Source organism: Alkalibacterium putridalgicola, from assembly GCF_040959045.1.
Lineage (GTDB): Bacteria > Bacillota > Bacilli > Lactobacillales > Carnobacteriaceae_A > Alkalibacterium > Alkalibacterium putridalgicola.
The window spans coordinates 1,902,749-2,018,091 of record NZ_CP162615.1 but is presented as its reverse complement, the minus strand read 5'-3'; the positions used below and the strand labels follow the sequence as shown (position 1 = coordinate 2,018,091).

Below are 115,343 nucleotides of genomic sequence, written 5' to 3'. Positions count from 1 at the left end.
CCGTGGAAGTTCGAGTCTTCTCGTGCGCATAATGATAAAAAGACGGCATCCAGATTCACTTTGGATGTCGTCTTTTTTCTGCATTTAAAGAGCTTTTGTCAACTGGATAAGACGTTCTGTCTCAGTTTTTGGAACCATAGAAATTTTTTATTGGATAGGTTATACTAACCAATCCATCGAACGGCGTATAGTAAACTTTTAAAATAAGAGGTATACTAATTACATATAATGTTAGCGATTACTACATGAAAAAATAGGGATAAAGACACTAGGGGAGAGTAATAACAAGATAAGAGTCGGTATTTAATATTGAAATTGAGGTGAGGGTATGGACAAGATCAAACAGATTTTATTATACACCCTATTAATACTAGTGATTTTAATTGCTGGTTGCAGTAATAATAATACTGCAATTATAGAGGCAACATATAGTCAATTATCGTCAAGCGAAAAAGCTGAGGTGGTAGATCAAAATGAAGCGACTATTATAAAGGTAACAGCGAGTGAGCTGAATAATGATGGAGTAATGGAGTATTACTTGCCTGATATTGCATCGGACTCTGAAGAAGAACTGTATTTAGTAATATTTGAGTCTGAAAATAAAGATATAGTTGGAAACGTTGAGAAGTTAGTGAATGTAGAAGATTATAGTATTGTTGGGTTTAATTTAAGAGATTAATCTAAAAAATGGGAGGAGAAGTTATCAAACTAAAGTGATTTTGATTAGTGGGTTGCTAAAAGATAGCCTTATTTGTCACAACTCTACTGAATTAAATTCAATGAGTTAATAGAAGAAGGGCAATTTTGTGCTAACTCTTTTACAAAAGACTCTGGAGTTTACAAAAGAAGGACCATCTTCTATTAACTCAAAGCTAATTAATAGGTCACTTATAAGAAAATCGCTCATCTTCTTGCAGCCCAAACCAGTTTGTGCTGATGACTTAATAGAACATCCGCAAACTTCTATAAACTCAAATGAAATGTAGATGAGACTTTATAGAAGATCTGGCCACTTCTACAAAGTTTAGATCCAAACTTCCCTGAGTTGATAAAAGGCGTAATAGAAAAGAGGCTGACTGATAAGTATCAAATCAGTCAGCCTCTTTCTTATATGATTATTTTCTCCAGAATGTCGTGCAGTCTTTTTTATCTTCGATATTAAAGCGGATCATATCGTCGAGCAGGTCATAGTTGACAGGCTGGGCCCGCTTGATCTTGAAGGTTTCTTTGAGTAGGTCATAGTCTGATCCTTCAATCTCTTCATTGAATTGGCGCAGGGCTGCTTTTTCAGGGGCAACCGAAATGTGGTTCCTGGCTGCGCTGAATGCAATGATAAAGGTATCATGATCCGTATACATCGGCTGGTTCCACGCAATACGTTTCCCTAGATCTGGAAACACCTTTTCCACGTGCTGATAGATATCGGAAAGTATTTGTTTCATTTCTTCGTCGTCAATTGCTTTCAAGTATTCGTCAAAGGTTTCCATGTCCAGTCACTTCCAATCTTAAGTATAAATCGATTATAACAAAACAGCTGAGGCAAGACTGATCATAAGAGGGATAGTCACGATGGCAAGGAAGCTGGCGAGGATAATGATCCGGGCGCCATACTCATAATCCCCGCCATAGAGCTGGGAAAACAGTGCGGTATTGATCGCTGTGGGGGTGGCATTGGCAATCGACAGGACCAGCAGGACAGACGGATGTGTGATCGGCAGAAGCCACAGCAGGAAAACACCGATCGTTGGTGCTATAATTAAACGTAGGGTAACTGTCCAGTAATTCGATTTCACCAGGAAAATGTCTTTGATTCTGCTTCGTGCCAGATAACCGCCCAGTAAAATCATACCCAGAGGAGAACTCAGTCCGCCGATCGTATCTAAACTATTATATAAAATGTCAGGCAGGGGTAAGCGGAGAATGTACAATCCAAAACCGATAAACGACCCTAAACTGGCTGGGTTTGTTAAAATAGAACGCAGCGTGATGGCTTCTTTTCCTTCTGACAGCATCCATTTCCCGTATGTGTACTGGAAAATCGCTGAAGTGACGATATACATGGAAAGGTAGAAGATACCTTCATAACCTAATATAGGCAAAACGATCGGGATGCCCATATAGGCGGTATTGGAAAAAACGATGGCGTACCGATCGATTTTCGATCTGTTCCTGAGCAGCGTATGTGCTAAAGCGATACGTGAAAGAATGATCGATAGAGAACCGATAAAGGATGTGAAGAGTATGTATAGCTGACCTGAATCGTAGTCCTGCTGGAACGACATCAAAATGACGATAGGTATGACAAATTTCGTTACAATATTAGCCAGCTGCTGGGTGCCATCCATATTCAGAAACTTAAATTTCACTAAAATGAAGCCAAACATCATCACAAAAAACATTTGAAGCAGCTGATTAAAAATGACTGAAGATATTTCCATAATAAACGCCTTCTATCTATACGAGTTGTAGTCAGAGATTAAATTCTCTTAACGACTACTATACCGTTTCATCCACCTATTTGCAAAAGGAGAGACAAATTATGTTCAATACCATCCACCATGTCGCGATCATTGCGAGCGACTATGACACGTCCAGACACTTCTATACAGAATTGCTTGAGTTTCCTGTAATCAATGAAGTTTACAGAGAAGAAAGACGGTCCTATAAGTGCGATTTGAAAGTTGGAGAAAGCCAGATCGAACTGTTTTCATTCCCTGATCCCCCTAAACGGCCGAACGGACCTGAAGCAGCGGGACTTCGTCACTTGTGCTTTGGAGTGGAGGATATCAGTGAAACAGTAATGAAATTAGAAAATAGAGGAATTGACTGCGAGGAAATAAGAGTGGATCCTTATACTGGGAAAAGATTCACTTTTTTTAAAGATCCGGATGGGTTGCCTCTGGAAGTGTATGAAGTGTGAACCCTTTACACTGAAGCCACGGGTTGTTCTCGACCTTACTAAAAGCAGTAAAAAAGGACAAAAAAAAGCACCCTTGTTTCCGCAAGGGCACCTGCATAGAAAGGAGATGATTTATGAAAAAGAAAACTAGTAGTACTGCTACTAACTTTGTTTCTATACAAATGATAACGCATACAACAAACTATGTCAACACTAAAATATAGATTATATTCAAAAAAATTCAATCGCTTACTTTGTTGATGTCAGAACACAATGAACGATCAGGAAAGCTTGACGCTCAGATGAAAGTAAGGCAAAATAAAGAATAAATATGAACGGAGGAATAGATCATGAGTAAAAAAATGATCCACACATGCATACGCGTGAAAAATCTGGAAAAATCAGTTGCTTTTTACAAAGATGTTTTAGGGATGGAAGAGGTCAGACGGCTGGACTATCCCGAGTATAAATTCACACTGGTTTATCTGGCGCTTCCTGGAGACGGTTATGAACTGGAGCTCACATATAACTACGATCAGGCAGAACCGTATGATTTAGGTAATGGCTACGGACACATCGCGATCGGTGTAAACGACTTGGAAGATATACATGAAGAATACAGTCAATCCGGTTATATGGTGACTGATCTGAAAGGATTATCGGATGGGGCAGCTTCCTATTTCTTCATTAAAGATCCGGATGGCTATAAAATCGAAATCGTTCAGCTTTAATAAAGCAAGCCGGGGATTTACCCGGTGTTACATATGAAGGGGATAAATATACACATGGGAGATTTGGACTTCAATACAGGAACATTTCATTATGGTTCAAGGAGAGAACTTGTCTATGGAAAAAATGGGATGGTTGCAGCGTCTCATCCGCTTGCCGCACAGGTTGGAAGGGACATTTTAAAAGCCGGGGGAAATGCGGTCGATGCTGCTGTTGCGACGGCTGCAGCTTTGACAGTGGTCGAACCGGGATCGAACGGTATCGGGGGAGACAGTTTCAGCATCATCTGGAAAGATGAACAGCTGTATGGTTTGAATGCAAGCGGTCCTTCGCCGAAAGGAATGGTGCCCGCTTCTTATCTGGATAAATCGAAACCGTTTCCTACTTACGGTCTTAAGGCTGTCACCGTACCTGGTATCCCAGCTGGCTGGGCGGAACTTATCGAAAAACATGGCAAACTGTCACTTGAAGCTGTCCTGGAACCGGCAGCAAGACTGGCCGAAGAAGGTGTCGTGATTTCTGACACCGTTCACAATGCGTATCAGCGGTCGTTTAACCGCTTCACTAAAGAAAAAGAACAGTATCCGGAAATGATATCCTGGTTTGATGTGTATGCATCCGGAGGCCGTGTACCTGATGTGACGGAAGTATGGTCATCAAAAGGACATGCCAGGACGCTCCGTCTCATCGGACAGACAAAGGGGCGAGCTTTTTATACGGGGGAAATCGCTGATGCGATCGATGCATTCTCGCAGGCATACGGGGGATATCTGCGGAAAGACGATCTGGCGGGTTATCAGCCGGAATGGGTCACACCGGTGAAAGTGGACTACAAGGGATACCAAGTATGGGAAATGCCGCCGAACGGCCAAGGAGTCGTGGCGCTGATGGCTTTGAATATATTGAAGCATGTCGATATGAAAGGTAGAGATGATCCAGATACGCTGCACAAGCAAATAGAGGCTATCAAACTGGCATTTTCAGACGGTCAACTGACTATAGCGGATACTGACCACATGAAACTGAATGTATCCGAACTATTGTCAGAGGATTATGCAAAAGAAAGAGCCCGTTTGATAGGAGATCAGGCGATAGATGCTCAGCCGGGATTCAGTGATAATTCAGGAACGGTGTACCTGGCGACTGCTGATAATGAAGGCAATATGGTTTCCTATATTCAAAGCAACTACATGGGATTTGGTTCAGGCGCTGTCGTTCCGGGGTATGGTGTGAGTCTTAATAATCGTGCTGTGGGCTTTGCCCTGGAAGAGGGGCATGTCAATGCACTGGCTCCCGGGAAGCGCCCCTTCAATACGATCATCCCAGGTTTTTTAACAAAAGAAAATCAGGCAATTGGACCGTTTGGTGTCATGGGTGGGCAGATGCAGCCTCAAGCACACCTACAAGTCCTGCAATCCATGATCGATTTCAAAATGAACCCGCAGGATGCTTTGGATGCACCGAGATGGCAGTGGGTCAAGAATAAAAAAGTGATGGTCGAACCGACGATGCCGCTGGCCTTGATCAATGAGCTTAAACATAGAGGCCATGCAGTAGAGGTAGAACTGGAAAAGGGTCATTTCGGCAGAGGACAGATCATTATAAAAACAGAAAATGACACGTATATAGGCGCGACAGAACCGCGTACAGATGGACACGTTGCCGTCTGGTAGCGATGGAGACTCATCACCCAACATAAAATTCAGGAGGCAGGTACATGGCGATTTTAGCATTTGATATTGGAGGATCTTCAGTCAAATATGGGGTCTGGAGTGAAGAACAGTTAGTTGCAAAAGATAAATTCAAGACACCAGGGACTTGGGAAGAAATGAAAGGAAAGCTGGCAGCTGTAAAAGGAAATGCGGAACAGCGCTATTCATTAGAAGGCGTTGCTTTCTCTGCCCCGGGTGCAGTAAATCAGGAGGCCAAACAGATCGAAGGAATCAGTGCTGTAAAGTATCTTCACTTTTTCCCTATTTATGATGAACTGGAAGGATTATTTGATTTGCCTGTCACTTTTGAAAACGATGCGAACAGTGCTGCTTTGGCTGAAGTCTGGAAAGGATCTGCCCGAGAAAATGATACAGTTTTGTTTGTCGTTATAGGAACAGGTATCGGCGGGGCAGTTATTGTAAATAAACAGGTACACCACGGCCCCCATTTATTTGGGGGCGAGTTTGGCTACATGCTGCTTGATGGCGATAAGACCTTCAGCGATCTGGGGACTGCCGTCAGGATGGCTAGACGCTACGCTGACCGTAAAGGCATTGCCCAAGACGAAATCGACGGGAAGCAGGTATTCGAGCTGGCAACAAACGGCGATCCGTTAGCTAAAGAAGAAGTAGATAAATTTTATTTTTATCTGACAAAAGGCCTTTACAATCTGGCCTATGCTTTCGATCCAGAAAAGATCATTATCGGTGGAGGAGTCTCCAGTATGGATGGGCTCATTGAGCGGCTGAATAAAGAATTCGATGATCTTCTGAAACGGATAAACTATAAAACGTTCCGTCCAGAACTGGAAGTATGTACCTTCAGGAATGATGCCAATCTAATCGGAGCTGTTTATAATTTCATGCAGAAGAATACTGACTCGCTGACGACTGACTAAGGAGAATTCAAAATGAAAATAATGAATGATGATACCCTGTTATTTATCGGAGACAGCATAACAGACGCCGGACGTGACAGGACTGATCCAGACGACTTAGGACAGGGATTTCCTTTGCTTGTTTCTGCTTACCTTCAGACGAATATGCCCGAACAGAGACTGACATTTTTAAACCGTGGGATCGGTGGAGATAAGTTGAGTGATGTCAAGAACAGGTGGGAAGAAGATTGTCTGGATCTTGATCCGGATATCGTGACACTTCTGATAGGAATCAACGATACGTGGAGAAATCAGGACAACAACCACATAGTAACAGAGGAGGAACTGGCTGTTTTCGAGTCCGATTATCGATTCCTGCTGAAATCTCTGCACCAGCGTACCGATGCCCGTGTGATCCTGATGGAGCCGTTCGTGCTGCCTTATCCCAAAGACCGCATGAACTGGCGCAGAGACCTCGATCCGCGTATTCAGATCGTCAGAAAAATGGCGAAAGAATATCAGACTGAACTGATCCCGCTTGATGGGCTCATGAACGCCCAGGGAATAAAAAACGGCTTCAGCTACTATACAGGGGAAGACGGCGTTCATCCGACCGTTGCCGGACACGGCTATATAGCCAAAGCGTGGCTGGATGCAGTGATCGATAAAAAAGTGTTGTAAAGCTGAACGAAGTGTGCTAATATTAATTTTATGCGATGAGTCGAATGTTTCCACTGTTTGTGGAAACTTCATGCACGATACAGATGTTTGATCATCACGACAGGAAGTCGGTATTGGAGAATTCACGCTGTGAACGTGAACCTCGCCTATTTTATAGGTTGCGATTATGCGGACAGGCCAAACTGTCCGTATTTTTTTTGCTCAAAAACAGGTTAGTTTAAAAAATAAATTAATCATTGAATTATATTGAAACTCGTGTAAGATATGAAGAGAATTGTAAGCGATATCAAAAGGAGAGGTCACATGCTTGATAAAATAAAAAAAGCTGCAGGGATGTGCTCGGCGCTTCTTATAATGGGAGCGGCATTCATCTCAGTAGGTGTTTCAGCTGATGAGTATGAAGAGGTCACAGTAGGATTCGAGGAAGAAACCCATCTGCTGATCCCCCGAGGTGAAACGGAAAGTCTGACCCGCACGGACCTTGATGCCTACACAGGCGAGTTTTCTTTGCTGACAGAAAATAGAAGCGAAGCCTGGAATGGTCCTTCGATACGGATCGAAAACAAAGTGGATCTGTCAAAAGAATACCTCTTTTCAGTTTGGGTAAAATTTGCGGATAAAGGACTGGATGATCTGCAGCTGTCGACTCAGATAGGTGAAGGGGATAATGCAAGCTACCAGATCATAGACACTCAGTCAGCTTCTGCAGACGAATGGATCAATCTGGAAGGGACGTATAGATATGACGGAAATGGTGATGGATTCATAAGTGTGTATGTCGAAAGCGTAAATAATCAGACCGTTCCTTTCTATATCGACGATTTTACGATGACGTCCAGCGAACTGGAAAGTGACGTTTCAATAGAGACTGAACTTCAGCCGATCAAGGATGTGTATGCTGACCATTTTCTCATAGGTAATGCGGTGTCCATGGCGGAACTGGAAGGTCGGAGACTGGATCTGCTGACACATCATCATAACTTGGTCACGGCAGAAAATGCCATGAAGCCGGAATATGCCTATGGTGCTGACCGGGCATTTGATTTCAAGGACCAGCAGCGTTTAGTCGACCGCATCCAGGAAGAAGGCCTGAAGCTTCATGGTCACGTGCTGGTCTGGCATCAGCAGTCACCTGAATGGCTTCATACACAAGAGGGAGAGTTGCTTTCGAGAAAAGAAGCCCTTCAAAATATGGAACGACATATAGAAGAAACGATCCTGCAGTACGGAGATGATGTGATTGCCTGGGAAGTCGTCAACGAAGCTATGAATGACGATCCCAGGGATCCTGAAATGTGGCGGACGATGCTGCGGCGTTCTGAATGGTATGAAGCGATCGGTGACGATTATCTGGAACTGGCATATATGAAGGCACGCGAAGTTCTGGACACAAACGGTTGGGAAGACGTGAAACTCTACTACAACGACTATAATGATGATAATCAGAATAAAGCAATAGCCATTTACACTATGGTCAAGGAAATAAATGACAGTTATGCAGAAGATAACCCGGGAGAGCTGCTCATCGACGGTATCGGTATGCAGGGACACTACAACATCGGGACAAGTGTGGACAATGTTCGCCAGTCTATTGAACGATTCAGGAAACTGGGCGTTGAAATCGGTATTACCGAACTGGATATAACAGCGGGCGGAACAGGAGAACTGAGTGAAGAACAGGAAATCGATCAAGCACTGATTTACGCTGGCTTGTTCAAGCTGTACAAAGAACATTCCGATATTATTTCCAGAGTCACATTCTGGGGACTGAACGATGCAACAAGCTGGCGGTCTGAACGCAGCCCGCTTCTGTTTGACAGGGATCTCAAAGCCAAAAAAGCTTATGAAGCAGTGATCGATCCGGAAGGTTTTCTGGCACGATATGGAGAAACCGGAGAAGTTGATAAACAAACTGCCCGAGCTGGCTACGGCACACCTGACTTATCCGTAACAGACGATGCGGTTTGGACCGATGCAGCAGAACTAACCGTCGACAGATACCAGATAGCCTGGAAGGGCGCTTCGGGTATTGGGCGTGTTTTATGGGATGAAAATAATTTGTATGTTCGTGTAGAAGTTACAGACGATGGCATCGATGTTTCCGGTAAAGAATCATGGGAGCAGGACTCTGTTGAAGTATTCGTCAACACGTCATTAGATGATTCAGCTTCCTATCAGGACGGTGACGGACAATACCGTGTGAATGCTCAGGGGGAAGAGTCGTTTGGTGAAATGACGGATCCGTCAGGTATAGAGTCCAGAGTGCATGAAACTGACAAAGGTTATACTGTGCAGGTAGCGATACCCTGGCAGATCATTGAACCAGAACCGGGACAGGAAATCGGGTTTGATCTGCAGATCAATGATGCAAACTCGGGAGCAAGGGAAAGTATTGCAGTATGGAATGACTTGACTGGTCAGGCATATCAGAATACCTCAGTGTTCGGAGTGCTTGAGCTTGCACAGAACGGTCAGTCAACTACAAGCTCTACCAATGAGAGTGATTCGTGGTCCCCGTGGATGATCGGAGGGACAGCAGGGAGTCTTATAGTGGTTGGAATCGGAACCCTTTTCGTCATTAAACAGAAAAATCAGTAAAAAGAGAGAAACTGTGTTTTCTCTTTTTTTGTCGTCTATTTTCAAGTATATATTATTAAATTAGCGTTTTTCTGTAACTTTAGTAATTTTTTAGCCCAAAACTGTCATGTGTTGAAATGAATGTTGAAAAAACTATTGCATTTCAGCAAACAAGAAGGTATTATATACATGTAACCGCTATTAGTTTGTCAGACGAACAAACTAATATAATTTTTAATCAGGTATGTAAACGCTTCACAATAAATCTTCTTCTATAATGAAATCGATTACTTATTGGTTTAACTTACATTGAACAAGTAGAAGAAGGAGTTAAAAGGAGGAGTACTATCGAAAAAAAACAGGGGACGTTTTCTGATTGGACACTCACATTATAATTTGGAGGGATATTCATGTTAAATAAAAAATGGTTTTTAGGATTAGCAACAATGTCAGCGCTAACATTGGCAGCGTGCGGAAACGGCGACACAGCTGATGAAGGTACAGCTGATGAAGGGGCAACTGATGAAGAAGTCGTTGAAACAGAAGACGGCGAGGCGTTTGAAGCGCCTACGACCGGCGGCGAAGGTGTCCTGGATGTCTGGACGTTTACTGATGAAGCTGCAACGATGATCAATGATTACTATCTTGAAGAATTTCCTGATTTAGATTATGAAATCAATATTTCTGAAGTTCCTACCGAAGAGTTTGAAACTCAGTTAGACCCTGTTTTTGGTACAGATAGTGCTCCGGATGTCATTTTTGCTGAGCAGGCCTTTGTTAAAAAATATGTCGAGTCAGGCATGCTTGTAGACTTGAGCCAGTTCGAAGGAATTGCTTCAGGTGCTGAAAATACATTTGATTATGTAAAAGAGATCGGTACACAGGAAGACGGTACATTCGTTGCAAACTCCTGGCAGACAACGCCAGGCGCATTCTTCTACCGTCAAGATCTGGCAAGTGAATATCTGGGTATTGAATCACCAGAAGATATGCAGGCAGCTATCAGTGACTGGGACGGATTCCTGAATACAGCACGTGACTTAAAAGAGGCCACAGACGGATCCGTATATATGGTGTCCAGTCGTGGTGACTTGAACCACCCTTACTATATGTCCCGTGAACAAGGCTGGGTAGTAGATGACACATTAGTCATCGATGACCAGTTGTACGAACTTCTAGACACAGCCAAAACCATGGTAGACGAAGGTCTGATGATGGATGCAGATCCACAGGGAGAAGAATACTTCGCAGCGATGAATGGTGATGAAGTCATGGGTTACAGCCTGCCGACATGGGGCATGCACTTCTGGCTGAAACCAAATGCTGATGAAACAGCAGGGAACTGGAGAATGGTAACAGGACCAACTTCATACTTCCGTGGTGGTACATGGATGGGGATCACTCAAACGTCCGATATGCAGGAAGAAGCCGCTCAGTTAGTTGAATGGCTGACAACGAGTGAAGACTTTATGAGAACATGGGCAGAAGAAACCGGAGACGTTGTTTCGCATGAAGGTGTTGTAGAAGAAGTCCGTGGAGATTATGAAGAAGAATTCCTGGGTGGACAAAATCACTACGATGCATTTGCTGATGCTATTCCAGCAATTGACGGTTCGATCATTACGGAATACGACCAAACCATTTCTGGAGCTTTCGACGACTTGGCACTGACACCTTACTCTAAAGGCGAAGTGACTCAAGAAGAAGCAATCGAAGCTTTCAAACTGGAAGTTCAAAACCTCTATCCTAACCTGCAGGTGGATTAAAAATAGTATAAAAGTGTAGCACAAGGAAAGTGCAGCTGGACGCTTATCGCAAGCGTTCACTGCACTTTATCCACTACATGGAAAGGAGATATTATGGCAACATCATCTGATACGACAACAGAAAGCAAAGCAATTACAAAAAGACCTAAAAATTTGGCAAAAAGAAAAGATGCGAACAAATGGGGATATTTCTTTGTGGCGCCTTTCTTCATATTTTTCCTGATCTTTAACTTTTATCCGATGTTCTATACGATTTATTTATCCTTTACCGATCTGGCAGGCTGGGCTACCGAGGCAAACTTTGTCGGGTTCCAGAACTTCGAGAGACTGTATAACAATGAATTGTTCAGAAGATCAGTATTCAACACGACTATTCTGTGGTTAGTCAACTTTTTCCCGCAGATCATTTTAGCCTTCATCTTGGCCTACTGGTTTACAAACAGGAGGATGAATCTAAAGGCGACAGGATTCTTTAAAAGTATGTTCTATCTCCCGAATATCATCACTGCTGCATCAGTAGCCTTGATTTTCAGCTCTTTATTCAGTTATCCACGTGGACCGCTGAACCTGATCATGATGGATTGGGGACTGATCAGTTCACCGATCGACTTTTTCAGAAGTGTCATCGGGACACGTTTGATCGTTTCCTTCATTCAATTCTGGATGTGGTATGGTCAGACAACCATCGTTCTGCAGGCAGGTATCTTAGGTATTGATGAGAATCTGTTCGACGCTGCGCGAGTTGATGGTGCAACGGACTGGCAGTCATTCACAAAAATCACCATGCCATTGATGAAGCCGATCACGCTTTATGTACTGGTCACCTCTCTAATCGGTGGTCTGCAGATATTCGATATCCCTTACCTGCTGACAGGTGGAGGACCGGCACAATCAGTTGAAACCATGATGATCTTTATTTACAAACAAGCATTCCAGGGCGGAAGAAACTTAAACGTTGCTTCAACTGCATCTGTTTTCCTCCTTATTATGACCTCTATTTTAAGCTTGTTTATCTTTAACAGTTTCCGAGACAAAAAAGCTAAAAAATCCGTGAAAGGAGTGAAATAGGCTATGTACGAAACAGGCAATCCAAAAACTGTGAAGGCGCAGCGCACACTGATCTATGTATTCTTTGCCTTGTTAACACTGTTAAGTATCATACCTTTCTGGGTCGTGATCGTCAATGCAACCCGATCCGCTCCTGAAATCCAGCAGGGACTTTCACTTATTCCAAGCGATTCGGCCTGGTCTAACTGGACACACTTGCGAGATCAAGGTTTCAATATCTTTCAAGGGTACGGAAACTCATTCTTTATCGCTGCAAGTGCAACAATTTTGAGTTTGTATTTTTCATCCCTGACGGCTTATGCGTTCATCGTTTATGAGTTCAAAGGTAAAAAACTCATCTGGGGAATCATCCTCTTGCTGATCATGATCCCGACACAGGTAAGTATCATCGGTTTCTATAAATTCATGGCAAACATGGATTTACTGAATAACTATATTCCACTGATATTACCTTCTGTGGCGAGTGCACCGACCGTCTTCTTCATGAAACAATATCTGGAGACGATCTACCATCCGGCCTTAGTCGACTCGGCTCGTGTAGATGGGGCGAGTGAAATTTTCATCTTCCACCGCATCATTTTACCGTTGATGCGCCCCGCTCTGGCTACGATGGCTATTTTCTCATTCATCGCATCATGGAATAACTTCTTGCTTCCATTGATCCTGATCAATGACCGTTCGATGTACACCTTGCCAATGCTGGTGCAGTTACTGACCACGGATGGATATAAGACAGAGTATGGAGCCATGTATATGGGTATCACATTATCCGTCGTACCATTGCTCTTCCTCTATGCCTTTCTGTCTCGTTACATTATCGGCGGAGTTACAGCCGGAAGTATCAAACAGTAACCTATTAAAAAATAATATGACCAGACATGAAAGAGGTTGGGACAAAGTCTCAGCCTTTTTTGTCTGTTAACCGTTGTTTAATCAGTGACTTTTCATAGATTATCCATAAAACGATCCCAAGACCTGCTGTTTAATGGCTCGCTAATAATGTAGTATCAATCATTGTCGGCGTTATGGCAAAGCAATTTTGCTCTCTTCTGACATGAAAATAAGTTCAGAAAAAGGAAACAATCATTCTAATGATAATCGATTATAGATTCCTCACAAAGAGTACAATGGAAATAAGCCTTTTATTATTAGAGATTTTCGATATACTTGTTGTGAGATAAAAATAAGGAGAAGATAACTGTGGTTGATATAACTAAAATAGTTCAAGGAAAAGCACTTTCAGAGTTGGATGAACAATTACTTCAATACATATTGGAGAACATGGACTGTGTTCTTCAAAAAGGTGTACGACAAATCGCAAAAGAGAATTTTACATCACCTGCAAGTGTGATTCGATTATCAAAAAAATTAGGTTATACTGGCTTTATTGATTTGTATTATCATCTGTTACCATTGGTTAATACCGAAGAGGAAACTGAGGAAAATGATGAAAAGGGTTTTTTCGAACTCGAGGGTTCATTAGTTTTTCAACATAATTCATCTGAGAAGATAGATAGATTTGTAGAGAAAGTACTTTGCTTAGAGGGAAAAGTTATTTTCATCTATGCCGCAGGATTTTCTGCTATAACAGCTGAGTATTTATATAAAAAATTACTATTACTTGGAAAACAGGTTATTATAGCTACTTCTTTGGATTCAGTGGGGGTGTTAGAGAACAATTTAAAGAACATAGGAGTTTTTGTAGCTGTTTCTAAATCCGGCGAAACCCAAGGTGTTCTTGATAAAATGCATACCGCTAAAAAAGCTGGTATTTATACCGTTTCCTTTACAAAAGAAACACCCAATCGGATAGCTAAATGCAGTGAGTTGAATTTTAAGATTACCGATCAGCATAAGTTAGACGACAGGAACCTGCTTCCTAATACTTTTTTTCCATTTACTTTATTACTCATTGAGTACTTACTCAGTGTTTACTTAAAAGAATTAAATGAAGTAACAGAAGAAAATTAAAAATCAAAAAATAAAGCAGTACTTATTTTAAATATCAATTCGTTCGTTTGAGTTTCTATGAAGTGTTGATAAATTTATGGTAAATGCTAGGTCATAGGTTTATCCTGAAACGTGTTTCGTTATAGCGAAACACGTTTTTTCATGTCGTGAAAGCCTTTTAATTGAAGCGGTTTCTCGATACACTAAGTTCAACTTAAATATATTGGAGGGAAAAAGTATGAAAGAAAGAGTTATGGATACAATGCAGAAATTTTCAAAAGCGATGTTTATACCCGTGTTAATATTACCGATCGCTGGTATTTTGATTGCCATCGGTAATTTATTTACGAATGCACGATTACTTGAAGTCGTTCCTTTTTTGGATAATCCAATCACTAAAGGATTCGGGACGATTTTATCAGGATCGCTTGTTTCGATACTAGTCAATCTAGGTTTGGTCTTTGCGGTAGGGCTGGCAGTTGGTTTGGCTAACAAGAAGAAGTCGGAAGCTGGATTCATTGCTTTACTTGGCTATTTAGTTTTTATCAATGCGATGAATGGCTATATGGGCATCCAGGGAATGTTAATCGAAGGTAGTCTGCAAGGTACTGGACAAACAATGGTATTAGGTGTGCAGATACTAGATATGGGTGTGTTTCTGGGTATTTTCTTAGGAATTGCAACGGCGATCGTTCATAATCGGTTTGCAGATACCGAATTTAACAATGCCTTTCAAATCTATGGAGGAACACGTTTTGTATTTATCGTGTTGATCCCAGTCGTTGTTCTATTAGCTATTATATTTACAACTATCTGGCCTTATTTCCAAGCTGGTATCAGAAGTTTAGGATTGGTAATAAATCAAAGCGGGAACTTCGGGCTCTTCTTGTATGGTGCTCTTGAACGCCTGCTCATTCCAACTGGGTTGCATCACTTAGTTTATACCCCATTCTTGTACAGTGAATTAGGTGGTATTGCTGAAGTCGGAGGAGAAATATTTGAAGGCGCACGTAATATTTATTTTGCCGAAATAGCCAACCCAGACGGTGGTCTGCTTGCACCAAGTGTAATTTGGGATGCACGTGGTATTTCAAAAATGTTTGGTTTGATTGGTGCGTGTTTAGCTATGTACCATAGAGCTAAGCCTGAGAATAAAGCAAAAGCAAAAGCTATTCTGATTCCGGCGGCTGTAACATCTTTTCTTGCCGGTGTAACTGAACCAATCGAATTTGCTTTTATGTTTGTGGCACCGTTGTTATTCGTGGTACATGCCGGTTTAAGCGGACTGAGTATGGTTGTATTGAATTTACTAAATGTCAGGGCTATCGGACCGAACGGGTTTATGGATTTTCTACTATATAATGTCCCTCTTGGGATAGACCGTACTGGATGGCCAATGTATGTTGCTGTAGGATTATTGTTCTTTGCTATCTATTATTTCCTCTTCAGTTTTCTGATCAAGGTTTTCAATTATAAAACAATCGGTCGAGAAGATGCAGAAGGTGAAACACGGTTATATTCTAAAAAAGATTATAAAGAGAAAAAAGCAAAAGGGAATGAATCTGTAGACGACTTAGGACTGGCCCACACTATCGTAAGTGCATTAGGCGGAGATAAAAACATTGAAACTGTTACTAACTGTTATTCGCGTTTACGCTTGACACTTCTTAATCCAGACATTATCGATGAGAGTATATTGAAAAACGAAACAGGCGCAAGTGGGATTATGAAAAAAGGAAACAATGTACAAGTGGTGTATGGTCTGCAAGTAACTAAAATTCGAAAAGCAGTCGATACCGTACTGAATCGCAAACCTGTAGAAGAATAAATGAAATACAAAAGTGAGGATGGATTATTGATGAAAAAGTTTTCAGTAGTTATTGCAGGTGGTGGAAGCACATTTACACCTGGGATCGTTATGATGATGCTCGATAACATGGACCGGTTTCCTATGCGAGAGTTGGTTCTGTATGACAACGACAAAGAACGTCAAGCACAATTAGGAAAAGCATTGGAAATTTTACTTAAAGAGCAGGCTCCAGATTTGAAATTTTCTTATACGACCGATCCAAAAGTTGCCTTTACTGAAAAAGATTTTTGTATGGCACATATACGTGTAGGGAAATATGAGATGCGTGAAAAAGATGAGAAAGTTCCATTACGTCACGGTGTTATCGGCCAAGAAACTTGTGGACCCGGAGGAATCGCGTATGGAATGCGTAGTATTACAGGAATGTTGGAAATAATTGATTATATGGAGAAGTACTCACCAGATTGCTGGATGCTGAACTATTCGAATCCGGCTGCAATCGTGGCGGAAGCATGCCGTGCTCTAAGACCTGATTCAAAGGTACTTAATATTTGTGATATGCCAGTAGGCACTTTACGTAGAATGTCACAAATCATTGAAAAAGATCCTGCAGATTTAGAAGTCCGTTATTTTGGCTTAAACCATTTCGGCTGGTGGACCAGTATCAAAGATAAAGAAGGCCATGAATATATCGATCAGATCCGTGATTATGTAGCTGAGAATGGATACTTGACTAAAGTAGAAGTGGATACTCAGCATATGGATGAGAGCTGGCAGGAAACCCATAAAAAAGCAAAAGATCTATTAGCTGTCAATCCGAGTTACTTACCAAATACCTATTTAAAATATTATTTGTATCCTGATTATGAAGTGGCACATTCGAATGCAGATTATACACGGGCTAATGAAGTAATGAATGGCCGAGAAAAAGAAGTATTTACTGCAGCGCAAAATATTATAGAAAAAGGAACAGCCGTAGACGGTGGCTTCCACATAGATAGTCACGCCTCATTTATAGTCGATTTAGCTCGTGCGATTGCCTTCAATACGCATGAAAGAATGTTGATGATCGTAGAAAATAATGGCGCTATTGCTAATTTTCCAGATGATGCAATGGTAGAAGTGCCGTGTATCGTCGGCAATGATGGACCAGAACCATTAGCTCAGGGGAAAATACCTCCGTTTGAGCAGGCAATGATGTTCCAGCAAGTAACAGTAGAAAAACTTGTTGTTGAAGCTTATATTGAGGGCAGTTACCAAAAACTATGGCAGGCGCTCACCTTATCTAAAACTGTACCGAGTGCCAAAGTTGCAAAAGATGTTTTGGATGACTTGATAGCAGCCAATGGCGAATATTGGCCTGAATTACGTTGATGCTTATCTGATGGGAAATGACTGCTTAGTATGATAAATAGCGAAGGGCCGGATAAAATCCGGCCCTTTACTCATGAAAATTAGGAGGAGAAGAAGATGGAAGTAGGAGTAATCGGTTTAGGGAAGATGGGTTTGAATTTAGCAGAAAATATGGTGGAACAGGGATATCGTGTATTGGGAATGGATGCTGATTTGACTTTGAGTGAGGAAGCGAAAGCGAGAGGGATTCAATTTTCACAATCGATCCCTGACTTGCTGTCACAGTTTACTGATCGAAAAATAATTTGGATGATGTTACCGGCTGGGGAGATAACAGAATCAGTATTTCAAAAAGTTAAAGCACATCTGCACGCCGGGGACTACATTATAGATGGCGGGAACGCTCACTTTGAAGACTCGAAACGTCGCGGTATGGAATGTGAAGAAAACAATGTTCAGTTTTTTGATGTTGGAACATCCGGTGGTGTTTCCGGGGCTAGAAATGGTGCGTGTATGATGATTGGTGGAAACGAAAAAGCATTTACAGAAATTGAGGAAATCTTTACTTCTATAAATGTTGAAGATGGCTATTTATATGCGGGTCCGAGTGGTAGTGGCCATTATTTGAAGATGGTCCATAATGGTGTGGAATATGGCATGATGCAAGCGATCGGTGAAGGTTTTAATGTTTTGAAACATGCAGAGTATGATTTTGAGATGGAAAAAGTAGCAAAAGTATGGAATAACGGATCAGTTATCAGAAGCTGGTTAATGGAATTGGCTTTTGACTTTTTAAGTGCTAATGGTCGTCTTGACGATATCGAAGGTGTCGTTCAATCATCTGGAGAAGGTCAATGGACAGTTCAAGAAGCATTAAAAATGCAGGTACCGGTCCCTGTCATTGCTCAATCGTTAATGGTTAGATACTCTTCAACGGATGACGATAAATATGGGGAAAAAGTGGTTGCTTCACTCCGGAATGGTTTTGGAGGGCATGCAATATTTAAGAAGGAGGACTAAGAAGTTGTTATGGAGTATAGAATCGGAATAGATATAGGGACAACGAGTACTAAAGGAGTTTTATACAACGGGCAGTTAGCTGTTGTAAAAACAGCAATAGGTTCTTATCCCACTTTGCGTGCTGTCGAAGGGATGGCTGAACAGGACCCAGAACATATTGTTGGCGCTGTGACATCTGTTATTCAACAGTTGCTTCAGAATAACGAGGATATCAGAAAACAAGTCAAATCGGTATCTTTTTCAAGTGCCATGCACAGTACTTTACTTCTTTCCTCAAAAGGTAAACCTTTGGGGCCCGTTTATACATGGGCAGATAATCGTTCGAATGATGTGCTGGAAACAACGAGGCATGAGGGTGATCTTCATTGGGTTTATGAACGAACGGGGACTCCTATTCATTCGATGTCTCCTTTTAGTAAACTGCTATGGTTGAAAAAGAATTACCCAGAACTTCTGGTTGAAGCTGAGCACATTGTGGGTATCAAAGAATATGTTATGTATCTTTATACAGGCGAATGGAAAATCGATTATTCTATAGCTTCAGCAACCGGGCTATTTAATTTACAGACCTTAGACTGGGATCGAAAGATTCTTGGATTTATCGGTCTAGATCGACAGGCATTTTCTGATCCTGTTGACACCGACTATGTCTATACTCAAAGCATTGAAGAAATGTATAACAAAGCTGGCCTTTCTCTTGACACGGTCCTAGTCATAGGGGCGAGCGACGGATGTCTGGCTAATTTAGGCTTAAATGCTGTAGGGATCAATGAAGTGGCGATGACTATCGGAACGAGCGGAGCACTAAGAATGGTAACTGATAAAATCATTCTAGATCCTAAAGGACGTACATTTTGTTACTATTTATCTAAAAACAGATGGGTAGTCGGTGGGGCTGTCAATAATGGAGGCAATGCCTTTCAGTGGCTGGCAGATATTCTTTCATTGAATTATGAACAGTTGAATAAACTGGCTGAGGGAGTTGACCCTGGATCAGATGGTCTAATGTTTTATCCATACTTGAATGGAGAACGTGCTCCTCTTTGGGATGGGTCAGTAAAGGCGCAGTTTATTGGGATAGATGCAACCCATTCAAAAGGACATTTTGTGAGAGCTTTGATGGAAGGAGTCCTGTATAACTTAGCTCTGGTTTTAGAAATCTTGGAAAAATCAGGAGGTAAGTGTAAAAACGTTAAAGTCACAGGTGGTTATTTACATTCTTCATTGTGGAAACAAATGACAGCTGATATTTTTAATAAACCGATCATACTCTCTAATCAGTTCGAAAGTTCATGTTTAGGAGCAGTACTAGTGAGTGAGCTAGATATTAAAGGTCAAATGGAAAGAATGGGGACGGAAGAAATTACAATTGAACCAAATGCTAAAGTCGTTCAATTATACCGCAAGCAATACGAACTCTATCAGAAATTATCTGAACCACTTAAAGAGATGCACCGTATAAAACAAGAATATTCGAAAAACTACTGATAAAAAATGGCTGAGGCACTGAACTGTTAAAGTTCAGTGCCTCAGCCATTTTAAATAAAGTGAAAAAGCGGTTCATCATGATGCTTTAATCATTTGCGTATATCTGTATAGATATATATTTATTTAAATTTCTAATATGATACATATACATAAAAAAATATAATGTCTTTTTTCAAAAAATTAATACCGTATTTTATAACGGTCAGCCCAGTGATTAACCAGTTATTGGCACAGCGGTGTTGTGAATGCATCGGTAAACTTAGAGCCGTTTGATTTTAAGTACGCTGATAAACGCGATATTGGTAAACTCAGAGCCAAATGAGTTTGAGTAGGCTGATAAAGACGCATTATCGGTAAGCTCAGAGCCATAGGAGTTTGAGTAAGCTTATAAAGACACAACATCGGCAAGCTCAGAGCCAAATGATTTTGAGTACGCTGATAAAGACGCAATATCGGCAAGCTTAGAGCCGTTTGATTTTGAGTACGCTGATATAGAAGCGATATCGGTAAACTCAGAGCCAAATTGGTCTGAGTGCACTGATAAAGACGCAACATCGGTAAGCTCAGAGCCAAATGAGTTCGAGTGCGCTGATAAAGACGCAACATCGGCAAGCTCAGAGCCAAATGATTTTGAGTACGCTGATAAAGACGCAATATCGGTAAACTTAGAGCCAAATTGGTCTGAGTGCACTGATAAAGACGCTTCATCCCTAAGTCCGGTTCGCCTTCTGATAGAACGGGTTGATGCGTTAGGTTATGTCGGTGTTTTCTTCAGGTGAGGACAAGCTTCACATTTGAATGTCCGAAATCCGTTAGACAACTCATTATAGTAAAGCAATTATCTACTTGCTTTTTTACAAAAAAATCTTTCCTTGGTGATCGTACAGCAACTTCTTACCAATATTTTCATGCTAAAAATTGACCTATAACTTATTTATTTCATTGTGGCTATCTTTAGAAAAACACCATAGATTTATTCTGCCTTTTTTTCATCGATTTTTGAAGAAATGTGCAACAGGAATCTCAAAGCCAATACAATGACAGTTGAATCTATAATTTTGTAGATTATTAAACTGAAAAAATCCATGCGGGAACGCAGGACTCTTTTACGCATGAAGTATAGTTGTTAAAAAAACGTTTGCATTTTTTAATCGGTGTGTCCAGTTTTTACCAGCAGGTCGTTAAAGGTATCGTCATCATCATCGCTGTATTATTAGATCGCAAAAATGATTAAAAATCATAAAAACTATTAGGAGGAAATAAAGATGAAAAAATTAGTCGCATTGTTCAGTGCATCAGCATTACTATTGGGAGCTTGTGGAACGACAGGATTAGAAGGAAGCAACACGGAAGATAATGGTGAAGAAGGCATTGAAAGTGTAGAACCTGAAGAAATGGTTGTCGGTCTATCTGTCTCAACCCTGAATAACCCGTTCTTTGTCTCTTTGGAAGAAGGAGTCGTGAATACAGCTGAAGCAGAAGGAACAGAAGTCCGAACGGTAGATGCCCAGGACGATACAGCTAAACAGCTGAACGATATCAATGACCTTATCCAGCAGGAAGTCAATGTATTGCTTATTAATCCAGTCGATTCAGCAGCCATCGAACCGGCCATTGAATCTGCTAACAGTGCCGGCATCCCTGTAATCACGATCGACCGTTCCACAGAAGGCGGAGATGTGGTGACGCTGGTCGCTTCAGATAACGTTGAAGGTGGAGAAATGGCTGCGCAGCATATTATTGATCTGATAGGAGAAGGCGCAGTAACTGTTCAGCTGGAAGGCGTACCGGGAGCTTCTGCTACGCGTGAACGTGGAGAAGGCTTCATGAACGTCGCTGAAGACGGACTGGACGTTGTAGACAGCCAGACAGCCAACTTCAACCGTTCAGAAGGTTTGACCGTCATGGAGAATATGCTCCAGAGTAATTCAGATGTCGAAGCTGTCTTTGCACAGAATGATGAAATGGCCCTCGGTGCTTTAGAAGCTATCGAAGCAGCTGGACTGGCTGAAGATATCATTGTTGTCGGCTTTGACGGAAACGATGATGCTTTAGAAGCCATTGAAGCCGGACGTATGGATGCAACGATTGCACAGCAGCCAGTAGAGATGGGCCGTATCGCAATGGAAACAGCGTTCGAATACTTTGATGGAGAAGAGATCGAAGAATACATTGCAGCACCTTTAGAGCTCATTACAAACGAATAATAAAATAATTTACAAAAAAAGGGACTCTTGCAGTTCCTTTTTTGCTTGTGATGATCGATAGAGATTTATAAGTGTCGAGGTACTCGAGTTCATCTTGATTTCAAGTCATATTTCATGACCCGCTTCTAATCTTTTGCTATTCTATAAGTAATCAGTATAGTGAGAGGTGTCAAAAGCATGAAACCTAAGAAACCAATCAGACCGGAAAAACCTGAAATAGAGAAAAAAGAACATAAAGTCGATCCAGGAAAAGATGAAGATGTCGTTGTAAAAGTTGGCGGATTCCGTATCTATTTCCAGAACTACTATACGATCGTATCCCTGACCAATGACTTGCTCACAGGCGGGTTATATTTATCGGGAAGTCTGATGCAGACCTTTACAGATATGGAACGTGTGGGCATGTATTTGTACATTTTTGCCAGTTTTTTCCTGCTGATGCGACCTGTCCTCAGAATAATAAAATACGTTTATTTTTATGATAAAGATGAATATGAAAAGCAAGTGCTGGGTGACGCTGAGGAGAACTTTAAACCTGGAGAAGAATTAAAAAACAAGTATGAAGAAGCTAGGAGCGATGAATCACAGAAAAGAGATGAAGAGTATTCTGAAGACCATTCTGACCACAAAGAAAAAAATGAGTAGATGACTATCATCTACTCATTTTTTCTTTGCTTAGGCTGAATCTTCAACTGCTAACTGACGATGGATCTCTGCAAGTTCGATTTCTCTTACTTTTCGAGGAAGGAAGCATCTGATCTCTTCTTCATTGTAGCCGATTTGTAAACGACGGTCATCCATTATGATCGGACGACGGATCAGACTTGGCTGTTCGGTGAACAAATCCAGGAGTTCATTCATTGATAAGTCTTCGATGTCAAGCATTAAGGTCTGGTATGCCTGTGAACGATAAGAAATCAGTTCGCTGGTACCTTCCTCAGTCAGGCTAAGTATCTGTTTTATTTCGTGTTTCGTCAACGGTTCATGGAAAATGTTTTTTTCGGTAAAGGGTAACTCCTGTTCTTCTAACCATGCTTTAGCTTTTCGACAAGATGTGCAGCTCGGAGAAACGTATAATGTGATCATGGGTTATGACTCCTTTCAAAAGTCCAAGTGTGAGTATGTATACTCGATTTAAGATTTCAGAAAAGTGTGAACATTTTGTTACAATTACTATTTTAGAGGTTTTAAAAGAAAATGCAATACTATTTGACACTTTTTCGTCACATATGAGCTAATTTAATATAAGTAACTTCTTTGACACAATTTTGTCACATATGTTCAGAAGTGTTTATACCTTTTTTTTGGTGTTAGTTTAGCAATTACATCATAAAGATAGTACAATGAAACTATCATATATATGGAGGGTTCAATGTGAAAAAAATTAAATTGGGTCGATCTGATTTAAGTGTTTCTGAAATCGCTTTAGGTTGTATGCGTATGGATAAACTGGATGTTAAAGAGGCAGCAGAAGTGATTGAAACCGCTTATGACGAGGGTGTCAATTTTTATGATCATGCAGATATTTACGGCAAAGGAGAATCTGAACAGCGTTTTTCAGAAGCTTTAAAGAAAACATCGATCAAAAGAGACGATATACTCCTGCAGTCTAAAGCAGGGATCCGTTCAGGCTTTTTCGATTTCTCTAAAGAACACATTATATCCACAGTGGAAGGGTCATTGAAACGTCTGGACACGGATTACTTAGATGTCCTGCTTCTTCACCGTCCGGATGCTCTAGTTGAACCGGAGGAAGTGGCTGAAGCTTTTAATCAATTGCATTCAGCTGGAAAAGTGAAGCATTTTGGGGTAAGCAATCATAGCCCGCTGCAGATCGAACTCCTGAAAAAATACATCGATCAGGAATTGATAGCTAATCAGCTGCAATTCAGCGTGATGCATACTGGCATGGTAGATGCAGGGATCCACGTAAATACTAAAAATGAAAACTCGATCGATCATGACCGGGCAATACTTGATTACAGCCGCATCAATGATATGACGATCCAGCCATGGTCTCCAGTCCATGCTGAAAAAGGGGTCTTTTTAAACAATCCTGAATATCAGGAAGTGAATGATAAGCTGACAGAAATCGGAAAAAAATATGATGTAGATAATGAAGCAATGGCGATCGCCTGGATCCTTAGACATCCAGCGGAGATGCAGGTCATTTTGGGTACGATGACACCTGAACGGATAAGAAATTATTCCAAAGCATCAGGTGTGACGATGACACGAGAAGAATGGTACAGTATTTATCGTGCGGCAGGCAATATCGTCCCTTAAAAAGTGGAAGATTTGCTTATATCTGACATCAGAACAAATGAATGATATAATGAGAGTGTCTATTAACGAAAGGGGTTATCATATGTTAGAAGATATCAAAAAAGCATTGTTGATCGGCGTTGGCTCCACAGCGATCGCAGTCGAAAAAGCGGTTGAACAGGTAGATAAATTAGTCAGTCGCGGGAAATTGACAGTTTCTGAGGGGAAAAAGTTAACAGAAGAATTGATACAGAAGAAAAACAACACCCTAACTTCGGAAGATAAAGAAACACTTGAAGCTGTTTTACTGGAAATGAACGTGGCCCAGCGCCAGGACATTGATGATTTAGAAGAAAAAGTAAAAGAACTTGAAAGAAAACTCGATAATAAATCTACTGATGCATAAGGTTGGTGGTGTTGATCATATCCTTGGTCAGCACCTCTTTTCAACTTAAAGAGAGGAGGCAGACATTTGAAAAGTAACCGTGAGCGTTTAAGAGAGATCGCAAGTGTGCTGGCATCGTACGGATTCGGGCATATTTACCGCACGCGCCTGCGAACCAAACATAAAGAACAGGATGCTAGAAATCTTCGTTTAGCGTTTGAAGAATTGGGTCCGAGTTTTATTAAAATCGGTCAGATCATTTCGACACGTCAAGATTTATTGCCTCCCAACTACATAAATGAAATGTCTAAGTTAAGAGATGATGCGCCACCTTTTCCCTTTTCTGAGATCAGTCGGATATTTCATGAGGAATTCAAGGAATCTCTTGATGATGTATTTGAGTGGGTCGATGAAAAACCGATAGCGAGTGCCTCTGTGGCTCAAGTGCACAAGGCTAAATTATTAACGGGTGAAGATGTTGTCATTAAAGTCCAGCGTCCTGAAATCGAAGAAAATCTTCTTAGAGATATCAAGCTTTTCTCACGCATCGTTTCCATGGCTCCTGAGACGGTAAAAGAGATGCTTGTCGATGTGGAAGCGGCTTTTAAAGAAATCGAAGAGACGACAAAGAGAGAACTCGATTTTAGAAATGAAGGTCAGGCACTTATAAAATTTAAACAGCTTAATAAGGAAAACGATGCGGTCAGTGTACCGACGCCGTATCTGCCGTATACATCCAAGCGCGTACTGGTCGAAGATTACGTTGGAGGGATCAGAAGTCTGAACCTTCAGCAGATCAGAGAAGAAGGATATATCAAAAAAGACATTGCAGAAAAACTGGTGTTTTCCATTCTTTCTCAAGTGTTTAAAGATGGTTATTTCCACGGTGATCCTCATCCTGGGAATATTATTCTAAGCGATAATAAAATCGTATTTATTGACTTCGGTATAATTGGTGAATTGTCTGAAGCAGTGAAGAAAGATCTGATCAAAATGATGCGTGCTATCGTCTTTGAAGATATCGATCAGCTGATGAACCTGTTACTGCAGATGGCTATTATGAAAGAAAAAGTCGACCGGTTTCAATTCTCGGAAGATCTGGATGATTTTTATCAGTCTTATGTTTCAAAAAGCTTTGGACAAATCGATTTAAGTTCATTCTTTTCGGATGTCCTGCACGTCACGCGTAAGTATAAAATGGTCATGCCCAATGATTTCATTCTTCTGGCTAAATCTTTGACCATCCTGGAAGGTGTCGTCACCGATCTGCATCCCGATATAAATATTTTGGAGATCGCATCGGATTATATTAAGTCAAGTGATGATATTGAGATCTTTGAATCCTTCTCTTCTGCGAAAGTGAAAATGAGCGCCTATCAGCTGGCAATGGATTCGATCAAGTTTCCTTCCTCACTCAAACGTGCTTTAGATACTGTCAATAATGGAAGACTGATGGTTCACATCGATCTGGTCCACTTTGATGAAAAATGGCGTGAAGTAAACAAGATGGTCAATCGATTAGTTTTTGCTGTCATTATTGCCGCTCTGATCCTTGCATCTGCCATCATATTTGTCATGGCAGAAGCCGCCGGTGTTTCGATTTTTGCTATCATCATCTTTATTGGAGCAGGCGTGATGGGGCTTTGGCTACTGATATCTATTATCAAGTCAGGCACCTTATGACTCAGTTTCAATGACTCCGGCTTTTAAAGAGTATCTGAATTGAATGTTACAACAAGAGAGGACAGATAGTATGACCATTAAGTTAAAAACGATAAAAATTGTCCTCGCCACCTTTATTTCTATACTGATCGCTCAAGCACTCGGTCTTGAGTACCCAATGGCAGCAGGCATTATAGCCATATTGAGTGTACTGGACACGAAAAAAGAGTCGATAGCTACAGCATTACAGCGGTTAGCTTCAACGGTAGTGGCATTTTTTATCGCCTCCGTTATATTTTATCTTTTCGGATTTTCCGTTTTGACTTTTAGTCTGTATCTGTTATTTTATGTACCTGTGGCTTACAGGTATAATCTTCAGTCGGGTATCGCACCCTGTTCTGTATTAGTTACGCACTTTGTTATTGCTGAGAGTATCGCGTTGTACTGGCAGATCAACGGACTGCTTTTAATGACCATAGGGGCAGTGATCGCTATTATTTTCAATTTATGGATGCCTTCTTATGAAAAAGATTTAAATCAGAAGATCCGCTCGATCGAAGAGGAACTGCGTCAGTTTTTAAGTTTGTTTCATACTTATCTGATGGGAGATACCGCGCATCAAGCGCTTAATGCTAAGGCACGCAAGCTTGCCGACCTACTGGAGGAGACTGAACAAATAGCCCTGCTGGATCATGAAAACCAGTTGGTTAATTATAGTGATTACTACATCAAGTACACACTAATGAGAGAACGACAACTGGACATATTAAAGGTCATGATTCAGAATATAACGGCTGTGCGACTTGAAACAGAACAGAACTTGGAGCTTGCACTACTGTTCGATGATATAGCCAATCAGCTCCATGAAACGAACCCAGGCTTGTCGCTGCTGGATCATATCTCAGTCCTGTATCGTCATTTCAGGCAATCGAAATTACCAAGAACAAGAGCAGAATTTGAAAGTCGAGCTATTTTATTTCAGATCCTGAGAGATATTGAACGTTTTATTGAAATTAAGAGAGACTTTTTTATGACTCATTCAGAGTAGATAAAAAGCTTCAAACAGAGAAGAGCAGCCGGAAAAGGGCCTGTCACTTCTTGTTTGAAGCTTTTATTTATAGTCAGCTAATCATCTCGCATAGAGACTGGTTTTTCCAATATCTCTTTATAGACGATGGCTTCTTTCAGCCTCTTTTTACTGAAAGAAGTCGATACTTTCTTTTCCTTAGCTCGGTAAGGATCATCAATGGTTACAACATCTTTGATCATCGGTCTATGCGTTTCGCGTACTTTATCTCTTGCTCTCGGTGTACGTGTGTACCTCTCTTCACGCACAGGGCGGTTGCTTATTCTCTCAGTTTTTTTCTCGTTTCGTCTGACGGTTTCCGTCGACTGTACGGGCGCTTCCACTTCACTGCGGTCATTTGTGTGCCTCTGGTTGGAAGCATTTTTAGTGAACTTAGTGAAGAAGGTTGCGATGGACGAAACGATCGCGAAAAATATGAATAACTGAATGATCCAAACAAATACGAAAGGCATATTTATCACTCTTCTTCTTCAGATGATTGGCCGGATATCGCTGTTCTCATTTCTGTGTCAGCATTTACATTCTTCATTTTGTAATAATCCATGACACCCATGTTGCCGCTTCTTAAAGCTTCTGACATAGCAAGTGGGACTTCAGCTTCGGCTTCAACCACTTTCGCACGCATTTTCTGAGTTTCTGCACGCATTTCCTGTTCCTGGGCGATCGCCATGGAGCGGCGTTCTTCAGCTTTAGCCTGAGCGATGTTTTTGTCCGCTTCAGCTTGTTCTGTCTGAAGTTTAGCTCCGATGTTACGGCCAACGTCTACGTCCGCAATATCGATGGATAGTATTTCGAAAGCTGTACCAGAATCTAATCCTTTACCTAAAACGGTTTTAGAAATCATATCTGGGTTTTCAAGAACATCGGAATGCTTATCAGCAGAACCGACGGTCGTAACGACACCTTCACCAACACGGGCGATGATCGTATCTTCACCTGCACCACCAACTAAACGTTCAATGTTTGCCCGTACGGTTACTTTTGCTTTAGCAATGATTTCGATACCGTCTTTTGCTACTGCGGCAATGTCCGGTGTCACGATAACCTTAGGATTAACTGAGACCTGAACAGCTTCAAACACATTTCGTCCAGCTAAGTCGATTGCTGCAGCTTTTACAAATTCAAGGTCGATTTCAGCACGATGTGAAGCAATCAGTGCATCAATGACGAGGTTGACATTCCCTCCAGCCAGATAATGAGCTTCCAGTTCATCTGTTGATAAGTGAAGTCCGGCTTTCGTCGCTTTGATCAAAGGACGAATGATCGAATGGGGACTGACTTGACGTAGTCGCATACCTACTAACGTACCGATGCCGACTTTTACTCCTGAAAAGTACGCTGTGACCCATAATCCCACTGGGACAAAACGTAGAAAGACACTGATCAGTATTAATATGATCACTGCGGTAATAATGATGCCAACATATCCGTTACCTAATAAATCCATAGTCATTTCTCCTATCTATTTTTTTCTAACCGTTATCTTTGTTCCTTTGACTTTATCTACGATTACTGTTGTCCCTTTTGAGATGTGTCCTTCTGTACTTAGTACATCATATAAAGCAGGGTCATCACCAAAAGTAACTTTACCAGATGGGCGAAGCGGAGTGACGGCAACACCTTCATCATCCACATGAATGATTTCTTTTTCGACTTTACTGTTATTATTTGAACTTTGCATATTGGTCTGCAGAATAAGTTTATTTACATTCGACAATGAATATCCGTTCTTGATGAGATAGATAATGACACCAGCCGTTATGACCACGGACAAGCTCAAATCTCTTATGGTCTGCCCGAAATCACCAATAGTCAAGTATAATCCGGAAATCAGAAGTACTATACCAATGATACCTGCAGCGCCAAACTCGGGGATGAAAATCTCAAAAACGATCAGTAACAGTCCTGCTGTAAACAGCACGATCGGTAGCCAGGTCTCTGTTCCGATAAAGTGAAAATAAGCTGCAGTACTGATCAATGCGAGGCCGGCACCACTTTTTAAATAGGGTGTAAGAATGGCAATGGCTACCCCTATGAACCCTAATCCTAGTAGCAATCCTTCCATTAGTCTGAATCCTCCTTCCTGCTTATTCGTTAACGATCTTACAATGTCATCATACCATTTTAAGAAAGGGTTGTCATCGGTCTGAAGGCCGATTAGAGAATCGTTAAAATGTTTCGATTGTTAACTATTCACAAGATGAAAAGTTTGGTATAGTATATGTATTACGTTACAATGATACTACAATAGCATTCGAAGGAGTCTTAACTTTACAAGACTTAGCAAGATACGTTTCACAAAGGGGGATATTAATGAATGAGGGAAAAGAGAAGTTAGAATACGATAATAATGATTTAGCATCTTATTATCTTTTTAACGAGGGGACACAGTACGACAGCTATACCACTATGGGGTGTAAAAAAGTGGAAGATGGCTATGTTTTCACCGTCTGGGCTCCAAATGCACAGGCTGTATATCTCGTGGGGGACTTCAATAGCTGGTCTGAATTGGATGAGATGCAGAAAGTTGAAGAAACAGGTATGTTCAGATTAAAAGATTCAAGGCCTGAAAAAGGTCAATGTTATAAATATAAGGTCATTCAGGCAGATGGAACCGTTGCATATAAGATAGATCCTTATGCATACGAGTTTGAGGTCAGACCTAATGATGCATCTGTCGTTCGAGATCTGCCAGCCAAACAGTGGAAAGATGGCTTATGGATGGCTAATCGCAGGAGACTGGAAATCTACAATCGTCCTCTGAATATATACGAAGTTCATTTGAGCTCGTGGAAACATCATGAAGATGGTTCATGGTATACGATCGAAGAATTGAAACAAGAATTGATCCCTTATGTAAAAAAACTGGGATATACTCATATAGAATTTATGCCATTGATGGAACATCCGCTTGATGCAAGCTGGGGCTATCAGGCCACAGGGTTTTTCGGACTGTCGTCCAAGTACGGTACGGTCGAAGAGCTGCAGGATTTCGTGGAGACGGCTCATCAGGAAAATATCGGTGTCATTATGGACTGGGTACCGAGTCATTATAATAGAAATGCTTATGGACTGGCTTATTTTGATGGCACACCTCAGTTTGAGTATAGCGACCCGAATCAGGCGAATAACAATCGATGGGGAACATTAAACTTTGATTTAGGTAAAAGTCAGGTACGCAGTTATCTGATATCGAATGCCTTATTCTGGCTGGAACAGTTCCATCTGGATGGGTTGCGCGTCGATGCAGTCAGCAATATGCTGTATCTGGATTATGATCTGGGGGACTGGACACCGAATGACGAAGGAACGAATGTCAATAAAGCAGGTGTTGAGTTCGTTCAGATCATGAATAAGAAAATTTTCGAAAGACACCCTGATGTCCTGATGATGGCTGAAGAAAGTACGGCATGGCCAAAAGTGACGCACCCTGTACACGAAGGCGGACTCGGCTTCAATTACAAATGGAATATGGGATGGATGAATGATACGCTTCGCTTCTTTGAAATGGATCCTTTATATAGAAAAAATCATTTTAATCTGATCACCTTTTCATTCATGTATACATTCAATGAAAATTATGTCCTGCCTTTTTCTCACGATGAAGTCGTTCACGGAAAAAAATCAATGATGCATAAAATGTTCGGAGACCGATACAATCAGTTCGCGGGACTGAGAACGATCGAAACGTACCGCATGATGCACCCCGGCAAAAAACTTCAGTTTATGGGGGCAGAATTTGGTCAGTTCCTTGAATGGCGCTTCCAGGAAGGTCTTGTATGGGACAGTCTTGATGATTCAATGAATGCGAAACATTTAGCATTCACTCAACAGTTGAATACTTTTTACAAGGAACAAAGAGCACTCTGGGAAGTAGATCACCAACCCGAAGGAACCGAGTTACTGCAGGCAGATAATGCGGATGAATCTCTGCTTTTCTTTATCCGTAAAGGCAACAAGCCACGAGATTTCGTTATTGTCTTATGTAATTTTGTTCCTGTTGAAAGACAGAATGTCAAAGTTGGGGTCCCTTTCAAAGGACAGTATGAAGAAGTCTGGAATACTGAGTGGGACTCACTAGGTGGAACTTGGACGAAATCTCAAGGCGTATTGAAAACAACAGAAGAATCAGCTCACGGTAAAGATCATGCGCTTGAAGTCATCTTGCCTGCGCTGAGTGTTGTGGTTTTAAAGCCTAAGCGCGTTTACGGCGTTCCCAAAAAATAAAAAGAGAAAATAATTCAGTTATAAGGAGGGAAGGAAGGTCTATAGACACTTCCGAAATAGAATGAAAACTGAAACAGTCGCAATGATATTAGCCGGAGGACAAGGGTCACGACTAGGAAAGTTAACAAAACAAATCGCCAAACCAGCCGTTCCTTTTGGAGGGAATTATCGCATCATCGACTTCGCACTGTCTAACTGTGCAAATTCTGGTATCACCGATGTCGGTGTCGTTACTCAGTACCAGCCGCTGATTTTAAATAATCATGTTGGGAACGGAGCCAGCTGGGGACTGAATCGTCATAACGGTGAAGCTACGATCTTACAGCCTTATTCCAGTATGGAAGGTGAGAAGTTCTTTAAGGGAACGTCTCATGCCGTGTATCAGAATATCGACTTTATCGATAAGAAGAATCCCGAGTATGTAGTCATTCTTTCTGGAGACCATATCTATAAAATGGATTATCAGAAAATGATCGATTACCATAAAGAACAGGAGGCCACGTTAACTGTAGGGGTCATGCCGGTACCGTGGGAAGATGCTTCACGCTTTGGTGTCATGAATACTGATAAAACGGATCGTATCATCGAATTCCAGGAAAAACCGGAAAATCCCAAATCCAATCTGGCTTCAATGGGGATCTATATCTTCAACTGGGACAGACTTAAAAAGTACTTGGTGGATAACCAGGCGAAAGACAGACAGCTGACGGATTTCGGTCATCATGTCATTCCCGCCTACTTAAGAAACAATGAAGCGATATATGCCTATTCATTTGAGGGATATTGGAAGGATGTCGGCACGATCGAAAGCTTATGGAGCGCCAACATGGAATTCCTGGATCCCGAACATGAACTGGATATCAGAGATAAAAATTGGCGTGTCTATTCAAACAATCCAAACACGACTCCGCAGTTTATGACCGACACAGCTAAAGTCACGGATTCCATGATTACAGATGGCTGCTATATTGCCGGAGAAGTGGAACATTCCATTCTGTCTCATAGCGTGAAGCTTGGAGAGAATTCTTATATCAAAGATTCTTTTGTAATGCCTGACGCAGTCATCGGGAAAAATGTGAAAATCGAGAAAGCGATCATCGGTGAAGGTGCCCATATCCATGATGGCACAGAGATAATTGGTACGGATGATAACATTGAAGTTGTCGGTTATGATGAAGAAGTGGGAGGCTACTCAGATGAGAACTAAAATTGCACCTATATTAAATTTAGTAGAAGACAGTGAAAAACTTTTACCGCTGACAAACAGGAGACCGGTAGCTTCTTTACCTTTCGGTTCCCGTTACCGTTTGATCGACTTCCCGTTCTCCAGTCTGTCAAGTATTGAAGCCCCCTCGGCAGCTTTATTCATATCAGGTTCCGGTCATTCCCTGTACGATCACATCAGATCAGGGGCGACTTGGGGACTGGAATCATCGGTCGGTGGAGGGGTCTTTACTCACTCACATATAAATCTTAAGGCCGAGCTTGAAGATGCAGATCGCTATCAAGGAAACTATTATGATGATCATCATCATTATGTGTCACGCTCCAATGCAGATTATGTCCTGATCATGGGGTCCAATATGCTGTCAAACATACGCCTCGATTCCCTGATGCGTTTTCATGAAAAGAAAGACAGCGATGCAACGGTCATCTATAAAAAGATAGATAGAAGTGAAGTACGTGAGGACTCTATTCATACTGCTCTAATGATGAGTGAGAATGATAACGATCAGATCGATGATATTCGTCCCATTTCAGAGATTTCCGATGAGAATGAATCGATGCTATTGAATATGGAAATGATCCTCTTAAGTAAAGATAAATTCATGAATTATCTCTTTGAAGCCAAACAGAATGGCTGGGATGTGACTGTTAAGAACATCATCAGTTCCTGCAAAGATGCCGATCACAAGATTTATGGCTTCGAGTATACAGGCTACCTTAAAGTGATCGAAGATATATTGAGTTATTATCAGGCAAATATGGATATGCTTGATGAAGATAACTTCAACGCGTTATTCTATCGTGCCAACCCGGTACTTACAAAGCCGAAAAATTCTGCTCCGACTTACTATGGAAAAAATGCGGTCATTCATAATGCTCAGTTTGCAAATGACTGCGAGGTATACGGAAAAGTTGAGAATTCGATCATTTTCCGAAAAGTGACCATTGCTGAAGGTGCGCATATCGAAAATTCGATCATTATGCAGGACTCATGTGTAGAAGAGGACACGCATTTGAAGTACGTTATTCTGGATAAGCATGTGTATGTCAAGAAAGGTGCTCGTTTAGAAGGTACGCCCGACCAACCGATCGTTGTTGCAAAAGACAGTATCATATATGAGGACGGGACTATTGAGGAAGGTGAATGAAAATGAAACTATTATTTGCCGCCTCGGAATGCGCGCCATTTTTTAAAACCGGCGGCCTCGGTGATGTCATGGGTGCCTTACCGAAAGAGTTATCTGAAAGTGGACATGATGTCCGTGTCGTCTTGCCGTATTTTGTCCAGAAAATGGATGAGGAGACCAAAGCACAGCTGGTAGATGTCACTGATTTCACTGTAGAAGTTGGCTGGCGCAAGCAATACTGCGGGATAAAAAAACTGGAAAAAGACTCTGTTACCTATTATTTCATCGACAATCTCTTTTATTTCGACCGTTCGGAATTGTATGATTATGGCGATGACGGTGAACGCTTTGCTTTCTTCCAGCAAGCCGCCATCGAGATGCTGGAAAAAATAGATTTTATTCCAGATGTCCTTCATGTGAATGACTGGCAGACCGCCATGATCCCTGTGTTACTCAAAGATAAATATGCCTGGATCAATGACTTGAGAGACATCAAAACTGTCATTACGATTCATAACATCCTCTTTCAAGGTGTCTATGATCAGTATATTTTATCTGATTATTTCAATATCGGCTATGCAGCTTTCCATGAAGATGGATTGAAGTATGGAGATAAAGTCTGCTGGCTGAAAGGCGCACTTTACTATTCTGATTTAGTGACGACCGTTAGTCCGACCTATGCAGAAGAAATCAAAACACCTGAATTCGGATATGGTCTGGATAATGATTTGAGAAAAGTCAGTCACAAACTGATAGGGATCCTTAATGGGATCGATTATGAAACCTACGATCCCGAAAAAGATGAAACGATCCCTCATAACTTCTCTACAGAAGATTTAAGCGGCAAAGCGAAAAATAAACGAGCTTTGCAGACAAGAGTGGGACTGCCTGAAGAAGATGACATTGCCCTGATCGGTGTCGTCACACGCCTGGATGAACAGAAAGGTGTGCAGCTGATCGTTGATGCCATGGAAGAACTGCTTACTTACCGCAATGTGCAGTTTGTATTACTGGGAACAGGTAAGCCTTACTTTGAGGATGCTCTCAGATACTTTACCGACAAATACCCTGATAAGTGTCAGGCGATCATCCACTTTGACAGTGAACTTGCTCAATGGATCTATGCAGGTGTTGATTTCTTCCTGATGCCTTCACAGTTTGAACCATGCGGATTGTCACAGTTGAATTCTCTGCGATATGGTACTTTACCAATCGTCCATGAAGTCGGTGGTCTGGTGGATACGATCGACGCATACAATCCAGTTTCGGAAGAAGGGAATGGATTCAGTTTCTATGATTTCAATACTCAGACTATGCTGAACACCATTGATCGGGCTTTAACAGTTTACTATGATAAACCGGAAAGTTTGAAAAAGTTAAAAATCAGAGCAATGAAGACAGATAATAGCTGGGAAAAATCGGCGCAGGAGTATATTGAGAATTACAAATGTCTGATTTACTGATAGAGACTCGAGCGACCAGTCACCTACTGGTCGTTCGAGCTTTTTTTTAAAAATAAATAGATGTGTCAAATATTACACGATGAACATATATTTTCATGGTGATGGATAATTCGCGTTATTATACACTTGCTAGCCTTAGAGTGAAGAGCCTCAGCCTGACGTGTATCTTTTTTTATTTTTACCTTTAGGGTATACTTGTTACCAACACATGGAGGAATGCTTATGACGTTAACAGTTAAAGAATTTATAAAAGATTTTAAAGCACAATTTCAAAGTATGTATGCTTATTCATATGAAGAAGGATCAACTGAGCAATTATATAACGCTTTGGGGATTTATGTGAAAAATCAGCTCTCAGGTAATTGGAAAGAGACACGAGAGAATTATGTAAAAAACAGCGTGAAGCAAGTTTTTTATTTTTCAATGGAGTTTCTTCCTGGCCGGCAGTTGGAGAGTAATGCCTATAATCTAGGGTTACTCGACACCGTTAGAGAAGGTCTGAAGGAAATGGGCCTTTCGTTTGACGAATTAGAAGAAGCGGAAGCAGATCCCGCATTAGGCAATGGTGGCTTGGGCCGCCTGGCGTCCTGCTTTATGGATTCGCTGGCCTCACTGGGTATTCCAGGAAACGGGAACGGAATCCGATATCAGTATGGCCTTTTCAGACAGAAATTTGTAGACGGCTATCAAGTCGAACTTCCTGAAAACTGGTTGCGTTACAGAAATGTATGGGAAACACGTAACGACAAATCTACCTGTATGGTCAGATTTGGTGGTAATGTATGGCTCGAGGAAAATCATCTGGGGTTCATGGAAACGAAATACGAGAATACTTTGAATGTCCTGGCTGTTCCTTATGATACCCCTATGGTCGGATATAGAAATGACGTCGTCAATAACTTGAGACTCTGGTCGGCAGAGATCCCCGTTGACGAAGAGGAAAATTATCATACTCTTGAAGCCACTGAACCGATCAAAGAGATCACGCAGGTCCTGTATCCGGATGATTCCAATTATGAAGGTCGTCTGTTGAGACTGAAACAGGAATACTTTATGGTGTCAGCGGGTGTTCAATCGATCCTGCGTCATTTCAGAAAGTACAATCTGCCGAGAAAAAATATCCCGGATAAAGTGGCTATCCATATCAATGATACCCATCCGGCTTTGGTTATTCCGGAGATGATGCGTATTTTACTGGATGAAGAACATTTATCCTGGGAACAGGCGTGGGAGATCACGTTCAAGACCTGCAGTTATACCAACCATACGATATTAAGAGAAGCGCTGGAGAAATGGCCGATAGAAATGATGAAGGAATTGCTTCCTCGTATTTATATGATCATTGAGGAGATCAATCGCCGGTTCGTAGAAACAACGATGCCTATTTATGGTGAACGGATCACCTGGCAGACAGCTATCCTGCAAAACGGTGTCGTCAATATGGCACATTTAGCTGTTATCGGCAGCCATAGCGTCAACGGTGTGGCCAAGCTGCATACTGAGATTTTGATGAATGATGTACTGAAAGACTTCTTTGAGCTTTATCCTGAACGATTCAACAATAAAACGAATGGAATCACACAACGACGCTGGGTCCATTTATCCAATCCGGGCTTGACTCAGCTTATTGACAAAAAAATTGGTGAAGACTGGAAGAAAAATCCTTCAGAACTGAAAATCTTTAAAGGGTATGAGAAGGATAAGAAAACACTTCAGAAACTGGCGGATATCAAACTTGATAATAAACAGCGCTTAGCTGACTATATTGAAGAAGTCCAAGGGGTCAAAGTAAACCCGAAAGCCATCTTCGATGTACAGATCAAACGGCTGCATGCGTATAAACGTCAGCACTTGAATATGCTCCACATTCTTCATCGTTATCTGGAGATCAAAGAAAATCCTACGGTGGATTTCGTCCCACGCGTCTTTATTTTCGGAGCTAAAGCGGCACCGAGCTATGTCTACGCTAAACAGATCATCAAAGTCATTAATTCACTGGCCAATTTGGTGAATAATGATCCGGATGTCGGGGACAAACTAAAAATCGTTTTCTTTGAGAACTATGGGGTCTCACTGGCAGAAAAAATCATTCCGGCTGCAGATATCAGTGAACAGATATCCCTTGCCAGCATGGAAGCCTCTGGAACAAGCAACATGAAACTGATGGCCAACGGAGCATTGACCCTGGCTACTCTCGATGGGGCTAATATCGAAATCAGAGATTTTGTTGGTGAAGAGAATATGTTCATTTTCGGACTATCCAGTAAGGAGGTCTACGACTTAAAGGCAGCGGGCAACTACAATGCCAGAGGAATATATGAGTCGAACGACAAACTGCGACGTACGCTGGACGCTCTGACTAATGGTACGATTCCGGGGCTTCAGGATGAAGGCTATGCGATTTTCGATTCTTTAGTCAATTATAATGATGAATACTTTGTATTAAAAGATTTTGATTCATATGTAAAAGCACAGGGGAAAGTGGATGAACTATATAAAAATGAAAAAGAATGGACCCGCAAGTCTCTTCTGAATATTGCTTCTTCCGCACCCTTCTCAGCTGACTATACGATAAAACGCTATGCAGATGATATCTGGAAAGCGAAACAGTTCAGCAAAAAGGGCGGAAGTGTTCAACCTCTAGATGAACCGATAGCTTAATAGATCATAAAAAACTTGTCTCCTTTTGAGGGGGCAAGTTTTTCCTTTTCATTTGAACAGAATCTTGTTAAACTGGTTAGTGCTGTCAAATAAAATGGAAAGAGGCTAGACTAAATGTTTAAACGCTTTAATTTAATTGAAAATAAAACAACAGTCAGACAGGAAATATTAGCTGGACTCGTTACGTTCTTCTCTATTTCTTATGTTCTATTCGTAAATCCCATGATCCTTGGACAAGCGGGGGTGCCCAGCGAATACAGTGTTTTTTCGACTATTTTTATTTCTGCCATCGGCAGTTTTTTTATGGGCTGGTTTGCAAACGTTCCCTTAGCTATGGCGCCGGGAATGGGCGAGAATGCGTTCTTTACTTTTACGCTTGTTGCTGCCATAGGACTGACTTGGCAATCGAGTCTTGGGGTCGTGGTCGTCTCTGGGGCGGTTTTTACTTTACTCGCCCTGATTGGAGTAATGGGTAAAGTGAGCCAGTCTATTCCCACGATGCTGAAACAAGCCATTACAGTAGGGATCGGATTATTTCTAATGCTGATCGGATTCGAAAATATGGGCGTTCTCGTCGAAGGGGCCGTTCAGTGGAATACAGTTGGGATCGTAGGCTGTTTTTTTGTCGTGCTGATCAAACGCTTTAATGTGAAAGGCGGTTTTCTATATTCGATTCTATTTACTACTTTACTCTATTGGGTGATATATTTTGATTCCTTTGAACCGGTGTCCTTCAATCTAGAACCGCTCTTTAATTTTGGAGAACTTGTTTCTGCGATTGATTTTAGCCAGGTATTATCCGTTGAATTTCTACTGGGCGTATTTTCGCTGACGATGCTACTGATGTTTGAAACCATCGGTATGATCGAAGCTTTCTTATCAGACAAGAAAAGAAGTCTTAAAGCGTATAAAGTAGGAGCGATAGCCAGTCTTCTGTCTGGACTGCTTGGTACAAGTCCGGCTATTCCTGTTGCAGAAAATGGAGCCGGCATTGCAGAAGGGGGCAGAACGGGCTTAACAGCCATTACTACCGGAATGATGTTTCTTCTGGCTCTGATATTTACACCTTTCTTGTCATATATTCCGTCAGAAGCGGTCGGGCCTGTGATCGTTGCGACAGGAGTATCGATGGCTCTCACAGTGCGATCTATTAAAGTGGATAAAGGACTGGAGTGGCTGCCTCTTGTGCTGATCATCATACTCATTCCGTTAACTGGGAGTATTGTCGATGGTATGGCCTATGGATTTATTGCTTATCCGTTTGTTCAGATCATGATTGGCAAAAAAGAACAGCTGACGCCTGTGCAATGGATCGTCAGCGGGTTGTTTATGCTCACACTTCTTGCCACATATTTCTTAATTTAATTAATGTAAAGGCCGGGACAGCTGTCCCGGCCTTCATTTTGAGATGCTGGGAAAATCTATCTCTGAATCTGAGGAGCAAAAGGGCTCCAAATGATATAGGAGCATGTTTTTGAGTTTAGAGGGTGAAGAAGATGTTCAAAAAGCGATATAGGAACACCTTTTTGAGTCTCATGGTCACAGAAGGTGTTCTAAAACCGATATAGGAACACCTTTTTGGGTCTCATGGTCACAGAACTTGTTCCAAAAGCGATATAGGAGCATGTTTATGAGTCCAGTGGTTGAAAAAGGTGTTCTAAAAACGATATAGGAACACCTTTTTGAGCCAGTTGGGTGCAAAAGATGTTCTAAAAATGATATAGCAACATCTTTTGGGTATCACAGGTGGAGAAGGTGTCGCAATCGGTGTCATTTGATCTTATGGAGGTGTTCTTCATTATAAAAAGCAGAAATGAAAGAAGAGACTGGGATTTATCCCATCCTCTTCTTCATTATCTAGATTAACCTAGCACTGCAAAATACCCGATGACGACCAGTCCGATAACGATCCGGTACCAGCCGAATGAACTGAAATCGTTCTTTCTGATGTAATTCATCAAGAACTTGATGGCAAAGATCGAGACCACGAAAGAAAAAAGACAGCCGACGAGAAGTATCACAAGTTCTGCCGGTGTGAAACTGAAACCGAAACCGATTAGTTTGAGTAGGCTGGCGCCTAACATGACCGGGATCGACAGGAAGAACGAATATTCTGCCGCGATTGGTCTGGCGGTTCCGATCAGGATGGCTCCGACGATCGTCGCCCCGGACCGTGATGTCCCGGGTATTAGAGCCAGGACCTGGAAGAAACCGATCATCAAGGCGACTTTGTAGGTCAGTTGTTCCCAAGTTGCTATTTTCGGTGCTTTCCCTTCGTTCATCTTCTCAATGACGATGAACGCAATACCGTAGACGATAAGCGCCACAGAAACGGTCTGCCAGTTATAGAAGACATCATTGATCATATCCTCGAACAGCAAGCCGAATACGCCGGCAGGAATCACCCCGATGACGACTTTCAGCCAGATATGCCACGTTTCCTTTTTCTGAGTCTCCGTCTTATCCCCGTCGAAAGGATTGAGCTTCTTGAAAAAGATGATGATGACAGCCAGTATCGATGCGAGCTGGATGACGACAAAAAACATTTCTTTAAACGCCTCGCTCGTATTCAAGACAAGAAACTCATCGAACAGGATCATATGTCCTGTACTTGAGATGGGGAGCCATTCAGTGATCCCCTGAACGATGCCGAGAATGATTGATTTAATTATTTCAATAAACACGTAATTATCTCCTTCAAAAAATTTATTCGCTTAATCATAATATCGAACTTAAGCATAAAATGCCAGATGAATCGCCTTTTTTAATGTAAAAATCATTTTGGTTCAAGATTCCTTTAGAGTGTGCTATTATTAATACTAAGGTAGTAGTGAATAAAACTATAATACGTAACTAAAGAAAGTAGGGAGAAATATGGGCGTTTTTGATTTTCTGAAAGGTAAAGGTAATGAATCAAAAAATCCAAAAGTAACTTTGACCAGTCCGGTTAACGGTAAGGTGATTCCAATAGAAGAAGTGGAAGATCCAGTCTTTTCTCAAAAAATGATGGGTGATGGCTTTGGCATTGTACCTAGTGACGGTGATGTGTTTGCACCGGGGCCCGGGAAAGTTGTCAGCGTTTTTCCTACCCAGCATGCTGTAGGTCTTGAACTGGATAACGGTGTCGAAGTGCTTGTTCACATAGGTATCGATACAGTTGAACTTGAAGGCGGCCCGTTTGATACATTAGTTAAAGAGGGCGATACCGTCACTTCTGAAACGAAAATATCTACTGTTGATCTTAGCGGACTGAAAGAAGCCGGCAAAAAAGAAACAGTGATCGTCGTCTTTACGAATATGGATCAGGTCGATGATTATTCTTTAAATACTACAGGAGAAACGACCAAAGGCACCGAAATCGGTACAGTGACTTCTAAATAATTTTAAACTAAAAAGCGTATCTGGGTAACTTGTCCAGATACGCTTTTTGAATTTTTTAACTTGTCGGACGAATGATAGAGATGATATCGCCTAAAGCAGAATAATCCATTCCCGATAAACGGGCCATAGGTTCCAGCTTGTCAGCTAGGATGTAATCTCTGTCTGCATCAAAGACCTCTTCATTGAAGTGGAAATCTGTCACTTTCAGTAGAAAGTGATCCGTAACGATTTCGTCTGACTCATTTTTTATAGGAATGTATTGATACAGCACGGTTTCAAATCGGATCAGGGCTTCCTCGACGCCTGGTACGCTGACCGTACTGCTTTCCGTTAAATGAAGGTCTGTGCGGTCAAGTTCGCTTTCGTCAGAAGCGAGGGGTGCAGAGGTTTCGTTCATATCTTCAGTCAACGGTCTGCTGACGATGTGAATCACAGCTTCTTTCTGATTTAAAATATTTTTCGCGGTGTCTTTTGATTTTTCATTGGTCCTTAAAATCGAAACAGAAAGCAGCGGGATCTGATTGGAAGCCACACTGAAAAAACTGAAGGGGGCTAAATTAACGATGCCTGCTGATTGATTAAGTGACGTGATCCAGGCGATAGGTCGCGGGATCACACTTCCTGTCAGAAATTTATACTGCTGCTTTAATGATAAATCATCTGTTTTAAAATGATGCATAGGCTCTCCTTTGATACGTAGTGATGATAATAGTGGAAAGTTAATGATTTAAGACTGGAACTTCACGCAGATTACTTCAGGTGCAAAGATGTCTTTCTGCAGAAGAGAAAGTGTCCCGTCATGTTCATTTCTTTCAAATAAAGTCAGATTATCTGAATCCTGGTGGCCGACGACCACAAAGCGTTCAGTAGGGTCAAGATTGAAGTCACGAGGCGTTTCCCCTTCAGTCGGCGTATAATTGATCAAAGATAAGGTCCCATCTTCAGCCACTGCATAAATAACGATGGAATCATGTCCGCGATTGGATGCATAGACAAACTTGCCATCTGAAGAAACCCGAATAGCAGCTCCGCCGTTAAATGATTCATGTTCTTTTGGTATGGATGAGATAGTCTGGATCGGACTCAATGTGCCATTTTGATTATTGTAGCTAAAGACGATGACGTCACTGCTCAACTCTCCGAAAACATAGGCAAAGCGGTTGTTTGGATGAAAAACCACATGTCGAGGTCCGGTTCCAGGTGAGACAGAAATCACATCACTGACAGTCAGTTTGTTCTCTTCGTCTAACGTGTACATAACGACTTCATCGGTCCCCAGATCACAGGCAACCAGGAACTGACCGTCTGGCGTCAAATCAAAATAATGGGCATGAGGCGACTGCTGATTTTCATGAACGGATTTTCCAGAGTGAGTATGTTTGTCTGCTAATGACAAGTCACCTTCATCAGAAGTTGTGTAAACACAAACCTCCCCTTTATGATAGTTGGCTGTATAGACAAGGTTCCGAGACTGATCGTAAGCAATATAGCAGGGCGGTGCGCCTTCTTCAAAGACACTGTCTGCTTCTATATATGAGTCTGTCTCATTACTGCGTTTATATGATGTGATGCCGCCTTTGCCATCAGATGACTTAGCTATGGAAAAAAGCAGGCTGTAGTCATCGTTACCTGCAAGATAAGTAGGGCTTTCGACGTTCACTTCTTCTTTCAACCCTGTCAGCTGTTTGTTCTGTTCATCTAATTCTATACTGTAGATCCCGTTGCTTTTCCTTTTCGTATATGTGCCCAGCATAATTTTCTGAGTCATAATGCATTCCTCCTGAAATCGATTGTATTCACTTAAATAGTATAACAGATTTCAGAAGACGGGTACAAAAAGAGAAAGACTTTGCATGTGTAAATGTATATGTGTACCTGTTGATCAAAGGTGTATGCTAAAATATAAGTAACGAGTAGGGAGTGGGTGGAAATTTTGAACAAGGAAGAAAAGAACGACCATTCAAAAAAATGGAATGATACCTGGTTCTGGAAGCAGATCATAGACAATAAACTTGTGACGGTACTTCTGATAATATTTCTTCTGGCATTGAATATTTTTATGGTCGCCCGTATTTCCTATATATTTGAACCGATCGAAATAGCTTTCAGCATCATCGGTCCGCCGATTGTTTTTGCGGTTATTTTTTACTACCTACTGACCCCACTGGTCGACTGGCTGGAGGAGAGAAGATTCTCGAGGAACACGGCGATCGCCTTCGTGTTCAGTGTCGTCATTTTGCTCATCGTAGGAGGAATGAATTATATCGTTCCCATAATACAGAGACAGGTGGCATCACTCATTGATATATGGCCGGAGTATTGGAGTAACTTTATCGGTCAAGTCGAGAGTCTTTTGAATATAGAAGTTCTGTCTAATTTTATGAATCAGACAGAAGATACCTCTTTTGTTGAAACCTTGACAGAACAGACGACCTCGGTTTTAAATGCAACAGTTGGCGGGATCGGCAATGTTATCGGGACGATCACCCGGATATTCATTACTTTGTTTACTATGCCGTTTGTACTCTTTTACTTACTCAAGGATGGAAAAAAGATTCCTTACAGACTCTCCCGGTTTATTCCTACAAAAGCACGACCGACGGTAAATAAGCTGCTGACGGATATTAACAGACAGATCAGTTATTATGTCAGAGGACAACTGATCGTTGCTATCTTTGTTGGTTTCATGTTTTATATCGGCTTCTCGATCATAGGACTGGATTTTGCTTTGACCTTAGGTATATTTGCAGGGTTTTTAAATCTCATTCCGTATTTGGGTTCATTCATTGCAACCATTCCCGCACTCATCATTGCAGTCGTTGATTCACCGTTCATGCTATTTAAAGTACTCATTGTTTTCGGTGTCGAACAGCTGCTGGAGGGGCGTGTGGTTTCGCCACAGGTGTTAGGGAATTCTTTGAAGATACATCCGGTGAATATAATTTTCATTCTGCTGATTGCCGGACGCTTATTTGGTCTCATGGGAGTCGTTTTTGGGATCCCGGGATACGCCATAATAAAGATAGTTGTATCGATGCTTTTCCAATGGTATAAGAAGTATTCAAATCTTTATGAAGAGGAAACAGCACCGGAAATATCCGATGAAGTCGTTGAAACAACTGAATGAACACTGCATCTTAGTTCTGTTTTATGCGAACTAAGATGTATTTTTTTGAAATTTCCCTCTTGCATTATGACAAGCTGTCACATATAATAACATAATATGACATCTTGTCATTTTTTTATTTTGTCTTAGGAGGTTATAAATTGCCGACACAAACATTTTTTAATTTACCAGAAGAAAAGAAGAAACGCCTGGTCGCAGGAGCAATGAAAGAATTTTCAGCAAAACCACTGAATGAAGCATCGATTTCTAATATTGTGAAAAATTCAAAAATATCCAGAGGAAGTTTCTATCAGTATTTTGAAGATAAAAAGGACTTATATTTCTTCCTGATCGGAAAGTTCCGATACAACTATCGTAACTTGATGCTTAAAAGTTTTCAGGAAAAAGACGGAGATTTTCATGAAGGGTATAAACTTTTCAGCGAGAAATACATTAAATACATCATGGAATCTGAAAAGTTTGGCTTTTTTGAGAATATGTATCTGCACATGAATTATCAGATCAATCAGGAAGCACGTGTCGATTTTAAAGAAACAAAATCTCACAAACTGCCCAACGGCAAACGTATTGTTGATGTTGTCAGTAGAGATAATTTGAAGATGACGTCTGATACTGAGCTGATCGATGTCCTGAGATACATTTTGAGTATGCTGAATGATACGATCATGGAAGGATTCTGGAAAGAACTTTCCGTCAAAGAAACCCAGGATTTATTTTTAAAACGATTGGAATGGATCACTTATGGTATAGCCATTCCTGCAGAGAAAGAGGAGAAAGAATGATTAGATTAGGAAAATGGATGAACCCATGGCGCATATTTTTAAGCCTGCTGTTCCTGGCTGTCCAGGTCGTAGGTATGCTGGCCATGCCGACTTTCACGGCCAATATCATCGACTACGGAGTTGCGGAGGGTGATATCGGCTATATTATACAGACTGGGCTTATCATGCTGGCCTTTACGCTGGTTACGATCGGCTCTGCACTTGTAAATGTTTACTATGCCGCACAGGAATCACAAGGTCTTGGTGACAAGATCCGCAGAAAAATCTACACGATGGTTGCTTATTTTACCAATGAGGAAATCGATAAGTTCGGGACGTCTACACTTATCACACGAACGACCAATGATGTCATGCAGATCCAATTTGTTATGATGATGGTCCTGCGTACGATGATACTCGCACCATTTCTAATGATTGGTGCAGGCATCATGGCTTTCACAAGAGAACCTCAGCTGGCTTTTGTCTTCTTGATATCTATGCCGATACTGGGCTTGCTGCTGTTTGCGATATTAAAATCAACAAGTCCGATATTCAAATCGATGCAGCTGAAAACAGACCGATTGAACAAAGTTTTTCGTGAAGGATTGACAGGTATCCGCGTCATTCGTGCCTTCAACAAAGATGATTATGAAAAAGAACGCTTCGATGATGCGAACTGGGATTTTGCATCCACTTCGATAAAAGCTTACACACGTATGGCTTTTATGATGCCGTCAATGACCTTTGCTATAAGTGTGACCAACATCATGATCATCTGGTTCGGTGCACAGCTGATCAGTGTCGGCGACATGCAGGTAGGGAACCTGGTCGCCTTCATGACTTACGCGATGCAGATACTTATCGGCGTCATGATGGTCTCCATGGTCCTGTTTTTCCTGCCCAGAGGTCAGGTTGCCGCTTCACGTATCATAGAAGTACTGGATACTCCGAACATCATTAAAGATCCAGAAGAACCTAAAAAACTGACTGCAGGAAATAAGGCCTCATTAAGCTTCAAAAATGTTGATTACCGCTACTCGGGTGCGGAGAAACCTGCCTTGAAGGATATTTCTTTCGATCTCAAGAAAGGCGAACGACTGGCTGTCATCGGTGGAACGGGTTCTGGGAAAACGACGCTAGCCAATCTCATTCCACGTCTTTACGATGTAGAAAAAGGATCAGTTCAAGTGAATGGTATCGATATTAGAGAAGTCAGACAGGGTGAGCTGAGGCAGCTGATCGGCTTTGCTCCTCAAAAGGCCATCCTCTTTTCCGGGACCATAAGAGATAATCTGAAATACGGTAAACCAGAAGCTACAGATGAAGATATCTGGCACGCTTTAGATATTGCTCAGGGAAAAGATTTTGTTTCCAGTCTTCCTGAAGGCTTAGATGCCCATGTCGAACAAGGCGGCGGAAACTTCTCCGGTGGACAGAGACAGCGACTGAGTATTGCGAGAGCCTTGGTCACCGATGCAGATATCCTAGTCTTTGACGATTCATTTTCAGCTCTGGACTTCAAGACAGATGCCAAGCTGCGTGAAGCACTTGCGCCGGCAGCTAAGGATGCTGCTGTTGTGATCATCGCTCAGCGTATCAGTACGGTCGTTGACGCAGATGAAATCATCGTCCTTGATAAAGGCGAAATAGCCGGTAAAGGAACACATGAAGAGCTTAAAGAAACAAATAAAGTTTATCAGGAAATTATGGAATCTCAGTTGAAAGGAGAGGACATTTAATGCCCAAAGGTACAAGTAATGCTGCTCATTTAAAAGCAAAAAAGGCAGAAGATTTCTGGGGGACGACAAAGAGACTGATCCGCTATATGTCCACTCGTTTCTGGGGACTGGTCGTTACATTAGTCCTGGTCATTGCTGCGACTATCATGGCAACTTTGGCACCGTATATTCTCGGTCGAGCGACGACTGAAATCTACCGTGGGATCCAGGAAGGTCAGGCGTTGAGAGAAGCGGGAGAGGCGATAGAAACCTATCCGATCGACTTTGAACTCATTCGCAATATCCTCCTGATCGTCGCAGTCGTTTACATCACTCAGGCAGTGTTCCGTTATTTCCAACAGTATATCACGGCACGCATTGCCCAAAAGACTGTTTACGATATGCGTAAAGATCTAAAAGAAAAGATGGCCACATTACCGATCCGTTACTACGATACTCACTCGAACGGCGATATCATGTCGCGTGCTGTCAATGACATGGACCAGATAGCCAACACGCTCCAACAGTCGCTGACCCAGTTCATCATGAGTGTGGTCCAGTTCGTTACTGTACTTGTCATCATGTTCGCCATCGATATAAGACTGACGCTCGTGACCATCGTTACGGTGCCGATAAGCTTTCTTCTTATCGCATTTGTAGCCCCTAAGTCACAGAAACAGTTCGCCCTTCAGCAGAAAGAGTTGGGGATTTTGAATGATCAGGTCGAGGAAACATTTTCCGGCCATACGATAGTTAAAACATATAATAGAGAAGAAGAAGAAATCGAGAAGTTCATGAAACAGAGTGCAAGATTGAATGATGCTTCATGGAAAGCCCAGTTCCTGACTGGTATCATGATGCCTTTGGTCAGTTTTTCAAGAGACCTAGGGTATTTTGGTGTCGCCATTGTGGGTGGTATCGGTGTTGCCAACGGCGCTGTATCTTTAGGTAACGTTCAGGCTTTCATTCAATATGTCAATCAGTTCTCTCAGCCGGTCAGACAGATCGCCAACCTTGCGAATACGATCCAGGTAACGATCGCTTCATGTGAACGTGTCTTTGAAGTGCTTGATGAAGAGCCGATGGAAGAGACCGAATCAGGACTGGAACCGAAGAAACAGTCGCCTTATAAAGTTGAATTTGAAAATGTCGAATTTGGTTATAATGATGATGCGCTGCTTATGACAGACTTCAATCTTACAGTTAAAGAGGGTGAAATGGTTGCAGTCGTTGGACCGACTGGAGCCGGAAAATCGACGCTGATCAATCTGCTGGAACGTTTCTATGATGTGAAAGGCGGAAGTATTCGTTATGAAGGAGTCGATACGAGAGATATAGACCGTGCTGAACTGCGCAGTAAGTTTTCCATGGTTCTACAGGACACATGGCTATTCAATGGGACGATTTGGGAAAACCTGAAGTATGGAAGCCACGATGATGAACCGAGTGAAGAAACGATACTGGAAGCTGCTAAAGCTGCTCACGTAGATGAATTTGTCAGACGCTTGCCAGACGGCTATAATACGATGCTTAACGAAGAAGGAACGAACATTTCACAGGGTCAAAGACAACTGATCACTATTGCCCGTGCCTTTCTAGCTGATCCGGAGATCCTGATACTGGATGAAGCGACCTCTTCAGTAGATACCCGTACGGAAATACTGATCCAGCGTGCAATGGGTAAACTGCTTGAGAGCCGAACAAGTTTTGTTGTCGCTCACCGATTGTCAACGATCAGAGATGCCGACAAGATCATTGTAATGAACCACGGTGATGTTATTGAAACTGGGAATCATGATGATTTGATGTACCAGGATGGCTTTTATGCTGATTTGTACAACTCACAGTTTCAGACACCTGACGACCAGCTTCAAGCTGTATAAAGAAAGAGCTGCCTCCCCTCGGGCAGCTCTTTTTACTGTCTAAACCTTGATTAGGTATGATTTCGTTCATTGCAGCACCAGTGGCATCACTGGAGCTAGAAGTGGGGCCGAGTACGTTCAATGAAGGCCACATTGGGGTTGCCCAAATTTAAATGTCCGTGAGTACGTTCAATGAAGGCGACAATGAGTTTACCCAAACCAGAATGTCCGTGAGTACGTTCAATGTGAGCATCATTAGCATCACCCAAACTAGAATTGGGGCCGAGTACGTCCAATGAAGGCCACAATGGGCTTACCCAAACCAGATTATCCGCGAGTACGTCCAATGAAGGCGACAATGGGGTTGCCCAGACCAGAACAGCCTCGAGTACGTCCAATGCAGTGATTGTTGGCATTACCCAAACAAGGATCACTAAGAATAAGGAGCATTCACTCCCAGTAATGAAGCGCAATAGTAATTGGTTTTTTCACTAAAATACAGAACACCCGAATGCTCGGTACCACCTAACCGAGTATTCGGGTGTTTTTTTCTTTACTGCCCCGGATGTGAAGCGATCATGTGAAGGGAACCATCGAAGCTCCATGATTCAACCGCAGATGGGAGGATGAAATGATCCCCTTTTGAACAAGAGTAGGTTGTTCCATCAACGATCAGTTCGCCTTGTCCATTCAGTACACTGACCAGTGTATAAGGCGCTTCCTTTTCAAAAGAAGCTTTGCCGTCCGTTCGCCATTCTTTGACCGTAAAGAATGAGTTGGAAACCAGTGTCGTTTCTGTATAGCCGTCTTTTTCAGCCGTCGTCATCTCAAGGTTCGGATCGATGTGTGGAACCGTGGTCACTGCAACAGAGTCTTCGATATGCAGGTCGCGTTTCTCGCCATCATCCTGGATGCGGTCATAATCATACACACGATAAGTGGTATCACTCGACTGCTGTGTTTCAAGAATGACTATACCTCCGCCGATAGCATGGATCGTTCCGCTTGGGACATAGAAGAAGTCGCCTGCCTTCACTTCTTTTTTTCTGAGAAGTTCATCCCATTGACCCTTCTCGATCATGTTTTCCAGTTCTTCCTTAGTCTCTGCATGGTGACCATAAATGATTTCTGACCCTTCTTCAGCATCGACGATGTACCAGCATTCTGTCTTGCCCAGTTCACCTTCGTGTTCTTTCCCGTAAGCATCGTCAGGATGGACCTGAACGGATAGTTCTGTTTGTGCATCAATGATTTTAGTCAGCAGCGGGAAAACGTCTCCTTCTGCATAGTCGAATAATTCTTTATGATCAGACCATAGCTCGTCGAGTTTTTTTCCTTGAAATGGACCGTTCAACACAGTACTTGGTCCATTTTTATGGGCACTGATCGCCCATAGTTCGCCTGTGTGGTCATTTGGTATAGCGTAGTCAAAAAGCTGCTTCAGTTTTTCGCCACCCCATATTTTTTCTTTAAAGACACCACTTAAAAATAAAGGTTCAGTCATACAAAAATCTCCTATCACTTTTTTCTATAGTTTAGCATATAACCGGAGGCAATGCAGAAAAAAGCGGCAGACCTTATTGTAGACTTGTACTTTTCCGCTTCATCACTTATAATTTATAAGGATTGGAGTCTATCAGAAATAGACGAAGGACGCGTAGATAGAGTATACTAAGGAAAGTAGGTAATCAGTCATGGCACAACTGTTTTTTCGATATGGAGCAATGAACAGTGGAAAATCGATCGAAATTTTAAAAGTCGCACATAATTACGAGGAGCAGGAGAAACCGGTGGTCTTGTTTACAAGTGCTCTGGATGACCGCGATGGCGTCGGTTATATATCCAGCAGGATCGGTTTGAAGCGAAAAGCGATCCCCGTCACGAACGATATGGATATTTTTTCAGTCGTTCAAGGTATGGATAAGTCGATTGCCTGTGTGCTGATCGATGAAGCACAATTTTTAAACAAAACACATGTCAGACAGCTGGCTAAGATAGTCGATGACCTGAAAATACCGGTCATGGCTTTTGGGCTGAAAAATGACTTTAGAAACGAACTGTTTGAAGGCTCAAAGGAACTGCTGCTTTTGGCTGATAAGATCGAAGAAATGAAAACCATCTGCTGGTTCTGTCACAAAAAAGCCATTATGAACTTGCGTGTCCACGAGGGCAAACCTGTATATACGGGCGAACAGATCGCCATAGGTGGCAATGAATCATACTATCCTGTATGCAGAAAACACTACCATAACCCCTTGATAAACAGTGACCAAGAGAGAGGAAATAAAAAATGAGTATGTTTGATCGCTTAGAAGATGTAGAAAATCGTTATGATGAATTGAATGAGCTGCTCAGCGATCCTCAGGTGATCAGCGACACTGAGCGTTTAATGAATTTGAGTAAAGAAGAAGCGAGTTTGAGAGAAACGGTTGCGACATTCAGAAAATACAAAGAAGTCGTATCTGAACTGGAAGACACGGAAGAAATGCTGAATGATTCCCTTGATAAAGAGATGGAAGAGCTGGCTAAAGAAGAACGTAATGAGCTTTCAGAGCAAAAAGAACAAATGGAAGAAGAACTGAAAATCATGCTGCTGCCTAAAGATGAGAATGATGAACGTAACGTTATCATGGAGATCCGCGGTGCAGCAGGCGGAGATGAAGCTCAGCTCTTTGCCAGTGATCTGTTTGAAATGTATCAGAAATATTCAGACAATCAGGGCTGGAAAACAGAAGTACTGGATGCCAGCGCGGGTAATGCCGGCGGTTTCAAAGAACTCACTCTCATGATCAATGGAACGAATGTTTATTCGAAACTGAAATACGAAAACGGTGCCCACCGTGTGCAGCGTGTGCCTCAGACAGAATCTCAGGGACGTATCCATACGTCTACGGCAACAGTAGTAGTCATGCCGGAAGCAGAAGATGTCGAAATAGATATCGATGAGAATGACATCCGAGTCGATATTTATCATGCAAGTGGAGCCGGCGGACAGCACGTAAACAAGACTGCCTCTGCTGTCAGACTGACCCATGAACCGACCGGTATCGTGGTCGCCATGCAGGACGAACGTTCTCAGTTGAAGAACAGAGAAAAAGCGATGAAAATCCTTCGTTCACGCATCTATGATAAAATCACGCAGGAAGCACAAGCTGAAGTGGATGCAGAAAGAAAATCGGCTGTAGGTACGGGAGACCGTTCTGAACGTATCCGCACCTACAACTTTCCTCAAAGCCGCGTGACGGATCACCGCATCAACCTGACTATCCAGAGACTGGACCAGATTTTATCAGGCAAGCTGGACGAGATCATCGAACCGCTGCTGATGTGGGAACAGTCCCGCAAGATGGAACAGTTGAAGAATGACTACTAAATCACTGAGCGAAGCCTCAACATATGCAGAAGTCCTTTCCTGGGCTTCTTCTTTTTTAGAACAGAAACATCGAGATACCCAAATCGCTAAATGGCTGATGAAAGAGCGGTTCGCGTTATCTCTGACGGATTTTATCCGTCTTCAGAAAAAAGTGATGGACCAACGGGATAAGGATATTTACGTTAAAGATATCACTGAGGCAGGCAAAGGCAGACCGCCTCAGCAGATCGTGGGTCATGAGTGGTTCTATGACCGTCAGTTTAAGGTGACGGAAGCTACACTTATTCCCCGGCCGGAAACAGAAGAATGGTTCCACGAATATATCAGACAGCTTCCTGACAGACCGTTGCGTGTCATCGATATAGGGACCGGGTCGGGCGTCCTCGCTGTCAGCCATAAACTCGAACGGCCACAGGACGAGGTCGTTGCTGTCGATATCAGTCAGGCAGCGCTGGATGTCGCCAGACTGAATGCTGAAAATCTGGGTGCTGAGGTCACTTTTTATCTAAGTGATATGATGACGGATGTTGAAGGAAAGTTTGATTTGATCCTCTCCAATCCACCTTATATCAGTCAGTCCGAACGTAGTGTCATGGATGAATCGGTCATTGAATATGAACCGCATATCGCCTTATTTGCAGAAGAAGAGGGGCTTTACTTTTACAAGAAGATAGCCGCTGATGCAGTCGATCGGTTGAATCCCGGTGGTTATATGATCTTTGAATTTGGTTACAGACAAGGAGACCAGATCAGACGATTATTTCAAAGCTATTTTCCAGAGGCAAAAATAACCCTAGAAAAAGATTTTAACAATCATGACCGGACGATCCATATTAGAAACGAGATACAGAAAGAGAAAGAAGGAGAGTAATATGCAGACAGCCTTTCTTGATTCCAGTAATATAGATAAAGCTGCAGAGTATCTAAAGAGCGGAGAAGTTGTGGCTTTCCCGACTGAAACGGTGTATGGCTTAGGGGCAGATGCAACCAATGAAGAGGCAGTCAGAAAGATATTTGAAGCAAAAGGCCGTCCCAGCGATAATCCGCTGATCATCCATGTGGCTTCCGTAAAACAGATGGAGCGCTATGTTGAATCCGTTCCCGACGTGGCCAGGAAAGTCATCAGTCATTTCTGGCCAGGTCCCTGTACGCTGGTACTGAATAAAAAGGGGCCCATAGCCTCGTCAGTGACGGGCGGTATGGAAACGATAGGGGTAAGAATGCCCAGTCACCCTGTCGCCCTTGCACTCATCGACAAAGTCGGTGTTCCGCTGGCTGCACCCAGTGCCAACTCTTCCGGCAAGCCAAGTCCAACGACGGCTTTGCATGTCAAAAGAGATTTAGAGGGAAAAATCAAGGCGATCGTTGATGGCGGAGCAACAGGAGTAGGCCTGGAATCCACTGTTCTTGATTTAACGGATCCCCAAAAACCGACGATCCTACGTCCGGGAGGGGTCACTCGTGAAGAGCTGGAAGCTGTGCTGGGCCATGTGTGGCTGGATGCTCATTTAAGCGATGACTCGGCTGCCCCTAAATCCCCTGGAATGAAATACAAGCACTATTCTCCTGAAAAGCCAGTCTGGGTCTTGCCGGAATCTTTAGCCGAAGCAAAAGAAATCCTGGATCAGCTTGAGGTAGAGGGAGAAAACGTCGGTTTGCTGGCAAGTGAGGACTGGCTTAAACATTTAAAGACTGACCGGAGAAAGAATTGTTCTTTAGGTGATAAAAACAGACCACAGCAGGCTGCCGCTCGACTGTTCTCTGCCTTGAGAGAGCTTGATGATGAAGACATATCAGTCATACTGGTCGAACCATATCAGAAAACAGGTATCGGCACCGCTTATATGAACCGGCTGGAAAAAGCAGCGAGTCGGATTCTATAAACATCAAGATAAATCCTGATTTTTCTGGAAACTTCTTCAGACTTTCTGTACAATAATAAAAGAAATAGAATAGCATAAAAAAGGAGCCGGATCATGGGAAACGTTCAAGTTATAGATCATCCGCTAATTCAGCATAAGTTGACAATCATCAGAGACAAAAATACAGGGACAAAGTATTTCAGAGAAGTTGTTAATGAAATCGCACGATTATTAGCGTATGAAGTGTCAAGAGAAATGCCACTTCAGGATGTCGAAATCGAAACACCGCTCGTAAAAACTGTTCAGAAACAGCTGGCAGGTAAAAAAGTAGTGATCGTTCCTATTTTAAGAGCAGGTTTAGGTATGGTCGATGGTATGCTGGATCTCATTCCGGCAGCTAAAGTTGGTCATGTGGGGATGTATCGTGACCACGATACGATGGAACCCGTTGAATACTTCATTAAAATGCCTTCCGACTTATCAGAGCGTCAGCTGCTTGTTGTTGATCCGATGCTGGCGACCGGTGGTTCAGCAGTAGCTGCCATCGATGCATTGAAAAAACGTGGCGCATCGAACATTAAATTCGTGTGTTTGGTTGCAGCTCCTGAAGGTGTCAAAGTTCTCCAGGATGCCCACCCGGATGTGGACATCTATACTGCCTCATTAGATGAGAAACTGAATGAAAAAGGATATATCCTGCCTGGATTAGGTGACGCAGGAGACCGATTATTCGGAACATTATAATCGTTATAAAAAAATGAAAGAATCCCGATAAGAGTTTCCGCTCTTATCGGGATTTTTCCGATATGACAGGCTTGAAAACGTGTAATGTTGGTGTAACATGCATAACAAATGAAATATATGAAGGTTTATGCTAGTATTATAACGAAAGGATGAATCATATGCCACTTGTCATGCTGCAGTCACTAGTCAATCTAGTCTCACATGTGTTCTTCGTACTTGTTGTATTCTGGGCAATGCAGGCGCTAAAGACTGATGTACTCATCAAAAAGCATCACATTCCTCAAGCACGGACATTATATATAGTGATCTCGATCGCAGTCGGTTACACGGTAAGCAATTTTTTTATCGACTTTATTCTTTCGATTCAGAACTTATTTTTTCTATTTTAACCCATTACAAGGGATTGACAAACTAGTTCTTATTGTCACAAAGATGTCACGAAGGAAGGGATTACATACTGTTCCCCTTCAATAGGCTTTCTGATATACTATATCAAGTATGTTTTAAAATACAACTACTGTTATTTTTATAAATCGATAACGTATCAATAAATCAGACACGAGATGAAGAATCACTGGAACAGAAAAAATGGAGGACATAGAATGGAGAAAATTATAGTAGGCGGAGGGAAACAGCTGAGAGGTTCTGTCGATATCGGCGGAGCGAAAAACGCTGCACTTCCTATATTAGCTGCCACAGTATTAGCGAGTAAAGGTACAAATGTTATAGACAACATACCCCTTCTTTCAGATATTTATATTATGAATGAAGTATTGAACCATTTAAACATAAATGTTGAGTTCGATGAAGAAAATCAGGTGATTCGAACCAATGCTGAAACAGAAGTGAATAATGAAACACCATTTGATTTTATGAGCAAGATGCGTGCATCGATCGTTGTCATGGGTCCTTTGCTTGCCCGTACCGGCTATGCTAAAGTTGCGCTGCCAGGCGGTTGTGCTATTGGCTCCCGACCTATCGATCTTCATTTAAAAGGCTTTGAGGCTATGGGCGTCGATGTGAATGTGGGGAATGGACATATCGAAGCTTCCGTAGACAAACTGAAAGCTGCTCATATTTATCTGGATTTTCCAAGTGTTGGAGCGACTCAGAATATTATGATGGCGGCCACTTTAGCCGAAGGGACCAGTGTCATAGAAAACGTGGCAAGAGAACCTGAAATCGTTGATCTGGCCAACTTCCTGAATAAGATGGGAGCTAAGATCATTGGTGCCGGGACAGATTCTCTTCGCATAACTGGAGTCAAATCGCTCGAAGCCACAACTCATTCCGTGATCCCAGACCGCATAGAAAGTGGGACCTTTATGATTGCCGCTGCGATCACTCAGGGAGAAGTGCTGATCAAAGATGCTGTCAGTGAACATAATAAACCATTGATTTCAAAATTAGGAGAAATGGGAACGACATTCATCGAAACAAGTGAGGGACTAAAAGTCATTGGCCCTGAAAAGCTTCTGCCGACAGATGTCAAGACTCAGCCCTATCCCGGCTATCCTACTGATCTCCAGGCGCCGATGACGATCGCTCAGCTCGTTGCCGAAGGGACAAGTATCATGAGGGAAACAGTCTTTGAGAATCGTTATATGCATATGGAAGAACTGCGAAAAATGAATGCCTCGTTTAAAATCGACGGTCAAAGTCTTATTATCCAAGGTGGAAATATACTGCAGGGTGCAGAAGTCGCTTCCACAGACTTGCGTGCATCAGCTTCTCTGATCCTCGCTGGATTAGTATCAAAAGGCCACACACAAGTGTCACAGCTCCATCATCTGGATAGAGGTTATTCTAAGTTCCACCTTAAAATGAAACAATTAGGTGCAGATATTGAACGCATCAATGAAGAGGTCAAAGAGACAAGTGATTCTGAGATCGTCTCTGCATAAACAGTTTTAAAAAGAGAGAGAAAGGAAGGAAGCACGGCTTCTTTCCTTATCCCTCTCTTTTTCTGTTTATCGACCAAATAGTAGTTAATAAATACTTAAGATTGCCAAATAGGTGTTGCTCTTTTTTATCATCTTAAGTATCATAGATAGAGTGAAACCATTTTTAGAATCATGCATCCCGATACAGTTATTTTTTAATGAAATGAATAGGTGAGAGGAGAAACACGATGGCTAGAGATATTGGCATCGACTTGGGTACAGCAAATGTACTTGTACATGTAAAAGGCAAAGGTATTGTGCTGAACGAGCCTTCTGTCGTAGCTTTGGATACAAAAACGAATGAGGTTCTAGCAGTTGGTGAAGATGCCTACATGATGGTGGGCCGTACACCGGGAAACATTAAAGCGATCCGTCCCCTGCAGGGAGGCGTTATTGCTGACTTTGACATCACTGAAGCAATGTTGACTTACTTTATCGATAAGTTGAATGTAAAAGGATTTTTATCCAAACCAAATATTCTTATCTGCTGTCCGACTAATATTACGGCGATCGAGCAGAAGGCAATTATAGAAGTAGCAGAAAAAAGCGGAGGAAAGAATGTCTATCTTGAAGAAGAACCGAAAGTAGCAGCGATCGGTGCCGGTATGGACATTTTTCAGCCAAGCGGTAACATGGTCATAGATATTGGGGGAGGAACCAGTGATATTGCCGTACTGTCTATGGGAGGGATCGTCACAAGCCGTTCCATCAAGATAGCTGGAGATACACTGGATAATGATATCACTCAATATGTCAAGAAAAAGCATAAGCTGCTCATCGGGGAGCGAACTGCTGAAACGATCAAAAAAGAAATAGGCGTCATGTACGATCATGGAAGAAATGATGAAATGGATGTCAGAGGCCGCGACATGGTCACAGGTCTTCCGCGTACGATCACCATCTCTTCATTGGAAGTGCTGGAAGCAACACGTGAGTCTATGGTTATCGTTGTCGAACAGGCCAAAGCTGTTTTAGAACAGACACCGCCGGAATTGTCTGCAGATATCATCGATCGTGGAGTCATTCTGACAGGTGGAGGAGCTATGCTTGACGGCATCGAGCTCTTATTCGCTGAAGAGTTGAAAGTTCCGGTATTTAAAGCAGAAAACCCATTGGATTCTGTTGCATTGGGAACCGGGATTCTTCTTGAAAATTTAAAAAACAGAAAAAAATAAAGACAAAAAAGTTAAGAAAAAATGATTGAGGTGTAAGCTGATGACATGGAAAACAGTAGTTAAAGACATACTTATATATATATTAAAAGTCTTGATTGTTATTCTTCTGATTGCTGCGGCTTTTATAGTAGGAACTATGATCGGATACAGTGTCATTGGTGGAGCCGGCGAGCCAATGGATGTATTTAACCCTGAAATCTGGCAGAACATCCTAAATTATATATTTTAAGTAAACTGTACAAAGCCGTACAAAAAAGGGCTCCCTTTTTTGTACGGCTTTATTTTTTTTGAATTTTTTTCATGAGATATTTTTTCTTTTCACAATATTATTATATAGAGGAAAGAGAATCTTCTTTCCTACTACTATACGAAAAGAGGAAGAACATGAATACAGTGTCACTGATAGGACGAATGGTCAAAGAGGTCGATTTAAGGAGTGTGGGGGACAGCCGCATGGTCACTAACAATGTATTAGCGGTAAGGAAATCGTTTAAAAAGGACGGAAGTACGGACGCAGACTTCATTCCCTTTGTGGCTTGGGGAAAGAAAGCAGAGATCCTTGAAAAACACTGTGGTAAAGGAGATCTCATTGCACTTAATGGGAAGATGCAGTCCCGCTCTTACCAGACGAATGAGGATGAAACGAAATATGTCGTTGAGATGCTCGTGGATGATATAGAGTTTATTCAGAAAAAAGCGAAAGGTTAAAGATAAACCTTAATAGCGTAGGAAAACTTTGCACGGTATGCGGCTATACGTTCTGTTTAGAATGTGGGCTGCATCCCGTGCTTTTCAATTTACTGTCACAAATACTGTGTATTCTAGGTTTCATGCATTGATTTACACAAAAAATTCAACTATGGTATGTATAATAAGGTAGAATGAAAAAAGAAAGAAGGTAAATCATGCATATTTTAATGATTGAAGACAATGAATCTGTATGTGAAATGATTGAAATGTTTTTCTTGAAAGAAGAATGGGAAGCCACCTTTGTTCATAACGGTAAAGAAGGCCTGAACGTATATCGTGCGGCTCCTGACCAGTTTGACTTGATCATATTGGATATCATGCTGCCTGAAATGGACGGCATAGCTATCTGTAAAGAAATCAGAAAAGAATCCCAGTCCGTGCCCGTCATCATGTTAACGGCTAAAGACTCGGAAAGCGATGAAGTGATCGGTCTGGAAATCGGTGCTGATGACTATGTTACTAAACCGTTCAGTCCACTGACGCTTGTCGCACGGATAAAATCACTGCTGAGACGAGTAAATAATAAGGAATCCGATCATTCAGAAGAAATAACCTATGATATCGAAACAGAACATTTGAAAATGGATCGTACGACACGAGAAGTCAGTCTTTATAATCAGCCGCTGGACAATCTGACTCCGAAAGAGTTTGACTTGCTCTTTACTCTGGCTAACAGTCCAAGACGTGTATTCTCAAGAGAACAACTGCTTCAGCTGGTCTGGGACTATGAGTATTTCGGAGATGAGCGAACGGTCGATGCACACATAAAAAAACTGCGCCAGAAGGTTTCTGCTAATGGACCGCAGGTGATCAAAACAGTTTGGGGAGTAGGGTACAAGTTCGATGATACCGAAAAAATTGACTAAAATGAAACTTCCTTATTTTTTTCAGCAGTTTCTAGGTTTTTTAGCCGTGATTATTTTGCTGATGGCGGTAACAGTCTTTTCACTGGTCCTTTTTGGCAGAAGAACAGCCTTGAATGCTACCGAGAACAGATTATTCAGTTATGCGGAATCCATTGTCGATGAAGATTTGGATCCGACACAGCTTAATACCATCCGCCGTGTGCTGACTGCTCAGGAAGTGTCATTTTTTGTCTTCAGTGATGAAGGCAACATCGTGTATCCTGATCTTCCCCGAAATTTCCGGGCGAATATAAGTGATGACCAGCTGGACCAGCTGGAATCAGGAGAGCGGATCGCCTTAACGACACATCACGAGGATCTGCTGGGTAATCCCAGGGAAACAACCCTGGTATATCTCCCATATTTCAACGAAAACTCTGAGGAATTTGCAGGTTTTATCACTGTCAGCGCACCGATCAGCCACATCAACCGCCAAATGGAAGAGTTGAAAGGGAATCTCTTTAGTGCCTTTCTGATCTCTGCGATCGTTGCGATCCTAATGAGTTTAGTCTTTGCTCATTACCAGGTCAAACGTGTCAATCGTCTTCGGAAGGCTGCTCATAAAGTGGCCGAAGGGGAGTATACGATCCAGCTTGAGCATAATGAACGGGACGAGATCGATTATCTGACACGAGATTTCAACCGAATGGTGATCGCATTGAAAGAATCACAGGATGAAGTGATCAATCAGGAAGAGCGGAGAAAGAGTTTCATGCAGGACGCTGCTCATGAGATGCGGACGCCGTTAACGACTATTAATGGACTACTTGAAGGTCTGGAGCATAATGTCATCCCTGAAAACCAGCGACTCAGAAGTATACAATTGATGAGAAAAGAAACGAGACGGCTTATTCGCCTGGTCAATGAAAATATGGACTATGAAAATATCCGTTCCAATCGGATCATGTTGACTAAGCACACGATTCCACTTTCCGAAATCGTTGAAGAAATCAGTGAACAGATGAAAGATATCGTTAAAGAATCTTCGAATAAATTGATCATTGGCGAAATGGATGATATTCATGTTTACGCAGATTATGACCGGCTGAAACAAATTCTGGTCAATTTGATAAAAAATGCCCTTCAGTTCACAAATAATGGCACAATTAAAATAGCCAGTCAGTACACATCTGAAGGAACCGAGATAACGGTCAGCGATACAGGTATCGGAATGACAGATGTTCAGATGGAAAATATTTTTGAACGCTATTATAAAGCAGACTTATCCCGTACCAAAACAAAATTTGGGGAATCTGGACTAGGTCTAGCGATCGTTCAGCAGCTCGTAAATTTACATGGTGCAAAAATTTCTGTTGAAAGTGAAATCGATGAAGGTACAACGTTCAGGATACTTTTCCCAGAAAAAAAGTAAATGAATGAATAAACCCGATAAATGAGCATACACTCATTTATCGGGTTTATTATGAGAGGTTTTTAATTGATTAAACCATCTCGTTTGCCTTATAATTAGGTTTCGTTTAAAATGTTCGAGAGGATACAAATGATATAAAAACGAATAATCATTTAAAAATAAAATAAAAAGGAGGGCTATTTATGTTTAAAATCAAACAGCTTATAAATAAACGGAATGCATTGTTCGGTTTAGTGAGCGTGTTATTTTGGATAAAGACATACTTGGCCTATTGGATCGAATTTGATTTAGGTGTGACTGGAATCATCCAGCATTTCCTGTTATTTATCAATCCATTAGCTATAACACTCGTATTATTTTCACTATCACTCTATTTCAAGAAACCAAAGACGTCCTGTTTTGTTTTATTTGGACTTCTACTGGCGGCGACACTTTTACTCTACACGAATATCCTGTATTACAGAGAGTTCTCAGATTTTCTGACAACGAATATTCTGGTAGGGTCCAATAATGTATCGACAGGATTGGTTGCTTCGACTTTTGCCATGATGCGACCTTGGGATTTGATCTACTGGTTTGATATTGCGCTATTGATCTTCATTTATTTACGCAGACGAGATCTGTTTGCCAACTATTATAGAAAACCGGCTAAAAAGCGGGACATTTTTGCTGTGACTGCTTTAGGTCTATCACTTTTTGTAGGGAATTTGACATTAGCTGAAATCGACCGGCCACAATTACTGACGCGGACATTTGACAGAAATTATATCGTCAAATACCTGGGGTTGAATTTCTTTGCCGGATATGATCTCTTCCAGACCGCTCAGAACAGTCAGATCCGTGCCAGTGCCGACGAAACACAGTTGAATGATATTATTGATTTCTCCAGAGAGAACTATAGAGAACCTGATGAAGAATATTTCGGTGCTGCAGAAGGCCGCAATGTCATCGTTATTGCTCTGGAAAGCGTTCAGCAGTTTCTGATCGACTCGGAACTGGAAGATGAAAATGGTGTGAAACATGAAGTCATGCCTTTTGTGAACAGCTTATACCATAGTAACGATTCATACAGCTTTAATAATTTCTTCCATCAGACTGGTCAGGGAAAATCGAGCGATGCAGAAGTCCTTGGTGAAACGTCGCTTTATGGTTTACCGGAAGGGAGTGCATTCCAGACTCTCGGTTCGACAAATACTTTTCACGCAGCACCAGCTATTTTGGGAGAAAAGGCGGGGTATACTTCTGCTGCTTTTCATGGAAATGTCGGGTCATTCTGGAACAGAACAGATACCTATCGTAACTTCGGCTATGACTACTTCTTTGACTCCGCCTTCTATAATGTGTCGGGTGACCGTTCATTAGAATATGGCTTAAAAGACAAATTGTTTTTCAAGGACTCAGTGAAATACATTGAACAGTTGCCGCAGCCATTCTATACTAAGTTTGTTACCGTAACGAACCATTTCCCATATCCGCTGGATGAAAAAAATCAGGGATTCCCGGAAGCACAGACGTCTGATGAGACGATCAATCAGTACTTTGCGACTGCAAACTATCTGGATCAGGCTGTAGAAGAATTTTTCAATTACCTGAAAGCAAGTGGTCTTTATGAAGATTCGATCATTATGCTTTATGGCGATCATTATGGGATCTCCAACATGCGTAATCCGCGTCTTGCCGAGTTAGTCGGTAAGGAGAGAGAAGAATGGAACGATTTCGATGATGCTCAGATGCAGCGCGTGCCATTGATCATGCACGTACCTGGTGTGGACAACGGTGAAGTGTTTGAAACGTACAGTGGACAAGTCGACATGCTGCCGACACTCATGCACCTACTGGGAATTGAAACAGATGAGTTCCTGTTTATGGGTCAAGACCTCTTATCCGGAGAACATGACAATACAGTACCACTTAGAAACGGCCGCGTTATGACAGAAGACTATGCATTCCTTGGCCAATCGATTTATGACCAGGAAGGCAATGACATAACTGAAGAGTTTACTGAAGCTGAGCTGAAAGACCTTTATAAGACACGAGATGACGCAAGGGAAGAATTGACGCATAGTGATAACGTTATGGCGATGGATCTGCTGCGTTTTTACTCACCATCATCTATTCAGGGCTTTGAACCTAATGATTATATTTATACCGATCAGCTGGATTACCTTGAAAGTCGTTCAGAAAATAGTTCGAGTCTGTTGAGTGAAAGAGAAGGTCACTCGAGTGAATTGCTTTATGAATCCGATGCACCTGAATTGATCGATGAAATGAATTTTAGTGATTTCATTCAGACACTCGATCCTGACATAAAACCGAATATCGAGAAGTTGAATTAAACGTTAAAGCGGGTGTTGATCTATATAGCACCTGCTTTTTCATTTGATTGATCCTGTGGATACTAGCTATCTATGGTATACTGTTTGTGAAAAGTAAAAAAGATGATCACAAAAAAGGAGCACGTTATGAACGTATTAAAAATCAAAGAATTAGCAACGAATCGCATAAAAAACGGTTTTCCTGTTTTAGAAGAACTGGATTTTGTCAACAAGGACTATCTGGTGGAAGGTGACTTCGTCAAACTGGTCGATAAGCACAATAAGTTCGTTGCTTACGGCTATATCGGAAACGAAAGAAAAACAGCGGGGTATGTCTTGTCACTGGACGAATCAGATGACTTGGATTACGCTTTCTTCGACAGACGCTTCAGAATTGCACGAGATAAACGAACAGCATTTTACGCTGATGATAAAACGACCGCTTTCCGTTTCTTCAATGGGGATGGCGACGGTATCGGTGGACTGACGATCGATTATTATGAAGGGTATTATGTTTTCTCATGGTACAGTGCCGGAATATACATGCACCGTGATATGATCATAAAAGCATTCAAAGTAGCCGTTCCCGACTTTAAAGGGATCTATGAGAAGTGCCGTTATCCTGACTCTCCGCACAAAAGCCGTTTCGTTGAAGGAAAGATGGCAGAAGAACCTCTGGTCATCTCTGAAAATGGGATCCACTATAATGTCTATCTCAATGAAGGCTGGATGACAGGGCTGTTCCTTGATCAGCGTAACGTCAGAAATAAGATCATGGAAGAGTGGGGACTGGGCAGAACAGTCTTGAATGCGTTCAGTTATACAGGCGCATTTTCTGTAGCAGCCGCTATGGGTGGTGCAGTCAAAACAGTGAATGTGGACGTCGCTAACAGAAGTAAGGAACGTACAATAGAGCAGTTTGAAGTGAATGGACTGGACAGTGACCAGCACGAGATCCGTGTGATGGATGTCTTTTCATATCTGGACTATGCTAAGAAACACAAACTTCAATTTGATCTGATCGTTCTGGATCCTCCGACATTTGCCCGCACGAAGAAAAGAACATTCAGTGTCGATAAAGACTACACAGAACTAGTGAAGGATGCCGTTCAGGTTCTGGCACCCGGTGGCTTGATCATTACATCGACCAATGCATGGAACGTCTCAAGAGATGATTTCTTTGACAGCGTCAACTTGGCCTTTGAAGAAATGGATGTCGATGCGTATCTTGTGGATGAATTCCGTTTACCTGAAGATTTCGCTGTGAATAAGCAGCATCCAGAATCGGATTATCTTAAAGTCTTTGTACTTGAAAGAGCGAAAAGCTAATAAGAATGAAGAAGCAGGATAGCCTGCTTCTTTTTTTATGCTGTTGATAAAACTTTGGAGAGAGCTCATAGACGATTCATGAAGTTAAGATAAATAGTTATGTGCCCTTCGTGAGTGGGAAGCCTCCACAAAGGTAACAAAAAGAGTGGATATGTGCCCTTCACGAGCGGGAAGCTTCCTCAAAGGTCACAAAAACGGTGGATAAGTGCCCTTCACGAGCGGGAAGCTTCCCCAGAGGGCACAAAAACGGTGGATAAGTGCCCTTCGTGAGTTGAAAGCTTCCCCAAAGGGCACAAAAACGGTGGATATATGCCCTTCACGAGTGGAAAACTTCCACAAAGGTCACAAAAAGAGTGGATATGTGCCCTTCGTGAGTGGAAAACTTCCACAAAGGTCACAAAAGGAGTGGATATGTGCCCTTCGCGAGCGGGAAACTTCCACAAAGGTCACAAAAAGAGTGGATATGTGCCCTTCGTGAGTTGAAAGCTTCACCAAAGGTCACAAAAACAATGGATAAGTACCTTTCATGATCGGAAAGCCTCACAAAGGGCAAAATACAGATGTTAAACGTCTTGCGATTTAGTGATTAAGAGGTAGTTTGCTTTTATCAGTTATCCTAGAAAATATTATAAAGATGAAAACCGCCAGGCGACCGTCTTCTTAAGTAAAATGTGATTTATTAGTGAAGATTTTCTGAATCAGGCAAAAAACCGCAGAGGGCCCTGTTTAATATGATAAAATATAGAGATAGGTACACGAGTAGAAAGGACGAAACAAAATGCCAGCATATATAACTGTAAAGAATGAAGTGAAACGATATCAGTCAGGCGAAACTGTGGTTGTGGCCAATGACGGGATAACGTTTGATATTGAAAAAAATGAATTTGCCGTGATCGTCGGACCAAGTGGAGCAGGAAAAACAACGGTCTTAAACATCCTGGGCGGAATGGATTCTGCTGATGAAGGTGACGTGATCATTGACGGGACCAATATCGTCGGCTTTAAAGAAAAACAGCTGACAGAATACCGTCGCAATGATGTCGGCTTTATTTTTCAGAATTACAATCTGATACCCAATCTGACTGCTAAAGAGAATGTGGAACTGGCTGCCGAGATTTCACCAAACGCCCTGGATGCTGAAGAAATACTTATCAGTGTCGGCTTGCAAGATCGGATGGATAATTTTCCGGCTCAGTTGTCAGGTGGCGAACAGCAGCGTGTGGCTATTGCCCGGGCACTGGCCAAGCAGCCTAAACTTCTGTTGTGCGATGAGCCTACAGGAGCACTGGATTTTGAAACAGGTAAAAAAGTGCTGGATCTGTTAAGTCGGTCCAAAGATGAATTTGGTGCGACCGTCGTAGTTATCACACACAATCGCGCAATCGCTCCAATGGCTGATCGAGTCATTGATATCAATAATGCAAAAGTCAGAAAGATAACGTTGAATGATCATCCACAGCCGGTCGAGTCGATCGAGTGGTAAAAGGGATGCGAAATGAGGGTTTAAAGTGAAAAAAGGTGCATTATGGAAGGATACATTCAGGGAAATCGGACGAAGCAAGACCCGCTTCCTGTCTATTTTTGCGATCATTCTGATCGGTGTCGCATTCTTTGCGGGCTTGAGTGCCACAGGACCAGTCATGATCGATACGGCGGATTCATACTTTGATGAACAAAATCTAAGTGATCTGCATGTTTTCTCGACAATGGGGCTGGAAGATGAAGATCGGGAACTGCTCGATTCGATTGAAAAGGCAGAAGTGAATTATCTTTACAGTCAGGATGTCATCTTCGATGATTCCGGACTGACATCAAAAGTTTTTGGCTGGGATGAAGAGCAGCATACCATTAATGAATTTGAGATCATTGAAGGTCGATTACCGGAAGATGCAAATGAGATAGCGCTAGATCAGACGAACAGTTACGCTGATGAGTATGCCATTGGTGATACGATCCAGATCAGCGAAGAGCGGTCAGACAATCAGGATGACGTATTTACAGAACACACTTTTGAAGTCGTAGGGTTCCTGAAGAGTCCCCTATATATCGAACGGGCAAATAGGGGAAACACGACGATCGGCAGTGGTAATCTAGACGGCTTTTCTGTGGTGTCTCCGGAAGTGTTCGATCTGGATGTCTATACGGATGCCTTTGTATTGTTTGATCGCTCAAATCAGTATGTGTCATATTCAGACGATTATCAAACATTCATCGACGAACAGACGACAGACATTGAAGAACTCGTCGCTCATCGGCCTGAGGAAAGATATGAAGAACTGTATGCTGAAATTGAAAGTGACATCGAAGAAGGCTATGCAGAAATAGAAGATGCGAGACAAGAGCTGGAGGAGGGAAGACAGGATCTCGAAGACGCTCGAAGTGAAATAGACGAAGGCTATGCTGACTATGAAGCCGGCTTGGAAGAACTTGAAACGGAAGAGGCGAATGCCCGTGCTGAGATCGAAGATGAACGGGCACAGCTGAATCAGGCACTGAATGAAATCGAAGCGAACAAAGATCAGCTGGAAGTGGCTCAAATGCAGAACACTCCTGCTTATGAAGAAGTGCTTGCTCAGGAAGAACAGGTATTAGCAGGTCTGCAGGAGCTTGAGAATGCCGAAAGTGAACTGAACGCTGAACTTGCCGCTTCAAGGGAAGAGCTCGAACAAGCACGTAGAGAGCTGGAAGAAGCTGAAGCAGATTATGAAGAAGGGCTAGCCGAATTCGAAGCAGAGGAGGCCGATGCAGAAGAGGAAATCGATGAAGCCTTAGCTGATCTTGGAGAGGCTGAGGAAGAATTAGCGGATCTGGAAGAACCGGAATACTTTGTCTATGACCGTTCCTCTTACCCGGGTTATGAAGAGTTTGATGAAAATGCTGAAAGGATCAGTGCGATCGCAAGGATTTTCCCGGTCTTCTTCTTCATGCTGGCTGCACTTATCTCTTTGACCACCATGACTCGAATGGTGGATGAAGGAAGAAATCAGATCGGTACATTGAAAGCTCTTGGTTACGGCAACATGGCCATTGCGGCAAAATACTTTGTCTATGCCTTTATTGCGACGTCGTTTGGTAGTATACTGGGCTTATTCTTAGGGTATTGGCTCTTTCCTAATGTGATTCTGGATGCTTACAGTTCGCTGTATAATTTGCCGTCAGCACAGACACAGTTTTATTGGGACTATGCCATCATCTCCATTGTTGCCTCATTACTGGCAACAGGTTTATCCACGCTGGTTTCTGTACGCTTATCTTTACGCAGCAATGCCGCGACATTACTGCGTCCGAAAGCACCGAAGAAAGGCAAGCGGATCTTCCTGGAGTATATCCCATTCATATGGAAACGATTTTCGTTTACTCAGAAAGTGGCTTCGCGTAATTTATTCAGATATAAACGCCGCATGCTGATGACATTATTTGGTGTCGCCGGCGGGACGGCACTTCTCCTGACCGGTTATGGTCTTTCAGATTCGATAGCAGATATTGCAGACATACAATTTGGGGAAATCAATCTTTACCAGGCAATTGTAACAGAAGACCCTGAGGCAACAGAAAGTGAACAGGATTCACTCGTATCAGTACTTGAAGAAGTGGATGGTTTTGAAGCACAGCTTCAGTCGCTGCAGGAGAGCGTCACTGCGACGGATTCAGGTGAGACCCGTGATGCGACTCTCCTTGTCCCGGAAGACAAAGAGCTGTTTGAAGAGTTTGTGGTATTAAGAGATAGAGAGGATCAGGCCATACATTATGAGCTTCCTGAAGAGGGTGTGATCATAACCGATAAACTGGCTGATCTGCTGGATGTCACAGTTGGAGACAGTATGAAAGTGGAATGGGATGAAGGTGAAACGGTAGATGTCGATATTGCCGGGATCTCCGAACAGTACGTTCAGCACTATATTTATATGTCTGGAGATTACTATCAGCAAGTCGTTGATCAAGAGATCGATTATAATACACGACTACTCAAGTATGATGATTCCGTCGTCAGTAACGATGAACTGGGTGAAAATCTGACGGAAGAGGATGCTGTACTGGGTGTGACGTTTGTCACTTCCATCAAAGAAGGGTTTCAGGATTCAATGGACAGCTTGGATGTCGTTACTATCGTTTTAATCCTTTCGGCTGCCTCGCTGGCTTTCGTTGTCCTTTATAATCTGACGAACATCAATGTATCGGAACGGATCAGGGAATTATCGACGATAAAAGTACTGGGATTTTTTGACAAGGAAGTCACGATGTATGTATATCGAGAGAACCTCGTCTTAACCATTATGGGGATCCTAGTCGGCTTCGTGCTGGGAATCGTTATGCACCGATTCGTACTGCAGACAGCCGAACTTGATATCATGCGTTTCCTGCACCAGATATCGTGGTCGAGCTATCTTTATTCCTTCCTGCTGATGTTTTTCTTCAGTAGTCTGGTCATGGTGGTCATGCACTTCAAACTGAAGCATGTCGATATGGTCGAAGCACTGAAGACGCAGGACTGAGTATGAATCTGGAGATTAAAGGATATAACTTAGTGTAAGGAGGTAATGAATATGGATGGATTTAAAGAAGCACAGTCACTTGAAGAACTGCAGGATCATGTCAAAGAGAATGAGTTAGCCTTATTATACCTGTATGGCGAGAACTGTTCTGTCTGTCATGCGGTTCTGCCGCAGATCAAACCGATAGTGGAGAGTTATCCGGAAATCAGTTCCCTGCAGGCTGATGTCCAGAATCTTCCTGAAATAGCGGGAGAATATACGGTGTTTACCATTCCTGTGGTCCTGCTTTTTGTAGATGGACGAGAAGTCATGCGATTTGCCCGGTTCATTGAAAAAAATAAACTGAACGAACAACTGGAAAAAATAACCAGCGCGTTAAAAGGCTGATAAAAAAAGCTCCCTCTAAAGCGAACCTCTTTAAAGAAGATCCTGTCCGATCTTTTTAAGGGTTTCGTTTGAAAGGGAGTTTTATCTGTTATTTGTTGGTGGGATTTAGTCGAGAAATAGGCCACTCTTTGGCCGCCCAGTCGATCAGTTTATTGACATCCGGGGTGAGAGAGTGAGGTGAAATCATTCTCAAACAAGAGCGTATGCGTGAGGGTGTTTATTTCATAAACAAGTGTTTTTGAACGGTCATAGTCCTGCCCTGTTTCGATTTCTTGCTTCAGTTCGTTATAAAGAGGCATGTGGTGGATCGTCAAGGCATCTACTGCAAGCAGATGCTTTTTTCGGGCTAGGGTCAGCACCTCATTGAGCTGCTGACTATTCAAAGCAATCGAATTTTCGTAAAAGGCATGTTTGCCGGCATTCAATGTCATAAGAATGTTTTTATAAAGAGTGTGATTCGGCGTCGCCATGTAGAGTATGTCTATCTCTGGGTCAAAAGCCAGTTCTTCATAAGTGCCATAAGCTTTTTTTATATTAAAGCGAGTCGAGAATTCAAAAGCTTTTTGAAGCGTCTGTGAAGCGATACCGGTAAGCTCTGCCTGATCATCTTTAAACTGAGAAGCAAACTGGTCAGCGATCTTACCTGACCCTATGATTCCCCAATTGATTTTTCTCATAAAAGGCCTTCTTTCCTATAGTTAGAATCGTGGTAACGAATGAGATTATATCAAAAACATATATTTTTATTATAGTCTATTTACATCCACCTGAGTATGATAAAATAAAAATACGTTAGACTGTAAACATGAGATAGTCAACACAAATAGAAAAAGCAGTGTAACTCAAGTATAAACGATTAAGTAACATAATAGGAGGATGAATTCTGAGTTATAAAAAAAGAAAGACATCTTTCCCCATCTTTAAGCTGTTCGCTATCCTGGTGCTTACCTTTACAGGTGCTTTGGCAGTGATCAGTCAGGCAGTGGAAAATGAGCCGGCAAACCAGAAAGACTGGACAAAAGACGCGTTTATAAATGAAGTCGCCAGTCATGCCGTTCCCTTACAAGCCTCCCATGGAATCAGACCAAGTGTCACGATTGCGCAGGCGATTCTGGAATCAAACTGGGGAAAGAGCAGTTTGTCCCAACAGGAAAATAATTATTTTGGTATAAAAGGCGGTTCTGATGGCCGTAAATATGCCACGTTAGAATATGAAGAGAAATGGAAAGAGATCCATGCGTCCTTTAGAAGTTATCCGTCACTAGAGGCTTCGGTCACTGACTATGCCGATCTGATCAATGGCGGAACAGAATGGAATCCTGAATTGTACAGAGGCGTACAGGAGGCATCCAGCTATCAGGAAGCCGCTCAGGCACTTTATTCAGCTGGTTATGCCACAGATCCGACATACCCTGAAAAAATAATCGAGATCATAGAGCTCTATGAGTTAGATCGTTTTGATAAATAAATTTTTAAGATAAAGAGGCTAAGATATGGAAAAAAGAAAATACCCGTCAGTAAAATCTGATCTATATAATGGATACGTTGAAGTCCCTGCAGTCATCAGAAAAGCCAGCGGCATACTGATCAACGGAAAACGTTTCAAAGCATTTATGTTTACCACAGATATCGCGCTGATCATGAACAATGATGCCGATGCGATCATGGCTGTCTACCCCTTTACTCCCCATCCGGCGATTCTTGAAGCCATTACATCGGTCTCAACGATTCCTGTCCTGGCCGGCATTGCTGGCGGCAAGACCCAAGGTGTCCGGTCGGCTAACATGGCTCTGTTTGCAGAAGCACATGGATGTAAGGCGGTGGTCGTCAATGCCCCTACTCCGATCGCAACCATTGAAAAAATCAATGAAGTGATCGATATCCCCATCATCTTAACGGTGGTATCGGAATATACATCGATAGATAAACGCCTGAAAGCTGGTGTGGACATCATCAATGTATCTGGGGCGGGAAGGACGAGCACGATCGTGAGAGAGTTGAGAGAGAAATACCCGGACCTGCCCATCATCGCGACAGGCGGACCGACTGAGGAAAGCATCCTGGAAACGATCGAAGCGGGAGCCAATGCGATCACTTATACACCACCGTCAAATGGCGAACTCTTCAGCAGAAAAATGATGGACTATAGAGAAAAAGAAAAGGACCGGTATGAAGACGACTAACTAATGATAAGGAGTCGATGATGTGAAAAACAACAAACAGCAGCGGAAGGCATCAAACAAGAAAGTATTCGGAATAGCAGCGGGTATCGCTGTGCTCATTCTTATAAGTGTCTCAGGTTATTTTTACTATCGAAACTGGAAGGAAGAGCAGCTGGCTATCGAGCGGCGTGAAGAGGTCGAAGCTCTGGTGGATGAATACCTTGATGCCAAGTCCTCCACGCGTTTTGAAGAGTATGTGGACACCCTTGAAGAAGGATCGATCTCAGCAGAAGGCTATACCAGTCAGGAGCTAGCTGAAAGATACGAAACGGTTTTTCAGGCCATTGGTGTTGATGCACTCGATATAGCAAATCGTGAGATCCTGTACGATGAAGAAGCAGATACTTACGCATTCCGATATACCGCTTTAATGACGACTGTCCTGGGTGAGACAGAAACAATGGCTTACCAGGCAGAAATCAGTGAAACGGAGGAAGCTAAAGCCGTTCAATGGGACCCTTCACTTTTCTTTCCTGATATGGAGGAAGGCGATACTGTGAGTCTTTCCTACACTGAGCCGAAGCGCGGGTCGATCTATGACCGAGACGGGAATATGCTGGCTGGTGAGGGAGATGCCTATGAAGCGGGCTTATATCCTGCTGTCTTAGGTGAAGGGGACCAGCGGGAGGAACGTTTGGCTGAAATAAGTGAAACATTTGACGTTTCTGTTGAAACCCTTGAACGTCTACTTAGTCAGAATTGGGTGACGGAAGAGAGCCTTGTTCCGTTTAAAGTCGTCGATACGGGCGAGACACCTGAAGTTCCAGGGGTATTGTATCAACAGACGACCGACCGGCTTTATCCTTTAGGGGAGGCAGCTGCTCATTTGATCGGCTATGTGGGTGATGTTTCAGCTGAAGACATCGAAAACGATCCAAAGCTGCAGTCGGGGCAGGTCATCGGCAAAGGCGGTCTGGAATACCGTTACGATCAGGAACTGCGTGGTGAAATGGGTGGACAGATAGCCCTTGTTGACAGTGAAGGAGAAGTGAAAGAAGTCATCGTCGAGAGAGAAAAACAAGACGGCGAGTCACTGACTCTGACGATCAGCAGTGCGATCCAGTCAGAGCTCTTTGCCGCCTTTGACTCAGAGCCTGGAGCCGCATCCCTGATGGATCCGGCAAGCGGAGAACTCCTGGCACTGGCGAGTTCACCTTCTTATGATCCGCAACTCTTTGCACGGGGGATCTCTGTTGAAGAATATAATGCTTACGTTGAAGATGAAGATCAGCCATTCTTGAATCGTTTCACGGCCCGTTATGCGCCGGGATCTACGTTCAAAATCTTGTCATCGCTTGTGCTCCTGGAATCAGGGACGACAACGCCTGATGAAGTGAATGCGATCGAAGGCCTTAACTGGTCTCCTGAAATAGAAGCCTTCGGAAACAGAGAAATCACTAGGGTCAATGACTCGGTCACAGAAGTGGATCTAACTGATGCTCTGGTGTATTCGGACAATATCTACTTCGCTATGGAAGCCCTTGAAATGGGCACTGAAGATTTTGTCGAAAGGCTGTCACAGTTTCCGTTTGGTGAATCCTTCGATCTGCCGTTGACCATGGAACCGGCTCAACTGGCTAACGATAATGAGATAAATGATGTCACCCTGCTGGCTGATACTGCTTATGGTCAGGGTGAGATACTCATGAGTACCCTTCATCAGCAGACCTTCTATTCACCAGTTCTCAACGAAGGGACGCTGATCTATCCCAAACTGCTTCAGGAAGAGGCAGAGGTGGAAACTGAACAGATAGTTTCTTCTGAAAATGCTGAGCTGGTGAGAGACCTGCTTGTCCAAACAGTGACTGATCCGAACGGGACGTCGCATGCGCTGGACCAGCTGGACTATACTGTCGGAGCCAAGACGGGAACAGCTGAAATCGCCGGTGAAGAAGAAAATGAAACCAATGGCTTTTTATATGTATTCGATGAAGAAAACACTTCTTACTCATTTGTCGGGTATCTGGAAGGACAGAAAAGCGGGGATGTCATCGACCGTTTTGTTCCGTTCTTTTCATCCGTACCAACACTGATGGAGTAAGGTTATCGAACTGACTGAAAAAAGCATTGTAAGGACTAGATTTATATGATATAGTGACTGTGTTTTTATATGATCGGAATTTTAAAAGGAGATAAGTTATGAACAGCGACCCTTGGAGTATACAGCCCTTTATTGGGCCACTAGTAGTTATTATCGGTTTAATTATATTACACGGATTTTTTTCAGCCGCAGAAATGGCTATGATATCTATTAATCCAAACAGAATGATGGAAGAATCCCTTGATGGGAGCAAGAAAGCTAAACGGATCCTGCGTATTTTAGACAATGCAGACGAGTTTTTAACCACGATTCAAGTAGGGATGTCACTTTCCGCTTTATTTACAAGTGGTATGACTGCCATAGTGATTTTACGTCTAGTCGAATCACTTGAAAATCCGATTCTTTCTTCACAAGTATTCAGTTTAAGCGTCAGTGCGATCGGACTGACTTACTTACTTTTGTCATTGGGTGAAAAGCTTCCTAAAGCGATAGCAAAACAGACCCCGGATGTGATCGCGATGAATCTGTCGGGAATGGTATTAGGACTCAGATATATATCGGTCCCCATTGTATGGTTAGTGAACATCACTGTCAGAGGAATGAAGCACATACTGCCTATTGATTTTACGGCGAATGATGAAACGATCACACGAGATGAGTTTCGGTCATTCATTGAACACAGTCACCAGCACGAAGTCATCGATATCGATGAATTCTCTATGCTGAAGGGAGTCCTGTCCCTGGACAATAAAATCGCCCGTGAAGTCATGGTGCCGCGCACGGATGCATTCATGCTGGACTATGATGACCCGAATGAAGAAAATATTGAGGAAATGCTCGAAACACCTCATTCACGTGTCCCTTTATATTTTGAAGACAAAGATAACATCCTTGGGATTGTTCATGTTAAAAACTTGCTGCAGGCTTCAAAACACAAACCATTGTATTCGATCGATCTAAAAGAAATCAGCAACCGGCCTTTATTTGTTCCTGAAACGATTTTCATCGATGATCTTATTTTTCAGATGAAAAAGACCCAGAACCAGATGGCTATTTTGAACGATGAATACGGGGGAGTCGTGGGGATCGTTACCCTTGAAGACCTGCTTGAAGAAATCGTTGGAGAAATCGACGATGAATATGATGAATCAAACAACTTGATTGAACAAATCGATGAATTTCTATATAGTGTAGATGGAGCCACACCGCTTGATAAATTTAATGATTATTTCGACATGTCGATCGATTCGGAAGATGTGGATACGATCGCCGGTTACTTTATCACTGAATTTGGCAGCATACCTGGTGAATCAGAGAATGCCTATATACGTGTCGGTGGCTTGTGTCTGACTGTCGATAAGATGGAAGGGTCGAGGATCTCTACACTTATCGTCAAGAGGCACCAGGAAGAAGATTCGAAAGAGACAATTGAAAACGAGCAAGAGTAAACAGCGGATCGACCTGTACTCTTATTGACGAAGGCTGAGACAGGTTTTAATTGTCTCAGCCCTCGTTTCATATTTATATAGATTCAATTTTTAAATTTAGGAGAGATAAAGTGGAGTTTAACTGGGGAATAATCGTAACGATATTTTTGATCAATGTTGTTTATGTCACGCTTAATACACTTAGAATGATGCTGACGATGAAAGGGTATCAGTTAGTGGCCCCCTTCATCGCTATGATCGAAGTGGCCATCTATGTTGTTGGCCTGGGTCTGGTGCTGGATAATCTGGATAACGTAATGAATATTATTGCTTATGCCGTCGGTTTTGGTACGGGTATTTATGCGGGAATGAAAATCGAGGATAAACTTGCTCTGGGACATATCCTTGTCACGACGATCGTTCCTGAGAATGGCTGGGAAGTGGCAGAAGAACTTCGAGGCGAAGGTTTTGGTGTGACGATCACTCAAGCCCACGGAAGAGAAGGCAGTCGTTATGTGCTGGAGATCCTGACCCCACGTTCAAACGAACGATCCTTGTACAAGCTGATCCATGAAATAGAACCCAAAGCATTCATGATTTCATATGAACCGAGATATATCAATGGTGGTTTCTGGACAAAACGAATGAAGAAGAATAAAAAGCAAGTCAAAAACAATCCGCAGGAGAATCCGTTTACCGAACTATAAGATGGAGTGACGAATGATGACAAATTGGATAAAACCCGGCAGTACAATAGGGATAATCGGTGGGGGGAGTGTGGCGCGACTGCTTGCCCTTTCCGCGAAACAACTGGGCTACCACGTAGGCGTGCTCGATCCGAACGAACACTGTTTGTCTGCATGTGTTGCTGACTGGCAAATAGTGGCGGAACTGTCAGATGAACCAGCCTGTCTGGACCTGGCAATGAAAAGTGATGTGGTTGTCTATGAATCTGATGCTTTTCCTTCACGACTCATTGAGGGAATCAAACGCACAGTGCCTGTACCGCAGGGAGAGGAACTGCTTGCGGTTTCCCAGGATCGGATGCTGCAAAAAGCATTCCTGGAATCCGTACGCGTGAATATCGCACCGTTTGCCACGATCGTCTCACTGGATGATATCAAAGAAGCGGTAAACAGTATCGGGTACCCTTGTGTCCTGAAATCTAACAGTACCGATGAACGATTTAAGGAACACCATGTCCTGTTCAGTGAAGAGGATATTGGCGCTTCTGAACCTTTTCTCTCCCAGGGTACGTGTGTACTGGAAGCCTGGATCCCTTCCGAAAAGGAAGTTTGTCTAGCCCTGGTCAAAAATAGTGAGGGTGAAATCTCGTCATTAGCTATATCGGAAATGAAATATAAAGACGATGTGTTTCATCAGTCGATCGCCCCTGCACAGCTGGAAGCTGAAGTGGAACAGGAAATCAAGCGTATCGGACATGTGATTGCAGAAAAGCTCGATTTTGTCGGCGTTATGGCTATCGAAATCTTCTCAACGGGAAGTGGCGCACTATATGTCAATGAAATCGTCGCGCACCCACACCGGGCTTTTCACTACACATTCAATTATCCTCATTTTTCACAGTTTGAAGCTTTGATAAAGGCCGTGACCGGCTGGCCAGTCCGTGTGACAGACAGGCTGCACGATACAATGGTCATGAAACTGATCCGAAAGGACGAAAAAGATCTGACCTATACTCAGGCACAAATCAAGCCTGACTGGCTGTTTACTTTTTACGACAACGTGACGGGTCAAGAGTCAAGTGAATTCGGTCATATCGTTGTCCCGACAAAGCAGCTGAAAAAGACATTAGAACAGCTGTCAGATATCTTTGACTAAGTAAAGGGTGTCCCAATGAAAAAGATGAACAAGATGGAAGCGAAAGCTTACACCTTTATGACCGATCAGATAAAAGGAGCACACTGGGCTAAAGGCAAGCAGCTGAAAGAACTGGATATTTCCAGGCAGCTGGATATCAGCCGGACACCTGTCAGGCATGCGATGGAACGTCTGATCGAAGAAGACTATGTCTATCGGGTACCGAATAAAGGAGTTTTTGTCGGAGATGTTTCTCTCGATCTGCATCAGCGTAAGGAACGGATCTATTTTCTGGAAGCCCTGCTTCAGCACATTTTTTATACGCTTCAGCTTGATGAAATAATTGTTGATACTGTACCTCTGGCAGATATGATGGATGACTTGGAAAAGGCAGTGCCTCTGGAATCAGATGAATTCGAGACTTTGGAAATCAAATTCTGGCGACTGCTGCTCAGTTATCACTCGAATACATATATGAACGAACGAGTAATCGAGACGATGGTGAATCTGTACCAGGATGCCAGTCAGACCCCGCTTATTTTCAGAAAAAGCCGCGCGATGAAGATCACACATTATCGAAAGCTGATTGAATGGCTCAACGCTAATAATTATACCTATGCCAGACGGGAGATCCGGATCCTGCTCAACCAGATCCTTATCAATCTCATTCAAGGCGTAGATGACTAAGTCGACCTTGCGTCGACTTTTTTTACTGTAAAGATCCTCAGGAAGGTTCTCAAAAAATGATGGCTGCTCTTTGCTGAGCATGCTAGAGCAGCTTCATTTCGAGCCCTTACGAACAGAAAATAAATGGGGTTGAGATCATCTCCTGGATGATCTCTTCCTTTTTTCTCTGTACTGGTTTAGTTTATATTATCTTTTCAAAAAGGTAATAAGGATTAGTAAGTGGTTTCCATTATGAAATGTCGTTCTCAAGTTGCCCCAAGAGTTTGAGTGAGCACTTTTTATGGCAGCTTGTCGTTCTCGGGAGTCTCCGAATGTTCGAGTGAACACTTATGAAGGTGAAATGTCTTGCTCAGACACCATGGAGGATATGAGCGAACAGTATGAGCAAAGAAATGTCGTACTCGAGAGGCACTGAATGTCTGAGTGAACACTTATGAAGGTGAAATGTCTTGCTCAGACAGCATGGAGGATATGAGTGAACAGTATGAGCAAAGAAATGTCGTACTCGAGAGGCACTGAATGTCTGAGTGAACACTTATGAAGGTGAAATGTCTCGCTCAGACAGGATGGAGGATATGAGCGGACAGTTCAGCAAGGGAAATGTCGTGCTCGGGAGACACCGAATGCCTGAGTGAACACTTTTGATGTTGAGATGTCGTTCTCGAGAGGCACTGAGTATCTGAGTGAACATTTTTGAGGGTGAGATGTCGTGCTCGGGAGTCTGCGAATGTTCGAGGGAACATTTTTACATCAAGTATGCTTTTGGACCGACATGAAACCCTGCACTTTTGAAAATAATCAAGGAAATCATAGAAGCATATGACTCAATCAAGCGGTGCATAATCTCTGGCAAGATGTATGGAAAGAAGGCGTCAGTTTCTGTTATAATAAAACAATGTATGAACACCTGAAAGGATGAAAAAAGTGGTACTGCGAGAAGATATTTTACAGGGGATGAACCCCAGGCAGAGAGAGGCTGTTGCTCACACCGAAGGGCCGTTACTGATCATGGCCGGAGCAGGCTCAGGAAAAACGCGTGTGCTGACACATAGGATCTCTTATCTGATACAAGAAAAAGGTGTAAATCCATGGAACATTCTGGCGATCACCTTTACCAACAAAGCCGCTTCAGAAATGAAAAGTCGAGTGGCTTCACTTGTGACAGATGGCGGACTGGATGTTTGGGTCTCCACCTTTCACTCCATGTGCGTGCGGATTTTAAGAAGAGAGATCGACCACATCGGATACAGTTCGAGTTTCACGATCGCTGATCCCGGTGAACAGCTGACCTTGATCAAAAAAATACTTAAACGACTGAATATCGATCCGAAAAAATACAACCCGAGAGCGATCCTTTCGGAAATCAGTAATGCAAAAAACAACCTTCAAAACGAGAAAGAATATCGCGTGGAAGCGACGGATTACTTCGGTAAGATCGTAGCGGACTGCTATGATCACTACCAGCGTGAGCTGAGACAGGCGGAAACGCTGGACTTTGATGACCTGATCATGCTGACGGTTCGTCTGTTTGAAGAACACAAAGACGTCCTGCAGTACTATCAGACAAAATTCCAGTATATCCACGTGGATGAGTATCAGGATACCAACCACGCCCAGTACAAACTCGTGAACCTTCTGGCGGAACGCTTCAGAAATATCTGTGTCGTGGGTGACGCTGACCAGAGTATTTACGGCTGGCGCGGAGCAGATATGGAAAACATCTTAAACTTTGAACGGGATTACAAGGATGCGAAAGTCGTTTTACTGGAGCAGAATTACCGTTCTACGAAAAATATCCTGAAAGCGGCCAATGATGTCATCTCGCATAACTCCAAACGAAAAGATAAAAGCCTATGGACGGATAAAGACGGTGGCGAATCCATCACCTACTATCGTGCAGGTAATGAACACGAAGAAGCGCGCTATGTCATTCAGCATATCCAGCAGGAACTGGAAAAGAATTCGAATCGGGAATACGGCGATTTCGCCGTATTATACCGGACCAATGCCCAGTCCCGTGTGATGGAAGAAACGCTGATCAAGACGAACATCCCTTATAAAATGGTCGGCGGACATAAGTTCTACGACCGGAAAGAGATCAAGGATGTCCTGGCGTATCTCACACTCATCGCCAATCCGAAAGACAATCTCAGTTTTGCGCGTGTCGTCAATGAACCTAAACGCGGTATCGGGGCGAGCACCGTCGAAAAACTGGCTCTAGCCGCAGAAGAAATGGGCTGGAGCTTGTATGAAGCGGCGTTGAATGCAAACAGCATCAATTTATCCGCGCGTGCCGCGAAAAAAGTGGAAGGCTTTGCCATGATGATCCAGGATTTCCGCAAAATGGCAGAGTTTTTGAGCATCACAGAGCTGACCGAAGAAGTACTGAACAAATCGGAATACCTGCCGACCCTGAAAAAAGAACGCACGCTGGAAGCAGAAACGCGTGTCGAAAATATCGAGGAATTCCTCACAGTAACGAATCAGTTCGATAAAGAGGAACAGGAAGATGATAGTCTGATCGCTTTCCTGACTGACTTGTCACTCATTTCGGACATCGACAAGCTGGAAGAAGAACCTACGAGCGAGATCACACTGATGACTTTGCATGCTGCCAAGGGGCTTGAGTTTCCCATTGTTTTCCTCATCGGGATGGAAGAGGGACTTTTCCCGCTCTCCCGTGCTGAAATGGAAGAAGAAGAAATGGAAGAAGAAAGACGTCTGGCCTATGTTGGGATCACACGGGCCGAAGAGAAACTGTACCTGACCAACGCCATGTCCCGTGCCCTGTATGGCCGTGTCCAGTCTAACCGTCCTTCCCGTTTCCTGGAAGAAATGGATGACGATGTATTGGATGTCGAGGAATCGAATTCACTAAAACCCTTCTCAAGCGGGATGTATAAAGGCTTTGGGAGCAGTTCAAATGACCCATTTGATAAAAAGACGAAGAAAAGAAAAAATTATGTCTCGCATGCGACAGGAAACAGCGGTGCTGAAAAACTGGAGTGGCAAGTGGGAGAAAAGGTCAAGCATAAGGTTTGGGATATCGGGACTGTCGTGAAAGTCAGTGGTGAAGGCGATGACCTGCAGCTGGACATCGCGTTCCCCGGCATCGGCATCAAACCCTTACTGGCAAGTTTTGCACCGATTGAAAAAATCTAAGTGTAGAAAGGATAATCCAATGGCTGAAGAAATAAGTTTTGATCAGGCGAGAGAACGGATAGATGAATTGAAAGTACTGCTGGATAAGTACAGTCACGAGTATTATGTGCTGGATCAGCCTACTATCCCGGATGAAGAATATGATCAATTGTATAGAGAATTAGTTGAATTGGAAGAAAAATATCCGACACTGGTTCAGAATGATTCACCGACGCAGCGTGTGGGTGGATCGTTACTGGAAGGTTTTGAAAAGGTCCAGCATGACATACCGATGCTGAGTCTGGACAATGCCTTTTCGAAAGAGGAACTGCAGGATTTCGACCGGAAAGTCTCTCAGATACTGGAAGACAAGCCGTATACCTACCACTGTGAACTGAAGATGGACGGGCTGGCTGTGTCTCTCAAATATGAGAACGGTAAATTCAAGCAGGCGGTCACCCGGGGGAATGGCTCTGAAGGCGAGAATGTAACGGCAAACGTAAAAACGATCCGTTCCATTCCATTATCGTTAAAAGAACCGCTCACCCTGGAGGCACGCGGTGAGATCTACATGCCTAAGTCATCCTTCATTGCACTGAATCAACAGCGTGAAGAACAGGGAGAAGCCGTGTTTGCCAATCCAAGAAATGCGGCAGCCGGAACGATAAGAAATTTAGATCCTAAAGTCACAGCTTCGAGAAACCTCAGTGTTTTCTTATATTCACTTGCCCAGCTGGACGGGAAAGAAGTGCAGAGTCAGTCAGAAGCCTTGGCACTCCTGGATGATCTGGGGTTGAAAACCAATCCGGAACGGCGTGTCTTTGAATCGATCGACGAGGTTTGGGACTTTGTCGAAGAATATCAGGAGAAGAGAACAGAGCTGCCTTATGAAATCGACGGGATCGTTATTAAAGTGAATGAACTGGACAATCAGGAAAAAGCCGGATTCACTGTCAAGGCACCGAGATGGGCGATCGCTTATAAATTCCCGGCAGAAGAAGCAGAGACCCTGCTGAAAACGATCGAATGGTCAGTCGGGCGTACTGGGGTCGTTACCCCAACGGCTATCATGGATCCTGTTCAGCTCGCCGGTACGACGGTCCAGCGTGCGAGTCTGCACAATGTGGACCTCATGAAGGAAAAAGATATCCGACTGGGCGACACCGTCGTCGTTCGTAAAGCAGGCGATATCATTCCTGAAGTAGTCAAGGTGAATAAGGACAAACGACCTGAAGACAGTCAGCCTTATGACTACCCGACCCACTGCCCGGCGTGTGACAGCGAACTGATGCACCTGGAAGACGAAGTCGCTTTGAGATGCATGAACCCCAGCTGTTCCGCTCAGGCGAAAGAAAAGCTGACCCATTTTGTTTCCCGCAATGCCATGAATATTGATGGATTAGGCGAGCGCATCGTGGAACAGATGTACGATGAATCGCTTGTCAAAGATCCGGCAGATCTTTATTACCTGGAAAAAGGCAAGTTACTGACATTGGACAAAATCGCCGATAAGTCGGCAGACAATTTACTTAAAGCAATCGAAGACTCAAAAGAAAATTCACTGGAACGGTTGGTCTTCGGTTTAGGCATCCGCCACGTCGGTGCGAAAGCGGCGCGTCTTCTGGCTGAAGAGTTCATTACCATGGAACAGTTGAGACAGGCATCTAAAGAAGCGATCGAGGCCATCGAAGGACTGGGTGAAACGATCGCGGAAAGTATCCATGCCTTTTTCGAACTGGAAGAAGTGGATGAGCTGCTTCAGAAACTGAAAAAAGCCGATGTGAACATGGAATATAAAGGCAAACGTAAAGAAGAAATCGAACGATTGTCTACCTTCTTTACAGATAAGACACTAGTTATTACAGGGAAACTTGAACAGTTTACGCGTAATGAACTGAAAGAAAAATTGACCGATCTTGGTGCCAAGGTCACAGGAAGCGTGTCAAAGAATACGGACTTCCTGATTGCGGGTGAAGAAGCCGGCAGCAAATTGACCAAAGCCCAGGAACTGAATGTGCCCGTATTAACCGAACAGCAAGTCCTTAAGGAGATTGATGAATGATTAGAATAGAGAGTGAGAACGCGTGAAAAAGAAAACAGTTCTCAGTTTAGTAATTGCTCAAGCTTTGTTTCTTGCGGCCTGCAGTGCTTCACCGGACAGTACTGATACCAATGGATCAGGTCAGGAAGAGGATCAGACGCAGGAAACGGTAAATCAGCTGGACGAAGATGAAGTCACAACGATAGAAGAACAGGTGGATGCGGACTATTACAGACCCGTTATTACAGAGGATGGGACGTATGCGCCGAGTCAGAACAGAGGGATCACGCGCAGTCTGAATTCCAGTGTGAATATGCGCATGTTCGAGATCGATCTGATGCGTCACTCACAGACCTACTTCCCGACTGATGACCATTTCTTCCAGGAAGGTCAATACCTTTCTTCCGACCTGGTCAGTAACTGGTTAAGAAGAGAACAGCTTCCTCAAGAAAATGAAAATGCAAAGGAAGGGGAAGAGGCTGAAACAGAAGAGGTAGAAGAAATCGATGAACAGATGCAGGGACTCAATCCACCGGAAAATAACAGTGAGAATTCTGAGGACCGTGTACCGAACGTCTTGAATTCTATACTGGAGCAGAATTTTTATGTTCAGACAGAGAATGGTCTGGAACTGGCCGGAGTGAGTATCGGTCTCGCACTGAACTCGGTCGATTATTATCAGCTCGAACAATTTGAAGCAACGTATGAGCAGGAGATCCCCCGTGAAAAGGTCCTTGAAGAAGGACAGCGAATGGGAGAAGAAGTGGCCTCCCGCATAAGAAATATCGAAGGGCTGGAAAATGTCCCTGTCATGATCGGCTTGTATGAACAATCGACACAGGATGATCTGGCTCCCGGTACGTTTATCGCTGAAGGGTTAGTCGAAGAGGGCGAATCCACAGTGTCGGACTGGACCATGATCAATGAAGACCGCATCGTGTTCCCGCTGGAAGGCATGCAGAGTGCGGAAGGCAATAACTTTGCCAACTTCAGATCAGAAGTTGAAGGGTTCTTCCCGAATGTAAGCGGCGTGACCGGTTTGGGGCATTATATCGAAGACCAGCTTATGAATCTGGAAATAACCATCACGACTCAGTTTTACGGCAAAGGGGAGATCATTGCTTTCACACAATTCTTGAATGAAGCAGGGAAAACCTATTTACCGGGTAATGTATCCACTCAAATCAATGTGGAGTCACTGAACGGTATGGAATCTTATCTGAACAGAGAAGCTGATCAGGAAGATTACGAGGTGTATATTTTCAATTAACAACAAGGATCAATTAAACAGACGAGAGGAATGATCACATGGCTATAAACGAAGAAACAGTCAAGCAGGTCGCCAAGCTGGCTAAACTTGAAATAGAAGAAGAATCTATCCATGCTTTCACAAAAGAGATCGATCAAATCGTAGATATGGTTGAACAGCTGGAAGAATTGGACACAGAAGGTGTAGAAGGTACCTATCACGGACTGCCGCAAAAGAACGTCTGGAGAGAAGACAAGGTTCAAAAAGGAACGGACAGAGAAGAACTGTTCAAAAATGTCAAAACAAGAAAAGATGGCTATATCGAAGTTCCTGCCATGTTTGATAACGGGGGGAGTGAAGCGTAATGAACTTTTCGGATTATACTTTAGAAGATTTACACGAAAAATTGGTGAACAAGGAGTTCACAGCCGTCGAACTGATGGAATCTGTCTATGAGAACATTGAAGAGACGGATGAAAAGGTCGGAGCGTTTCTGACTTTGAACAAAGAAGACGCACTGGCAGCCGCACGGGAAGCGGATGAGAAAGGTATCGATCCTGACAATGTCCTGAGCGGATTACCTGTGGGGATCAAGGATAACATTTCTACGAAGGGTGTCAGAACAACGGCAGCTTCTAAAATGCTGGAAGATTTCGTTCCGGTATATGATGCTACAGTCGTGGAAAAACTGAAGCAGGCAGGGATGATTTCTGTCGGCAAACTGAACATGGATGAATTTGCCATGGGCGGATCGACAGAAAATTCTGCCTTGAAAATCACACGAAACCCTTGGGACCTGTCAAAAGTTCCCGGTGGTTCGTCAGGTGGCTCGGCAGCAGCCGTTGCAGCCGGTCAGGTTCCGGTCTCACTTGGTTCAGATACAGGTGGATCGATCAGACAACCCGCATCCTTCACCGGTCTTGTAGGCATGAAACCCACTTACGGCCGTGTTTCCCGTTTTGGTCTGATCGCCTTTGGCTCAAGCTTGGACCAAATCGGACCGTTCACGCGTACAGTCAAAGACAATGCACTGGTACTTAACGCGATCAGCGGAACAGATGACAGAGATGGCACATCTTACCGTGGAGATACACCAGACTTCACAGAAGGCATCGAAAAAGGCGTTAAAGGTCTGCGCATCGGCGTGCCGAAAGAATACTTCCATGAAGATGCCAAAGAAACAGAAATCGTGGAATCAGTACGTAAAGCCCTTGACGTGTATAAAAAGATGGGTGCTGAGATCGTAGAAGTCAGCCTGCCGCATTCCAAATACGGTATTCCGGCTTACTACATCATCGCCTCTTCAGAAGCATCCAGTAACTTGCAGCGTTTTGACGGCATCCGTTATGGCTACCGTTCAGAAAACATTGGCTCTCTAGAAGATATTTATGTCAAATCCCGTTCAGAAGGCTTTGGCTTGGAAGTGAAACGCCGTATCATGCTTGGAACGTTCTCATTAAGTTCCGGTTTCTATGATGCCCACTTCAAAAAAGCGGCTCAGGCTCGAACGCTGATCAGACAGGACTTTGAAAAAGCCTTTGAAGATGTGGATGTATTAGTTGCACCGACAACGACATCGACAGCGTTTGAGATCGGTGGAAAAATCGATGATCCCCTGGCTATGTATATGGCAGACGTATTAACTGTTCCAGTCAATTTGGCAGGCGTCCCGTCACTGTCCATTCCATGTGGTTTCTCTGAAGACTTGCCGGTCGGCATGCAGATCATCGGTAAGCATTTCGATGAACAGACGATCTACAGAGCCGCTTATGCCTATGAGCAAGCGACAGATCACCTTGAGAAAAAACCATCATTCAAAGGAGGAGAATAAGCGATGAATTTAGAACCAGTTATTGGGTTAGAAGTGCATGTGGAATTAAAAACCGATTCTAAAATGTTCTCCCCATCTCCCGCACATTTTGGTGCCGAACCGAACACGAATACAAATGTCATCGACTGGGGTCACCCGGGTGTCTTGCCGGTCGTCAACAAACGCGCGATCGAATTCGGGATGAAAGCTGCGCTGACATTGAACTGCAGCATCGCCAACGACACGAAATTCGACCGTAAAAACTATTTCTATCCGGACAATCCGAAAGCTTATCAGATCTCACAATTTGATAAGCCGATCGGTTATGACGGCTGGATCGAAATCGATGTGAAAGGTGAAAAGAAAAAGATACGTGTCGAGCGTGTTCACCTGGAAGAAGATGCAGGTAAAAATACGCACGGCGATAACGGCTCTTCTTATGTTGACTTGAACCGTCAGGGCACGCCGCTTATCGAGATCGTTTCTGAAGCAGACATGCGTTCACCTGAAGAAGCACAGGCTTACCTGGATACAGTGAAACAGTTTATTCAGTTCACGGGTGTATCCGACGTAAAAATGCAGGAAGGCTCCATGCGTTGTGATGCCAATATTTCACTGCGACCAGTCGGCCAGGAAGAATTTGGCACCAAGACTGAGCTTAAGAACCTGAACTCCTTCAATAATGTCAGAAAAGGTCTGGAACATGAAATCAAGCGTCAGGAAAAGATCCTGAATGCCGGTGGAGAGATCCAACAGGAAACAAGACGATTCGACGAAGCAACAGGTGAAACGATCCTTATGCGTGTCAAAGAAGGGTCAAGTGACTACCGTTACTTCCCGGAACCAGACATTCCCAACCTTGAGATCAGTAATGACTGGATCGATGAGGTGAGAGCATCTCTTCCGGAAATGCCTAAAGAGCGCATGGAAAGATACGTGAAAGAGTACAAACTACCTGAATATGATGCCGGCGTATTGACAGCGACTGTCGAAATGTCTGACTTCTTCCAGGAGACTATCGAACACGATGCGGATCCCAAACAAGCTTCAAACTGGCTGATGGGCGAAGTGTCTGCGTACTTGAACAGTGAACATAAAGAACTGCATGACACAGAACTGACACCTAAAGCACTGGCTGAAATGATCAACCTGATCGCCGATGGGACGATTTCTTCCAAAATCGCCAAGAAAGTCTTTAAAGAACTCATCACTAAAGGCACTGATGATGTGAAAGCTTTAGTCGAAGACAAAGGCTGGGTCCAGTTGAGTGATCCTGCTAAACTGCTGCCGATCATTTCTGAAACATTGGATCAGAATGAACAGTCTATTGAAGATTACAAAAATGGTAAAGACCGCGCTTTAGGGTTCTTAGTCGGGAACGTTATGAAACAGACGAGAGGTAAAGCCAATCCTGGCGTCGTCAATAAACTTCTTAAAGAAGAAATGGACAAACGCTAGGAGCGATTTGAAAAAGGGGGTGGATGAACGGTGAGAAAACGTGCGCGTTTGATTTACAACCCGACATCCGGTCGTGAAACATTAAAGAGACAATTACCAGATATTTTAAATGAATATGAAAAAGCCGGCTATGACACCAGTGCGTTCTGTACCACACCGGAACCGCTCAGTGCTCAGAAAGAAGCCGACCGCTGTATCAAAGATGGTTTTGATCTGATCGTTGCTGCGGGAGGAGACGGAACCATTAACGAAGTCATTAACGGCATGTCTCCTCATCTTTACCGTCCCAAACTGGCGATCATTCCATCTGGGACAACGAATGATTATGCCAGGGCGCTTAAGATTCCACGCTACGATTTTGTGAAAGCGGCCCAGCTCATCCATAAGAATCAGACAGTACACATGGATATTGGGAGAGTCAAGACGAAAACCGAAGACATGTTCTTCATGAATATCGGCGCAGCAGGCTTTTTGACAGAAGTTACGTATGATGTGCCGCCCAACATGAAATCACTGTTCGGCTCACTTGCTTATTTCGTTAAAGGAGCCGAACTGCTTCCACGTGTCGGTAAAGTCCCAGTCAAAATAACCTATGATGACGGTGTCTATGAGGGCGTCGCCTCACTGATTTTCGTTGCCTTGACGAATTCCGTCGGTGGATTTGAAAAAATCGCTCCGGATAAGATGCTGGGTGACGGAAAATTCACCCTGATCATCGTTAAGACGACAAACTTTGCCGAGATCCTGCGTCTGATAACAATGCTGATGAACGACGGCAGACATACGCAGCATCCCAAAGTACTGTACAAAAAAACGAGTTATGTTAAAGCTGAAACCCAGAACAATCAACAGCTGATGATCAATATCGACGGAGAATACGGCGGCGATGCTCCGGCCGAATTCACCATGTATAAACAGCACCTGGAAATCGTGACAGATCTGGACCGCATGCAGCTGTCTATCAATACACGTGACTTGATGACAGAAGAAAAAGAAGAAGAGTTCAAAAAACGCGTAATGGAGCTGCAAGATAAAGAAGAAGAATAATTAAAGCGCACAGCCTGAAAACTGTGCGCTTTCGTCTTTTACAGGAAACCTGTATACTTTAATTGAGACGTCATCGCAAACAAGCGAAAAAAGGAGAATACCATGAGTAACAGCACAAAGAAATTCAAAGCACCAGTAGAAAAAAACGAGACCTATCAGGGAGAAATCGTTGACCTGACACATGAGGGACTAGGTGTCGCTAAAATCGACCACTACCCATTGTTCATTGAAGGTGCCCTGATCGGAGAAACCATTGAATTCAAAGTCATCAAAATCGGCAAATCATTTGGTGTGGGTAAACTGACGAAAATTATCGACCAGAGTCCAGACCGTGTGGAAGTCAAGGACAAGGCTTACGCACAAACAGGTACGATGCCTTTGCAGCACCTGTCGTACACTGGCCAGCTGAAATTCAAAAAAAGCCAAGTGGAGAACGTCATGCAGAAGATCGCTAAACTGCCTGATGTCCCCGTCTATGATGTCATCGGCATGGAGAATCCTTTCGGCTACCGCAACAAAGCCCAGATTCCTGTCAGAAAGATCAAAGGCAAGCTGGAGACGGGTGTTTACAGAAAGAACAGCCATGACCTGATTCCGATGGAAGACTTTAAGATCCAGGATCCTGAGATCGACAAAGCCATCGTGACGGTCCGTGACATCATGCGCACGTATAACGTTAAACCGTACAATGAAAAAGATAATACCGGAAATCTGCGTCATATCCTTGTCCGTCGCGGATATCATACAGGTGAAATGATGGTCGTCCTGGTCACGCGTACACCGAAACTGTTCCCTGTGAGCAAGATCGTTCCGGATATTCTTGAAGAACTGCCGAATGTTGTGAGTATCGTTCAGAACGTGAATCCTAAGAAAACGAACGTCATTTTAGGGCAGGAAGTCATCGTCTTGCACGGCGAAGACAAATATCACGATAAACTGCTGGATCATACATTCGAAATCTCTCATCGTTCATTCTTCCAGGTCAATACGGCCCAGGCAGAAGTGCTTTACAGCAAAGTCATCGAGTTTGCTGAACTCACGGGAGAAGAAACCGTCATCGATGCCTACAGCGGTATCGGCACGATCACCCTGGCCCTGGCTGAAAAAGCCAAGGAAGTCTATGGTATCGAAGTGATCGAACCGGCGGTCGAAGATGCCAAGCGCAATGCAGCACTCAACGGTATCGAGAATGTCACCTATCAAGTGGGTGCGGCAGAAGACGTGATGCTTGAGTGGAGCAGGAAAGGGCGTTCTGCCGATCTGCTAGTCGTCGATCCGCCAAGAAAAGGTCTCGATGAACAGTTTATCGATGCCGTATTAGAAATGCAGCCCAAGAAAATGATCTACGTCAGCTGCAACCCGGCAACACTAGCTCGTGACCTGGCCCTGCTCGTTGAAGGTGGCTATACCGCTCAGAAAGTACAGCCTGTCGACATGTTCCCTCAGACGAGTCATATTGAAAGTGTCACACTGTTAACGAGGTAGTCAACATCACAATTATTAAATAAAGTGTTAAAACCAGAATAGTTCATTCTATTCTGGTTTTTTTCTTCTATCTGCTTATATTAAAAAGGGGCAGTCATGAATGAACAAGAAGATTTAGCTGAATTTAGTGATCAGTTAATAATAAAAACGCATAATTTTCTAAGGGGCTAATGTATAATAACTACGTCAAGATTGGTATAATTGACTCAAGTGTTAATTATAGATATCTTTTTCACCTTTTCTTTTAATTAGGTGAGGATAGAACGAATTGGCCATTAGATTAAAAAGCAGAATTTGCAGGTTTAGAAAAAGAAAAGACTAAGTTCAGTAGAAGTACGAGCAACTATAAAAATAATGGAGGTAAATTATGAATAAATATATCATTACAACTGAAAGTGGTTCAGACCTATCTAAAGAATTGATCGATCGCTACAATATAAAAGTCATTCCGATGCATGTCACTATGGGGGATGAGACGTATCCTGATGGCAGCTTTGATGTTCAGGAAGCATTTGATTATTATGAAAAAACAGGCAATCTTCCTAAAACTTCGGGGACGTCACCACAGGATAATGCCGAAGCCTTCAAGGAGATTTTCGCAGAATATCCAGATGCTTATATCATCCACATCGGCTATTCGGCAGTGACCACGGTGTCTTTCAATGCCGCAAAAATTGCAGCTCAAGATTTTGACAATGTCTACCTTGTTGACTCCAAGCATGTATCTATCGGAGCAGCAGCTGTAGTTAAAGCAACGGCGCAGTTCATTGAAGATCATCCTGATACTGGACCTGAGGCAATCGTTTCTTTTGTTGAAGATATCAGAGAGCGCACTCAAATGGTATTCATACCTAAGACACTTCAGTATCTAAAAGCAGGTGGCCGTGTCTCAAGTCTGGCTTTTTACAGTGCAAACTTGCTGAAGATCCAGCCGTCGATCAAGTTAGAAAATGGCTACCTGGTCCCTGGAGAGAAATACCGTGGATCCTTTGATAGCTGCTTGAAAAAGATGATCACTAATTTTTTCAAAAAACATAACATTGACCCAGACACCGTTCTAATGGTCGGTGCTCCGGGTGCTCTAGACAGTCAGAAAGAGATGGTTTTCGATCTGCTTAAAGAAAAGGGTATTAAAAATGCAATGTGGTTAAAGGCAGGCGCTGTGATTTCCAGCCATGGCGGTCCCGGAGCTATTGGTATTACAGGGATCGAAAAGTCAGCGGATTAAAGAATGGATAGAACTACCTCTTTTAAATGGTAATTGCTATGAAAATCATTCACTAACAGATTTATTGTCAGAACCCTTCTAAGCAAAAAAGTTATTTGGATTTGTATTGATGGTTTGAACTCAAATAAACGGCTAAGGGAAAGGTGAGACGAAATGAAAAGATTAGTTATGTTGTGTCTGCTTTTAGTGATTCCAGTCTCTGGTTGTGCTGACACGGATGAAGAACCGTCCACATCTGATCCGGATACCACTTCGGATGAACAGGAAAATGGTGGACAGAATGATGGGCAGGACAATCTGGGAAATAATGACGAGGCAGAACAGGAAGAAATAGTCGAAGAACCAGAGATCGTTGCAGAAAATCTCGAGATCCCCTGGACGATTGAAAAAGAGGAAGAAACCTTCTTCCTGACAGAGAGGACCGGCACGATCACGCGAATAGAAAATGGAGAAGCTGTCAGACAGGAAGTGGAACTGGAACAGGAACTTTCCTTAGTCCCAGAGGCGGGGTTATTGGGATTCGTCCTGGATCCTGAATTCCAGGATAACAATACGGCTTATGCCTACTACACATATGAAGACAGTAGCGGACCTTTGAACCGGGTCGTTACCTTAGAGTTGAACGAAGATGTGTGGACAGAGGAGAGCGTTCTGCTTGATGAGATCCCAAGTGGAAGGGTCCATCATGGTGGGCGGTTGAAGATCGGCCCTGATGGTATGCTCTATTCAACGACAGGTGATGCCTCTGTACCAGAATTGGCACAGGATCTGGATTCGCTGGCGGGTAAAATTTTGCGGATGGAACCTGATGGATCGATCCCGGGTGACAATCCCTTTAGGGACTCCTATGTTTACAGTTATGGTCACCGAAATCCTCAAGGGCTGACGTGGTCATCTGACGGGACACTATATGCAAGCGAGCACGGCAATGATGCAAATGATGAAATCAACCGGATAGAAGCGGGTGGAAATTACGGCTGGCCAATCATTGAAGGAAATGAGGAAGAAGAGGGAATGATGACACCGATCTTTACTTCTGGAGAGGATGAGACCTGGGCCCCTTCTGGAATGGATTACTATGAAGGGAAACTTTATGTCGCAGGGTTAAGGGGATCTGCTGTGTATGCATTTGATCTTGAAACAGAAGAACAGCGAGAAGTGATTTCAGGTTATGGTCGCATTCGTGATGTTGAGATAGAAGATGAGCTGCTTTATTTCATCAGTAACAATACAGATGGTCGCGGAGATCCGGAAGAAAATGACGATCAGCTGTACCGGCGCTCTGTCCCAGAATAAATGAAAGTATAAGAGGCTATAAAGAAAAATCTCAATAAGGGTTAAAGGCTATTAAAATAGTGAGTGATAACAAAGATCCTGCTGGCACGTTTATAAAAAAATATGCCAGCAGGATCTTTATTTTAATGTGACAGACGAACTGTAGACTCCAAAATTCAATAGATTTTACCGCTAAACGATTCCCATAAAATATTCCACAGTAATGGCAACGATAACGACTAGGGCCGATATTATAAAACCGTGTAACATGGGTGCGAATCCTGATTTTTTCATTTCATTTATGTTTGTTTTCAGTCCAATCGAAGCTAATGCTGCAATCATTAAAAATCGACTTGCGTCTTTTGCTATATCTGTAACCACAGAAGGAATGAACCCTAAACTGTTTATGACAGCAAGTGTAATAAATCCTAATATGAACCATGGAAAAGTGGAAGAGATAGTCCTTTTTTTTCTGAGGTCACTTTCAACTCTTGATAAAGCTATTTCTTTTTGTTTTAACCTGGCATTGATCACTCCGAAAATAGCAACAACTGGGATAATAGAAAGTGTACGAGTCAGTTTTACCATAGTAGCAAAATCTCCGGCGGCTTCACTGTATGCATACCCCGCAGCGACAACGCTTGATGTGTCATTGACTGCTGTGCCTGCCCAAAGGCCGTAAGCCATGTCAGAAAGGCCAAGCCAATTTCCCATCACGGGAAAAAGAAGGATCATTAATATATCGAATAAGAAAGTGGCAGACATGGCATATGCGATATCTGTGTCGTCTGCTTCAATAACTGGTGCAACTGCAGCAATAGCAGAGCCCCCACAAATCCCGGTCCCTGCAGAAATCAGGTTGGATAACTTCCAGTTCAGTCCTAATAATCTTCCAATGACATAGCCACCACCAAAGCAGGTTATAAGCGTAAAGATCATGACGATGAGGGAGAGTTTACCTACAGTCAAAATCGTACCGATACTAAGGGAGGATCCTAATAATACAATAGCGACTTTTAATATCTTTTTAGATGTAAAGGTCAATCCCGGTGTAAAGGTGTCACTCGTTGGATAATAACTATTAATGATCAGTCCGATGAAAAGGGCAATCACGGATGCTCCAATTAAATGAATGGGCAGATGGCTTTCGATCAGTTTTGCTGCCGCAGCTATGATCAGGGCGATGATCATGCCAGGACCTAGTATCCTCGCTTCTTTTAATATAGTGTTTTTTATCATAATATCCTCCTTTGATACTCTAGAGTTGATTCTATCATTAGTAGTTGATAAACTATAATAATCAAATATTATCTATTGATAAATTTAGCTTATCATCGGAGGGGTTTCATGTTAGATTACAGGATTTATACGTTTTTAACGTTATGCGATACGATGAATTATCACAGAACAGCGGAGTTGCTACATATGACTCAACCCGCAGTGACCCAGCATATTCATTTCTTAGAAAATAAATATAAAACCAGACTATTTATTTACGATGGGAAAAGATTAGAGAAAACAGAAGAAGCAGAGAAACTAGAAGCGTATGCACGTTCAGCCCAGTATAATGAAAATGTTTTGAAAAATGAGATGTTTAGTGAACATTCTATGGCATTACGTATTGGGGCTACAAAAACTATTGGAGAGTATGTCATCCCTGAACAAATCAGTAAACTAGTGGAAAATGAGATGGTTACCTTATCTCTGATAGTAGACAATACAGAGCATCTTTTGCTTTTACTTGAGCAGAATAAATTAGATTTTGCCATTATAGAAGGCTTTTTCAGCAAAGAAAAATATGACTATAAACTGTACAAAAAGGAATCTTTTGTAGGCATCTGTAGTAAAAATCATCCGTTTGCAGACAAGGATGTATCCCTTGCAGACGTGCTAAAAGAAACCTTAATAGTTAGAGAAGAAGGCTCAGGAACTAGAGAGATTTTTGAACAGATCCTTAATCAGAAAAATCATACAGTCAACAGTTTTAAAAAGACAATATGTATAAGTAGTTTTAAATTGATCCAGGAACTTATCGCTGCTAAAAATGCTATCACGTTTGCCTATGAATCGATAGCACGTAGTAATGAGAACCTCACTTGTTTTACAATTGAACATTCTGATATTGTGAGAGAATTTAACTACGTATATTTAAAAAATGCAAATGCTACTAAATACATCTCTGTATTTGAAGGTGAAATTAGTTAAAGACACAGTGAAGATCTGGTATTAATAATAAGTAGTGGTTTGGAGAATAATATATAAACGACTTGCAATATGCATTAAGACTAATTTTTAGAATTATTTTGAATAGGGAGTGATCCCTTTTTCATAATAGGTGGTTTCTATATGAGGCTGAAGTTATATCAGGATCTATAGAAGTAGCGATTGCATTCAAACAAAAAATATAAATGGGGTAGAGCATAGTGAATAGACTTAATGTCGATCAGGAATACATTGAATACCGAGACAAAATCGGGGATAGAAAAGACCTGTATGATTTGGTTGCAAGAAAGTATGATGTCAAACGTGTCCTTTACCCGGGCAGTCATATTGATATTGCACCTTCTTTAGTTATGCCTCACGCGATTTACGTGGATAATTTCAAAGGTGCCATTAAATTCTTTAGAAAAATAGAGCTGATCCAAGAATATATCAATCAAAATAAAGAGTATGACGGTCCGTGTGACATAGTGTTTTTAGGTCAGGACTATACAGAAGACTTGGATATCGAACCAGTCGATCTGATCATCTCTCAATATGCAGGCTTTGTGGGTCAAGCAACGAAGAAATATCTAAAGACGGGCGGTATTCTATTGTGCAACGATAGTCATGGTGATGCTACTTTAGCAAGGTATGATGATGATTTTGAATTCAATGGGGTCATAGGAAAGAATAATAAAATTATCAGTACCCATCTGGATAGCTATTTTGTTTTACCAGGAAATCAAACCGTTGATTTAGCAAAAGTCAACGAACAGATGAAAGGACCCAAGTACAAGATTTCTGCTAACAATTATATCTTCCGCAAAATTAGTTAGTCGATTGCAAACTTCCATATGCAATCTTGATCAAAGCAAGTACTGGCTATATATCACACTCAATACAACCAGATACCAAGGAATAAGATAAAAAAGGCAAAGAGTTTACAGAAATGGTTTACCTTCTATTAAATTGTCAATCTATAGAATTTATACAGAGCTTTAAATTTACGGTTCGTTCGCTGGCTGCTTGGAGGGACTAGATCCTATTCTGAGCGTTTGAAACAACTGCAAATAGTCGGAGTATATTCAGTGTTTTCATTATTGTATTTAGAAGGGAAGGGAATTATGGTTGGACGTTTACTTATTTTCATGAGTATCGGATTATGGGGTGTGTTGGAGCTTTATGTATTCTTCATATTAAACAGAAAAACATATAAAGAAAATAAAGAAAAAAAAAGTAAGCTCATAATTTTGTTTTGCATACTCATTGGTATATTCGGACCATTAGTAGTTGATCCTTCAGTGATTGAAGCTTTACTCCTTCCTTTTAGAGGATGGAAATATTTCAGTATTCCACTGATTTTAGCTGGTATCATCATAAGGTTCAGCGCGATCAGACAGCTAGGGACTGCATTTTCAGTTAATATAGGTGTGCTCAAAGAATCAAAACTTAAACGGGATGGCCTCTATAGTCTTGTGAGACATCCTTCTTATCTGGGAGAAATCATCATTTTTCTGGGGGTATCCGTTGCATTCTTTCATCCGGTCGGGTCATTTTTTGCTTTTGTATTCCCTACAGCCGCGTTTATATACCGTATTCAAATGGAAGAAAAAGTCCTGATCGCTTCCTTTGGTGAGGAATACAGACAATATCAGAAACGGACGAAAAAGGTCATTCCGTTCACTTACTAGTCGCTGTTGCGGGAGCAATAGCCACTCATTTTCTATTGATAGCTGGATAAAGTCTTTCACTTATTCTGATTTAAAATCGTTCAAAATAATCGTTCTCCTCCTTGTTAAATGTTATTATGGATAGAGTAGTTGTAGAAAAAAGTTATAAAGGAGCAAATTATAGTGAGATTGATTTCATGGAATATCGATTCATTAAATGCAACACTGACAAGTGATTCTAAACGAGCTGTGATGTCTAGAGCAGTAATGGACAAGCTGGTAGAGCAGGATCCAGATGTGATCGCGATTCAGGAAACAAAACTGCCTCGAACCGGGCCGACCAAGAAGCATGGAAGCATACTGAATGATTTATTTCCTGAGTATGATTATGTATGGCGCGTATCTGAAGAACCTGCAAGAAAAAGTTATGCAGGTACGATGTTTTTATATAAAAAGAGTTTTAATCCGATCGTGACCTATCCTAAAATCGACGCTCCGGACACAATGGATGTCGAAGGACGTATGATCACACTTGAATTTGACGATTATTTCATCACGCAAGTCTATACACCTAATGCCGGTTCAGGCTTAGTCCGTCTTGAAGAACGTCAGCAGTGGGATGAAAAGTATGCTGAATACTTAGCCAGTCTGGATGCGAAAAAGCCCGTTCTTGCTACAGGAGACTTCAATGTCGCCCATAAAGAAATCGACATTGCTCATCCGGATAGAAATCGTCGTTCAGCTGGATTTACTGATGAAGAGCGTGCAGGATTTACGAAGTTATTAAGCAAAGGCTTCACGGATACTTTCCGACATGTCCACGGTGATGTTACTGGGCAGTATTCATGGTGGAATCAGCGTGCCAAAACCAGCAAAGTCAATAACTCCGGCTGGCGGATCGACTACTGGCTGGTGAGTGACAGACTGGCTGATAAGGTGAATAATTCAGAGATGCTGGATTCAGGTGAACGACAAGACCACACACCTTTGATGCTGGATATAGATTTAGATTAGAGTCATCAATTTATCAGTAAGCTCCACTCTTATAAGCAGAAGCTTTGGGGTGGGGCTGTTTTGTTTAAAAGACTGGACTCTTAGGACGCATCCATCCGACGAATTAGTGAATGCCATATACTAATATTGAATCCATTATTTGGAACGTATAATTTCTATTGGTAGTTGATCTATTACTGCTTGTGAGAGATACTATGTAGCGTATCACTTTTTAAATGTAAAACTCTTTTGACATATCAACCTGTAGTTGGTATTGTTTATATGTAAAAAGTATTTGACAAAAAGGAGTATACACTATGCGGAAAAAAGACGAAATGGAACAAAAGGTAGCAAACAAAGCGATCAAAATAACGTGGTCTGTCACTGTGTTAGCTATGTTCATAATAGGTGGTTTTCAAAGAATTATGAACAATGGAGATGGCAGTATCTTAATGTCAGTTGCTACTCTTTCAACGACGCTTCTGATCTTACTTGAACAATATTACTTATCAAAACTGAATGAAGATAAAAAATTCAAAAAAATGATGTATACTGTTTTAATAGTTTCAGTGATTTTAATTATATTACTAGGGTTTTTAAGTCAATGAAAAATCAAATAAAGGAACGTCGTAAAGCCAAAGGTATTTCTCAACAAGAATTGGCTAATTATTGTAAAGTTACAAGACAAACCATTAATGCAATTGAAAATGAAAAATACGATCCCTCCTTGCAACTTGCTTTTGACCTAGCGAGAAACTTGAATACAACAGTTGATACGCTATTTATGCCAGAACAATAAAAAGCACAACTTTCAGATTCTTATATAGGAAATGCTGAATTTATATCTACAGTGAAGTGAGTATAGTATTAAAAGTAATAGGTCTCTTATACAAGGAGTTTCATAATATGAAATTAAACAGAAAAAGCATTTTCCTGATTCTTTCTATCACACTATCTGCTTTAGGTATGAGTCTCATAGACGGCTTTATTCAACTGCCGTATCTGTACAAATCCATTTTTAAAATTACACTGTTCTCAGTTGTTCCAATGGGCTACTTCGTCAGGTACAAAGATGAATATAGTCATTTAAAAAAATTGTTCATTCCTAAAAAATCAGACTTAAAAATTGCCTTATTACTCGGGGTCAGCGTTTACGCTGTGATCTTTCTTGCCTATGTCCTTTTAAAAGACCATATAGAATTAGCATCGATTCGTGACGCATTAACTGGGGATGTTGGTGTGACTGCCCATAACTTTATATATGTCGCCATTTATATCTCTCTGATCAACTCTTTGCTGGAGGAGTTTTTCTTTCGGGGGTTCGCTTTTCTGATTCTGAAGGAAAATACCGGGCGACTCTTCGCCTATGTATTCAGTGCTCTGCTGTTTGCCTTGTATCATGTCGGGATGACAAGTGGATGGTTTCACTGGAGTATTTATTTGTTAGCCATGACAGGCTTGTTTGCCGGGGGCTGTATCTTTAATTATTTGAATGAGAAGACTGGAACGATTTATCCGTCGTGGCTTGTACATATGTTTGCCAATTTTGCCATAAACACAGTAGGATTTATCTTGTTTGGTTTTATTTGATTCAGAAAATTCAAATGCTCCATATGCGTATCACGCACAGAGCTATCCGCATTTTTAGAGATTGTAATTAAGTGACTGCAGGAATATAATGGATTTAAAATATATACGAGTATAACCTTTTGTTATCCTCTATATAACAAAATAAAAATGCGGCAATAAACTATACCAACTCAAAGGAGATCAGAAAAATGAAGTTTGAAATACAGGGAGAATATCCAGTCCTTCGATGTATGATGAATCGGGGCGAAACAATCATCACCAGTTCAGGGAATATGTCCTGGATGACAGAAGGGTTTGAGCTCGAAACATCCAGCCGCGGGGGGCTGCTTAAAGGGTTCTCAAGAGCCTTTTCTGGAGAAAGTATGTTTCAGAATAAGTATAGCGCGATAAAAGACAATCAGGAAATCGCATTTGCCTCTTCATTGCCGGGGAAAATCGTCCATATTGATATGAACGGACGTGAGATCATGACTCAACGAAGTGCTTATTTGGCTTCTACAGAAGGTGTAGATTTTGAAGTTGCTTTGACTAAGAAGTTTTCAACTGGACTTCTAGGTGGAGAAGGCTTTGTGCTGCAGAGATTTTCCGGTAGAGGCGATTTATTTTTAGAAGCTGATGGCTCTCTGGTAGAGTACGAATTAGGTCCCGGTGAAGCTCTTATGGTTGACCAGGGCCATGTATTCATGTTTGATGAAAGTATCACGTATTCCATTGAAACAGTTAAAGGCTTGAAAAATATGATGTTCGGTGGGGAAGGAGCCTTCTTAGTTAAACTGCTTGGACCTGGAAAAGTCACCCTGCAGACGATGCCGATCAGCAACCTTGCAGCGAAAATCGTTCCTTATGTTCCCACAAAGGGCTAGGTTTCGAACAAGCTAAGATCATGTAAATATCTAAGGTAGATAAGAAAGAGTGAAATGACAAAAGCGAAGATCCAGGTCAACTTATGACCAGAGGACCTTCGCTTTTTTGTTGAGAGGCGTAACACCTTCTAAATTCTTAAAGATAAAACCCTACTATCCCGGAAATGATCCCGATAATCGCTCCGGCGATAACATCACGCGGGTAATGAACGCCTCCGATCACACGTAAGACAGCTAAGATACTGCCTGCCAACAATAGAAAAATGCCCAGAGGTTTTGAAATGAAATAAAGTGTCGTGGCAATGACAAAAATAGAAAAGACATGTCGGCTGGGAAAAGACTTTCCTTTAGTGTCTTTTTTGATAATAGGCTTATTACCGGACACTTCATAAGGACGAGGTGCATCGATATAATACCGGAAAATACTGACTAATACATAAGAAATGGCAGGAGTCAGCGTAACCCTCCAGAACCTTGGATCTCGATTATAAACCAATAGTAAAAGAACAACAGGATAGATGGCATAAACAAGATAGGTGATAAAATTATTTAAGCGATTGATTACTTTTGCATTCATGTAAGTTAACGTCCTTGCATTTTGATTTACCCTTATATTACCATATTGACTGCATTATTTTCTTTTTAATTTATGATCCATACATTCATTTCAATTAGGATTTAATGCGCTATGTGATACACTTAATTACAAGAGAAGTGATAGACTGAATATGAAGAAAGATGCACATGTATTAAAAATTAACTTCATTAGAAAAGAGGATATAGTATGAAGAATGACGATCCAAAAGAAAAAATCGGAGAATTAAAAAAGGAAGGTAAAGTAAAAGGTCTTTTAAGCAGGAATAAGGAGAAAGCTAAAAAACTTTTAAAGGATAAAGAAAAGACAGAAGAGATGCTGGATGATCTTGAAAAAAAATTGTCCAAAATACCCAGAGTCGGTAAGTATTTAAAAGATATCCCAGTGTTCATTTCTCTAGTCAGAGCCTATATCAGTAAAGAATATACAAAGATTCCTTTAAGGTCAGTCATTGCCATAGTCAGTGCTTTGATCTATGTCCTTAACGGCTTTGATTTTATCCCTGATTTCATCCCCGGTGTAGGCTTGATAGATGATGCGGCCGTAACTGCTTTTGCCTATAAGATGGTCCATAAAGATGTCGAAAAGTATAGAAAGTGGAAATCAGGTAAAAAAATATAAATAACTGAGAAAACATCCTTGAAGACAGTGCGTTTTCTTCAAGGATGTCTTTATATCTAGTCAAATATGAAACTACTGATTACAATGCCGATCAACACAAACTTAAGCGCTTAACAAAAAACGGTTACATCCATTGCTTTAAGAGCATAAGCACTATATAATCAGAGTAAGCAAGGTAAATAATCGAAAGAAAGGAATATTTGATGAAGCATACAAGTAATATATTTTATGGCCAAGCGGCTTTAGACATTAAAGAAAAAGATGTGTCACTTGAAACGGTGACTCTGGATAATGAAACCTATTTTAAAATGAGTAATTATGATGAAATGACCCCGTTTTTTATGACAGTTGTCAGTGATTCGGACCACTGGATGTTCGTCTCCAGTACGGGTGGCCTGACCTGCGGCAGAAAGAATGCAGAATCGGCGCTATTTCCTTATGAGACAGATGACAAGATCCACGACAGTATCGAAACGGCCGGACCGAACACCCAGCTGATCCTAAAAAAAGACGGCAAGAAATTTTTATGGAAGCCTTTTACCCGTCATATGAGCAGCGTTTACACGATAACACGCAACCTTTATAAAAACACGACCGGAAATAAAATACGATTCGAGGAAATAAACCACGATTTGAATGTGAGTTATGCCTATACATTGAAAAACAGTGAACGCTTTGGCTTTGTCAAAGAATCTGTTTTAGAGAATCTTTCTGATGAATCAGTGGAAGTGAAACTTTTAGACGGCATACGGAATATCCTGCCATATGGTGTCAATACACTTCTGCAGACCACGAAAAGCACCCTTGTGGATGGCTATAAGCGCAGTGAATTGATCGAGAGAGCGGGCTTGGGAATATATACGCTCAGTTCTATCTTAACGGATAAAGCTGAACCAAGTGAATCACTGAAGGCGACAACTGTATGGTCCAGCGGTCTAGAAGATCCTCAATACCTCTTGTCAGAACAGCAGCTCGATGCTTTTGCTATGGACGCTGACCTTCAGACTGAAGAAGATGTCAAAGGCAGAAGAGGTTCCTATTATGTTGTGGATACCCTGACTCTGGGAGGGGCAGATGCCAAGCGGTGGATGATCGTTTCGGAACTGAATCAGAATGCGGCCGATGTAGAGAAACTGAATGTTTTACTCGAAAAAAGTGAAGCGCTTAACACGGAAGTTGAAAAAGATGTCGCTCAAGGGGACGTTAACCTTGAAAAGCTTGTATTTGAAGCCGATGGGTTTCAGAAAACATCTAATGAGAAAGCGAGCTATCGCCATTTTTCAAATACTTTATATAACATCATGCGTGGCGGGATATACGCAGACGGCTACACTGTAGATAGAGAAGATTTCAAAGAGTTCATAGAAACATGGAATACCAATGTTTTTGATCAGCGTGCGGACTTTCTGGAGGATTTACCGGAAACGATACATTACAACGAACTGTTAAACCGAGTGTCCGATATCGATGATAAGGATCTTGAACGTCTGACGATGGAGTACTTGCCGCTGACGTTCAGCCGCAGACACGGAGACCCGAGCCGTCCATGGAACCAGTTCAATATCGAATTGACAAAAGAGGACGGAAGTAAAGCACTTAAGTTTGAGGGGAACTGGCGGGACATCTTCCAGAACTGGGAAGCCTTGAGCATGTCATTCCCAGCCTATACCGAGAGTATTATAGCTAAATTTGTCAATGCTTCAACACCAGATGGGTATAACCCGTACCGTATCACTAAAGAAGGCATCGACTGGGAAACGCTCGATCCAGACGATCCCTGGTCAAACATCGGTTACTGGGGCGATCACCAGATCATCTACCTATTGAAACTGCTTGAAATGTCTAAAGACTATCATCCTGAAAAACTGCTGGCTCTCCTGCATAAAGATATCTTTGTGTACGCGAATGTCCCATATCGTATCAAAGGGTTTGACGCGCTCGTTTCAGATCCGAGAAACAGCATCGACTATGACGATGACAGTGAGGCATTGATTGCAGAGAGAGTGAAAGACCTGGGCTCCGATGGTAAGTTTGTCTTTAAGGGGGATGGCTTGTATAAAGTCAACTTAATGGAGAAACTGCTTGTCTCCCTGCTCTCAAAATTTTCCAATTATGTACCTGAAGGCGGGATTTGGATGAACACCCAGCGTCCTGAATGGAATGATGCCAACAATGCTCTAGTGGGTAACGGTCTATCAATGGTGACCTTGTATTATATGCATCGTTTCCAGAAATACATGAGCCAGCTTGTTGAGGACATGGACAGCGACACAGTAAGCATTTCAGCTGAAGTGCTGCAGATGTTCGAAGACACACTTGCTGTACTGAAGGAGAAACAGTCCCTCCTGGGCGAAGACATCAGTGATACGGAGCGTTATGAAATCGTAGAGGCACTGGGCAGAATAGGAGAAGCGTATAGACAGTCTGTCTACACAGATGGCTTCAGCGGAGAGAAAAAAGATCTTTCAATAAGTATGCTTAAAGAATTTACAGAAGTCACTCTGGATCATTTAAATGACTCCATCAAGAAGAACAAACGCACGGACGGTCTCTATCATTCTTATAATCTTATACGATTTGAAGAAAACAGCTGCAGTGTATCCCATCTTTATGAAATGCTGGAGGGACAAGTGTCTGTGTTGAGCTCAAAAGCACTGGATGGGGAAGAAGCCTTGTCTGTTCTTAAAGCATTGAAAAAGAGTGCGATTTACCGTGAGGACCAAAACAGTTATATGCTCTATCCAAACCGCGAACTGCCAAGATTCCTTGAAAAAAATGTGATCCCAGAAGAAAAAGTCATGTCTTCCGCTATATTGAAAGCTGAGCTGGAGAATGACCGGTCACGCTTTATTGAAAAAGATGTCAAAGGTAACTATCACTTCAACGGCAATTTCAGGAATGGGGAAGAGATCGAAGAAGCCTTAAAAGCTACAGGAGAATACCCGGATGAAGAAATCAGACGAGTGAAGGAGATCTTCTCCGATCTGTTCAACCATCATGCATTCACCGGACGATCAGGAACCTTTTATAAGTACGAAGGTCTTGGATCTATTTACTGGCATATGGTCTCAAAATTAGCGTTAGCGGTTCAGGAAAACTTTTTTGATACCTACAGTCGTCACGGAATGAATAAAACTGCTGAGGGCCTTATAAGCTCTTATGAGGATATCAAAGCAGGGATAGGTGTCGACAAGTCACCGGAACAGTATGGTGCGTTTCCGACAGAAGCCTACTCGCATACTCCAAGCTTTGCGGGTGTACAGCAGCCTGGAATGACAGGGCAGGTCAAGGAAGATATCATCTCAAGGTTCGGTGAATTAGGCGTGACGGTGGAGGAAGGCCTGATCAAGTTCAGCCCAGTGCTGCTTCAGAAATCCGAATTTCTGAATGAAAAGATCAGCTGGAACCTGCCGCAGAACAATGCATCTGAGAAAGAAAGCATCCAGTTGGACGAGCAATCGCTGGGATTCACGATGTGTGCCGTTCCGGTCACGTATGAACTGAAAGGCAAGAAAGAGATCCTCGTTTCTTATAGAGATGGAACAGAAGAAGTGTATGATGACACCGATGTATTGAGTGAAGAAACAAGTCAAAGCTTGTTCAATCGCGAGGGTAGAATCGCTAGGATTCGTGTGTCACTTGACGGCAGTACATTGCAGTAAAATAGGAACATTCATTTATACCGTTGTAAAACTATTTCTCTAATGATTGAAAAAGTTAAACGTCCAGAGATGGAAGAAGCAGTGAAAGGATATTTAAATCCCCCAAACAGAGACAAAATCGGTTGTCTCCATTTGGGGGATTTATAATATCATAATAAGAGTTTTTATTCATATTGTATTAATAAAAAAAAGTTTATACAATTTCTGCAGATAAATATTGATATATATTTATCTGTGATATATAATTGTGAAAATAAGAGCATTGATGGAACAAGCTATTATTTTATTGTTTTTTTATTTTTTATTTTTTAATGTTTTCTCAAGGTGGAACAACATTTTATAAAATAAAGTGGTATGATTATACACAGTAGTATGACTACATAGAATTATAGAAAATCAGTGATTTTCTCAAATTCATCTATCGGGTCGTGACAGTCAAAGTATATTTTTAAAAAGTCAGGCCTTGCAGCTTCAATGGCTTGTGCCAGGTTTGGATCAAATTGGGTTCCTACCCCTTGGTCCAGTCGCCTGAATGCTTCTTCCAGAGGCAGTTCCTTGCGGTAAGCTCTTGTGGACGTCATGGCATCAAAAGCATCTGCCACAGCCAGTATGCGTGCCTCTAAAGGAATGGAATGGCCTTTTGAACCAGTTGGATAGCCTTTACCGTCCCATCTCTCATGGTGATAGAGGACACCGTTTTTCAAGCCATTCAGGCCTTCGACTTTTTCGACCATTTGAGCTCCAAGAGATGTATGAGTTTTAATGATTTCATATTCTTTATCAGTCAGTGATGTCGGCTTGGTCAAAATATGTTCGGGCATATTGATTTTTCCGATATCATGTAGTAGACCGCTCAGTCTTAAAAGTTTGAGCTTTTGTTCATGCTGATATTCGGGCAGCTGTTTGGCTAAGGCGACAGCATATTGGCTTACTCGTTCGCTGTGACCAAATGTGTAAAGGTCCTTCGCTTCCATCGCAACAATGAAACTCTGAACGACTTGCTCAAGTGTCATTTCCATCGATTGGATGACTGTATTGACTTGCTTATTGTAGAGCATGTTCAGCTTGGACAGGAGCAGGTAACTGAATGTCGCAACGATGATATAAAGAAGAATACGATTTGAAATGTCTATCGTATCCGCTATATAAGATGCATTGCCCGGAAAGCCTATTCGTACAAAAACCATACTGATTAGACCCATTGCTGAGTAGAAAATGGATAAGAACCCCTTGCCGTAAAGACTGGTAATAATAGGTATCAGCAGGAAGTAGCTCCATGCTTCAGAATAACCTGAACCAAAATATAAGCTTATGATCACGAAGACAACAGACAATAAAACGATATGTGTATTCAGTTTGGTCGAGGCTCGGGTGAAGCGGAAGATTAGGAAAATGGTTGATAAAACAGCGAAAATCATCATCAGTATGCTAAGGTCAGCCCGTGAAAATGGGAGATTGAACCACCTGAATATCAAATTCCAGCTGATACTCAGTATGATGTAGATCGAAGATATTTTAATTATCTGATTATTCAGATTTTTATCATAATCCTCAATTAATTCATGCATCAATTGTTCCTTTTCGTTTAAGGGTTTATTCATTTTGGTCGATCATCCTAATGTCATGTATTTTAAAAAAGTGACTATCCTATAAGATTTTATCACCTTTTTGTATAAATAACCATGAAACTATGTATTTATATTTGGTAACGCTTTAAAATGTGGCAGTTTTTTACTAAAAATAATGTTTAAGGAGCGTGTTATAATGGAAAGTGAAAAAGAATATCATTTTGGAAGAGTTGAGGGAATAAAAAGTGTTGAGGCAGTGGCACTTCACCATCAGCGCTATCAGGAAGTCGGTTTTTTAAAAAAAGATGATGAGGACCCCTACATAGATCATTCGACATATTTTGTCGTGGAAACGGCTAAGTCAAAAGAAGTCGTTGGGGTGACACGACTTATTTTCATGTCACTGGATGACCTGCCTACAATGAAACATTTCAATATTTTTGAAATCGAAAAGCTGAAACTGGCAGGGCTTGAAGAAAATAAATATGCTGAAATCAGTGCATTCACCAAAATGCCCAAACACGATGTCGGTTTAGGTCTGATCCGCACTGTATTAAATTATTCCTTGAGTAATGGATTGACTCATTGGGTCTGCTGTATTGATGAAAGAGTGTATCGCTACATGCATCGGATTTTTAAATTTCCTTTTGAAGTCATCGGTGAACCGAACGTTTACCTTGGGTCAAAAACGATCCCTTGTGTACTGAATCTTTCAGAATGCCTCACGACTTTGAAGGATAAACGCCGGACATTATATGACTATCTCGTGGAAAGTGAAGAAAAAGTAATGGAGGGGATCAAGTAATGGTCAAAGAACAATTTATACGTAATTTAGGTATCATGTCAGAAGAAGAAGTGCAGAGACTGCATGGTACAACGATCGCCATTGCAGGCTGTGGCTGTATTGGAGGTTTTTCAGCAGAACTGCTCGCACGAATGGGCATAGGGAAACTGATTCTGGCTGATCCTGATACCTTCGATGTCTCAAACATTAATCGCCAGTGTGCTGCGACTCATTTAACTGTCGGGCAGAAGAAAGCGGAAGCGTTAAAAAATCACTTACTGACGATCAATCCTGAGATGGAGATCGTGTGTTATAACGATGGAGTCACTGAGAAAAACGTGGCCCCATTTTTAGAAGGCGCTGATTACGTCATTGATGCCATCGATTATTTTGCTTTTCCTGAATCTGTTGCCCTCCATCGTGCCGCCAGACAGAGAGACTTATTCATCACCACGGCGGTTGCTTTAGGTTTCGGGACATCAGTTCTGACTTTTGATCCTAAGGGTCTGACGCTGGAAGAGTATACACAGATACCCGAAGACATTACGATCGATGAACTGCAGGGCAAGACATTCCCGCCATCAGCATATAGCCAAAAACTTCCTGATTATGCGACAGAAGAGAATATTTCCGGCTGGATCGAAAACCGTTCGATCCCTACGATCAGTGTCGGTCAGGCGCTCGGCCCGGGTGTCCTTGTGTCCAAGCTGGTTCTGCATCTCTTAAACAGACAAACGCCGAAGATCGTACCAGATTATTTCCAGCTCCAGTTTGAGTGATCAAACCTGATCAATTATTAAGTAATATTTTTGACTGAAAAGCAGCTGTCTTTTTTCCACAAAAGACAGCTGCTTTTTTTTGTAAATATGGATAGGAGGAGCCAGTATTTGATGTTGTAGAAATTTACAGTCATCTGTTTCAAGTACTTTAGCCGAGTAATAAAACGTGTTTTCAACAATAAGTGGAAAAGTATCGATATCATCCGAGACACACGTGGATATATGATCGACTAATGGCTCTTGGCACGATAGTCCGTTTGAAATATGAGGTAAATGGCAGAAGAATAGAAATATGGGAAGGGAGTACTTCTCTTGTCCTAAGATCTCTGGTGTTACTGCTGTCATCCTGGCTGGTAATGTCCAGAAAAAAATCGTATCAGTGACTGCTTTTAAAGTCACTGATACCATAAAGGAAACACTTTACTTATAGTCCGCCTGGATACTACTCAACTGTTTTCGGTCATTTTCAGTAATATAAGAGTCGTCAGAGAGGGAGCACCTATATATATGCTCCAAACGCCCAGCCCCAGACCTGTCCAGCCACCTATCATATAGCTGACAGCCAGGGTGATGAGTGTGATGACAAATAAGCTTCCAAACAAAATGTACAAAGCTTTTCTTGAGACACCTGTTTTCTCCACGATAAAGTAAGCAATAAATGCTACAACAAGAGATATGCCTATGACTACAGCAATAAACCTTAAATCCATAATTAATATCACTCCTTAAAGATTGATGTTTTTGTAAACGCTTTGAGTATACTGGTTTCAGAATAGCATAAGTATTTTATGAAATGAAAGCATAAGGGGGGAATGCTTATCCGTTCTTGATATCTTTTTTTTAGATTCCTGTTTATAATAGGAGTAGACATGTTGATTCATATAAAAAATTAACGGAGGTATAACGTATGAAGAAATTTGGATGGGCTTACATTGGGTGCGGCGGGATCGCCCGTACGACAGCAGAAGAATTAGTGCAGACTGAGGATAACGAGATCGTTGCTGTCTGGAATCGGACGCAGTCAAAGGCGGAAGCTTTTGCGGAAGAATTTGGTGGAACCGTTTATGATACACCCGAAGAGGCGATCAATGCTCCAGATGTAGAAGGTGTGTATGTCAATGTGAATGGCGATTTGCACGCAAAATATACCCGACTTTCCATTGCAAACGGTAAGCCGGTACTCTGTGAAAAACCGTTTGCTGTGAATGAAAAAGCAGCAAAAGCTATATTCGACTATGCTCGAGAAAAAGATGTCTATGTGTCTGAAGCGATGTGGACCTGGCATAATGACACGGCATTAAAAGTCAAAGAATGGGTCGAATCGGGTGTGCTTGGAGATATAAAATCAGTCTACAGTGCCTTTGAGGTCCCTCTAGTCAATGGTTCAACGAATCCCAGACTTACGACACCCTCAATGTTAGGCGGAGCATTGATGGATCTCGGTGTTTATAACGTGAGATACTGTTATGAACTTTTTGGACTCCCAGAACATATCGACTGTGAGGCAAGGATGGAAGCGGTCGATTACAGCGAAACGATCACCTTCCAATATCCTGGATTCAAAGCTATCAACTTGGTTTCTATGGAAAAAGACGGCGGGCACTATTTTGAGATAAAAGGAACAAAGGGTTCGATCTATGTCCCTCAATTTCATATGGCAAAAACAGCCACGCTAAATACTGAAGATAAGGAAGAAACGTTTGAAGTGGAAGATCTTTTATATGGCAAACAGTTCTCCAATGTTGCGGCGGAGATCAGAGAGGGCAAGAAAGAAGGCGAAAAAATCCCAGCTCAAACTACCATCGAAGTGATGGCGCTTCTTGATGAATGCCGCAGTCAAATGGGACTTGTTTATCCACAGGAAAAACAGAATGAAGAGGCATAATTCGTTTATGCGGAAAAAAGGGTGAGACGATGTCAAAAAGAATTTACTTAACTGGATTAGCACTGTTTTCAGCCTCCATGCTGGCTTTATCAGGCTGTGAACAGGACAGTGCAACACAAGAGACGGCAAGTGATACCGAGGAGGTCCAGGAAGAGGAATCAGAGGAGACTTCAGAACAGAACGAACAGAACGATCCAGGTGCAAATGAGGATCAGGCAGAAACTGGGTCAGATAAAACGAACCCAGATGATGAAGAAGAACAGGCAGAAGTGGAACCTGAAGAAGAGGAAGAAACAGTCTCGATCTTTGGGAACCAGGAAAACAATGTGTATATCAGCGAAAACGGAGTGAACGTCAGAGCAGACAGCAGCGAAGAGAGTGAAACGCTTGGTCGTCTGATCAAAGGGAACGAAGTTATCGTCATTGATGAAGTGGAAGAAGATGAAACGACCTGGTATCAGATCAGTCATCATAACACAAATATGAATGAAGGATGGGTCTCGTCAGACTACACGGTCAGTGATATGAACGAACTCCATTCATCCACTGCATTCGATGATAAAGATCTGAATGAATTCTTTACTTCTCCGACACTTTTTGAGGATAATCGGGTGGTTGCCTATTACGGACACCCTAATTCTGAAGTCATGGGGATCGTTGGCCGTCATCCGGTAGAAGAGCTGATCGACTTGCTGAATGAGACGACAGAAACGTACGATGTAGCAGATGAGGACATGGGGGCCGTGCCGGCTATTTACATTGTTTATGGGACCGTTCAGCCTGGTGGAGAAATTGCCAGAATGAATCACGACTTGGTCATGTCCTACATCGAAGCAGCTTATGAAAGAGGCGTTCTGGTGTATATCGATCATCAGATGGGTCGATATCATCCGACTTATGCCATTCAAGAAATCCAGTCGTTTCTGAGATATCCGAACGTGCATCTGGCTCTGGATCCGGAATGGCGGACGGAGCGGCCTATGCAGGAAGTCGGACACATCACAGGACAGGAAATAAACGATGTACAGGGAATCATGCAGGACTATCTAGACTCCAATGACATACCGGGTAAAAGACAGTTCGTCTTCCACCAGTTTGTCGAAAAGATGATCCATGATGTCGAAGCCGTATCTACAGATTATGAGTCTGTCATTGTTGTACACAACACGTCAGGCTGGGGATCGCCCGATGGCAAGCGAGCCACTCATGAAAGAGTCACCGAGGCCTCGCCGATTCCATACAAAGGGTTCAAGCTATGGTATCATTACTCAGATGCCCCCGGTGTGCACTACGATAACCCGCTTATGACACCTGAAGAAGTGTTGAATCTGGATCCTGCACCGAACCTTGTCATTTATCAGTAATCAGACCTATGGGTATCAAACTTTTTAATCCTAGCCAGATTATAAATGAGATTTAAATCATGTTAAAAAAAAGTCTAGAAATTTATAAGGAGGAGAAAAAATAAAAACGAATACTAAAGCATGGATAAGTGCTGGCTTGCTCGCTCTTACGCTAATCGTCAATGCTATGGGAGCTTTTGGCTGGATCAACGATATGTCACAGCAGGAAGTGTCAGACATGTATCCGACGCTGATCACTCCGGCACCGTCGACCTTCAGTATTTGGAGTGTTATTTATACCTTTTTGATTATTTCTATTATCCTGATGCTGATAAAACACAAGGATGCCTACTATGAGGAGGCGATCGAAGAAATCAGTTATCTTTTCTCGCTATCGTGTCTGTTTAATATCATTTGGATCATCAGTTTTTCATACATTCAAATCGGCTTATCCACACTGTTCATTTTCGCCTTTTTGATCGTAATGGTATTGATCGTTAAGAAAGTCGGTAAAATCCAGTTAAAGAACCGCTGGCTTCTGCCTATCACATTTGGTCTGTATTCAGGCTGGCTTTTTATAGCGACAGTAGTAAATATATCGGCCTGGCTCGTTAAAATCGACTGGGATGGCTTTGGGATCGCTGAAGAAATCTGGGCTATCATCATTCTGCTAGTCGCTGTTGGGCTTACCGGATTCGTCTTATTCAGTATAGAGAATGACATCTTCCCACTCCCGATTGCCTGGGCTTACTTTGGCATCTATAACAAGCTGGTTTCCCCGGAAGGCTATCAGGGCGACTATACGTTACTGCAGTACACAGTTTTGATCGGCATCGTTCTTCTGATCGGCTTGGCAGCGATCCAATTCTATAAAAATAAGTACAAAATCATGCCTCAACGTTTAAATGAAAAGGATGCATCATTAAATTGAGGAGCGGAGAATGATGATCGAACGATATATCCATGCAATGACGCGGGAGCTGCCGGAAAAATCTCGGAAAGATACGGCGGAAGAATTGAGGGTGCTGATCAACTATCGTCTTGATAAAGCAGATAAGAGCTTGTCAGAGGAAGATGGACGGTAACCGTAGCTGCGGTCACTTCGATATTGAATATCGTCTCGGCAGCCGTTTCTATTTACATCATCTATTATATGGATATCTGGGATGGCCAGTTTATGGAGAGGTTTGAAGAGTTTCTGCCCCTGACATTTGAAAGCATGCTGCTGTTTACTGTATTGATCATTCTCATCGTTACGATAGCCGAATCTATCACAGGATTCTATAAGGGGATTAAATACCGAGACTAATTTTTAAAGTGACTAAAATAAAGACTTTACAATTAATTATTCGATTTCAGAGAAGCCTCTGGCATGTCGCTCTCATGACATACCCAGAGGCTTTTTTGAATGTTATCATAGGAGTAGTGCCGAGAAGAACAAAGAAATCATTAAATTGAGTGTAACCTTTTCCAAATTAAAACGTATATAGAGTGAAAGGAGGTTTCCGATGAAGTCAGATGCCATGGATAAAGCGTATAAAAAATATCATAAAGAGCTGTATCTCTATGCCTTGAGTCTCTCAAGAGATGAAGAGCTGGCAAAAGACTTGGTCAGTGAGACCTTCTATAAGGCATTTATCGCATCGAACATACCGAAAGGCTCGTTCAAGTACTGGCTTTTCAGAGTGCTGAAGAATCACTTTATTGATTTGAAAAGAAAGAAACACGCCTCTGTATCGATGGGGGATTATGAAAAGGTCTTGCCGAACACGAGGGAAAGAGGACCGGCAAAGAGTTATCTACATAAAGAACGGGACCAACGTTTATATGAGCACTTGATGCAACTGGAGCCGGAGAGTTACCGGGAAGTCATCTATCTTTTTTACTACGGTGAGATGAGCATCAAGGAGATTGCAGAGACGGTCGGCTGGTCAGAAAGCAACACAAAAACGACACTTTACCGGGCACGCAAGAAACTGGGAAAAGCACTAAAGGAGGATCCTTATGAATTTTGAAGAACTGTTAGCGCGTTACAAAGACGGTACAGCAACGGAAGAAGAAAAAGCGATCGTTGAAAGTGAACTAGAAAAGTATGCGTCAATCGAAGATTATTATGCTGAACAGCTGCCAGATGAATTTATGGATAGTGGCGAAACAAACAAAGAAGATTCTACAGATAAAAGTTTTGAAACGGAAAATATAAACAAGATGGTCAACCGCCGATTGGGAAAAGTCGTTCTCGTCTCTGTTTTAATTATCATCTTCTTATATGTAGGTATATTCTATGGTTTATCCAATATCGTTGATCAGTTCTACTATGATCCAACAGAAGTGACGCAGTCAGATGAAGAAGATTTTTATCAAACTGATTTCAGCTTCGATATGGATGCGTATATCAGTTTGAATATGCCAGGATACGTTAATAGTTCATTTACAATCCAAGAATCCAAAGGTTTTGGAACCTATGAAACCGGCTATTTTCTCAAAGATTTATTCACACAGAATGACACCCTACATTTTGTAGATGTTAAAAGAGGACGACCTGAGAATTTCTACGGGGGTATTTTTGATAGAATTCCACGCTTTAGTATCAGAGAGGGATTCGATGATGTCTATAGTCCATTACCGGAGGATGCAAGTGAACAGACCCTAGATGTGATGGAAATATCCAAACAGCAGATCAACAACAAGACAATAAAATATATCGAAGAGCTGAATAATTTATCCTATGCTTCTATGACGATTGCTTTTGATGAGGATTTGACAATGAGTGAATTATATCAGTTAATTGAAGAGTATCCAGAGCTGGACTTCAAGTGGGCCGGTGTCCGTACAACAGAGCCAGGAAAACGCTGGAGAGACGATCAGCCCATGCATCTAATTGGGTTTGTTCCTGATACGAATGCAGAACCCAGTTCGAGTATGGAACCGGACCCTGAAAAGTATCCCTTGTTTAGTTTAGATGATGTCTGGTTGGATGCGAATGGAGCTCCGGAAGAGTTTTTCCCGGAAGCTTACGAAACACACTTCACTTCACGTCTGAGCTGGCTAAAAGACCGTGAAGAGTTTGTTCGAATATTTGATTATAATGCAGACAAAACTGAATTTTATGCAGATTCTTTGAATTACGTCGAGGAAAACGGAGTTGAAACGTATGGTGTACTCGTATACGGAACCGCTGAATCATTTTCTGAGAACCTTGAAAATCTTCCTTACGATAAACTAATAATTAATGAAGTAGATTCATCCAAACCGAGTGTTAATATTTATTTTGACTGAAAAATTTATGATTATATAATTAGTGAGGTGGTCGGGACGCAATGTCCGACCTCTCTCTTGTTTGGGCAGTCAATTCTTTCTCGATTTTACAAAGAGCTGTATAAAGTTTTTCACATCTAATTAGTTAACTCTATACTTGAAGATATAAGAGGTACGCTTCAATAATGAGGAGAGGTAAAAATGACTGGTAAACAGAAACAGGAGAAAAATCATTATCTAAGTCTTGGTGTTGGCTTGGGCCTTGTATCCGGAAGTGCCCTAGGGATTTTAGTTACGAGTCTGATCGGTGGTATAGGATCAGGGATGCTCTTTGCTATCCCGATCGGGTCAAGCATCGGTATGCTGATCGGGATCGTTATTGGAACACTGTTAGACTCGAAAAATCAGAATAAATAGGTATTAGTAAAAAAATGGTCACAAATACCGGCGTCAATCGGTTAAGGGACACTTAAACATTTGACAAAATCGCTGTAAAAGTTAAAATAGATAAGGTTAGATAGTATTCACTTACTTTTAAATAGAAATCCTATCAAGAATAGGATCAACTATCCTATAAATAATACAGAAACCTTAAAACAAGACTTGATTAGCGAAAGGATTATATATTATGAAAGAAAATTTTTGGAAAGACTTGCCGAAACCGTTCTTCATTCTGGCTCCGATGGAAGATGTGACGAATGTCGTGTTCCGTCATGTCATCGCTGAAGCCGGCCGTCCGGATGTCTTCTTTACTGAATTCACTAATACAGTCAGCTACTGCCATCCTGAAGGACGCAACAGTGTGCGTGGACGCCTGACCTTCACAGAAGATGAACAGCCTCTGGTCGCACACATCTGG

At 42.3% G+C, this 115,343-nt stretch carries 102 protein-coding genes and 1 tRNA gene (2 of these 103 running past the window's edge); 88 read left to right on the top strand and 15 right to left on the bottom strand.

Going from position 1 to position 115,343, the window contains the following annotated elements; translation table 11 throughout:
• Positions 1-29: transfer RNA gene (locus tag AB4027_RS09610), tRNA-Leu, on the top strand (it extends 55 nt beyond the left edge of the window).
• A 299-nt stretch (positions 30-328) separates the two neighbouring features.
• Positions 329-679 (top strand): hypothetical protein, encoded by a 351-nt coding sequence (locus AB4027_RS09605; protein WP_368645167.1) that lies wholly within the window; start codon positions 329-331, stop codon positions 677-679.
• 436 nt (positions 680-1,115) lie between these two features.
• Here the strand turns inward: AB4027_RS09605 and AB4027_RS09600 are convergent, their stop codons facing one another.
• Together AB4027_RS09600 and AB4027_RS09595 are read right to left on the bottom strand one after the other, a co-directional pair.
• Positions 1,116-1,487, bottom strand: a complete 372-nt coding sequence (locus AB4027_RS09600; protein WP_368645166.1) for an iron chaperone — start codon at positions 1,485-1,487, stop codon at positions 1,116-1,118.
• A gap of 33 nt (positions 1,488-1,520) precedes the next feature.
• Positions 1,521-2,438 (bottom strand): AEC family transporter, encoded by a 918-nt coding sequence (locus AB4027_RS09595; protein ID WP_368645165.1) that lies wholly within the window; start codon positions 2,436-2,438, stop codon positions 1,521-1,523.
• 101 nt (positions 2,439-2,539) lie between these two features.
• Here AB4027_RS09595 and AB4027_RS09590 point away from each other — a divergent pair, with 101 nt between their 5' ends.
• The 16 genes from AB4027_RS09590 (at position 2,540) to AB4027_RS09515 (ending at position 22,783) form a co-directional block, all read left to right on the top strand.
• Positions 2,540-2,920: a VOC family protein gene (locus AB4027_RS09590; RefSeq protein ID WP_368645164.1), complete on the top strand. Its 381-nt coding sequence runs from the start codon at positions 2,540-2,542 to the stop codon at positions 2,918-2,920.
• A 329-nt stretch (positions 2,921-3,249) separates the two neighbouring features.
• The gene (locus tag AB4027_RS09585) at positions 3,250-3,630 is read left to right on the top strand and encodes a VOC family protein (protein ID WP_091487197.1); all 381 of its coding nucleotides are present in this window, start codon (positions 3,250-3,252) and stop codon (positions 3,628-3,630) included.
• A 54-nt stretch (positions 3,631-3,684) separates the two neighbouring features.
• The gene (locus AB4027_RS09580) at positions 3,685-5,301 is read left to right on the top strand and encodes a gamma-glutamyltransferase family protein (protein ID WP_368645163.1); all 1,617 of its coding nucleotides are present in this window, start codon (positions 3,685-3,687) and stop codon (positions 5,299-5,301) included.
• 44 nt (positions 5,302-5,345) lie between these two features.
• Positions 5,346-6,239 (top strand): ROK family protein, encoded by an 894-nt coding sequence (locus AB4027_RS09575; RefSeq protein WP_368645162.1) that lies wholly within the window; start codon positions 5,346-5,348, stop codon positions 6,237-6,239.
• Between the two features lie 12 nt (positions 6,240-6,251).
• Complete coding sequence (locus AB4027_RS09570) at positions 6,252-6,899, top strand: SGNH/GDSL hydrolase family protein (protein ID WP_368645161.1); 648 nt, start codon at positions 6,252-6,254, stop codon at positions 6,897-6,899.
• Between the two features lie 303 nt (positions 6,900-7,202).
• Entirely contained in the window at positions 7,203-9,497 is a 2,295-nt protein-coding gene (locus AB4027_RS09565; protein ID WP_368645160.1) for an endo-1,4-beta-xylanase, read from the top strand.
• 389 nt (positions 9,498-9,886) lie between these two features.
• Positions 9,887-11,242, top strand: coding sequence for an ABC transporter substrate-binding protein (locus AB4027_RS09560; RefSeq protein WP_368645159.1), 1,356 nt, complete (start codon positions 9,887-9,889; stop codon positions 11,240-11,242).
• Between the two features lie 93 nt (positions 11,243-11,335).
• Positions 11,336-12,310, top strand: a complete 975-nt coding sequence (locus tag AB4027_RS09555) for a carbohydrate ABC transporter permease (protein ID WP_368645158.1) — start codon at positions 11,336-11,338, stop codon at positions 12,308-12,310.
• Positions 12,311-12,313: 3 nt separating this feature from the next.
• Entirely contained in the window at positions 12,314-13,162 is an 849-nt protein-coding gene (locus tag AB4027_RS09550) for a carbohydrate ABC transporter permease (RefSeq protein WP_091487183.1), read from the top strand.
• Between the two features lie 348 nt (positions 13,163-13,510).
• Positions 13,511-14,281 (top strand): MurR/RpiR family transcriptional regulator, encoded by a 771-nt coding sequence (locus AB4027_RS09545; protein ID WP_368645157.1) that lies wholly within the window; start codon positions 13,511-13,513, stop codon positions 14,279-14,281.
• A gap of 217 nt (positions 14,282-14,498) precedes the next feature.
• A complete protein-coding gene (locus tag AB4027_RS09540; RefSeq protein WP_091487178.1) occupies positions 14,499-16,088 on the top strand; it encodes a PTS transporter subunit EIIC in 1,590 nt (529 codons plus the stop codon).
• Between the two features lie 30 nt (positions 16,089-16,118).
• The gene (locus AB4027_RS09535) at positions 16,119-17,444 is read left to right on the top strand and encodes a 6-phospho-alpha-glucosidase (protein ID WP_091487227.1); all 1,326 of its coding nucleotides are present in this window, start codon (positions 16,119-16,121) and stop codon (positions 17,442-17,444) included.
• A gap of 96 nt (positions 17,445-17,540) precedes the next feature.
• Positions 17,541-18,443, top strand: coding sequence for a phosphogluconate dehydrogenase (NAD(+)-dependent, decarboxylating) (gnd, locus tag AB4027_RS09530; RefSeq protein ID WP_368645156.1), 903 nt, complete (start codon positions 17,541-17,543; stop codon positions 18,441-18,443).
• A 9-nt stretch (positions 18,444-18,452) separates the two neighbouring features.
• A complete protein-coding gene (locus tag AB4027_RS09525; RefSeq protein ID WP_368645155.1) occupies positions 18,453-19,931 on the top strand; it encodes a gluconokinase in 1,479 nt (492 codons plus the stop codon).
• A gap of 1,265 nt (positions 19,932-21,196) precedes the next feature.
• Positions 21,197-22,138: a D-ribose ABC transporter substrate-binding protein gene (locus AB4027_RS09520; RefSeq protein ID WP_368645154.1), complete on the top strand. Its 942-nt coding sequence runs from the start codon at positions 21,197-21,199 to the stop codon at positions 22,136-22,138.
• Between the two features lie 177 nt (positions 22,139-22,315).
• On the top strand, positions 22,316-22,783 hold the full coding sequence (locus AB4027_RS09515) for a YrhK family protein (protein WP_368645153.1): 468 nt from the start codon (positions 22,316-22,318) through the stop codon (positions 22,781-22,783).
• Positions 22,784-22,813: 30 nt separating this feature from the next.
• On the opposite strand, the gene spx is transcribed toward AB4027_RS09515, so the two are convergent.
• The gene (gene spx, locus AB4027_RS09510) at positions 22,814-23,224 is read right to left on the bottom strand and encodes a transcriptional regulator Spx (RefSeq protein ID WP_368645152.1); all 411 of its coding nucleotides are present in this window, start codon (positions 23,222-23,224) and stop codon (positions 22,814-22,816) included.
• Positions 23,225-23,512: 288 nt separating this feature from the next.
• On the opposite strand from spx, the gene AB4027_RS09505 reads away from it, so the two are divergent.
• The 4 genes from AB4027_RS09505 to AB4027_RS09490 all read left to right on the top strand — a co-directional run bounded on the left by AB4027_RS09505 (position 23,513) and on the right by AB4027_RS09490 (position 27,498).
• On the top strand, positions 23,513-24,424 hold the full coding sequence (locus AB4027_RS09505; protein ID WP_368645151.1) for an aldo/keto reductase family oxidoreductase: 912 nt from the start codon (positions 23,513-23,515) through the stop codon (positions 24,422-24,424).
• A gap of 82 nt (positions 24,425-24,506) precedes the next feature.
• Positions 24,507-24,809 (top strand): phasin family protein, encoded by a 303-nt coding sequence (locus tag AB4027_RS09500; RefSeq protein WP_091529471.1) that lies wholly within the window; start codon positions 24,507-24,509, stop codon positions 24,807-24,809.
• A gap of 66 nt (positions 24,810-24,875) precedes the next feature.
• On the top strand, positions 24,876-26,471 hold the full coding sequence (locus AB4027_RS09495) for an ABC1 kinase family protein (RefSeq protein WP_368645150.1): 1,596 nt from the start codon (positions 24,876-24,878) through the stop codon (positions 26,469-26,471).
• 70 nt (positions 26,472-26,541) lie between these two features.
• On the top strand, positions 26,542-27,498 hold the full coding sequence (locus AB4027_RS09490) for an aromatic acid exporter family protein (protein WP_368645149.1): 957 nt from the start codon (positions 26,542-26,544) through the stop codon (positions 27,496-27,498).
• A 77-nt stretch (positions 27,499-27,575) separates the two neighbouring features.
• On the opposite strand, the gene AB4027_RS09485 is transcribed toward AB4027_RS09490, so the two are convergent.
• From AB4027_RS09485 to AB4027_RS09475, 3 genes are read right to left on the bottom strand one after another with little or no spacing between them, the layout of a single operon-like run.
• Entirely contained in the window at positions 27,576-27,989 is a 414-nt protein-coding gene (locus AB4027_RS09485) for a hypothetical protein (RefSeq protein WP_368645148.1), read from the bottom strand.
• A gap of 5 nt (positions 27,990-27,994) precedes the next feature.
• The gene (floA, locus tag AB4027_RS09480; protein ID WP_368645147.1) at positions 27,995-28,984 is read right to left on the bottom strand and encodes a flotillin-like protein FloA; all 990 of its coding nucleotides are present in this window, start codon (positions 28,982-28,984) and stop codon (positions 27,995-27,997) included.
• Between the two features lie 15 nt (positions 28,985-28,999).
• Positions 29,000-29,602 (bottom strand): NfeD family protein, encoded by a 603-nt coding sequence (locus AB4027_RS09475; RefSeq protein WP_368645146.1) that lies wholly within the window; start codon positions 29,600-29,602, stop codon positions 29,000-29,002.
• Between the two features lie 248 nt (positions 29,603-29,850).
• On the opposite strand from AB4027_RS09475, the gene glgB reads away from it, so the two are divergent.
• The 6 genes from glgB (at position 29,851) to AB4027_RS09445 (ending at position 39,607) form a co-directional block, all read left to right on the top strand.
• Positions 29,851-31,764, top strand: coding sequence for a 1,4-alpha-glucan branching protein GlgB (gene glgB, locus AB4027_RS09470; protein ID WP_368645145.1), 1,914 nt, complete (start codon positions 29,851-29,853; stop codon positions 31,762-31,764).
• Positions 31,765-31,825: 61 nt separating this feature from the next.
• Positions 31,826-32,971, top strand: coding sequence for a glucose-1-phosphate adenylyltransferase (locus tag AB4027_RS09465; RefSeq protein WP_368645144.1), 1,146 nt, complete (start codon positions 31,826-31,828; stop codon positions 32,969-32,971).
• Entirely contained in the window at positions 32,961-34,139 is a 1,179-nt protein-coding gene (gene glgD, locus AB4027_RS09460) for a glucose-1-phosphate adenylyltransferase subunit GlgD (protein ID WP_368645143.1), read from the top strand. The genes AB4027_RS09465 and glgD overlap by 11 nt, the downstream gene beginning before the upstream one ends.
• A gap of 2 nt (positions 34,140-34,141) precedes the next feature.
• Entirely contained in the window at positions 34,142-35,581 is a 1,440-nt protein-coding gene (gene glgA, locus AB4027_RS09455; RefSeq protein WP_368645142.1) for a glycogen synthase GlgA, read from the top strand.
• A gap of 222 nt (positions 35,582-35,803) precedes the next feature.
• Positions 35,804-38,242 carry a glycogen/starch/alpha-glucan phosphorylase gene (locus AB4027_RS09450; protein ID WP_368645141.1) on the top strand — a complete coding sequence of 813 codons (2,439 nt, stop codon included), beginning with the start codon at positions 35,804-35,806 and terminating at the stop codon, positions 38,240-38,242.
• Between the two features lie 114 nt (positions 38,243-38,356).
• Entirely contained in the window at positions 38,357-39,607 is a 1,251-nt protein-coding gene (locus AB4027_RS09445; RefSeq protein ID WP_368645140.1) for an NCS2 family permease, read from the top strand.
• A 497-nt stretch (positions 39,608-40,104) separates the two neighbouring features.
• Here the strand turns inward: AB4027_RS09445 and AB4027_RS09440 are convergent, their stop codons facing one another.
• Positions 40,105-40,926 (bottom strand): undecaprenyl-diphosphate phosphatase, encoded by an 822-nt coding sequence (locus AB4027_RS09440; protein WP_091487139.1) that lies wholly within the window; start codon positions 40,924-40,926, stop codon positions 40,105-40,107.
• Between the two features lie 190 nt (positions 40,927-41,116).
• Here AB4027_RS09440 and AB4027_RS09435 point away from each other — a divergent pair, with 190 nt between their 5' ends.
• The gene (locus AB4027_RS09435) at positions 41,117-41,623 is read left to right on the top strand and encodes a PTS glucose transporter subunit IIA (protein ID WP_091487137.1); all 507 of its coding nucleotides are present in this window, start codon (positions 41,117-41,119) and stop codon (positions 41,621-41,623) included.
• Positions 41,624-41,678: 55 nt separating this feature from the next.
• Here AB4027_RS09435 and AB4027_RS09430 read toward each other — a convergent pair whose 3' ends face one another.
• The gene (locus AB4027_RS09430; protein WP_368645139.1) at positions 41,679-42,302 is read right to left on the bottom strand and encodes a flavin reductase family protein; all 624 of its coding nucleotides are present in this window, start codon (positions 42,300-42,302) and stop codon (positions 41,679-41,681) included.
• A 48-nt stretch (positions 42,303-42,350) separates the two neighbouring features.
• Complete coding sequence (locus tag AB4027_RS09425; RefSeq protein ID WP_368645138.1) at positions 42,351-43,391, bottom strand: lactonase family protein; 1,041 nt, start codon at positions 43,389-43,391, stop codon at positions 42,351-42,353.
• A 156-nt stretch (positions 43,392-43,547) separates the two neighbouring features.
• On the opposite strand from AB4027_RS09425, the gene AB4027_RS09420 reads away from it, so the two are divergent.
• The 4 genes from AB4027_RS09420 to AB4027_RS09405 all read left to right on the top strand — a co-directional run bounded on the left by AB4027_RS09420 (position 43,548) and on the right by AB4027_RS09405 (position 49,112).
• Complete coding sequence (locus AB4027_RS09420) at positions 43,548-44,750, top strand: AI-2E family transporter (protein ID WP_368645137.1); 1,203 nt, start codon at positions 43,548-43,550, stop codon at positions 44,748-44,750.
• Positions 44,751-44,890: 140 nt separating this feature from the next.
• Positions 44,891-45,532 carry a TetR/AcrR family transcriptional regulator gene (locus AB4027_RS09415; RefSeq protein ID WP_091487132.1) on the top strand — a complete coding sequence of 214 codons (642 nt, stop codon included), beginning with the start codon at positions 44,891-44,893 and terminating at the stop codon, positions 45,530-45,532.
• Positions 45,529-47,250, top strand: coding sequence for an ABC transporter ATP-binding protein (locus AB4027_RS09410; protein WP_091487131.1), 1,722 nt, complete (start codon positions 45,529-45,531; stop codon positions 47,248-47,250). Before AB4027_RS09415 ends, AB4027_RS09410 begins: the two co-directional genes overlap by 4 nt.
• Positions 47,250-49,112 carry an ABC transporter ATP-binding protein gene (locus AB4027_RS09405; protein ID WP_368645136.1) on the top strand — a complete coding sequence of 621 codons (1,863 nt, stop codon included), beginning with the start codon at positions 47,250-47,252 and terminating at the stop codon, positions 49,110-49,112. Before AB4027_RS09410 ends, AB4027_RS09405 begins: the two co-directional genes overlap by 1 nt.
• 532 nt (positions 49,113-49,644) lie before the next feature.
• On the opposite strand, the gene manA is transcribed toward AB4027_RS09405, so the two are convergent.
• Positions 49,645-50,595, bottom strand: coding sequence for a mannose-6-phosphate isomerase, class I (gene manA, locus AB4027_RS09400; protein ID WP_368645135.1), 951 nt, complete (start codon positions 50,593-50,595; stop codon positions 49,645-49,647).
• 190 nt (positions 50,596-50,785) lie between these two features.
• Between manA and AB4027_RS09395 the strand changes: the two genes are divergently transcribed.
• From AB4027_RS09395 to AB4027_RS09315, 17 genes are all read left to right on the top strand, one after another.
• Complete coding sequence (locus tag AB4027_RS09395; protein ID WP_368645134.1) at positions 50,786-51,385, top strand: thymidine kinase; 600 nt, start codon at positions 50,786-50,788, stop codon at positions 51,383-51,385.
• A gap of 2 nt (positions 51,386-51,387) precedes the next feature.
• Positions 51,388-52,464 (top strand): peptide chain release factor 1, encoded by a 1,077-nt coding sequence (gene prfA, locus AB4027_RS09390; RefSeq protein ID WP_368646424.1) that lies wholly within the window; start codon positions 51,388-51,390, stop codon positions 52,462-52,464.
• Positions 52,454-53,335, top strand: coding sequence for a peptide chain release factor N(5)-glutamine methyltransferase (prmC, locus tag AB4027_RS09385; RefSeq protein WP_368645133.1), 882 nt, complete (start codon positions 52,454-52,456; stop codon positions 53,333-53,335). The genes prfA and prmC overlap by 11 nt, the downstream gene beginning before the upstream one ends.
• Before the next feature lies 1 nt (position 53,336).
• On the top strand, positions 53,337-54,347 hold the full coding sequence (locus tag AB4027_RS09380) for an L-threonylcarbamoyladenylate synthase (RefSeq protein WP_368645132.1): 1,011 nt from the start codon (positions 53,337-53,339) through the stop codon (positions 54,345-54,347).
• Positions 54,348-54,440: 93 nt separating this feature from the next.
• A complete protein-coding gene (upp, locus tag AB4027_RS09375; protein ID WP_091487121.1) occupies positions 54,441-55,070 on the top strand; it encodes a uracil phosphoribosyltransferase in 630 nt (209 codons plus the stop codon).
• 158 nt (positions 55,071-55,228) lie between these two features.
• On the top strand, positions 55,229-55,459 hold the full coding sequence (locus tag AB4027_RS09370) for a DUF1146 family protein (protein ID WP_091487119.1): 231 nt from the start codon (positions 55,229-55,231) through the stop codon (positions 55,457-55,459).
• 213 nt (positions 55,460-55,672) lie between these two features.
• Positions 55,673-56,974 (top strand): UDP-N-acetylglucosamine 1-carboxyvinyltransferase, encoded by a 1,302-nt coding sequence (gene murA, locus AB4027_RS09365; RefSeq protein WP_368645131.1) that lies wholly within the window; start codon positions 55,673-55,675, stop codon positions 56,972-56,974.
• A 227-nt stretch (positions 56,975-57,201) separates the two neighbouring features.
• Entirely contained in the window at positions 57,202-58,188 is a 987-nt protein-coding gene (gene mreB / locus AB4027_RS09360) for a rod shape-determining protein MreB (protein ID WP_091487116.1), read from the top strand.
• Positions 58,189-58,228: 40 nt separating this feature from the next.
• Complete coding sequence (locus AB4027_RS09355) at positions 58,229-58,417, top strand: DNA-directed RNA polymerase subunit beta (protein WP_091487114.1); 189 nt, start codon at positions 58,229-58,231, stop codon at positions 58,415-58,417.
• Positions 58,418-58,572: 155 nt separating this feature from the next.
• The gene (locus AB4027_RS09350) at positions 58,573-58,896 is read left to right on the top strand and encodes a single-stranded DNA-binding protein (RefSeq protein WP_091487112.1); all 324 of its coding nucleotides are present in this window, start codon (positions 58,573-58,575) and stop codon (positions 58,894-58,896) included.
• A gap of 197 nt (positions 58,897-59,093) precedes the next feature.
• Complete coding sequence (locus AB4027_RS09345) at positions 59,094-59,804, top strand: response regulator (protein ID WP_368645130.1); 711 nt, start codon at positions 59,094-59,096, stop codon at positions 59,802-59,804.
• Entirely contained in the window at positions 59,782-61,215 is a 1,434-nt protein-coding gene (locus AB4027_RS09340; RefSeq protein ID WP_368645129.1) for an ATP-binding protein, read from the top strand. The genes AB4027_RS09345 and AB4027_RS09340 overlap by 23 nt, the downstream gene beginning before the upstream one ends.
• 182 nt (positions 61,216-61,397) lie before the next feature.
• Positions 61,398-63,551 carry an LTA synthase family protein gene (locus AB4027_RS09335; protein WP_368645128.1) on the top strand — a complete coding sequence of 718 codons (2,154 nt, stop codon included), beginning with the start codon at positions 61,398-61,400 and terminating at the stop codon, positions 63,549-63,551.
• A 126-nt stretch (positions 63,552-63,677) separates the two neighbouring features.
• Positions 63,678-64,859: a class I SAM-dependent rRNA methyltransferase gene (locus tag AB4027_RS09330; protein ID WP_368645127.1), complete on the top strand. Its 1,182-nt coding sequence runs from the start codon at positions 63,678-63,680 to the stop codon at positions 64,857-64,859.
• Between the two features lie 778 nt (positions 64,860-65,637).
• On the top strand, positions 65,638-66,342 hold the full coding sequence (locus AB4027_RS09325; RefSeq protein WP_368645126.1) for an ABC transporter ATP-binding protein: 705 nt from the start codon (positions 65,638-65,640) through the stop codon (positions 66,340-66,342).
• Between the two features lie 25 nt (positions 66,343-66,367).
• Entirely contained in the window at positions 66,368-69,352 is a 2,985-nt protein-coding gene (locus AB4027_RS09320) for an FtsX-like permease family protein (RefSeq protein WP_368645125.1), read from the top strand.
• Positions 69,353-69,403: 51 nt separating this feature from the next.
• A complete protein-coding gene (locus tag AB4027_RS09315; RefSeq protein ID WP_177165444.1) occupies positions 69,404-69,739 on the top strand; it encodes a thioredoxin family protein in 336 nt (111 codons plus the stop codon).
• 149 nt (positions 69,740-69,888) lie between these two features.
• Here the strand turns inward: AB4027_RS09315 and AB4027_RS09310 are convergent, their stop codons facing one another.
• Complete coding sequence (locus AB4027_RS09310; protein WP_368645124.1) at positions 69,889-70,416, bottom strand: Gfo/Idh/MocA family protein; 528 nt, start codon at positions 70,414-70,416, stop codon at positions 69,889-69,891.
• Between the two features lie 290 nt (positions 70,417-70,706).
• Between AB4027_RS09310 and AB4027_RS09305 the strand changes: the two genes are divergently transcribed.
• The 17 genes from AB4027_RS09305 to AB4027_RS09225 all read left to right on the top strand — a co-directional run bounded on the left by AB4027_RS09305 (position 70,707) and on the right by AB4027_RS09225 (position 92,692).
• On the top strand, positions 70,707-71,207 hold the full coding sequence (locus AB4027_RS09305; RefSeq protein ID WP_368645123.1) for a glycoside hydrolase family 73 protein: 501 nt from the start codon (positions 70,707-70,709) through the stop codon (positions 71,205-71,207).
• A 25-nt stretch (positions 71,208-71,232) separates the two neighbouring features.
• Positions 71,233-71,922, top strand: coding sequence for a hydrolase (locus AB4027_RS09300; protein ID WP_091487098.1), 690 nt, complete (start codon positions 71,233-71,235; stop codon positions 71,920-71,922).
• Positions 71,923-71,944: 22 nt separating this feature from the next.
• Positions 71,945-74,002, top strand: a complete 2,058-nt coding sequence (locus tag AB4027_RS09295) for a penicillin-binding transpeptidase domain-containing protein (protein ID WP_368645122.1) — start codon at positions 71,945-71,947, stop codon at positions 74,000-74,002.
• Positions 74,003-74,100: 98 nt separating this feature from the next.
• A complete protein-coding gene (locus AB4027_RS09290; protein ID WP_368645121.1) occupies positions 74,101-75,450 on the top strand; it encodes a hemolysin family protein in 1,350 nt (449 codons plus the stop codon).
• A 110-nt stretch (positions 75,451-75,560) separates the two neighbouring features.
• Positions 75,561-76,136, top strand: coding sequence for a DUF2179 domain-containing protein (locus tag AB4027_RS09285; protein WP_091487093.1), 576 nt, complete (start codon positions 75,561-75,563; stop codon positions 76,134-76,136).
• 16 nt (positions 76,137-76,152) lie between these two features.
• Entirely contained in the window at positions 76,153-77,271 is a 1,119-nt protein-coding gene (locus tag AB4027_RS09280) for an ATP-grasp domain-containing protein (protein ID WP_368645120.1), read from the top strand.
• 15 nt (positions 77,272-77,286) lie between these two features.
• The gene (locus tag AB4027_RS09275) at positions 77,287-77,937 is read left to right on the top strand and encodes a GntR family transcriptional regulator (protein ID WP_368645119.1); all 651 of its coding nucleotides are present in this window, start codon (positions 77,287-77,289) and stop codon (positions 77,935-77,937) included.
• Between the two features lie 924 nt (positions 77,938-78,861).
• Entirely contained in the window at positions 78,862-81,099 is a 2,238-nt protein-coding gene (gene pcrA / locus AB4027_RS09270; RefSeq protein WP_368645118.1) for a DNA helicase PcrA, read from the top strand.
• Positions 81,100-81,118: 19 nt separating this feature from the next.
• Positions 81,119-83,140: an NAD-dependent DNA ligase LigA gene (ligA, locus tag AB4027_RS09265; RefSeq protein WP_368645117.1), complete on the top strand. Its 2,022-nt coding sequence runs from the start codon at positions 81,119-81,121 to the stop codon at positions 83,138-83,140.
• A 22-nt stretch (positions 83,141-83,162) separates the two neighbouring features.
• Complete coding sequence (locus AB4027_RS09260) at positions 83,163-84,389, top strand: CamS family sex pheromone protein (RefSeq protein ID WP_368645116.1); 1,227 nt, start codon at positions 83,163-83,165, stop codon at positions 84,387-84,389.
• Between the two features lie 38 nt (positions 84,390-84,427).
• Positions 84,428-84,733 (top strand): Asp-tRNA(Asn)/Glu-tRNA(Gln) amidotransferase subunit GatC, encoded by a 306-nt coding sequence (gatC, locus tag AB4027_RS09255; protein WP_091488419.1) that lies wholly within the window; start codon positions 84,428-84,430, stop codon positions 84,731-84,733.
• Positions 84,733-86,199 (top strand): Asp-tRNA(Asn)/Glu-tRNA(Gln) amidotransferase subunit GatA, encoded by a 1,467-nt coding sequence (gene gatA / locus AB4027_RS09250; RefSeq protein WP_368645115.1) that lies wholly within the window; start codon positions 84,733-84,735, stop codon positions 86,197-86,199. Before gatC ends, gatA begins: the two co-directional genes overlap by 1 nt.
• Positions 86,200-86,202: 3 nt before the next feature.
• Positions 86,203-87,636, top strand: a complete 1,434-nt coding sequence (gatB, locus tag AB4027_RS09245) for an Asp-tRNA(Asn)/Glu-tRNA(Gln) amidotransferase subunit GatB (RefSeq protein ID WP_368645114.1) — start codon at positions 86,203-86,205, stop codon at positions 87,634-87,636.
• Positions 87,637-87,666: 30 nt separating this feature from the next.
• The gene (locus tag AB4027_RS09240) at positions 87,667-88,683 is read left to right on the top strand and encodes a diacylglycerol kinase family lipid kinase (RefSeq protein WP_368645113.1); all 1,017 of its coding nucleotides are present in this window, start codon (positions 87,667-87,669) and stop codon (positions 88,681-88,683) included.
• Between the two features lie 102 nt (positions 88,684-88,785).
• On the top strand, positions 88,786-90,168 hold the full coding sequence (rlmD, locus tag AB4027_RS09235; RefSeq protein ID WP_368645112.1) for a 23S rRNA (uracil(1939)-C(5))-methyltransferase RlmD: 1,383 nt from the start codon (positions 88,786-88,788) through the stop codon (positions 90,166-90,168).
• 367 nt (positions 90,169-90,535) lie between these two features.
• Positions 90,536-91,396 carry a DegV family protein gene (locus tag AB4027_RS09230; RefSeq protein WP_368645111.1) on the top strand — a complete coding sequence of 287 codons (861 nt, stop codon included), beginning with the start codon at positions 90,536-90,538 and terminating at the stop codon, positions 91,394-91,396.
• 153 nt (positions 91,397-91,549) lie between these two features.
• A complete protein-coding gene (locus AB4027_RS09225) occupies positions 91,550-92,692 on the top strand; it encodes a sorbosone dehydrogenase family protein (RefSeq protein WP_368645110.1) in 1,143 nt (380 codons plus the stop codon).
• A 171-nt stretch (positions 92,693-92,863) separates the two neighbouring features.
• Here the strand turns inward: AB4027_RS09225 and AB4027_RS09220 are convergent, their stop codons facing one another.
• Entirely contained in the window at positions 92,864-93,910 is a 1,047-nt protein-coding gene (locus tag AB4027_RS09220) for a YeiH family protein (protein ID WP_368645109.1), read from the bottom strand.
• A 108-nt stretch (positions 93,911-94,018) separates the two neighbouring features.
• Here AB4027_RS09220 and AB4027_RS09215 point away from each other — a divergent pair, with 108 nt between their 5' ends.
• From AB4027_RS09215 to AB4027_RS09180, 8 genes are all read left to right on the top strand, one after another.
• The gene (locus AB4027_RS09215; RefSeq protein WP_368645108.1) at positions 94,019-94,876 is read left to right on the top strand and encodes a LysR family transcriptional regulator; all 858 of its coding nucleotides are present in this window, start codon (positions 94,019-94,021) and stop codon (positions 94,874-94,876) included.
• 218 nt (positions 94,877-95,094) lie between these two features.
• The gene (locus tag AB4027_RS09210) at positions 95,095-95,709 is read left to right on the top strand and encodes a hypothetical protein (protein ID WP_368645107.1); all 615 of its coding nucleotides are present in this window, start codon (positions 95,095-95,097) and stop codon (positions 95,707-95,709) included.
• A gap of 288 nt (positions 95,710-95,997) precedes the next feature.
• Positions 95,998-96,564, top strand: coding sequence for an isoprenylcysteine carboxylmethyltransferase family protein (locus AB4027_RS09205; RefSeq protein ID WP_368646423.1), 567 nt, complete (start codon positions 95,998-96,000; stop codon positions 96,562-96,564).
• Between the two features lie 162 nt (positions 96,565-96,726).
• Entirely contained in the window at positions 96,727-97,557 is an 831-nt protein-coding gene (locus AB4027_RS09200; protein WP_368645106.1) for an exodeoxyribonuclease III, read from the top strand.
• 296 nt (positions 97,558-97,853) lie between these two features.
• The gene (locus AB4027_RS09195) at positions 97,854-98,144 is read left to right on the top strand and encodes a hypothetical protein (RefSeq protein ID WP_368645105.1); all 291 of its coding nucleotides are present in this window, start codon (positions 97,854-97,856) and stop codon (positions 98,142-98,144) included.
• Positions 98,141-98,335 carry a helix-turn-helix transcriptional regulator gene (locus AB4027_RS09190; RefSeq protein ID WP_091488447.1) on the top strand — a complete coding sequence of 65 codons (195 nt, stop codon included), beginning with the start codon at positions 98,141-98,143 and terminating at the stop codon, positions 98,333-98,335. The genes AB4027_RS09195 and AB4027_RS09190 overlap by 4 nt, the downstream gene beginning before the upstream one ends.
• Positions 98,336-98,442: 107 nt before the next feature.
• Entirely contained in the window at positions 98,443-99,126 is a 684-nt protein-coding gene (locus tag AB4027_RS09185) for a CPBP family intramembrane glutamic endopeptidase (RefSeq protein ID WP_368645104.1), read from the top strand.
• 188 nt (positions 99,127-99,314) lie between these two features.
• Complete coding sequence (locus tag AB4027_RS09180) at positions 99,315-99,989, top strand: TIGR00266 family protein (protein ID WP_368645103.1); 675 nt, start codon at positions 99,315-99,317, stop codon at positions 99,987-99,989.
• Positions 99,990-100,125: 136 nt separating this feature from the next.
• On the opposite strand, the gene AB4027_RS09175 is transcribed toward AB4027_RS09180, so the two are convergent.
• Positions 100,126-100,566, bottom strand: coding sequence for a phosphatase PAP2 family protein (locus tag AB4027_RS09175; protein ID WP_091488453.1), 441 nt, complete (start codon positions 100,564-100,566; stop codon positions 100,126-100,128).
• Positions 100,567-100,773: 207 nt separating this feature from the next.
• Here AB4027_RS09175 and AB4027_RS09170 point away from each other — a divergent pair, with 207 nt between their 5' ends.
• Together AB4027_RS09170 and AB4027_RS09165 are read left to right on the top strand one after the other, a co-directional pair.
• Positions 100,774-101,205: a YkvA family protein gene (locus tag AB4027_RS09170; RefSeq protein ID WP_368645102.1), complete on the top strand. Its 432-nt coding sequence runs from the start codon at positions 100,774-100,776 to the stop codon at positions 101,203-101,205.
• A 203-nt stretch (positions 101,206-101,408) separates the two neighbouring features.
• Positions 101,409-104,867 (top strand): hypothetical protein, encoded by a 3,459-nt coding sequence (locus AB4027_RS09165; RefSeq protein WP_368645101.1) that lies wholly within the window; start codon positions 101,409-101,411, stop codon positions 104,865-104,867.
• Between the two features lie 386 nt (positions 104,868-105,253).
• Here the strand turns inward: AB4027_RS09165 and AB4027_RS09160 are convergent, their stop codons facing one another.
• Entirely contained in the window at positions 105,254-106,468 is a 1,215-nt protein-coding gene (locus tag AB4027_RS09160) for an HD-GYP domain-containing protein (protein ID WP_368645100.1), read from the bottom strand.
• 163 nt (positions 106,469-106,631) lie between these two features.
• Between AB4027_RS09160 and AB4027_RS09155 the strand changes: the two genes are divergently transcribed.
• Together AB4027_RS09155 and AB4027_RS09150 are read left to right on the top strand one after the other, a co-directional pair.
• Positions 106,632-107,240, top strand: coding sequence for a hypothetical protein (locus AB4027_RS09155; protein ID WP_368645099.1), 609 nt, complete (start codon positions 106,632-106,634; stop codon positions 107,238-107,240).
• A complete protein-coding gene (locus AB4027_RS09150) occupies positions 107,240-107,998 on the top strand; it encodes a ThiF family adenylyltransferase (RefSeq protein WP_091488461.1) in 759 nt (252 codons plus the stop codon). Before AB4027_RS09155 ends, AB4027_RS09150 begins: the two co-directional genes overlap by 1 nt.
• 446 nt (positions 107,999-108,444) lie before the next feature.
• On the opposite strand, the gene AB4027_RS09145 is transcribed toward AB4027_RS09150, so the two are convergent.
• Entirely contained in the window at positions 108,445-108,708 is a 264-nt protein-coding gene (locus AB4027_RS09145) for a YesK family protein (RefSeq protein WP_091488462.1), read from the bottom strand.
• A gap of 197 nt (positions 108,709-108,905) precedes the next feature.
• Between AB4027_RS09145 and AB4027_RS09140 the strand changes: the two genes are divergently transcribed.
• From AB4027_RS09140 to AB4027_RS09100, 9 genes are all read left to right on the top strand, one after another.
• Positions 108,906-109,883, top strand: coding sequence for a Gfo/Idh/MocA family protein (locus AB4027_RS09140; RefSeq protein ID WP_368645098.1), 978 nt, complete (start codon positions 108,906-108,908; stop codon positions 109,881-109,883).
• Positions 109,884-109,912: 29 nt separating this feature from the next.
• Entirely contained in the window at positions 109,913-111,247 is a 1,335-nt protein-coding gene (locus tag AB4027_RS09135; protein ID WP_368645097.1) for an SH3 domain-containing protein, read from the top strand.
• 136 nt (positions 111,248-111,383) lie between these two features.
• On the top strand, positions 111,384-112,157 hold the full coding sequence (locus tag AB4027_RS09130) for a TspO/MBR family protein (RefSeq protein WP_368645096.1): 774 nt from the start codon (positions 111,384-111,386) through the stop codon (positions 112,155-112,157).
• A gap of 10 nt (positions 112,158-112,167) precedes the next feature.
• A complete protein-coding gene (locus tag AB4027_RS09125) occupies positions 112,168-112,311 on the top strand; it encodes a hypothetical protein (RefSeq protein ID WP_368645095.1) in 144 nt (47 codons plus the stop codon).
• A 23-nt stretch (positions 112,312-112,334) separates the two neighbouring features.
• Positions 112,335-112,535, top strand: a complete 201-nt coding sequence (locus AB4027_RS09120; RefSeq protein ID WP_368645094.1) for a hypothetical protein — start codon at positions 112,335-112,337, stop codon at positions 112,533-112,535.
• Positions 112,536-112,734: 199 nt separating this feature from the next.
• Entirely contained in the window at positions 112,735-113,241 is a 507-nt protein-coding gene (locus AB4027_RS09115) for an RNA polymerase sigma factor (protein ID WP_368645093.1), read from the top strand.
• Positions 113,231-114,505 (top strand): anti sigma factor C-terminal domain-containing protein, encoded by a 1,275-nt coding sequence (locus AB4027_RS09110; RefSeq protein WP_368645092.1) that lies wholly within the window; start codon positions 113,231-113,233, stop codon positions 114,503-114,505. Before AB4027_RS09115 ends, AB4027_RS09110 begins: the two co-directional genes overlap by 11 nt.
• A gap of 180 nt (positions 114,506-114,685) precedes the next feature.
• Complete coding sequence (locus tag AB4027_RS09105; RefSeq protein WP_368645091.1) at positions 114,686-114,901, top strand: hypothetical protein; 216 nt, start codon at positions 114,686-114,688, stop codon at positions 114,899-114,901.
• A gap of 211 nt (positions 114,902-115,112) precedes the next feature.
• Positions 115,113-115,343, top strand: the 5' end (the start) of a protein-coding gene (locus AB4027_RS09100) for a tRNA dihydrouridine synthase (protein WP_368645090.1). Its footprint extends 780 nt past the window's final position; only the first 231 of its 1,011 coding nucleotides appear in the window; its start codon is at positions 115,113-115,115; its stop codon lies beyond the right edge, outside the window.

Excerpts from the sequence above, each read along its gene's own strand:
- AB4027_RS09605 (WP_368645167.1), top strand. The coding sequence starts at position 329 with ATGGACAAGATCAAACAGATTTTATTATACACCCTATTAATACTAGTG.
- AB4027_RS09600 (WP_368645166.1), bottom strand. The coding sequence starts at position 1,487 with ATGGAAACCTTTGACGAATACTTGAAAGCAATTGACGACGAAGAAATG.
- AB4027_RS09595 (WP_368645165.1), bottom strand. The coding sequence starts at position 2,438 with ATGGAAATATCTTCAGTCATTTTTAATCAGCTGCTTCAAATGTTTTTT.
- AB4027_RS09590 (WP_368645164.1), top strand. The coding sequence starts at position 2,540 with ATGTTCAATACCATCCACCATGTCGCGATCATTGCGAGCGACTATGAC.
- AB4027_RS09585 (WP_091487197.1), top strand. The coding sequence starts at position 3,250 with ATGAGTAAAAAAATGATCCACACATGCATACGCGTGAAAAATCTGGAA.
- AB4027_RS09580 (WP_368645163.1), top strand. The coding sequence starts at position 3,685 with ATGGGAGATTTGGACTTCAATACAGGAACATTTCATTATGGTTCAAGG.
- AB4027_RS09575 (WP_368645162.1), top strand. The coding sequence starts at position 5,346 with ATGGCGATTTTAGCATTTGATATTGGAGGATCTTCAGTCAAATATGGG.
- AB4027_RS09570 (WP_368645161.1), top strand. The coding sequence starts at position 6,252 with ATGAAAATAATGAATGATGATACCCTGTTATTTATCGGAGACAGCATA.
- AB4027_RS09565 (WP_368645160.1), top strand. The coding sequence starts at position 7,203 with ATGCTTGATAAAATAAAAAAAGCTGCAGGGATGTGCTCGGCGCTTCTT.
- AB4027_RS09560 (WP_368645159.1), top strand. The coding sequence starts at position 9,887 with ATGTTAAATAAAAAATGGTTTTTAGGATTAGCAACAATGTCAGCGCTA.
- AB4027_RS09555 (WP_368645158.1), top strand. The coding sequence starts at position 11,336 with ATGGCAACATCATCTGATACGACAACAGAAAGCAAAGCAATTACAAAA.
- AB4027_RS09550 (WP_091487183.1), top strand. The coding sequence starts at position 12,314 with ATGTACGAAACAGGCAATCCAAAAACTGTGAAGGCGCAGCGCACACTG.
- AB4027_RS09540 (WP_091487178.1), top strand. The coding sequence starts at position 14,499 with ATGAAAGAAAGAGTTATGGATACAATGCAGAAATTTTCAAAAGCGATG.
- AB4027_RS09535 (WP_091487227.1), top strand. The coding sequence starts at position 16,119 with ATGAAAAAGTTTTCAGTAGTTATTGCAGGTGGTGGAAGCACATTTACA.
- gnd (WP_368645156.1), top strand. The coding sequence starts at position 17,541 with ATGGAAGTAGGAGTAATCGGTTTAGGGAAGATGGGTTTGAATTTAGCA.
- AB4027_RS09525 (WP_368645155.1), top strand. The coding sequence starts at position 18,453 with ATGGAGTATAGAATCGGAATAGATATAGGGACAACGAGTACTAAAGGA.
- AB4027_RS09520 (WP_368645154.1), top strand. The coding sequence starts at position 21,197 with ATGAAAAAATTAGTCGCATTGTTCAGTGCATCAGCATTACTATTGGGA.
- AB4027_RS09515 (WP_368645153.1), top strand. The coding sequence starts at position 22,316 with ATGAAACCTAAGAAACCAATCAGACCGGAAAAACCTGAAATAGAGAAA.
- spx (WP_368645152.1), bottom strand. The coding sequence starts at position 23,224 with ATGATCACATTATACGTTTCTCCGAGCTGCACATCTTGTCGAAAAGCT.
- AB4027_RS09500 (WP_091529471.1), top strand. The coding sequence starts at position 24,507 with ATGTTAGAAGATATCAAAAAAGCATTGTTGATCGGCGTTGGCTCCACA.
- AB4027_RS09490 (WP_368645149.1), top strand. The coding sequence starts at position 26,542 with ATGACCATTAAGTTAAAAACGATAAAAATTGTCCTCGCCACCTTTATT.
- AB4027_RS09485 (WP_368645148.1), bottom strand. The coding sequence starts at position 27,989 with ATGCCTTTCGTATTTGTTTGGATCATTCAGTTATTCATATTTTTCGCG.
- floA (WP_368645147.1), bottom strand. The coding sequence starts at position 28,984 with ATGGATTTATTAGGTAACGGATATGTTGGCATCATTATTACCGCAGTG.
- AB4027_RS09475 (WP_368645146.1), bottom strand. The coding sequence starts at position 29,602 with ATGGAAGGATTGCTACTAGGATTAGGGTTCATAGGGGTAGCCATTGCC.
- glgB (WP_368645145.1), top strand. The coding sequence starts at position 29,851 with ATGAATGAGGGAAAAGAGAAGTTAGAATACGATAATAATGATTTAGCA.
- AB4027_RS09465 (WP_368645144.1), top strand. The coding sequence starts at position 31,826 with ATGAAAACTGAAACAGTCGCAATGATATTAGCCGGAGGACAAGGGTCA.
- glgD (WP_368645143.1), top strand. The coding sequence starts at position 32,961 with ATGAGAACTAAAATTGCACCTATATTAAATTTAGTAGAAGACAGTGAA.
- glgA (WP_368645142.1), top strand. The coding sequence starts at position 34,142 with ATGAAACTATTATTTGCCGCCTCGGAATGCGCGCCATTTTTTAAAACC.
- AB4027_RS09450 (WP_368645141.1), top strand. The coding sequence starts at position 35,804 with ATGACGTTAACAGTTAAAGAATTTATAAAAGATTTTAAAGCACAATTT.
- AB4027_RS09445 (WP_368645140.1), top strand. The coding sequence starts at position 38,357 with ATGTTTAAACGCTTTAATTTAATTGAAAATAAAACAACAGTCAGACAG.
- AB4027_RS09435 (WP_091487137.1), top strand. The coding sequence starts at position 41,117 with ATGGGCGTTTTTGATTTTCTGAAAGGTAAAGGTAATGAATCAAAAAAT.
- AB4027_RS09430 (WP_368645139.1), bottom strand. The coding sequence starts at position 42,302 with ATGCATCATTTTAAAACAGATGATTTATCATTAAAGCAGCAGTATAAA.
- AB4027_RS09425 (WP_368645138.1), bottom strand. The coding sequence starts at position 43,391 with ATGACTCAGAAAATTATGCTGGGCACATATACGAAAAGGAAAAGCAAC.
- AB4027_RS09410 (WP_091487131.1), top strand. The coding sequence starts at position 45,529 with ATGATTAGATTAGGAAAATGGATGAACCCATGGCGCATATTTTTAAGC.
- AB4027_RS09405 (WP_368645136.1), top strand. The coding sequence starts at position 47,250 with ATGCCCAAAGGTACAAGTAATGCTGCTCATTTAAAAGCAAAAAAGGCA.
- manA (WP_368645135.1), bottom strand. The coding sequence starts at position 50,595 with ATGACTGAACCTTTATTTTTAAGTGGTGTCTTTAAAGAAAAAATATGG.
- AB4027_RS09395 (WP_368645134.1), top strand. The coding sequence starts at position 50,786 with ATGGCACAACTGTTTTTTCGATATGGAGCAATGAACAGTGGAAAATCG.
- prfA (WP_368646424.1), top strand. The coding sequence starts at position 51,388 with ATGTTTGATCGCTTAGAAGATGTAGAAAATCGTTATGATGAATTGAAT.
- prmC (WP_368645133.1), top strand. The coding sequence starts at position 52,454 with ATGACTACTAAATCACTGAGCGAAGCCTCAACATATGCAGAAGTCCTT.
- AB4027_RS09380 (WP_368645132.1), top strand. The coding sequence starts at position 53,337 with ATGCAGACAGCCTTTCTTGATTCCAGTAATATAGATAAAGCTGCAGAG.
- upp (WP_091487121.1), top strand. The coding sequence starts at position 54,441 with ATGGGAAACGTTCAAGTTATAGATCATCCGCTAATTCAGCATAAGTTG.
- AB4027_RS09370 (WP_091487119.1), top strand. The coding sequence starts at position 55,229 with ATGCCACTTGTCATGCTGCAGTCACTAGTCAATCTAGTCTCACATGTG.
- murA (WP_368645131.1), top strand. The coding sequence starts at position 55,673 with ATGGAGAAAATTATAGTAGGCGGAGGGAAACAGCTGAGAGGTTCTGTC.
- mreB (WP_091487116.1), top strand. The coding sequence starts at position 57,202 with ATGGCTAGAGATATTGGCATCGACTTGGGTACAGCAAATGTACTTGTA.
- AB4027_RS09355 (WP_091487114.1), top strand. The coding sequence starts at position 58,229 with ATGACATGGAAAACAGTAGTTAAAGACATACTTATATATATATTAAAA.
- AB4027_RS09350 (WP_091487112.1), top strand. The coding sequence starts at position 58,573 with ATGAATACAGTGTCACTGATAGGACGAATGGTCAAAGAGGTCGATTTA.
- AB4027_RS09345 (WP_368645130.1), top strand. The coding sequence starts at position 59,094 with ATGCATATTTTAATGATTGAAGACAATGAATCTGTATGTGAAATGATT.
- AB4027_RS09340 (WP_368645129.1), top strand. The coding sequence starts at position 59,782 with ATGATACCGAAAAAATTGACTAAAATGAAACTTCCTTATTTTTTTCAG.
- AB4027_RS09335 (WP_368645128.1), top strand. The coding sequence starts at position 61,398 with ATGTTTAAAATCAAACAGCTTATAAATAAACGGAATGCATTGTTCGGT.
- AB4027_RS09330 (WP_368645127.1), top strand. The coding sequence starts at position 63,678 with ATGAACGTATTAAAAATCAAAGAATTAGCAACGAATCGCATAAAAAAC.
- AB4027_RS09325 (WP_368645126.1), top strand. The coding sequence starts at position 65,638 with ATGCCAGCATATATAACTGTAAAGAATGAAGTGAAACGATATCAGTCA.
- AB4027_RS09315 (WP_177165444.1), top strand. The coding sequence starts at position 69,404 with ATGGATGGATTTAAAGAAGCACAGTCACTTGAAGAACTGCAGGATCAT.
- AB4027_RS09310 (WP_368645124.1), bottom strand. The coding sequence starts at position 70,416 with ATGAGAAAAATCAATTGGGGAATCATAGGGTCAGGTAAGATCGCTGAC.
- AB4027_RS09300 (WP_091487098.1), top strand. The coding sequence starts at position 71,233 with ATGGAAAAAAGAAAATACCCGTCAGTAAAATCTGATCTATATAATGGA.
- AB4027_RS09290 (WP_368645121.1), top strand. The coding sequence starts at position 74,101 with ATGAACAGCGACCCTTGGAGTATACAGCCCTTTATTGGGCCACTAGTA.
- AB4027_RS09280 (WP_368645120.1), top strand. The coding sequence starts at position 76,153 with ATGACAAATTGGATAAAACCCGGCAGTACAATAGGGATAATCGGTGGG.
- AB4027_RS09275 (WP_368645119.1), top strand. The coding sequence starts at position 77,287 with ATGAAAAAGATGAACAAGATGGAAGCGAAAGCTTACACCTTTATGACC.
- ligA (WP_368645117.1), top strand. The coding sequence starts at position 81,119 with ATGGCTGAAGAAATAAGTTTTGATCAGGCGAGAGAACGGATAGATGAA.
- gatC (WP_091488419.1), top strand. The coding sequence starts at position 84,428 with ATGGCTATAAACGAAGAAACAGTCAAGCAGGTCGCCAAGCTGGCTAAA.
- gatA (WP_368645115.1), top strand. The coding sequence starts at position 84,733 with ATGAACTTTTCGGATTATACTTTAGAAGATTTACACGAAAAATTGGTG.
- gatB (WP_368645114.1), top strand. The coding sequence starts at position 86,203 with ATGAATTTAGAACCAGTTATTGGGTTAGAAGTGCATGTGGAATTAAAA.
- rlmD (WP_368645112.1), top strand. The coding sequence starts at position 88,786 with ATGAGTAACAGCACAAAGAAATTCAAAGCACCAGTAGAAAAAAACGAG.
- AB4027_RS09230 (WP_368645111.1), top strand. The coding sequence starts at position 90,536 with ATGAATAAATATATCATTACAACTGAAAGTGGTTCAGACCTATCTAAA.
- AB4027_RS09225 (WP_368645110.1), top strand. The coding sequence starts at position 91,550 with ATGAAAAGATTAGTTATGTTGTGTCTGCTTTTAGTGATTCCAGTCTCT.
- AB4027_RS09220 (WP_368645109.1), bottom strand. The coding sequence starts at position 93,910 with ATGATAAAAAACACTATATTAAAAGAAGCGAGGATACTAGGTCCTGGC.
- AB4027_RS09215 (WP_368645108.1), top strand. The coding sequence starts at position 94,019 with ATGTTAGATTACAGGATTTATACGTTTTTAACGTTATGCGATACGATG.
- AB4027_RS09205 (WP_368646423.1), top strand. The coding sequence starts at position 95,998 with ATGGTTGGACGTTTACTTATTTTCATGAGTATCGGATTATGGGGTGTG.
- AB4027_RS09195 (WP_368645105.1), top strand. The coding sequence starts at position 97,854 with ATGCGGAAAAAAGACGAAATGGAACAAAAGGTAGCAAACAAAGCGATC.
- AB4027_RS09190 (WP_091488447.1), top strand. The coding sequence starts at position 98,141 with ATGAAAAATCAAATAAAGGAACGTCGTAAAGCCAAAGGTATTTCTCAA.
- AB4027_RS09185 (WP_368645104.1), top strand. The coding sequence starts at position 98,443 with ATGAAATTAAACAGAAAAAGCATTTTCCTGATTCTTTCTATCACACTA.
- AB4027_RS09180 (WP_368645103.1), top strand. The coding sequence starts at position 99,315 with ATGAAGTTTGAAATACAGGGAGAATATCCAGTCCTTCGATGTATGATG.
- AB4027_RS09175 (WP_091488453.1), bottom strand. The coding sequence starts at position 100,566 with ATGAATGCAAAAGTAATCAATCGCTTAAATAATTTTATCACCTATCTT.
- AB4027_RS09170 (WP_368645102.1), top strand. The coding sequence starts at position 100,774 with ATGAAGAATGACGATCCAAAAGAAAAAATCGGAGAATTAAAAAAGGAA.
- AB4027_RS09165 (WP_368645101.1), top strand. The coding sequence starts at position 101,409 with ATGAAGCATACAAGTAATATATTTTATGGCCAAGCGGCTTTAGACATT.
- AB4027_RS09160 (WP_368645100.1), bottom strand. The coding sequence starts at position 106,468 with ATGAATAAACCCTTAAACGAAAAGGAACAATTGATGCATGAATTAATT.
- AB4027_RS09155 (WP_368645099.1), top strand. The coding sequence starts at position 106,632 with ATGGAAAGTGAAAAAGAATATCATTTTGGAAGAGTTGAGGGAATAAAA.
- AB4027_RS09150 (WP_091488461.1), top strand. The coding sequence starts at position 107,240 with ATGGTCAAAGAACAATTTATACGTAATTTAGGTATCATGTCAGAAGAA.
- AB4027_RS09145 (WP_091488462.1), bottom strand. The coding sequence starts at position 108,708 with ATGGATTTAAGGTTTATTGCTGTAGTCATAGGCATATCTCTTGTTGTA.
- AB4027_RS09140 (WP_368645098.1), top strand. The coding sequence starts at position 108,906 with ATGAAGAAATTTGGATGGGCTTACATTGGGTGCGGCGGGATCGCCCGT.
- AB4027_RS09135 (WP_368645097.1), top strand. The coding sequence starts at position 109,913 with ATGTCAAAAAGAATTTACTTAACTGGATTAGCACTGTTTTCAGCCTCC.
- AB4027_RS09125 (WP_368645095.1), top strand. The coding sequence starts at position 112,168 with ATGATGATCGAACGATATATCCATGCAATGACGCGGGAGCTGCCGGAA.
- AB4027_RS09115 (WP_368645093.1), top strand. The coding sequence starts at position 112,735 with ATGAAGTCAGATGCCATGGATAAAGCGTATAAAAAATATCATAAAGAG.
- AB4027_RS09110 (WP_368645092.1), top strand. The coding sequence starts at position 113,231 with ATGAATTTTGAAGAACTGTTAGCGCGTTACAAAGACGGTACAGCAACG.
- AB4027_RS09105 (WP_368645091.1), top strand. The coding sequence starts at position 114,686 with ATGACTGGTAAACAGAAACAGGAGAAAAATCATTATCTAAGTCTTGGT.